The sequence below is a fragment of the Ectothiorhodospira lacustris genome, from assembly GCF_022227845.1.
Classification (GTDB): domain Bacteria; phylum Pseudomonadota; class Gammaproteobacteria; order Ectothiorhodospirales; family Ectothiorhodospiraceae; genus Ectothiorhodospira; species Ectothiorhodospira lacustris.
Genome location: NZ_JAJNQN010000008.1, coordinates 1 through 115,343 on the forward strand (window position 1 = coordinate 1; position 115,343 = coordinate 115,343).

General features: G+C 62.6%; 101 protein-coding genes (1 of these 101 running past the window's edge). 55 read left to right on the forward strand and 46 right to left on the reverse strand.

The annotated features are described in order from the left end of the window. Positions 1-52: 52 nt before the first annotated feature. Complete coding sequence (locus LQ956_RS07415) at positions 53-508, reverse strand: c-type cytochrome (protein ID WP_238629754.1); 456 nt, start codon at positions 506-508, stop codon at positions 53-55. 201 nt (positions 509-709) lie between these two features. Between LQ956_RS07415 and LQ956_RS07420 the strand changes: the two genes are divergently transcribed. Both LQ956_RS07420 and LQ956_RS07425 read left to right on the forward strand, forming a co-directional pair. Next, entirely contained in the window at positions 710-2,335 is a 1,626-nt protein-coding gene (locus tag LQ956_RS07420; RefSeq protein ID WP_238629755.1) for a methyl-accepting chemotaxis protein, read from the forward strand. Positions 2,336-2,377: 42 nt separating this feature from the next. Beyond that, entirely contained in the window at positions 2,378-3,064 is a 687-nt protein-coding gene (locus tag LQ956_RS07425) for an HAD family hydrolase (RefSeq protein ID WP_238621645.1), read from the forward strand. 63 nt (positions 3,065-3,127) lie between these two features. Here LQ956_RS07425 and LQ956_RS07430 read toward each other — a convergent pair whose 3' ends face one another. Then, positions 3,128-3,751 carry an arylesterase gene (locus LQ956_RS07430; RefSeq protein ID WP_238621646.1) on the reverse strand — a complete coding sequence of 208 codons (624 nt, stop codon included), beginning with the start codon at positions 3,749-3,751 and terminating at the stop codon, positions 3,128-3,130. A 4-nt stretch (positions 3,752-3,755) separates the two neighbouring features. Between LQ956_RS07430 and LQ956_RS07435 the strand changes: the two genes are divergently transcribed. The 6 genes from LQ956_RS07435 to truD all read left to right on the forward strand — a co-directional run bounded on the left by LQ956_RS07435 (position 3,756) and on the right by truD (position 12,810). Further along, positions 3,756-4,442 carry an ABC transporter ATP-binding protein gene (locus LQ956_RS07435; protein WP_238621657.1) on the forward strand — a complete coding sequence of 229 codons (687 nt, stop codon included), beginning with the start codon at positions 3,756-3,758 and terminating at the stop codon, positions 4,440-4,442. Next, positions 4,439-6,931, forward strand: a complete 2,493-nt coding sequence (locus LQ956_RS07440) for an ABC transporter permease (RefSeq protein WP_238629756.1) — start codon at positions 4,439-4,441, stop codon at positions 6,929-6,931. The genes LQ956_RS07435 and LQ956_RS07440 overlap by 4 nt, the downstream gene beginning before the upstream one ends. A 69-nt stretch (positions 6,932-7,000) precedes the next feature. Beyond that, entirely contained in the window at positions 7,001-9,172 is a 2,172-nt protein-coding gene (gene relA, locus LQ956_RS07445; RefSeq protein ID WP_238629757.1) for a GTP diphosphokinase, read from the forward strand. Positions 9,173-9,217: 45 nt separating this feature from the next. Then, positions 9,218-9,817, forward strand: coding sequence for a tetratricopeptide repeat protein (locus LQ956_RS15070; protein ID WP_238621649.1), 600 nt, complete (start codon positions 9,218-9,220; stop codon positions 9,815-9,817). Continuing rightward, entirely contained in the window at positions 9,814-11,754 is a 1,941-nt protein-coding gene (yoaA, locus tag LQ956_RS07455; protein ID WP_238621650.1) for a DNA repair helicase YoaA, read from the forward strand. The genes LQ956_RS15070 and yoaA overlap by 4 nt, the downstream gene beginning before the upstream one ends. Before the next feature lie 27 nt (positions 11,755-11,781). Then, entirely contained in the window at positions 11,782-12,810 is a 1,029-nt protein-coding gene (truD, locus tag LQ956_RS07460; protein ID WP_238621651.1) for a tRNA pseudouridine(13) synthase TruD, read from the forward strand. Between the two features lie 96 nt (positions 12,811-12,906). Here the strand turns inward: truD and tsaB are convergent, their stop codons facing one another. Further along, positions 12,907-13,599: a tRNA (adenosine(37)-N6)-threonylcarbamoyltransferase complex dimerization subunit type 1 TsaB gene (gene tsaB, locus LQ956_RS07465; RefSeq protein ID WP_238629794.1), complete on the reverse strand. Its 693-nt coding sequence runs from the start codon at positions 13,597-13,599 to the stop codon at positions 12,907-12,909. A 232-nt stretch (positions 13,600-13,831) separates the two neighbouring features. Here tsaB and kaiC point away from each other — a divergent pair, with 232 nt between their 5' ends. From kaiC to LQ956_RS07480, 3 genes are read left to right on the forward strand one after another with little or no spacing between them, the layout of a single operon-like run. Further along, entirely contained in the window at positions 13,832-15,592 is a 1,761-nt protein-coding gene (gene kaiC, locus LQ956_RS07470) for a circadian clock protein KaiC (RefSeq protein WP_238629758.1), read from the forward strand. After that, complete coding sequence (locus tag LQ956_RS07475) at positions 15,592-15,885, forward strand: circadian clock KaiB family protein (protein ID WP_238621653.1); 294 nt, start codon at positions 15,592-15,594, stop codon at positions 15,883-15,885. The genes kaiC and LQ956_RS07475 overlap by 1 nt, the downstream gene beginning before the upstream one ends. Further along, complete coding sequence (locus tag LQ956_RS07480; RefSeq protein ID WP_238629759.1) at positions 15,882-18,671, forward strand: sensor domain-containing protein; 2,790 nt, start codon at positions 15,882-15,884, stop codon at positions 18,669-18,671. Before LQ956_RS07475 ends, LQ956_RS07480 begins: the two co-directional genes overlap by 4 nt. On the opposite strand, the gene LQ956_RS07485 is transcribed toward LQ956_RS07480, so the two are convergent. The 3 genes from LQ956_RS07485 to LQ956_RS07495 form a co-directional block, all read right to left on the reverse strand. Continuing rightward, a complete protein-coding gene (locus tag LQ956_RS07485) occupies positions 18,668-19,141 on the reverse strand; it encodes a PAS domain-containing protein (protein ID WP_238621697.1) in 474 nt (157 codons plus the stop codon). The two genes, LQ956_RS07480 and LQ956_RS07485, sit on opposite strands and share 4 nt — an antisense overlap. A 1-nt stretch (position 19,142) precedes the next feature. After that, positions 19,143-19,937: a Crp/Fnr family transcriptional regulator gene (locus tag LQ956_RS07490; RefSeq protein WP_238621698.1), complete on the reverse strand. Its 795-nt coding sequence runs from the start codon at positions 19,935-19,937 to the stop codon at positions 19,143-19,145. 110 nt (positions 19,938-20,047) lie between these two features. Beyond that, complete coding sequence (locus LQ956_RS07495) at positions 20,048-20,596, reverse strand: Smr/MutS family protein (protein WP_238621699.1); 549 nt, start codon at positions 20,594-20,596, stop codon at positions 20,048-20,050. A 138-nt stretch (positions 20,597-20,734) separates the two neighbouring features. Between LQ956_RS07495 and surE the strand changes: the two genes are divergently transcribed. Genes surE through rpoS form a run of 5 tightly spaced genes read left to right on the forward strand, consistent with a single transcriptional unit; the run spans position 20,735 to position 24,720 of the window. After that, a complete protein-coding gene (gene surE / locus LQ956_RS07500; RefSeq protein WP_238621700.1) occupies positions 20,735-21,487 on the forward strand; it encodes a 5'/3'-nucleotidase SurE in 753 nt (250 codons plus the stop codon). Further along, entirely contained in the window at positions 21,484-22,149 is a 666-nt protein-coding gene (locus tag LQ956_RS07505) for a protein-L-isoaspartate(D-aspartate) O-methyltransferase (protein ID WP_238621701.1), read from the forward strand. Before surE ends, LQ956_RS07505 begins: the two co-directional genes overlap by 4 nt. Beyond that, complete coding sequence (locus LQ956_RS07510) at positions 22,146-22,730, forward strand: YqaA family protein (protein ID WP_238621702.1); 585 nt, start codon at positions 22,146-22,148, stop codon at positions 22,728-22,730. Before LQ956_RS07505 ends, LQ956_RS07510 begins: the two co-directional genes overlap by 4 nt. Positions 22,731-22,740: 10 nt before the next feature. Next, the gene (locus LQ956_RS07515) at positions 22,741-23,649 is read left to right on the forward strand and encodes a peptidoglycan DD-metalloendopeptidase family protein (protein ID WP_238621703.1); all 909 of its coding nucleotides are present in this window, start codon (positions 22,741-22,743) and stop codon (positions 23,647-23,649) included. Between the two features lie 33 nt (positions 23,650-23,682). After that, complete coding sequence (gene rpoS, locus LQ956_RS07520) at positions 23,683-24,720, forward strand: RNA polymerase sigma factor RpoS (protein WP_238621704.1); 1,038 nt, start codon at positions 23,683-23,685, stop codon at positions 24,718-24,720. Between the two features lie 22 nt (positions 24,721-24,742). Here the strand turns inward: rpoS and LQ956_RS07525 are convergent, their stop codons facing one another. Further along, positions 24,743-25,120, reverse strand: a complete 378-nt coding sequence (locus tag LQ956_RS07525) for an Mth938-like domain-containing protein (protein WP_347402219.1) — start codon at positions 25,118-25,120, stop codon at positions 24,743-24,745. A gap of 139 nt (positions 25,121-25,259) precedes the next feature. Here LQ956_RS07525 and alaC point away from each other — a divergent pair, with 139 nt between their 5' ends. The 14 genes from alaC (at position 25,260) to thrC (ending at position 42,449) form a co-directional block, all read left to right on the forward strand. Next, a complete protein-coding gene (gene alaC / locus LQ956_RS07530) occupies positions 25,260-26,468 on the forward strand; it encodes an alanine transaminase (RefSeq protein ID WP_238621706.1) in 1,209 nt (402 codons plus the stop codon). A gap of 258 nt (positions 26,469-26,726) precedes the next feature. After that, positions 26,727-27,092, forward strand: coding sequence for a response regulator (locus tag LQ956_RS07535; RefSeq protein ID WP_238621707.1), 366 nt, complete (start codon positions 26,727-26,729; stop codon positions 27,090-27,092). A 35-nt stretch (positions 27,093-27,127) separates the two neighbouring features. Beyond that, positions 27,128-29,437, forward strand: coding sequence for a chemotaxis protein CheW (locus LQ956_RS07540; RefSeq protein ID WP_238629760.1), 2,310 nt, complete (start codon positions 27,128-27,130; stop codon positions 29,435-29,437). After that, the gene (locus LQ956_RS07545; RefSeq protein WP_238621709.1) at positions 29,430-29,933 is read left to right on the forward strand and encodes a chemotaxis protein CheW; all 504 of its coding nucleotides are present in this window, start codon (positions 29,430-29,432) and stop codon (positions 29,931-29,933) included. The genes LQ956_RS07540 and LQ956_RS07545 overlap by 8 nt, the downstream gene beginning before the upstream one ends. A 35-nt stretch (positions 29,934-29,968) precedes the next feature. Then, entirely contained in the window at positions 29,969-32,434 is a 2,466-nt protein-coding gene (locus LQ956_RS15005) for a methyl-accepting chemotaxis protein (RefSeq protein ID WP_274521510.1), read from the forward strand. After that, a complete protein-coding gene (locus LQ956_RS07560; RefSeq protein ID WP_238621710.1) occupies positions 32,419-33,255 on the forward strand; it encodes a CheR family methyltransferase in 837 nt (278 codons plus the stop codon). The genes LQ956_RS15005 and LQ956_RS07560 overlap by 16 nt, the downstream gene beginning before the upstream one ends. A 13-nt stretch (positions 33,256-33,268) precedes the next feature. Beyond that, complete coding sequence (gene cheD, locus LQ956_RS07565) at positions 33,269-33,880, forward strand: chemoreceptor glutamine deamidase CheD (protein WP_238621711.1); 612 nt, start codon at positions 33,269-33,271, stop codon at positions 33,878-33,880. Between the two features lie 67 nt (positions 33,881-33,947). Beyond that, on the forward strand, positions 33,948-35,180 hold the full coding sequence (locus LQ956_RS07570; protein ID WP_238621712.1) for a methyl-accepting chemotaxis protein: 1,233 nt from the start codon (positions 33,948-33,950) through the stop codon (positions 35,178-35,180). A 63-nt stretch (positions 35,181-35,243) separates the two neighbouring features. Continuing rightward, on the forward strand, positions 35,244-36,308 hold the full coding sequence (locus LQ956_RS07575; protein ID WP_238621713.1) for a protein-glutamate methylesterase/protein-glutamine glutaminase: 1,065 nt from the start codon (positions 35,244-35,246) through the stop codon (positions 36,306-36,308). Between the two features lie 410 nt (positions 36,309-36,718). Continuing rightward, on the forward strand, positions 36,719-37,024 hold the full coding sequence (locus LQ956_RS07580) for an STAS domain-containing protein (RefSeq protein ID WP_238621714.1): 306 nt from the start codon (positions 36,719-36,721) through the stop codon (positions 37,022-37,024). Positions 37,025-37,036: 12 nt separating this feature from the next. Then, positions 37,037-38,734, forward strand: a complete 1,698-nt coding sequence (locus LQ956_RS07585; RefSeq protein WP_238629761.1) for an ATP-binding SpoIIE family protein phosphatase — start codon at positions 37,037-37,039, stop codon at positions 38,732-38,734. Between the two features lie 23 nt (positions 38,735-38,757). Continuing rightward, complete coding sequence (locus tag LQ956_RS07590) at positions 38,758-39,891, forward strand: HD-GYP domain-containing protein (RefSeq protein ID WP_238629762.1); 1,134 nt, start codon at positions 38,758-38,760, stop codon at positions 39,889-39,891. Between the two features lie 83 nt (positions 39,892-39,974). Beyond that, entirely contained in the window at positions 39,975-41,285 is a 1,311-nt protein-coding gene (locus LQ956_RS07595; protein WP_238621717.1) for a homoserine dehydrogenase, read from the forward strand. Positions 41,286-41,309: 24 nt separating this feature from the next. Beyond that, the gene (gene thrC / locus LQ956_RS07600) at positions 41,310-42,449 is read left to right on the forward strand and encodes a threonine synthase (RefSeq protein WP_238629763.1); all 1,140 of its coding nucleotides are present in this window, start codon (positions 41,310-41,312) and stop codon (positions 42,447-42,449) included. A 55-nt stretch (positions 42,450-42,504) separates the two neighbouring features. Here thrC and LQ956_RS07605 read toward each other — a convergent pair whose 3' ends face one another. After that, positions 42,505-43,362, reverse strand: a complete 858-nt coding sequence (locus tag LQ956_RS07605; RefSeq protein WP_238621719.1) for an ATP-binding protein — start codon at positions 43,360-43,362, stop codon at positions 42,505-42,507. An 83-nt stretch (positions 43,363-43,445) separates the two neighbouring features. Beyond that, positions 43,446-43,895 (reverse strand): DUF2721 domain-containing protein, encoded by a 450-nt coding sequence (locus tag LQ956_RS07610; RefSeq protein WP_238621720.1) that lies wholly within the window; start codon positions 43,893-43,895, stop codon positions 43,446-43,448. Between the two features lie 416 nt (positions 43,896-44,311). On the opposite strand from LQ956_RS07610, the gene LQ956_RS07615 reads away from it, so the two are divergent. Next, the gene (locus LQ956_RS07615) at positions 44,312-44,761 is read left to right on the forward strand and encodes a bacteriohemerythrin (RefSeq protein ID WP_238621721.1); all 450 of its coding nucleotides are present in this window, start codon (positions 44,312-44,314) and stop codon (positions 44,759-44,761) included. A gap of 52 nt (positions 44,762-44,813) precedes the next feature. On the opposite strand, the gene ettA is transcribed toward LQ956_RS07615, so the two are convergent. Next, entirely contained in the window at positions 44,814-46,481 is a 1,668-nt protein-coding gene (gene ettA / locus LQ956_RS07620) for an energy-dependent translational throttle protein EttA (RefSeq protein WP_238621722.1), read from the reverse strand. 223 nt (positions 46,482-46,704) lie between these two features. On the opposite strand from ettA, the gene LQ956_RS07625 reads away from it, so the two are divergent. Next, a complete protein-coding gene (locus LQ956_RS07625; protein ID WP_238621723.1) occupies positions 46,705-48,513 on the forward strand; it encodes a sensor domain-containing diguanylate cyclase in 1,809 nt (602 codons plus the stop codon). On the opposite strand, the gene LQ956_RS07630 is transcribed toward LQ956_RS07625, so the two are convergent. Beyond that, the gene (locus LQ956_RS07630; RefSeq protein ID WP_238621724.1) at positions 48,503-49,285 is read right to left on the reverse strand and encodes an ABC transporter permease; all 783 of its coding nucleotides are present in this window, start codon (positions 49,283-49,285) and stop codon (positions 48,503-48,505) included. The genes LQ956_RS07625 and LQ956_RS07630 overlap by 11 nt on opposite strands. Then, positions 49,282-50,205, reverse strand: coding sequence for an ABC transporter ATP-binding protein (locus LQ956_RS07635; protein ID WP_238621725.1), 924 nt, complete (start codon positions 50,203-50,205; stop codon positions 49,282-49,284). The genes LQ956_RS07630 and LQ956_RS07635 overlap by 4 nt, the downstream gene beginning before the upstream one ends. A 138-nt stretch (positions 50,206-50,343) precedes the next feature. Between LQ956_RS07635 and LQ956_RS07640 the strand changes: the two genes are divergently transcribed. Further along, on the forward strand, positions 50,344-51,726 hold the full coding sequence (locus tag LQ956_RS07640; protein ID WP_238621726.1) for a leucyl aminopeptidase family protein: 1,383 nt from the start codon (positions 50,344-50,346) through the stop codon (positions 51,724-51,726). Between the two features lie 6 nt (positions 51,727-51,732). On the opposite strand, the gene LQ956_RS07645 is transcribed toward LQ956_RS07640, so the two are convergent. The 3 genes from LQ956_RS07645 to cydD form a co-directional block, all read right to left on the reverse strand. Further along, on the reverse strand, positions 51,733-51,921 hold the full coding sequence (locus LQ956_RS07645; RefSeq protein WP_238629764.1) for a hypothetical protein: 189 nt from the start codon (positions 51,919-51,921) through the stop codon (positions 51,733-51,735). A gap of 146 nt (positions 51,922-52,067) precedes the next feature. Then, positions 52,068-53,744, reverse strand: coding sequence for a thiol reductant ABC exporter subunit CydC (gene cydC, locus LQ956_RS07650; RefSeq protein ID WP_238629765.1), 1,677 nt, complete (start codon positions 53,742-53,744; stop codon positions 52,068-52,070). Beyond that, positions 53,741-55,357 carry a thiol reductant ABC exporter subunit CydD gene (gene cydD, locus LQ956_RS07655; RefSeq protein ID WP_238621732.1) on the reverse strand — a complete coding sequence of 539 codons (1,617 nt, stop codon included), beginning with the start codon at positions 55,355-55,357 and terminating at the stop codon, positions 53,741-53,743. Before cydD ends, cydC begins: the two co-directional genes overlap by 4 nt. Here cydD and LQ956_RS07660 point away from each other — a divergent pair. Next, entirely contained in the window at positions 55,286-55,459 is a 174-nt protein-coding gene (locus LQ956_RS07660) for a hypothetical protein (protein WP_238621729.1), read from the forward strand. The genes cydD and LQ956_RS07660 overlap by 72 nt on opposite strands. 17 nt (positions 55,460-55,476) lie before the next feature. On the opposite strand, the gene cydB is transcribed toward LQ956_RS07660, so the two are convergent. Both cydB and LQ956_RS07670 read right to left on the reverse strand, forming a co-directional pair. Continuing rightward, positions 55,477-56,481 (reverse strand): cytochrome d ubiquinol oxidase subunit II, encoded by a 1,005-nt coding sequence (gene cydB / locus LQ956_RS07665; RefSeq protein ID WP_238629766.1) that lies wholly within the window; start codon positions 56,479-56,481, stop codon positions 55,477-55,479. Positions 56,482-56,500: 19 nt separating this feature from the next. After that, complete coding sequence (locus LQ956_RS07670) at positions 56,501-57,889, reverse strand: cytochrome ubiquinol oxidase subunit I (RefSeq protein ID WP_238621733.1); 1,389 nt, start codon at positions 57,887-57,889, stop codon at positions 56,501-56,503. Positions 57,890-58,037: 148 nt separating this feature from the next. On the opposite strand from LQ956_RS07670, the gene LQ956_RS07675 reads away from it, so the two are divergent. From LQ956_RS07675 to LQ956_RS07690, 4 genes are all read left to right on the forward strand, one after another. After that, positions 58,038-58,607 (forward strand): TetR/AcrR family transcriptional regulator, encoded by a 570-nt coding sequence (locus LQ956_RS07675; protein ID WP_238629767.1) that lies wholly within the window; start codon positions 58,038-58,040, stop codon positions 58,605-58,607. Positions 58,608-58,610: 3 nt separating this feature from the next. After that, the gene (locus tag LQ956_RS07680; RefSeq protein WP_238629768.1) at positions 58,611-58,955 is read left to right on the forward strand and encodes a DMT family transporter; all 345 of its coding nucleotides are present in this window, start codon (positions 58,611-58,613) and stop codon (positions 58,953-58,955) included. A gap of 127 nt (positions 58,956-59,082) precedes the next feature. After that, positions 59,083-60,216 carry an efflux RND transporter periplasmic adaptor subunit gene (locus tag LQ956_RS07685; protein WP_238629769.1) on the forward strand — a complete coding sequence of 378 codons (1,134 nt, stop codon included), beginning with the start codon at positions 59,083-59,085 and terminating at the stop codon, positions 60,214-60,216. A gap of 18 nt (positions 60,217-60,234) precedes the next feature. Continuing rightward, a complete protein-coding gene (locus LQ956_RS07690; RefSeq protein WP_238622748.1) occupies positions 60,235-63,309 on the forward strand; it encodes an efflux RND transporter permease subunit in 3,075 nt (1,024 codons plus the stop codon). On the opposite strand, the gene LQ956_RS07695 is transcribed toward LQ956_RS07690, so the two are convergent. The 3 genes from LQ956_RS07695 to LQ956_RS07705 all read right to left on the reverse strand — a co-directional run bounded on the left by LQ956_RS07695 (position 63,293) and on the right by LQ956_RS07705 (position 68,671). Continuing rightward, positions 63,293-65,158: an ATP-binding protein gene (locus LQ956_RS07695; protein ID WP_238629770.1), complete on the reverse strand. Its 1,866-nt coding sequence runs from the start codon at positions 65,156-65,158 to the stop codon at positions 63,293-63,295. The genes LQ956_RS07690 and LQ956_RS07695 overlap by 17 nt on opposite strands. A 278-nt stretch (positions 65,159-65,436) precedes the next feature. Next, positions 65,437-66,594 (reverse strand): FIST signal transduction protein, encoded by a 1,158-nt coding sequence (locus LQ956_RS07700; RefSeq protein WP_238629771.1) that lies wholly within the window; start codon positions 66,592-66,594, stop codon positions 65,437-65,439. 25 nt (positions 66,595-66,619) lie between these two features. Next, the gene (locus tag LQ956_RS07705) at positions 66,620-68,671 is read right to left on the reverse strand and encodes a putative bifunctional diguanylate cyclase/phosphodiesterase (protein WP_238629772.1); all 2,052 of its coding nucleotides are present in this window, start codon (positions 68,669-68,671) and stop codon (positions 66,620-66,622) included. Positions 68,672-68,797: 126 nt separating this feature from the next. On the opposite strand from LQ956_RS07705, the gene LQ956_RS07710 reads away from it, so the two are divergent. After that, entirely contained in the window at positions 68,798-69,775 is a 978-nt protein-coding gene (locus LQ956_RS07710; RefSeq protein WP_238622747.1) for a quinone oxidoreductase family protein, read from the forward strand. A 3-nt stretch (positions 69,776-69,778) separates the two neighbouring features. Here LQ956_RS07710 and LQ956_RS07715 read toward each other — a convergent pair whose 3' ends face one another. Both LQ956_RS07715 and LQ956_RS07720 read right to left on the reverse strand, forming a co-directional pair. After that, positions 69,779-70,522 carry a hypothetical protein gene (locus LQ956_RS07715; protein WP_238622746.1) on the reverse strand — a complete coding sequence of 248 codons (744 nt, stop codon included), beginning with the start codon at positions 70,520-70,522 and terminating at the stop codon, positions 69,779-69,781. Between the two features lie 71 nt (positions 70,523-70,593). After that, a complete protein-coding gene (locus LQ956_RS07720) occupies positions 70,594-70,746 on the reverse strand; it encodes a hypothetical protein (RefSeq protein WP_238622745.1) in 153 nt (50 codons plus the stop codon). Positions 70,747-70,787: 41 nt separating this feature from the next. On the opposite strand from LQ956_RS07720, the gene fabI reads away from it, so the two are divergent. The 4 genes from fabI to LQ956_RS07740 all read left to right on the forward strand — a co-directional run bounded on the left by fabI (position 70,788) and on the right by LQ956_RS07740 (position 74,520). Further along, positions 70,788-71,564 (forward strand): enoyl-ACP reductase FabI, encoded by a 777-nt coding sequence (fabI, locus tag LQ956_RS07725; protein WP_430733406.1) that lies wholly within the window; start codon positions 70,788-70,790, stop codon positions 71,562-71,564. Positions 71,565-71,567: 3 nt separating this feature from the next. Then, complete coding sequence (locus tag LQ956_RS07730; RefSeq protein WP_238622744.1) at positions 71,568-72,977, forward strand: bifunctional enoyl-CoA hydratase/phosphate acetyltransferase; 1,410 nt, start codon at positions 71,568-71,570, stop codon at positions 72,975-72,977. Positions 72,978-72,980: 3 nt separating this feature from the next. Then, the gene (locus LQ956_RS07735; RefSeq protein WP_238622743.1) at positions 72,981-74,174 is read left to right on the forward strand and encodes an acetate/propionate family kinase; all 1,194 of its coding nucleotides are present in this window, start codon (positions 72,981-72,983) and stop codon (positions 74,172-74,174) included. Positions 74,175-74,313: 139 nt separating this feature from the next. After that, positions 74,314-74,520 (forward strand): dodecin family protein, encoded by a 207-nt coding sequence (locus LQ956_RS07740; protein ID WP_238622742.1) that lies wholly within the window; start codon positions 74,314-74,316, stop codon positions 74,518-74,520. Positions 74,521-74,662: 142 nt separating this feature from the next. Here LQ956_RS07740 and LQ956_RS07745 read toward each other — a convergent pair whose 3' ends face one another. Then, positions 74,663-75,811, reverse strand: a complete 1,149-nt coding sequence (locus tag LQ956_RS07745) for a transposase (protein WP_238622741.1) — start codon at positions 75,809-75,811, stop codon at positions 74,663-74,665. A 238-nt stretch (positions 75,812-76,049) separates the two neighbouring features. Between LQ956_RS07745 and LQ956_RS07750 the strand changes: the two genes are divergently transcribed. Next, complete coding sequence (locus LQ956_RS07750; protein ID WP_238629773.1) at positions 76,050-76,622, forward strand: YceI family protein; 573 nt, start codon at positions 76,050-76,052, stop codon at positions 76,620-76,622. A 119-nt stretch (positions 76,623-76,741) separates the two neighbouring features. On the opposite strand, the gene urtE is transcribed toward LQ956_RS07750, so the two are convergent. Genes urtE through urtB form a run of 4 tightly spaced genes read right to left on the reverse strand, consistent with a single transcriptional unit; the run spans position 76,742 to position 80,741 of the window. Further along, positions 76,742-77,437 carry an urea ABC transporter ATP-binding subunit UrtE gene (urtE, locus tag LQ956_RS07755; RefSeq protein ID WP_238629774.1) on the reverse strand — a complete coding sequence of 232 codons (696 nt, stop codon included), beginning with the start codon at positions 77,435-77,437 and terminating at the stop codon, positions 76,742-76,744. After that, positions 77,434-78,276, reverse strand: a complete 843-nt coding sequence (gene urtD, locus LQ956_RS07760; RefSeq protein WP_238629775.1) for an urea ABC transporter ATP-binding protein UrtD — start codon at positions 78,274-78,276, stop codon at positions 77,434-77,436. The genes urtE and urtD overlap by 4 nt, the downstream gene beginning before the upstream one ends. Continuing rightward, a complete protein-coding gene (gene urtC / locus LQ956_RS07765) occupies positions 78,273-79,385 on the reverse strand; it encodes an urea ABC transporter permease subunit UrtC (protein WP_238622737.1) in 1,113 nt (370 codons plus the stop codon). Before urtC ends, urtD begins: the two co-directional genes overlap by 4 nt. A gap of 3 nt (positions 79,386-79,388) precedes the next feature. Further along, complete coding sequence (urtB, locus tag LQ956_RS07770) at positions 79,389-80,741, reverse strand: urea ABC transporter permease subunit UrtB (protein WP_238629776.1); 1,353 nt, start codon at positions 80,739-80,741, stop codon at positions 79,389-79,391. Positions 80,742-80,822: 81 nt separating this feature from the next. Between urtB and LQ956_RS07775 the strand changes: the two genes are divergently transcribed. Continuing rightward, positions 80,823-81,314, forward strand: a complete 492-nt coding sequence (locus LQ956_RS07775; protein WP_238622735.1) for a hypothetical protein — start codon at positions 80,823-80,825, stop codon at positions 81,312-81,314. A 124-nt stretch (positions 81,315-81,438) separates the two neighbouring features. On the opposite strand, the gene LQ956_RS07780 is transcribed toward LQ956_RS07775, so the two are convergent. After that, positions 81,439-81,813, reverse strand: coding sequence for a phasin family protein (locus LQ956_RS07780; RefSeq protein ID WP_238622734.1), 375 nt, complete (start codon positions 81,811-81,813; stop codon positions 81,439-81,441). A 240-nt stretch (positions 81,814-82,053) separates the two neighbouring features. Here LQ956_RS07780 and LQ956_RS07785 point away from each other — a divergent pair, with 240 nt between their 5' ends. Beyond that, positions 82,054-82,752: a DJ-1/PfpI family protein gene (locus LQ956_RS07785; protein WP_238622733.1), complete on the forward strand. Its 699-nt coding sequence runs from the start codon at positions 82,054-82,056 to the stop codon at positions 82,750-82,752. 88 nt (positions 82,753-82,840) lie between these two features. Here the strand turns inward: LQ956_RS07785 and LQ956_RS07790 are convergent, their stop codons facing one another. The 3 genes from LQ956_RS07790 to LQ956_RS07800 all read right to left on the reverse strand — a co-directional run bounded on the left by LQ956_RS07790 (position 82,841) and on the right by LQ956_RS07800 (position 88,678). Beyond that, positions 82,841-85,153, reverse strand: coding sequence for an NADP-dependent malic enzyme (locus LQ956_RS07790; RefSeq protein WP_238622732.1), 2,313 nt, complete (start codon positions 85,151-85,153; stop codon positions 82,841-82,843). A 341-nt stretch (positions 85,154-85,494) separates the two neighbouring features. Then, positions 85,495-86,844 carry an adenosylmethionine--8-amino-7-oxononanoate transaminase gene (locus LQ956_RS07795; protein WP_238629777.1) on the reverse strand — a complete coding sequence of 450 codons (1,350 nt, stop codon included), beginning with the start codon at positions 86,842-86,844 and terminating at the stop codon, positions 85,495-85,497. Positions 86,845-87,307: 463 nt separating this feature from the next. Then, on the reverse strand, positions 87,308-88,678 hold the full coding sequence (locus LQ956_RS07800) for a KamA family radical SAM protein (protein WP_238621904.1): 1,371 nt from the start codon (positions 88,676-88,678) through the stop codon (positions 87,308-87,310). 225 nt (positions 88,679-88,903) lie between these two features. Between LQ956_RS07800 and LQ956_RS07805 the strand changes: the two genes are divergently transcribed. After that, positions 88,904-90,028, forward strand: a complete 1,125-nt coding sequence (locus LQ956_RS07805) for an aminotransferase class V-fold PLP-dependent enzyme (protein ID WP_238621903.1) — start codon at positions 88,904-88,906, stop codon at positions 90,026-90,028. A 16-nt stretch (positions 90,029-90,044) separates the two neighbouring features. On the opposite strand, the gene LQ956_RS07810 is transcribed toward LQ956_RS07805, so the two are convergent. The 10 genes from LQ956_RS07810 to fabD all read right to left on the reverse strand — a co-directional run bounded on the left by LQ956_RS07810 (position 90,045) and on the right by fabD (position 98,342). Beyond that, entirely contained in the window at positions 90,045-90,821 is a 777-nt protein-coding gene (locus LQ956_RS07810; protein ID WP_238621902.1) for a TatD family hydrolase, read from the reverse strand. 41 nt (positions 90,822-90,862) lie between these two features. Next, positions 90,863-91,204 carry a PilZ domain-containing protein gene (locus LQ956_RS07815; RefSeq protein ID WP_238621901.1) on the reverse strand — a complete coding sequence of 114 codons (342 nt, stop codon included), beginning with the start codon at positions 91,202-91,204 and terminating at the stop codon, positions 90,863-90,865. A gap of 10 nt (positions 91,205-91,214) precedes the next feature. Continuing rightward, entirely contained in the window at positions 91,215-92,210 is a 996-nt protein-coding gene (locus LQ956_RS07820) for a DNA polymerase III subunit delta' (RefSeq protein WP_238621900.1), read from the reverse strand. Further along, positions 92,207-92,875 (reverse strand): dTMP kinase, encoded by a 669-nt coding sequence (gene tmk / locus LQ956_RS07825; RefSeq protein WP_430733407.1) that lies wholly within the window; start codon positions 92,873-92,875, stop codon positions 92,207-92,209. The genes LQ956_RS07820 and tmk overlap by 4 nt, the downstream gene beginning before the upstream one ends. A 19-nt stretch (positions 92,876-92,894) precedes the next feature. Then, complete coding sequence (mltG, locus tag LQ956_RS07830; protein WP_238621898.1) at positions 92,895-93,905, reverse strand: endolytic transglycosylase MltG; 1,011 nt, start codon at positions 93,903-93,905, stop codon at positions 92,895-92,897. Positions 93,906-93,999: 94 nt separating this feature from the next. Beyond that, complete coding sequence (gene pabC, locus LQ956_RS07835) at positions 94,000-94,806, reverse strand: aminodeoxychorismate lyase (protein ID WP_238621907.1); 807 nt, start codon at positions 94,804-94,806, stop codon at positions 94,000-94,002. Between the two features lie 108 nt (positions 94,807-94,914). Further along, positions 94,915-96,153 carry a beta-ketoacyl-ACP synthase II gene (gene fabF, locus LQ956_RS07840; RefSeq protein WP_238621897.1) on the reverse strand — a complete coding sequence of 413 codons (1,239 nt, stop codon included), beginning with the start codon at positions 96,151-96,153 and terminating at the stop codon, positions 94,915-94,917. 132 nt (positions 96,154-96,285) lie between these two features. Then, positions 96,286-96,528, reverse strand: coding sequence for an acyl carrier protein (gene acpP, locus LQ956_RS07845; protein ID WP_238621896.1), 243 nt, complete (start codon positions 96,526-96,528; stop codon positions 96,286-96,288). Between the two features lie 94 nt (positions 96,529-96,622). Beyond that, complete coding sequence (gene fabG, locus LQ956_RS07850; protein ID WP_238621895.1) at positions 96,623-97,366, reverse strand: 3-oxoacyl-ACP reductase FabG; 744 nt, start codon at positions 97,364-97,366, stop codon at positions 96,623-96,625. Positions 97,367-97,406: 40 nt separating this feature from the next. Next, positions 97,407-98,342: an ACP S-malonyltransferase gene (fabD, locus tag LQ956_RS07855; RefSeq protein ID WP_238621894.1), complete on the reverse strand. Its 936-nt coding sequence runs from the start codon at positions 98,340-98,342 to the stop codon at positions 97,407-97,409. Positions 98,343-98,511: 169 nt separating this feature from the next. Between fabD and infA the strand changes: the two genes are divergently transcribed. Next, positions 98,512-98,730, forward strand: coding sequence for a translation initiation factor IF-1 (infA, locus tag LQ956_RS07860; protein ID WP_008931238.1), 219 nt, complete (start codon positions 98,512-98,514; stop codon positions 98,728-98,730). Positions 98,731-98,844: 114 nt separating this feature from the next. Here the strand turns inward: infA and clpA are convergent, their stop codons facing one another. From clpA to icd, 3 genes are read right to left on the reverse strand one after another with little or no spacing between them, the layout of a single operon-like run. Further along, positions 98,845-101,109, reverse strand: coding sequence for an ATP-dependent Clp protease ATP-binding subunit ClpA (gene clpA / locus LQ956_RS07865; protein ID WP_238621893.1), 2,265 nt, complete (start codon positions 101,107-101,109; stop codon positions 98,845-98,847). Between the two features lie 13 nt (positions 101,110-101,122). Continuing rightward, positions 101,123-101,443, reverse strand: a complete 321-nt coding sequence (gene clpS / locus LQ956_RS07870; protein ID WP_238621906.1) for an ATP-dependent Clp protease adapter ClpS — start codon at positions 101,441-101,443, stop codon at positions 101,123-101,125. Between the two features lie 40 nt (positions 101,444-101,483). Beyond that, positions 101,484-102,740 carry an NADP-dependent isocitrate dehydrogenase gene (gene icd / locus LQ956_RS07875; RefSeq protein WP_238621892.1) on the reverse strand — a complete coding sequence of 419 codons (1,257 nt, stop codon included), beginning with the start codon at positions 102,738-102,740 and terminating at the stop codon, positions 101,484-101,486. 383 nt (positions 102,741-103,123) lie between these two features. Here icd and LQ956_RS07880 point away from each other — a divergent pair, with 383 nt between their 5' ends. The 3 genes from LQ956_RS07880 to hflD are packed head-to-tail and all read left to right on the forward strand — an operon-like array spanning position 103,124 to position 105,375. After that, positions 103,124-103,570: an NUDIX hydrolase gene (locus LQ956_RS07880; protein WP_238621891.1), complete on the forward strand. Its 447-nt coding sequence runs from the start codon at positions 103,124-103,126 to the stop codon at positions 103,568-103,570. Continuing rightward, complete coding sequence (gene mnmA, locus LQ956_RS07885; protein ID WP_238621890.1) at positions 103,567-104,697, forward strand: tRNA 2-thiouridine(34) synthase MnmA; 1,131 nt, start codon at positions 103,567-103,569, stop codon at positions 104,695-104,697. Before LQ956_RS07880 ends, mnmA begins: the two co-directional genes overlap by 4 nt. Positions 104,698-104,739: 42 nt before the next feature. Further along, positions 104,740-105,375, forward strand: coding sequence for a high frequency lysogenization protein HflD (gene hflD, locus LQ956_RS07890; protein WP_238621889.1), 636 nt, complete (start codon positions 104,740-104,742; stop codon positions 105,373-105,375). A gap of 135 nt (positions 105,376-105,510) precedes the next feature. On the opposite strand, the gene acnB is transcribed toward hflD, so the two are convergent. Continuing rightward, on the reverse strand, positions 105,511-108,087 hold the full coding sequence (gene acnB, locus LQ956_RS07895) for a bifunctional aconitate hydratase 2/2-methylisocitrate dehydratase (protein ID WP_238621888.1): 2,577 nt from the start codon (positions 108,085-108,087) through the stop codon (positions 105,511-105,513). Between the two features lie 398 nt (positions 108,088-108,485). On the opposite strand from acnB, the gene acnA reads away from it, so the two are divergent. The 4 genes from acnA to LQ956_RS07915 all read left to right on the forward strand — a co-directional run bounded on the left by acnA (position 108,486) and on the right by LQ956_RS07915 (position 114,565). Further along, complete coding sequence (gene acnA / locus LQ956_RS07900) at positions 108,486-111,224, forward strand: aconitate hydratase AcnA (protein ID WP_238629778.1); 2,739 nt, start codon at positions 108,486-108,488, stop codon at positions 111,222-111,224. A 160-nt stretch (positions 111,225-111,384) separates the two neighbouring features. After that, positions 111,385-111,771, forward strand: a complete 387-nt coding sequence (locus tag LQ956_RS07905; protein ID WP_238629779.1) for a hypothetical protein — start codon at positions 111,385-111,387, stop codon at positions 111,769-111,771. Then, on the forward strand, positions 111,768-112,616 hold the full coding sequence (locus tag LQ956_RS07910) for an HDOD domain-containing protein (RefSeq protein ID WP_238629780.1): 849 nt from the start codon (positions 111,768-111,770) through the stop codon (positions 112,614-112,616). Before LQ956_RS07905 ends, LQ956_RS07910 begins: the two co-directional genes overlap by 4 nt. A gap of 2 nt (positions 112,617-112,618) precedes the next feature. Beyond that, complete coding sequence (locus LQ956_RS07915) at positions 112,619-114,565, forward strand: putative bifunctional diguanylate cyclase/phosphodiesterase (protein WP_238621884.1); 1,947 nt, start codon at positions 112,619-112,621, stop codon at positions 114,563-114,565. A 15-nt stretch (positions 114,566-114,580) separates the two neighbouring features. Here LQ956_RS07915 and LQ956_RS07920 read toward each other — a convergent pair whose 3' ends face one another. Beyond that, positions 114,581-115,343: the 3' portion of a class II fumarate hydratase gene (locus LQ956_RS07920; RefSeq protein WP_238629782.1), read on the reverse strand. 641 nt of this gene lie beyond the right edge of the window; only the last 763 of its 1,404 coding nucleotides appear in the window; its start codon lies off the right edge, out of view — the gene reads right to left on this strand; it ends in the stop codon at positions 114,581-114,583.

Genomic DNA, 115,343 nt, shown 5'->3' on the forward strand with positions numbered 1-115,343 from the left:
GGACCATTCCCCCCCGGGGCCGGCAGGCCGGCCCCGGGGGGGATAGGGGGATTTAGCGCGAGACGCGGAAATCGTCGTGGCAGGCCTTACAGGCCTGACCCAGGCGACCGATCTCCATGCGGACCTCACGCTCGCCGGCATCACTGCTGGCCACCTCAAGCAGGCGGGCGGCCTGGGCCTCGAAGTTGCCGGCCAGTTCATCGAACCGGGCGCGGTTGGTCCAGACTTCGGGCTTGGCGGCGGTGTCACCCAAGTCGGAACCGTCCACATAGCCCTGCCAGGGCAGGTTCGCGGTGCGGGCCATCTGCTCCGCGTGCTTGACCAGGACCTCCCGGTCAAACGGTCTGTCTCCCTGAGCCATGGCGCCCATGGGACCCATGTTCCACTTGAAGACCTGGAAGACGGCCTTTCGATACTCGATGGCATCATCCGCTTCCACGGCCCATGCGGTGCCTGCAGCGACGGTCAGGGCCAGTCCGGCAATCAGTGCCTTTGCAGCGATCTTCATGGTGTCGTACCTCCGTTGTTACTGAATTATCAAGCGTGCAAGTCTATCAATTCCTTCTAAGTATGTAACGCCTGCTTTGTGAGAATGCCGGCCGATCTTTAAGGAATCCCTGTTTCGGCCGCTATCGGGAAATAAATTCGTTCATGCGGCAGGGGCTCCGTTTCCTGTCGGATATCGGCAGCCACATCCAAGGAGCATGCCATGGGAATCAATCTGACCATCCGCCAGCGCCTGATCTTCATGATCGTGGCCAGCCTCGTCTTGATGACTGCCATTGGATTCCTCGGTCTGATGGGCATGTCTCAGGTCGAGCGGCAGCTTAAGACCGTCTACGACGACAGGCTGGTACCCATGGGTCAATTGGGCAATATCAACGAGATGCTGGTGAGTTCCCGCATGAGTCTGCGGATGGCACTGAGCGACCCCCGCCAGCAGGTGATCGATGCGGCCATTGAGGAGGTGCAGGAAAACCGGCGCCGCATGGATCGGATCTGGGCTGATTACATGCAGACCTATCTCACGCCCCGGGAAGCCCAGATGGCGGCGAGCTTCGAAGCCCATCACACCGATTTGCAGCGCCGTGGCATTGATCCCCTGGTGAACGCCCTGAGGGCATGGAACTGGGAGGAAGCAGAGCGCATCCTCTTGGGAGACCTGGCCCGGACCTATCAGCAGGCTACGGACAGCCTCGGGAGATTGATGGACCTCCAGCTTGAGGTGGGCCGGCAGGTTTATGAGGACTCCCTGGTGCTTCACGGGCGTATTCAAAATGGGATGATCCTGATCCTGCTGCTGGGCCTGGCGGCCACCATGACAATCGGGTTATTGCTGATGCGGCGGATCACTGCCGCCCTGGAGCAGCTGGTGACGGCCAGCGGCCGGATGGCCCAGGGTGACCTGCACGCGACGGTACCGGCCAGCGGGGATGACGAATTGACCCGCGTTGCCCGTGCCTTCAACAGCATGGCAGACGGTTTCCGCACCATTCTCGGTCAGGTGAACGGCGCCACGGCCCAGTTGGCGGCAGCTTCGGAGCAGCTCTCCACCGTGACAGAACAGACCCTGCGGCGGGTGGGTGAGCAGCAGTCCCAGACGGAGCTGGTGGCCACCGCCATGAACGAGATGACCGCCACCGTGCTTGAGGTGGCTCGCAGCGCGTCCGAGGCATCGTCTGCCGCCGGTCGGGCCAACGACGAGTCCCGTGAGTCCCAGGCGACATCGGCGCAGGCCATCAAGGCCATTCAGGAACTGGCGGGAGAGATCAGCCGGGCCGCCGACGTGATCCAGAAGCTGGAGGCGGACAGTGAGAAGATCGGTGCCGTACTGGATGTGATCCAGGGCATTGCCGAGCAGACCAACCTGCTGGCCCTGAATGCGGCCATTGAGGCGGCCCGGGCCGGTGAGCAGGGGCGTGGCTTTGCCGTGGTGGCGGACGAGGTGCGGACTCTGGCAAGCCGGACCCAGACCTCCACCCGGGAGATCGAGTCCATGATCAAGACGCTGCAGGACGGTGCCAGGGCCGCCGTGCAGGTGATGCAGTCAGGCCGCAAGCGGGCGGAGGACACCTCGGCGGGGGCCGGCGAGGCCGACAAGTCCCTGCGCGCCATCGTCGCGGCGGTGGGCACCATCACCGACATGAGCGCCCAGATCGCCAGCGCCGCCGAAGAACAGAGCGCCGTGGCCGAGGACATCAACCAGAATGTGGTGCGCATCAGCGAGGGCGGTCATGACGTCTCTTCGGGAGCCCGGGAAACCGCTCACGCCGCCCGTGATCTGGCCCGCCTGGCGGCTGAGCTGAGAAGTGCGGTGGAGCGATTCAGGATCTAGCACAGGCTGTATTCCGACCGTGCAACTGGGTATGCTTGCGGGATGAACATACGCTGCATCACCTTCGATCTGGATGACACCTTGTGGGACTGTGCCCCCGTGATCCAGAACGCGGAACGGATCTTTCATGACTGGCTCACGGCCCACTATCCGCGCATTGCCCAGCGCCATGGCCTGGAGGCCATGGTTCGTCATCGCCAGGCCTGGTTTGCCGAGCGCCGTCACCTGCACTACGACATGACCCGTCTGCGCAAGCACTGGCTGCGCATCCTGGCGGCCCAGTCGGGTTATGGCGATGAGTTGGTGGAACCGGCGTTTCGGGTATTTTGGGAGGCGCGCAACCAGGTGTCTCTCTATGACGATGTGCTGGAGACGCTGGACCGTTTGCGGGGGCATTTTCGCATCGGCGCCATCACCAACGGCAATGCCTGTGTGCACCACATCGGTATCGGTGACCGGTTCGATTTCGTGATCACCTCCGCCACCGCCGGGGTCGCCAAGCCGTCGGCGCGGATCTTCACCGCCGCCTTGGACGAGGCCGGGGTCGAGGCGTCCCAGGCCCTGCATGTGGGGGATGACGCCGAGCGGGATGTGCGCGGGGCGGCCCGGGTGGGGATGCGTACCGCCTGGGTCAATCCCCATGCTCTGGCCTGGGAGAGCGGCGGTTCACCCCCTGATCTGACCCTGCGGTCGGTGTCGGAACTGCCGGCCCGACTGCTGCCGCGCTGACCCGCCATCCCCTCTCCCTTGGGGGGAAGGGTCGGGGATGAGGGGGAAGGCGGATCAGACAGGCTACGGATCACCTTGTGCCAGCACCTCCTCCAGCACCGTCCATACCGTATCCAGCATGATCGGCTGGGCCTCGGCGGTGGGATGGATGCCGTCCGCCTGCATCAGATCCGGTTCCAAGGCCACCCCCTCCAGCAGGAAGGGCACCAGCGGCACGTCATATTCCTGGGCCAGCTCATGGTAGATCCGGTGGAACCTCTCGGTAAAATGTCTGCCCAAGTTGGGCGGTACCTGAATGCCCACCAGCAGCACCCGTGCACCGCTGTCCTGACTGAGCCGGATCATGCGGGACAGGTTTTCCCGGATCTCGCCCAGGGCGGTGCCCCGCAGCCCGTCGTTACCTCCGAGGCTGATGATGACCAGCTCGGGCTGGTGCCGTTCCAGGGCTCGGGGCAGCCGGGTCAGGCCGCCACGGCTGGTTTCGCCGCTGATGCTGGCGTTGACCACAGTCCAGGCATGGCCGTTTTCCTCCAGTCGGTGTTCCAGCAGGGCCACCCAGCCTTGTTCCACCGGGATGCCCCAGGCAGCACTCAGGCTGTCGCCCATGATGAGCAGGGCAGGGCGTTCGGCCGCCGCCAGGGCGGGCAGGCACAACAAGCACAGCAGCAAAAGGAGTCGTGATCGCATGGTGTTGTCTCAATCCTCCGCCGCCGTGGTGTCGGCGAGCAGTCTCGTCAAATCCGTAGAGGGTCCGGGTGGTGAACTTGCCATTCTAAAGGGGGTGGACCTGACCGTGGCAAATGCCGAGGCGGTGGCCATCGTCGGTGCCTCGGGGTCGGGCAAGTCCACCCTGCTGGGTCTGTTGGCCGGATTGGACCTGCCCACGGATGGGGAGGTTCAGTTGCTGGGTCGTTTCCTGGGCGGACTCACCGAAGATCAGCGGGCCATGCTCCGGGCCGGGCAAGTGGGATTCGTGTTTCAGTCCTTTCAGCTGCTGCCGGCCCTGACCGCCCTGGAGAACGTGATGCTGACCCTGGAACTGTCCGGGCGGGCCGGGGATGCACGGGCGGGCGCCCTTGAGGCCCTGGAGCAGGTGGGACTGTCCCGGCGAGTGGCTCATTATCCCGGTCAGCTCTCCGGTGGTGAGCAGCAGCGGGTGGCCATCGCCCGGGCCTTTGCCGCCCACCCCCGGGTACTGTTTGCCGATGAACCCACCGGCAACCTGGACCAGCAGACCGGGGAGCAGATCATCCGCCTGTTGTTCAACCTCAAGGAAGCCTACGGCACGGCCCTGGTACTGGTGACCCACGACATGGATCTGGCGGCCCGGTGCGAGCGTCGCTACCGACTCAGTGACGGCGTGCTGGAGGCGACATGAATCAGGTATTGCGGTATTCCTGGCTGTCTCTGGGGCGGGAATGGCGCGCCGGTGAGTTGCGCATCCTGGCCGTGGCCTTGGTCATCGCGGTGGCGGCCGTCACCTCGGTCAGTTTTTTCACCGACCGGGTGCAGCGGGGCATGTCCCAACAGGCCACCCAGTTGCTGGGGGGCGATCTGAGCATCACCTCGTCGGCGCCGCCGGCGGCGGCCGTCACGGCGGAGGCTCGCCGCCTGGGGCTGGAGACGGCCCGCCATGTGAGTTTCCCCAGCGTGGTCATGGCCGGGGATGCCTCCCAGCTTACCGAGATCAAGGCCGTCAGCGGCGGTTGGCCCTTGCGTGGTTCGGTGAGGATCAGCGGGGTCCTGTTCGGCGATGAGCAGGAGACTCGTGAGGTCCCCGGTCGTGGTGAGGCCTGGGCCGAACCCCGCCTGCTGCAGCTGCTGGGCCTGTCGGTGGGTGACCGGCTGCAGGTGGGGGATCTGGAGATGACCCTTTCCCGCGTCATCACCTATGAGCCGGACCGGGGCGGTGATCTGTTTCAGCTCGGACCCCGGGTGCTGATCCATCTGGATGATCTGGGCGCCACGGGACTGGTGGTGCCGGGCAGCCGGGTGAGTCACCGGTTGCTGGTCGCCGGCGGTGAATCCCAGGTGGCGGCGTTTCGTGACTGGGCGCAATCGCACCTGACGGAGCGGGAGCGGCTGGAAGGGGTCGGGGATGCCCGCCCCGAACTGCGAGGCGCCATCGCCCGGGGTGAACAGTTCCTCGGGCTGGCGGCCCTGGTGGCCGTGCTGCTGGCGGGGGGCGCCGTGGCGGTGGCGGCCCGTCACTACAGTGATCGCCAGTCCGATGTGAGTGCGATCATGCGTTGCCTGGGGGCCTCCCGGGCCTTCGTGCTGCAGGTCTTCATCCTGCGCATCCTCTGGCTGGCCCTGGCCGCCAGTGTCGTGGGGTTGGTGCTCGGCTTCCTGGCCCAGTGGGCGCTGGCGGCCCTGCTGGCCCAGTGGTTCCCGGGCACCTTGCCCCTGCCGTCCCTGTGGCCGGCCTTTACCGGCCTGGCGGTCGGCGTGGTGACGGCCCTGGGCTTTGGCTTGCCGGCCCTGCTGCGAATCGGCCAGGTGCCGCCGCTGCGGGTATTGCGCCGTGACCTGGGGGCGCCGCCCCCGGCCATGTGGCTGGCGCTGGTGCTGGCCCTGACCGCCCTGGGCGGGTTGTTGCTGTGGCAGGCGGGGGATGTGCGGCTGGCGGCCTGGGTCCTTGGGGGGGGCGGCCTGACGGTGGTGATGTTGTGGGGCGCGGCCTGGGCGCTGGTGCTGGGACTCAAGCCCCTGCGTACCCGGGGCGGGGTGGCACTGCGGTTCGGCCTGGCCAATCTGTCCCGGCGCGGGGCCTTGAGCGCGGTCCAGCTGGCGGCCTTCGGGCTGGGGATCATGGCCCTGTTGCTGTTGGCGCTGGTGCGGGTGGATCTGCTCTCCAGTTGGGAGGGTAGCCTGCCGCCTGAGGCCCCCAATCACTTCATGATCAACGTCCAGCCGGACCAGGTGGTCCCCCTGCAGGCACTGTTCGAGGATAAGGGGTTGCCGGCGCCCACGTACTACCCCATGATCCGTGGCCGTCTGACGGCGATGAACGATGTGCCGGTGCGCCCGGAGACGTTCGAAAATCCCCGGGCGGAGCGGCTGGCCTCACGGGAGTTCAATCTCTCCTTTGCCCGTGATCTGCAGCCGGATAACCGGGTGGTGGCCGGGCAGTGGTGGTCCGGCGATTCCGCCGGGCGGGAGTTTTCCCTGGAGGAGGGATTAGCGGAGACCCTGGGAGTGGCACTGGGCGATGTGCTGGAATTCAACATCTCCGGTGAGCCGCTGATCGGTCGCGTCACCAGCCTGCGCAGCGTGGAGTGGGATTCCTTCAATGTGAACTTCTTCGTGTTGTCACCGCCGGGTCTACTGGAAGATCATCCCATGACCTACGTGACCAGCTTCCACCTGGCGGAAGGGCAGTCCGATCTCCTGACGGAGATGGTGAGGCAGTTCCCCAGCATCACCATCCTCGACGTGCGGGCCCTGATGCAGCAGGTGCGTGACATCATCGACCGGGCCAGCCTGGCAGTGGAGTATGTGTTCCTGTTCACCCTGGCGGCGGGGGTGACCGTGCTCTATGCGGCCATTCATGCCACCCGCGATCTGCGCCGGCGGGAAAGTGCCATCCTGCGCACCCTGGGCGCCGGGCGGCGCCAGGTGCTGGTGGGCCTGCTGGCGGAGTTCACCGTCATGGGGGCCCTGGCGGGCCTTTTGGCCGGCGCGGGGGCGAGCGGCATCGGCTGGGTGCTGGCCCGGCAGGTGTTCGACCTGTCCTATGTCTTCAACCCCTGGCTCTGGGTGCTGGGCATCGGCGGTGGCGCCCTGGGGGTGGGACTGGCCGGCTGGCTGGGTGCCCGCTCCGTGCTGCGGCAGCCACCCCTGCTCACCCTGCGGCAGCTCACCTGATCATCATGGAAATCACCTGCCGGGGTTGGACATCGCCCCGGCAGCTACAGATGGATATACTCTGCCCCCATGCGTCATACCCGATACGACAAGTCGTCCCTGGTCCATGAGTCCCGCGAAGCCCTGGCGGCGCGTTTTACGCCTCCCGGGGGAGGGACCGATGTCCGTCTGTCCATGGCCCTCACCTATGCCCTGGCGGATCACGAGCGTCAGACCCGCCAGCCCCATTGCCTGGACGTGGCCGAGAACCTGCGGGTGCTGGGGGTGGACAAGGACACCCTGATCGCCACGCTGTTGCTGGATGCCCATTTCGACGGCAGTCTCTCCGACGAGGACCTGTCCCGCCACTTCGGTGAGCACGTCACCCGGCTGGTGAAGAACGTACATCTGCTCACCACATTCCGCAGTGCCCCGGGTCAGCTGGACGGGGCGCCGGAGCAGGCCGAGCGGCTGCGCCGCATGTTGCTGGCCATGGTGGACGATGTCCGGGCCGTGCTCATCAAGCTGGCCTATCGCCTGCAGCATCTGCGGCTGATGTCCCAGGAGCCGGATGAACTGGCCCGGGCCTATGCCCGGGAGACCCAGGAGATCTTCACCCCCCTGGCCAACCGTCTGGGCGTGGCCCAGCTCAAGTGGGAGATGGAAGACCTGGCGTTCCGCATCCAGGACCCGGATCACTACCGCATGGTGGCCAAGCTGCTGGAAGAGAGTCGGCTGGAGCGGGAGCAGTACATCCAGGACTTCACCGAACGCCTGCGCCAGGCCTTGGTGGAAGAGCATGTGGCCGGGGAAGTGCGGGGTCGGCCCAAGCACATCTACAGCATCTGGAAGAAGATGGATCGCAAGCAGCTGGAATTTCAGGACCTGTATGACCTGCGCGCGGTGCGGGTGATCGTGGACCGGGTTTCCACCTGCTACGCGGTACTGGGGGTGGTGCACAGCTGCTGGCCTCACATTCCCAAGGAGTTCGACGATTACATTGCCAACCCCAAGGACAACGGCTATCAGTCCCTGCATACGGCGGTCATCGGCCCCAACGGCAAGGTGGTGGAGGTGCAGATCCGCACCCGCGATATGGATGCGTTCGCCGAACTGGGGGTGGCCGCCCATTGGCGCTACAAGGAAGGGGGGCGTGAGGATCAGGCCCTGATGCGTGCCATCGCCTCCCTCAGACGCTTGCTGGATCACCAGGAGGATGACCGGGAGTTGTTGGAGGATTTCCGTTCCGAGCTGTTCCAGGATCGGGTCTTCGTGCTGACCCCTCGGGGGGATGTGGTGGACCTGCCCAAGGGGGCCACCCCGCTGGATTTTGCCTACGCCATTCATACCGAAGTGGGGCATCGTTGCCGGGGCGCCAAGGTCAACGGCCGCATCGTGCCCCTGACCCATGAGCTGCGCTCCGGTGAGCGGGTCGAGGTCCTCACCACCCGTCAGGGCGGCCCCAGCCGGGACTGGATGAATCCCAATATGGGCTATCTGCGCACCTCCCGAGCCCGGTCCAAGGCGCGCAGCTGGTTCAAGCTCCAGGATCATGACAAGAACCTCCATGAGGGGCGTCAGATCCTGGAGCGGGAGGCCCAGCGTCAGGGCGTGAGCGAGCCGGATATGGATGAACTGCTCAAGCGCTTCCATCAGCCCAGTCGGGATGAACTGCTGGTGGCCGTCGGTGCGGGTGAGATCACTCCGGCCCAGTTGGCCAGCGCCATGCAGGTGCCCATGGCCCTGACTGCTGAAGAGACCCTCATGGGACGGCGCAGCCGCCGTCCTGCGGAGAAGGGCGGCACTGGCGAAAAGGGCATTCAGATCCGTGGTGTGGGCAATCTGCTCACCCAGGTGGCGCGTTGCTGCCGGCCGGTACCGGGGGACCTCATCGTCGGTTACATCACTCGGGGTAAGGGGGTGACCATCCACCGGCGGGACTGCATCAATATCCTGCGCATGCCTACCGAGAAGCGCTATCGCCTGGTGGAGGTGACCTGGGGGGAGGAGCGTCAGGCCTATCCGGTGGTGGTCCACGTCGAGGCCTTTGACCGCCAGGGGTTGTTGCGGGACATCACCCAGGTCCTGGCCAATGAGCGGATCAATGTCCTGGCCGCCTCCACCCGCACCGACCCGGCGGAACGCTCCGTCACCATGGATCTGACCCTGGAGATTACCGATACGGGGCAGCTCAGTACGGTGATGGACAAGATCGGAGCCCTGCCGAACATCTTTGCGGTGCGGCGGGTGGCCACCGGCTAGCCGCTATATCTGGAGGAGTCGTTTGTGAGACCCTGTGATCGATTGGTGCGGTATTCGACCGCCTTGGTGCTGCTGCTCCTGTCCGGCTGCGCTGCTGTACCCGACCTGCGTCCGCCGCCCCCAACACCCGTGCCGGTACCCGCGCCGGTGCCGCAGGCCCCGATCCCGATCCCGGCGCCTGCCCCTCAGCCTGAAGTGCGTGCCCCCCAGGCCCCGGTGATTGCCGGCGATACCCGGGCGCAGCGTCCGGCCGTGCCCGCCGGTGCCGGTGACCGGGCCGACCCGGCGCCCCCGGCCCGCCCTCCCCAGGCCCCCGCCGTGGTGGCCCTGGCCGGGGATGCGGATCGTCACATGGCCGCCGGGCAGCCGGATCGGGCCGCCGCCGCCCTGGAGCGTGCCCTGCGCATTGCCCCGGCTGATGCCGGGCTCTGGCATCAACTGGCCATGGTGCGGTTGCATCAGGGGCAGGCCGATGAGGCGGAGAGCCTGGCCGCCAAGTCCAACAGCCTGGCCGGGAGCGACCGGGCGCTGCAGTCCGACAACTGGCGCATCATTGCCCAGGCCCGGCGTTTGCGGGGAGATGAGCGGGGTGCACAGAATGCCTTGGAGCGTGCCCGGGCGCTGCAGCCGGGACGCACCGGATGACCGAACAGATATCGGCGGCGGCGGTGCTGGGGGACACCGGTCCCCTGGCGGATGCCATTGAGGGGTTCCGCGCCCGTCTGCCCCAGCAGCAGATGGCCGCTGCCGTGGAGCAGGCCCTGGCGGATGGTGAAACCCTGGTGGTGGAGGCGGGCACCGGCGTGGGCAAGACCTTTGCCTACCTGGTGCCCGCCCTGCTCAGCGGCCGCAAGGTCATCGTCTCCACCGGCACCCGCAATCTCCAGGACCAACTGTTTCACAAGGACCTGCCCCTGATCTGCCGGTCCTTGGGGGTGTCGGTGCGCTGTGCCCTGCTCAAGGGGCGCTCCAACTACCTGTGCCCCCATCGCCTGCGCCTGGCCGCGGCCGAAGGGCCGCTGCTGGAGGCCCGGCTGCACGCCCCCCTGAGGCTGGTGGAGCGCTGGGCGGCGGGGACCCGCACCGGGGATACCGCGGAGCTGTCTCAACTGGCCGAGGATGCGGAAATCTGGCCCCGGGTGACCTCCACGGCGGACAACTGCCTGGGGGCGGAGTGCCCTGAATACTCCGGGTGTTTTGTGCTGCGGGCCCGTCGCCGCGCCCAGGAGGCCGATCTGGTGGTGATCAACCATCATCTTTTGTTCGCGGATCTGGCACTCAAGGACGAGGGATTTGGTGAGTTGCTGCCGTCGGCGGAGGCCTTCATCCTGGATGAGGCCCATCAGCTGCCGGAGGTGGCCGGCAGTTTCTTCGGTGTCAGCCTCAGTGCCCGGCAGTTACTGGAACTGGCCCGGGATACCGTCTCGGAGCAGGTGAACGAGGCCCCGGACATGCCCCAGCTACGGGCGCGGGCGGATGGACTGGGCAGGGCGGTGAAGGATTTCCGGCTGGCCATGGGGGAGGGCATGCGTCGTGCGCCCTGGCCGGCCCTGGCGGCCAGGGCGGGGATGGACGAGGCCTTGCAGGGTCTGCGCGCGGCCCTGCAGTCCCTGACCGAGGCCCTGGAGGTGGCGGCGGAACGGGGTAAGGGCCTGGAGGGTTGCGCCCGGCGGGCCCTGGACCAGATGCAGCGCCTGGCCCTGTTCGACGGCCCCCAGGCGGAGGCGGTCCAGTGGTACGAAACCTGGACCCGGACCTTCAGTCTGCACCTGACGCCGTTGGATGTGGCGGGGCTGTTCCGCCAGCATCGCGGCGCCTGCGACAGTGCCTGGGTCTTCACCTCGGCGACCCTGTCCGTGGATGGCCGCTTTGATCACTTCAACCGGCGCCTGGGTCTGGAAGCACCCCGTGGCCTGCAGCTGGACAGTCCGTTCGACTATGCCGGCAATGCCCGGCTCTATATCCCCGCGGGCCTGCCCGAACCCAATGATCCCCGTTACACGGAGGCGGTGGCGCGGGCCGCCTTGCCGGTGATCGAGGCCAACCCGGGCGGCACTTTCATGCTCTTTACCAGCCACAAAGCCCTGCAGGCGGCCGCCGCCTGGCTGTCCCGACATCTGGACCGGCCCGTGCTGGTGCAGGGAACGGCGCCCCGGCAGGAGCTGGTGGCCCGCTTTCGTGAAGCGGGTAATGCAGTCCTGCTGGGGGCCCAGAGTTTCTGGGAGGGGGTGGATGTGCGAGGCCGCGCCCTGAGCTGCGTGATCATCGACCGTCTGCCCTTCGCCTCGCCGGGTGATCCGGTACTGGAGGCCCGCCTGGAAGCCGTCCGCCGGGATGGCGGCAGTCCCTTTACCGTGCTGCAGATCCCCCAGGCGGTGATCGCCCTCAAGCAGGGGGTGGGACGCCTGATCCGTGATCCGGAGGACAAGGGCCTGCTGGTGCTGTGTGATCCCCGTCTGCAGACCAAGTCCTATGGCCGCATCTTCCTGAAAAGCCTGCCGCCGGTGGGACGGGTCAAGGACCTTGCGGAGGCCCGGGGTTTTCTGCAGGGCCTGGGTGAGCCGTCCTGTCCGCACGCCTGAACTTTTACAACCCGATCGAGTTCCCTGATGACCGCCTTCCATAGCCTTCCCCGTCCCCTGACGGCCGTCCTGCGCCGCCGCCCCGAAGATTTCCTGGTGGAAGAGATCCCCGCAACCCTACCGGAGGGGGAGGGCGAGCATGTCTGGCTGAGCATCCGCAAGCGGGGCATGAATACCGATACCGTCGCCGGGTTGCTGGGGCGCATCGCCGATGTGCCGCGCCGTGCCGTGGGCTATGCGGGCCGCAAGGACCGTCATGCGGTGACCACCCAGTGGTTCAGCGTCCATCTACCGGGACGGGAAGCCCCCGCCTGGTCCGAACACCTGCCGCCGGAAGTGGAGATCCTGGAGTCGCGGCGGCATCGCCGCAAGCTCCAGACCGGCCACCTACAGGGCAACCGGTTCGTGCTGGTGTTGCGTCAGTGTGAGGGGGATCGAGACATCGCACAAGAGCGGCTGACGGTGATGCAACGCCGGGGGGTGCCCAACTTTTTCGGTGCCCAGCGCTTTGGCCGTGACGGCGGTAATATCGCCAAGGCGCAGGCCCTGTTCCAGGGCAGTCTGCAGGTGCGCGACCAGAAACTGCGGGGGATCTACCTGTCCGCGGCCCGCTCGGAAATCTTCAACCAGGTGCTGGCGGCCCGGCTCGAAGACGAAACCTGGGACCAGGCGCTGCCCGGCGATGCCCTGCAACTGGATGGCCGGGGCAGTTTCTTCATTTACCAGGAGGATGACCCGACGGTGCCCGACCGGGTTGCAGAGCAGGCCCTGCATGTGACCGGTCCCCTGTGGGGGCGGGGCGAATTGCCGACGACGGGTGCGGTGGCGGCACTGGAGTCCGGTATCGCGGCGACGATGCCGGTATTGGCCCAGGGGCTGGAAGCGGCGGGCCTGACCCAGGAACGGCGCGCCCTGCGCATCCGCCCCCAGGCCCTGACCTGGACCTGGGAGGACGAACAGACCCTGCAGCTGGGTTTCACCCTGCCCGCCGGGGCCTTCGCCACCACCCTGGTGGAGGTCTTTGCCGACACCGGTGCCGGCGGTGGAGAGGGTTAACCTGGAAGGCCCCGGGTTTGGCCACGGATACTCCCTTCTCCCCCTGAGGGAGGAGGGCCGGGGATGAGGGGGGAGTCCGGGACAGGCGCCGTGCCGTCAGAGGGTCCGGCGCCCGGGTTTTTCCGCCACTCGGTTGCGCAGGTACACCGGCAGCACCGCTTCCGCCGGGACGGCCATGCCTTGGGTAAAATCCCGGGCGGCGAGCCGGGCAACCTCGGCGGCGCTGGGCAGGCAGTCCGCCAGCGGCGCCCCGCTCAGGCAGTCCCGGAAGCGGGTGGTCAGCACGTCCCCATGGGCCGACCAGCCATGCCCCACCCCGAGCCAGCCCTGCCATTCCGGCAAGGGGGCATCGCTCGGGGCGCAGACCTGCTCTTCTCCTGCAGGGATGGCCAGGCCATCCTCATCCCCCCGGAAGGCACCCCAGTAGACTTCCCCCATGCGGGCATCCAGGGCGGCCAGGACCTGATTCGCCCCTTCATCCAGGCCCTGCTGAGCCAGGGCCGCCAGGGTGGAGACGGGCACCACCGGCAGATCGGCGGCAAAGGCGGCCCCCTGGATTACCCCGGTGGCGATCCTGACGCCGGTGAAGGCTCCCGGCCCCCGCCCGAAGGCCAGGGCATCGAGCTGCCCCAGGGATAATCCGGCCTCCGCCAGCAGTCCTTCCATCATGGGCAGGATCAGGCGGGCATGGGCGCGGGGTTCCACCTCGAAGCGGACCCAGACATCCCGGTCCAGGAGCAGGGCGGCGGAACAGGCCTCGGTGGCGGTTTCAATGGCCAGCAATTTCATCATTTTGCGCGGGTTTTCAGGGGGCTTGGTAGTGAATATGGAGCGTGATCTGGTTCTGCTTTCGCATGCCGGGCACCGTAACCGCCCCGATGTGCGTTTGTCCAGCCGGAGATTGATGGGGGTTTTCGACTGGCAGGGGCAGAATTTCGCACTCGGTGGCCTACCGCACATACGATGCAGTGCATAGCGGGGATCATCCGGGGATGGATGCACCTGGGGAGGATACAGCCACTTGAACGCCTCCCACCCATCAAATACCGACAACGCCGTTCCCGGGGCGCCCGAAAAGGCGCCGACCGGCATCGCCGGCTTCGACCACATCACCGGGGGCGGGCTGCCTCGCGGGCGCACCACGCTGCTCCTGGGCGGGCCCGGCTCGGGCAAGACCGTCTTTGCGCTGGAATTCCTGGTGCACGGCGCGCGCAGCTTCGAGGAACCGGGCATCTTTGTCGCCTTCGAAGAGCGCTCGACGCGTATCCTCGCAAACGCCCATAGCTTCGGCTGGAACCTCCCTGAGCTGCAGCGCGAAAGGCTCTCGTTCGTCGACGCGCAGCCCGTGTCCGATCTGGTGCAGTCGGGTAGCTTCGATCTCAACGGCATGCTGGCCGCGTTGCAGGCGATGATCGAGTCGACTGGCGCGCGGCGCATCGTCTTTGACGCCCTCGATATCGTGCTCGCGCTGCTCGCCGACCCCGCCGCCAGACGCGCAGAAACCTATCGCCTGCATGGCTGGCTGCTGGCGCACGAGCTGACCGCAGTCATCACCGCCAAGGCCTTTGGTGACGATGTTTTCCTTATGGGCCAGGAGTCCTTCGGCTTCATGCAGTTCATGGTGGACTGCGCGGTCATCCTCAACCACAAGGTGGTGCTGGGCGTATCTCAGCGCAACCTGAGGGTTCAGAAGTACCGCGGTACCAACTTCGACGAGAACGAGTTGCCGTTCCTCATCGGCAAAGACGGGTTCGAGGTCTCGGTGGCACACCCGCTGGAGCGCGGCTCACTCACGGTGAGCAAAGAGCGCGTTTCGAGCGGCCTTGAGCGGCTCGATACCATGCTCGGCGGCGGCTACTACCGCGGTGTGAGTGCGCTGATTACGGGCTCTCCGGGTACGGCCAAGACCACGCTGGTTGGCCTCTTCGCGCAAGCCGCATGCCAGCGCGGCGAACGCACCCTGTTCGTGAGCTTCAGTTCCGACCCCAACGAGGTCATCCGCGACCTCGCGTCAGTGGGGATTCGTCTGGCGCGTTACGTCAAGAACGGGCACCTGCGCATGGTCTCCGCGCGCGCCATATCCGGAAGTGCGGAGCTCTACCTGGCGCACATCATGTCCCTGGCGAAGGAGCACAAGGCCCGATGCCTGGTGATTGACCCGGTGTCAACCTGGTCGTCACAGTCCGGCACCCACCTGAGCGCACACAGAATCTCGGAGCGGCTCATCAACTGGTCGAAGGTCGAGGGCATCACGCTGTTGTGCAGCTGCCTGGTCGATGAGCGGACCGTTCCATCGGAAGACAGCACGTTCCGCCAGATCTCCACGCTTGCCGATACCTGGATCCACTTGAGCTACCTGGTGCAGTCGGGGGAGCGCAACCGTGCCCTTTCGATCATCAAGTCGCGCGGCACGGCGCACTCGAACCAGGTGCGCGAACTGATCCTCAGCAACAAGGGCGTGACCCTTGCCGATACCTACAGCGCAGGCGGTGAGGTACTTATGGGCACCTTGCGCTGGCAGAAGGAAGGCGCAGAGCGTGCAGCCGCCGAGACGGCCGAGGTCGCCAGAAAGGTCAAGCGCGTGAGGCTTGACGCCGAGGAGGCGGAACTTGAGGTGCGGCTGCGGGCGCTGGGCGTGGAGCTCAAGGCGAAGAAGACCGAGAAGGCGCTGCTCATGCGCGCCACCGCCACGCGCCGGGGCGAAACCTCGCGCAAGCGCACGCGCATGGAAGTGCTGCGCGGCGCCGATGTCGCGGAAGACAAAGACGGGGATAGACAGTGATGACTGGGTGCGAGAAGTTCAGCTTCCGGCTCTATGTGGCCGGCGACGCGTGGAACTCGGCCCAGGCGGTGTCCAACCTTGGCGCGGTGTGCCGGGAGCACCTGGCAGGTCGTCATACGATCGAGGTGGTGGACGTGTTCCGCGAGCCACAGCGCGCGCTTGCCGATGGCATCTTCATGACGCCGACACTGATCAAGCTCGCACCTCTCCCCGCCCCCGTGCAGGTGGTGGGCTCCCTCAGCCAGAGGTTGCCACTGATGCAGGCCTTGGGACTGCAGGGCGTGCCGGAATGAAGCCGTCTCCCACAGAGGGCGAGCAAGAGGAGATTTCCGCGCTGATCGCCACACTGCACGAGACCGGGCAACGCCTGGAGCTGCTCACCGCGGGCGAAGTGGACTCGGTGAGCGACGCCGAGGGCAGGCCCTTCCTGCTACTGAGCGCCCAGGAGCGGCTGCGCCATATCGAGGCCACGAAGCAGGCTGCCGTGCTCAACGCCCTTCCCGCACATATTGTCCTGCTCGACGCCCAGGGTGTCATCGTCTCCGTGAACGAAGCGTGGCGGCATTTCGGCGATGCCAATGCTGCACAGTGCCCGGGTTATGGCGTCGGCGTCGACTACCTCCGGGTCTGCGACCAGGCGCAAGGAGAAGGCTCCGCCGAGGCGAGCCAGGCCGCCGCCGGCATCCGCGCGGTGCTCGCGGGCAAGACGAAGCGCTTCTCGCTCGAGTATCCCTGCCACTCACCGACCGAGAAGCGCTGGTTCCTGATGAGCGCGACCCCGCTCACTGAGGACGGCGGGAACGGTGCTATCGTCATGCACATCGATATCTCGGAGAGAAGGCAGGCCGAAGAGGACCTGCGCGTGAGCGAGACGCGCTTGCGCGAGATGGCCGAGAGCATCCGCGACGTCTTCTTCCTGCGCGACAAGGTGGGCGGGATGTTGTATGTGAGTCCGGCCTACGCGGAGATCTGGGGCCGCAGCTGCGAGAGCCTGTACGTCGACCCGGACTCGTGGCGCGATGCGATCCACCCCGATGACCGTGCGGCGACGCTGAAGAAAATGCGCAGTGAGCTGATGGAGGGCAAGATAGAGATCGAATACCGCATCGTGCGCCCCGACGGCTCGGTCCGCTGGATCGAATCCCGCGGCTTCCCGGTGCGCGATACCGCCGGCACCATCGTGCGTCTCGCCGGGGTCTCCACCGACATCACCGTGCGCAAGCGCGCCGAGCTCAGCATCCAGCGCCTGAACCGGGTGAACGCGATGCTGAGCCGGATCAACGGCCTGATCGTGCGCGTGCGCACCCGCGACGAGTTGTTCGAGGAAGCCTGCCGCATCGCCGTCGAGGCCGGTGGTTTCCGCATGGCGTGGATTGGCCTCACCGACCCCACTTCGATGAAGCTCGTGCCGGCCGCCTCGGCAGGTACCGATGATATTCTCGCCGATGCGAAATCCTGCATGATGCTTCAGGACGACGCGCCAGGCGGGTACGGCCCCTCCGCGATGGCGGTGCGCGAACGTAAGGCGATCCTGGTCAACGATGTCGCAAGCGACGTGCGGATCCTGGATAAGGGCGCTCACCTGCAGCGGGGGATCCACTCGCTCGCCAGCCTGCCGTTGATGATCAACGATGAGGTGATAGGCGTGTTCGGCCTGCAAGCGCCGGACACCGGTTTCTTCGACGAGGCGGAGGTGAAACTTCTGCATCAGCTGGCCGAAGACATCGCATTCGCCATCGATCATATCGACAAGCAGGACCGGCTCGACTACCTCGCCTACTACGATGCGCTCACCGGGCTGGCGAACCGCAGCCTTTTCATCGAGCGCGTGTCGCAGTACATGAAGACCGCCGCCGCCGCCGGGCATTCGCTCGCCCTCTTTCTGGTGGACCTGGAGCGGTTCAAATATTTCAATGACAGCCTCGGCCGCCCGGCGGGTGACGCCTTACTGCGACACGTGGCCCAGTGGCTCACACAAAGCATCGGGGACGCCAGCCTGCTCGCACGGATTGGTGCAGACCAGTTCGCGGTGGTGCTGCCCGAAGTCCGCAATGAAGGGGACGTGGCGCGGCTGCTGGAGAAGTTGATGGCAGTCTTTCAAGATCGATCGTTCAACCTGGAGGACGACACCTATCGCGTGGCCGCGAGAACCGGCGTGGCGCTATTTCCCCAGGACGGCAAGGAAGCCGAGGCCCTGTTCCTGAACGCCGAGGCGGCGCTGAAGAATGCCAAGACCCGCGGCGACCGCTACCTCTTCTATTCGCACAAGATGACCAAGGCCATGGCCGGCAAGTTGATTCTGGAGAACCAGCTGCGCCAGGCGATCGACCGAGAGGAGTTCGTGCTGCACTACCAGCCCAAGGTGAGCTTCGCGAGCGGCAAGCTCACCAGCGCCGAGGCGCTGATCCGCTGGAACGATCCGCGCACCGGGCAGGTGCCGCCGGGTCAGTTCATCCCGGTGCTGGAGGAAACCGGGATGATCTACGAGGCGGGTCGCTGGGCACTGCGCAAGGCGATCGCGAACTACCTGCGCTGGCTGGACACGGGGCTGCCTGCGGTGCGTGTTGCGGTCAACGTATCGGCCCTGCAGCTGCGCAGCCCCGGCTTCATCGCCGAACTGGAGCAGGCCCTTGCCGTCGATACGCGCGCCGCGGCGGGCCTGGAGCTTGAGATCACCGAGAGCCTCATCATGGCGGACGTGGAGCACAGCATCGCCACGCTGCAGGCGGTGCGCGCCATGGGCGTCACTGTCGCGATCGACGATTTCGGCACCGGCTTCTCTTCACTCAGTTATCTGATGAAGCTGCCCGTGGACACGCTGAAGATCGACCGCTCCTTCGTGTTGGCGATGACGCAGTCCCCTCAAGGGTTGGCCCTGGTCACGACCATCATCAATCTGACGCATTCGCTCAAGCTCAATGCGGTGGCGGAGGGCGTGGAGACGCAGGAGCAGTCGCGCCTGCTGCGTCTGATGGGCTGCGACGAGATGCAGGGCTACCTCGTCAGTAAGCCGCTGCCTGTCGAGATATTCGAAACGCGCTTCCTGGCGCGGGTCAGCTCCGAGCAAAGGCAGCGTTAGCCCGTGCCGTCCTGACGGGGTATTGGGGAGAGGGCGCCGAGGCGGCTCAGCTCCCGCTGGGCGGCCTCCAGGGCCTGCTCGGCTTCCACTTGCGTGGTGATGTCCTTCTGGATGCCGATGTAGTAAGTCAGCCGGTCCTCGTCATTGAACACCGGCGTGATGCTCAGTTCGTTCCAGAACAGGCTGCCGTCCTTGCGGTAGTTGCGCAGCCGCACCCGGCAGGGCATGCCCCGCTCCATGGCCTCCCGTATTTGCACCAGGCCGGGTTGGTCGCGATCATCGTTCTGCAGGAAGCGACAGTCCCGGTACAGGATTTCATCGGCACGATAACCCGTCAGCCGTTCAAAGCCTGCGTTCACATAGATGAGTATGGTGTCATCGCCTTCCCGCTCGGCGATGGTCACGCCGTCATCGGAGGCGTCCACCGCCAGGGCCAGTAAGGCAGGATCAATCAGACGCTCACGTACCATATCAGATCCCGGGGACGGATTCCGAGCCGCTCAGGCTTTCCAGGGCTTCCAGGTCATGGAGATAGATGATGCCGGCCTTCTCCGACAGATAACCCCGCCGTTTCCAGTCGGCAAAGAAGCGGCTGACCGTCTCCACGGTCAGGCCCAGCAGTGCGCCGGTCTCGGTGCGGGACAGGGGTAGCGGCATGCTGGGGTAGTGGCCGTTCTTGGCCCGCCAGTAGAGCAGGAAGGCAGCAAGCCGTTCACCGGCCTTTTTGGTACCCAGTTCCAGGGCCAGGTTTTCCACCTGCTGCAGGGCCAGGGCCCAGCGGGCCAGCAGGGCATGGTTCAGGGTGGGGTGCTCCGCCTGCAGTCGTTTGAGCACCGGCAACGGCAGCCGGCAGATCTGGACCGGAGTCAGGGTGGTGGCCGTGTGGTTGTAGGCATGCCCCATCAGTCCTTCCGCCCCCATGACATCCCCCCGGGTCAGCAGGCGCAGGATCTGGTCGCGACCGTTCACGGCGGTACGCGTCAGTTTGATCACTCCGTCCTTGAGGGTGAACGCCGCATTGGCCTCGGCGCCTTCCCGGTAGAGGACATGGCCTGCAGGAAGATCAAGGTGTTCCGCCGGGTTGTTGAGCCTGAGCACCACCTCGTCCGGCAGATCGCCGAACAGGCTGACGTCCCTGACCGGGCAGCGACCGCAGTCGTTATCCATCTGCGGCGTGACGGCCCGGCCCGGCTGGATATTTTTATCGCGCCGCCGGCGGCCGGCCGGGTCGCCATCGCCCAAGGCGAGATCACATGGGTTGGACAACGGTGAACGCTCCCCCTAACGATGGGTCTCTTCAAGGTTTTCCATACTAGCATGGTATGAAACTGCCCTGGGTATCGAAAAGATGCCCTGTACGAGCCTTTTTCAGCCCGTCATTCGATGAGTCTGAGCAGGACCAGCACGGCGCCCGTACCGCCGTCCGCGGGGCGTGCCGAGCAGAAGGCCAGGATGTCCGAGCGTTGCTGTAGCCAGTGGGCCACCCGGCTCTTGAGTACCGGTCCCCGGTTGCTGGAGCGCAGGCCCTTGCCGTGGATGATGCGCACACAGCGCAGGCGGCGCGTCCTGGCTTCGGCGATGAACAGGCCCAGCTCCGCATGGGCTTCGCGGGCCGTCATGCCGTGCAGATCCAGTTCCGCCCCGATCCGGTAATGCCCACGCCGCAGCTTCTTGAAGACCTGTCGCTGCAGGCCTTCGCGCATGAAGATGAGTTCGTCGCCTGGCTGGATGTCGGTGACCTGGAAGGGGTCCTCAACCATGGCTTCCAGGGCGCGCTGGTGCTGGGCCTCGGTCTGGCGGGGTCTGGGGGGTGGCCGCCGGGGTTGCAGCGTGGCCCGGTCTGCGCGCACGGGCTCCACCGGGCCTACGGCCTGGCGGAAGAGGGCGATGTCATCATCTTGATCTTGCGAGTCTTGCGGCGGCATGTCAGGGATCCGTTGCCGGTGGTTTGAGCCTGCTCGGGCCGTCGGCGGCATGAGCGTGTCGGCCGGAAAGATTCGGTGGACATGCGCCGGGGACGGGCTTTCCAGTATATTAACCACTTGACTTCAAAGTGACTCGATATGCGCATACTGCTCAGTAACGATGATGGTGTCCACGCTCAGGGCCTGCAAACGCTGGCCAAGGCCCTCAGGACCTGTGCCCAAGTCCATGTGGTGGCACCGGACCGTGACCGCAGTGGTGCCAGTAATTCCCTGACCCTGTCCCGCCCGCTGCGCCCGGAAACTCTCGACAGCGGTGATGTGCGGGTGGACGGCACACCCACCGACTGTGTCCATCTGGCCATCACCGGCCTGCTGGAAGAGGAGCCGGACATGGTGATTTCGGGGATCAACTCGGGCGCCAATCTGGGGGATGACGTCCTTTACTCGGGTACCGTGGCCGCGGCCATGGAAGGCCGCTTTCTCGGGTTGCCGGCCATTGCCGTTTCCCTGGCCGGCTACCCTTGTCAGCACTTCGATTCCGCCGCCCGGGCGGTGATGCAGTTGCTGGAACGTCTGCGCAACATGCCTCTGCCTTCCGACACCATCCTGAATGTCAATGTTCCGAATCTGCCCTGGGGAGAGATCCGCGGTTTCCAGACCACCCGGCTGGGGCATCGTCACAAGGCGGAACCGGTCACCCGTGCCACGGACCCCCGGGGACGACCCATTTACTGGGTGGGTCCCGCCGGGCCGGAACAGGACGCCGGGCCGGGCACCGACTTTCACGCAATCCGCTCCGGGTATGTGTCCGTCACGCCGATTCAGGTGGATCTGACCCGCTACGATGCCATGGATGTGGTGAGTCGCTGGCTGACGGGAGAGCAGGCTTGAACCAGGATCTTGCGGGAATCGGCATGACCTCCCAGCGTGCTCGTGATCGACTGGCCCGCCGGCTGCAGGAGCTGGGAATCCGTGATGTCCGGGTGCTGGAGGTGATGCGCTCCACCCCGCGACATCTGTTCGTGGATGAGGCGCTGGCCCATCGGGCCTATGAGAACACAGCCCTGCCCATCGGGTTCGGCCAGACCATTTCCCAGCCCTATATCGTGGCCAGGATGACCGAAGCCCTGCTGGAGGAGGGAGTGCCGGAACTGGTGCTTGAGGTGGGCACCGGGTCAGGGTATCAGGCGGCCGTACTGGCCCAACTGGTGGGGCGCGTGATCAGTCTGGAACGGGTCCGCCCCCTGCAACGCCGGGCCCGTGAGGTGCTCAGCAGCATGCGTCTGCACAATGTCAGCCTGCGCCATACGGACGGCACCCACGGGTGGTCGGAAAATGCCCCCTATGACGGGATCCTGCTCACGGCGGCACCTCGGCAGATTCCCGAGCCCCTGCTGATGCAGCTCAAGGTGGGGGGGTGGCTCCTGGCCCCCGTCGGCGGCGAGCATGAATCCCAGTCCCTGGTGCGCATCACTCGCACCACCAAGGCCTTCGTCAAGGATGAGCTGGGGCCGGTGAGCTTCGTACCGCTGTTGCCGGGAGAGGTTCTATGAAGCTGTTCGGTCCGCTCTATGACCGGGTCATGGGCTGGTCACGGCATCGCCATGCGCCTCGCTATTTGGCGGCCCTGTCCTTTGCCGAGTCGTCCTTCTTTCCGGTACCGCCGGATGTGATGCTCGCACCGATGGTGGCGGCACAGCCGCAACGGGGGGTGTATCTGGCCTTCATCACCACACTGTTTTCCGTGCTGGGCGGATTGTTGGGGTATCTGTTGGGGTATCTGGCCTTCGGTATGCTCGAACCCCTGATCCTGAACGCCGGCTATGGTGAAGAACTGGCATTGGCACAGGAATGGTTTACCCTCTGGGGGGTGTGGGTCGTGCTCGTCGCGGGTTTTTCTCCCATTCCCTACAAGCTCTTCACCATCACCGCCGGTGCCCTGTCCATGGCCCTGCTGCCTTTCGTCATCGCCTCGTTCCTGGGGCGGGGGGCGCGTTTCTTTGCCGTTGCGCTGTTGATTGGCTGGCTGGGGCCGCGGGTGGAACCAAAATTGCGGCCTTATATCGAATGGCTGGGATGGCTGACGGTAGTCTGCCTGTTACTGGCGGTTGCTCTCTATCAATGGTACGGATGAACGAGACACGGTGAAGGGACTGGCACTCATTCTGCTGATGCTCATGGTTTCGGGCTGCGCCGCCGTCAAGCCCGAAGATCCGGCGTTTCGTTCCGGTACCTATACCGTCCGCCAGCATGAAACCCTGTATTCCATCGCCTGGCGTTACGGCCTGGAGTGGCAGGCGCTGGCGCGTTGGAACGGGATCCGTGAGCCTTATACCATCTATCCCGGCCAGCGCCTGCGCATGAATCCGCCGCCGGGACAGTCCAGGACGGCATCGGCACCGACACCGGCCGCCACGCCGGCACCGCGGACCACTGCGGCGACACCCCGGGAAACCCGGACCGAGCCGCCGCCGCGGGCGGCCACGCCGACACCGGCGCCGCCGGCTTCCGCTTCCGCGCGTCCCGCTCCCACCGCATCGGTCCCGCCCCCGACTTCATCCTCTCCGGCCCCGACGCCGCCGCCGTCTTCATCGGCCAGTTCCACCCCGCCCCGGCCGGCCCCCGTGGCCCAGCCGGTGCGTGAGCCGGCCACCCCCACCTCCGCCCCGGCGGCCACCGGTCCCCTGGTGTGGCAGTGGCCCACCGAAGGGCAGGTAGTGCGCCGCTTCGATGCCCAAGGGACCGGGAAAAAGGGCATCGCCATTACCGGCCAGCGGGGCCAGCCGGTACGGGCCGCCGCCCCCGGCCGGGTGGTCTACAGCGGAAGTGGACTTGTCGGATATGGAAAGCTTATTATCATCAAGCATAACGACAGTTATTTAAGTGCTTATGGTCACAATGAAAAAATCCTTGTGAATGAAGGCGCTACGGTATCTGCTGGACAGCAGATCGCCCTGCTGGGGGACACCGGTACGGACCGGCCCATGCTGCATTTCGAAATCCGCGAGGATGGCAAGCCGGTCGATCCCCTGCGCTACATACCGGACCGATAACTAGGGGCGTGGCAGCCCCGCACAGGAGGTCACATGCCCAAAAGGCGAGACAAGAACCCCGTGTATGAGGATATGGAGGAACGACTGGATGAGGAGGAGGATGCCGGGGATGAGCCGCCGGACCCGGAACAGACAGCGTCATCACCACTGAAGGACGATGCCGATGAAGCGGAGGAGAGCCTGACGGAAGACGAAGAGCCGTCCATGGTCTTTGCGGCGGGCGAAGTGCCCAAGAGCGACATGGACGCCACCCGGATCTATCTGAGCGAGATCGAATTCTCACCATTGCTGACCCCGGAGGAGGAGGTTTATTACTCGAGGCTGGCGCAACAGGGTGATGAATACGGCCGCCGGAAGATGATCGAATGCAATCTGCGACTGGTGGTCAAGATCGCCCGGCGCTACATGAATCGTGGTCTGGCCCTGCTGGATCTGATCGAAGAGGGCAACCTGGGGCTGATCCGTGCCGTGGAAAAATTCGATCCGGAACGTGGTTTCCGCTTTTCCACTTACGCCACTTGGTGGATTCGCCAGACCATCGAACGCGCCATCATGAATCAGACCCGAACCATCCGTCTGCCCATCCACGTGATCAAGGAACTGAACGTCTACCTGCGCGCATCCCGTCAGCTGGCCCAGGAACTGGATCATGAGCCGACGGCGGAGGAGGTGGCCAGACACCTGGACAAGCCGGTGCAGGACGTGAAGCGGATGCTGGCGCTGTCGGAACGGGTGACCTCGGTGGATCTGCCCATCGGCAAGGAGAGTGATCGTCCTTTGCTGGATGTCATTCCCGACGAGCAGACCCCGGAGCCTGCGGCGCTGATTCAGGACGAAGACGTGATCCACTACGTGGATGAATGGCTGATGGAGCTGGATGAAAAGCAGCGCGAGGTGATCGTCCGTCGCTTCGGGCTGCATGGTTTTGAGCGCAGTACCCTGGAGCAGGTGGGGCTTGAACTGGGCGTCACCCGGGAGCGGGTACGGCAGATCCAGATGGATGCCCTCAAGCGCCTGCGCAAGATCCTCGAAAGTCGGGGGTTTTCCGAAGAAACGCTGTTGCAGAACTGAAGTGCCCGGCAAGCCGGCGTTGTCAGTCTCCGGGCACCATCAGGGCGGCGGCTACGCGCCGTCCTTCGTTCATGATGACGTTATAGGTGCGACAGGCGGCAGCGGTATCCATGACTTCCAGTCCGATGCCCCGGTCCTTGAACAGGCGCAGGATGTCCCGTCCGGGAAAGCGCATGACCGGACCGGTGCCCAGGAGGAGGATCTCCGGTGATCGTTCCAGGATGGGGGCGAGTGCAGCCGCCGTCAGCGTTTCCGGGTCGGTGGGTCCCCAGTTCGGGATGAGGGCGTCCGGCAAGACCACCAGGCTCTTTTCGTAGCGGGTCTGATTGACCTGAATCCATGTCGCATCATGGGCCGTGATCACATGCCGACCATCTCCGTATTCGCGTGTCATCTTCATGGGCTGAAGCTAACGCGACGGCCCCGCGCAAGGCAAGTGCAAGTCCACCCTGATTGACAGGTTTCCGGGTGCCCAGTATCGTTCCTGGTTTATCTGTACTCTCCTTATTCACCCCCCTTCTGCAACGCGGATTACCCCTGTGATCGAAGAGTTTCCGAGAATCAAGCGACTCCCCCCCTATGTCTTCAGCATCGTCAACGACCTGAAGGCCAAGGCCCGTGCCAGAGGCGAGGATGTGATTGATTTCGGGATGGGGAATCCGGATCAGCCCACCCCGGATCACATCGTTGACAAACTGGTGGAAGCCGCCCAGCGTAGCGATACTCACCGCTATTCCATGTCCAAGGGCATTCCGCGTCTGCGCCGCGCCATTTGTCGCTGGTACAAGGATACCTATGATGTGGACCTGGATCCGGAGACCGAGTCCATCGTCACCATCGGCTCCAAGGAAGGGCTGGCCCATCTGGCGCTGGCGACGCTGGGTCCCGGCGATGCCGTGCTGGTGCCCAATCCGGCCTATCCCATTCATCCCTATGGCTGCGTCATTGCCGGCGCCGACATCCGTCATGTCCCTCTGACGCCGGATGTGGACTTTTTTGCCGAACTGGAGCGGGCCATCCAGGATTCCTGGCCCCGTCCCAAGATGCTCATCCTGAATTTCCCCGCCAATCCCACCACCCAGTGCGTGGAGCTGGAGTTCTTCGAGAAGGTGGTGGCCATCGCCCGGGAACACAAGATCTGGGTGGTCCACGACCTGGCCTATGCGGAGATCGTGTTTGACGGCTACAAGGCACCGTCCATCCTGCAGGTGCCCGGGGCCAAGGATCTGGCAGTGGAGTTCTACACCCTGTCGAAGACCTACAACATGCCCGGCTGGCGCGTGGGCTTCATGTGCGGCAATCCCACCCTGGTGGCGGCGTTGGGTCGAATCAAGTCCTATCTGGATTACGGCACTTTCACCCCGATCCAGGTAGCGGCCATCACCGCCCTGGAAGGTCCCCAGGAGTGCGTCGAAGAGATTCGCCAGCTCTATCGGGTACGCCGGGACGTGCTCTGTGACGGCCTCAATGCCCTGGGCTGGCCGGTGGAGAAACCCAAGGCAACCATGTTCGTATGGGCGCCTATTCCCGAACAGTATCGGCATATGGGATCCCTGGATTTTTGCAAGAAGCTGTTGCGGGATGCCAAGGTGGCGGTGTCCCCGGGTATCGGCTTCGGCACCTATGGCGATACCCATGTCCGCTTCGGCCTGATCGAAAACGAGCATCGTACCCGGCAGGCCCTGCGGGGGATCAAGGCCATGTTCCGCACCGATGCCAGGGCCGAGGCTGAAGAGCGGCCCGGCTGAGGGCCCCACGCCACTGGTGGGTTCTTTGAGGGGGGCTTTGTGGCCCCCTTCTTTGTTTGTTCCTTGCGGGCTGTTACCACAGATCTCTGTGCTTTCCCGGTTGGAAGTCACTGCGCCTGTTTTTGCGCGGTTCGTCACGTTTTGTGTACCGGTCCGTTCGGTTTGTATTTAGGATATATCCAGATATGGAGTCTGCGTGGCTCAAGAATGTTCAGTCCGGGCCGATTATTCCGGGTAAGACAAAGGAGAAGCATGCCAATGCCCAAAACGATCCTCACGGTGGACGACTCCGCTTCGATTCGCCAGATGGTGTCCTTCACCCTCAAGGGGGCGGGTTATACCGTCACCGAGGCCATGGATGGTCAGGATGGACTCGACAAGGCCCGTGCGGGTAGATTCGATCTCATCTTCACCGACCAGAACATGCCGCGCATGGATGGCATCAGCCTGATCAAGGCATTGCGAGGCCTGCCCCAGTACAAGACCGTCCCCATCCTCATGCTGACCACCGAGTCCGGGGATGCCATGAAGTCCCAGGGCCGGGCAGCCGGGGCGACGGGGTGGCTGGTCAAGCCCTTCGATCCGCAAAAGCTGCTGGAGGTCGTGCGCAAGGTCATCGGCTGAATCAGGAGATTCCAACCCGTGTGGGGACAAGCGGCATGACCATCGACATGAGCCAGTTTTATCAGGTGTTTTTCGAGGAGGCCGCCGAGCACCTGGCCGAAATGGAGAGCCTGCTCCTGGAATTGGATGTGGAGGCTGCCGACAAGGAGATGCTCAACGCCATCTTTCGTGCGGCCCATTCCATCAAGGGAGGCGCGGGCACCTTCGGTTTCACCGACATGGCCCAGATGACTCATGTGCTGGAGTCCCTGTTGGATCGCCTGCGCCGGCAGGAACTGCAGCTGACCACGGCCATGGTGGATGCCTTTCTGGATGCCGGTGACATCCTCAAGGCGCAGCTGGCAGCCCATCAGGAAGGCGGGGTATTTGAAAACCCCCGCATTGCCGAGGTCTGCAACAGGCTGGAAAGACTGTCCATGCTGGAGGCTGAGCCGGGGGCTCCTGTATCGCCCCCGCCCTCGGATGTACCCCGTCAAGTTGAGTCCGCTGCCGCCCCGGGGGGGGATGCGCCGGACTGCCGGGTCTGGCGCATCCGGATTCATCGGGAACAGGCCGGACTCAAGCCGGATACCTCTCTGGAGGGATTGGTGTCGGCCCTGGCTGAGCTGGGTCCACTGGAGCCTTTTACAGAGGAAGAAGATGGTGACTGCCTGGGGTGGCAATTGACCGCGCCGGTTGCCCATGCCGATATCATGGATCTGCTGGATTTCGTCTGCGATGCCGCCGGCGTGCGTGTGGAATCCATGCCGGCCTCCGCAGCGACGGATGAAGACCCCGGTTACGGCTTTTTTGAACCGATGGGTGAGACTCCCGGCGACGGCGTTCCGGATACGGATACGGATCCGGGCTACGGATTGTTCGAGGACGCTCCGGGCGCGGTACAGGCACTGGACCAGGAGCATCCCGGATATGGTCTGTTCGGCGGCAGTCCGGGAATGGGGCAGGTTGCCGAACAGGTGGCACGAGAGCAAGATGAGACCGATCAGGGCTTTGGCTTCTTCGACGGCGCGCCCGGTGTTGTCCCCGCAGACTCCTCAGGCCCTTCTGCCGCCAATGCCGGCCCGCCCGCCGGTGGAGGCGGCACACCAACACCGGAAGGCGGTCGGCAACCCCCGGCCCGGCGTACGCCGGCCGGTGACACCTCCATCCGCGTGAGCGTGGAAAAAGTGGATCAGCTCATCAATCTGGTGGGAGAGCTGGTGATCACCCATGCCATGCTGGCGGAGTCGATTTCCGCCCTGGACCCGGTGGGTCATCAGTCCGTTTTCAACGGTCTGGCCAACCTGGAACGCAATTCGCGTGATCTGCAGCAGTCCGTCATGTCCATCCGCATGATGCCCATCAGCTTCGTGTTCAACCGTTTCCCCCGGGTGGTCCGGGATACGGCCGCCTCCTTGCACAAGAAGGTCAATCTCAAACTGGTGGGGGAGGATACCGAACTGGACAAGGGGCTGATCGAGCGCCTGGCCGATCCGTTGAACCATCTGGTGCGTAACAGTATCGATCATGGCATCGAATCACCGGATCAGCGCCGGACCGCCGGCAAGTCCGAGACAGGTGAGATCATGCTGCGTGCCAGCCATCAGGGCGGCAACATCGTGGTGGAGGTGAGTGATGACGGCGCTGGCCTGAACCGGGACAAGCTGCTGGCCAAGGCCGCGGAGAAGGGGATTGCCCTACCCGACAACCCGTCCAGCAAGGAGGTCTGGCAGCTTATCTTTGCCCCCGGGTTCTCCACTGCGGAGAAGGTGACGGACATCTCCGGGCGCGGCGTGGGCATGGATGTGGTGCGCCGAAATATCGAACAGATGAATGGCCGGGTGGAGATCGACTCCGAACCGGGCAAGGGGACCCGGATCATCATCCGGCTACCCCTGACCCTGGCCATTCTGGACGGCATGTCGGTGCGCATGGCGGACGAGATCTTCATCCTCCCGCTGACCGCTATCCGCGAGTCCGTGCAGCCTCGTCGCACGCAGGTGAAGACGGTATCCGGCAAGGGGCGAGTCTTCCAGGTGGGTGGCGATTATCTGCCCCTGGTGGAACTGGGACGCCTCTTTTCATCGGGTGGGCGCAGGTTCCCCGTTGAAGAGGGTATCGTGGTGATCGTGGATACCAATGAGGGCAGGGCAGCCCTGCTGGTGGACGAACTCATGGCCCAGCACCAGGTCGTGATCAAGAGTCTGGAAACCAATTACCGCAAGGTGGAAGGGGTGTCCGGGGCCACCATCATGGGGGACGGGCGGGTCGCGCTGATCCTGGACGTGGACGAACTGATGCGACTCAATCGCAGGCTCGGTTCATCAATGGCAACCTTCGAGGTGCGGGAGCAGGCACATGACTGAGACAGCAAAGGATCGGGCGATCATCGGCAGTGATGAAAGCCGGGAATACCTGACGTTCACCCTGGGCGACGAGGAATACGGCATCGATATCCTCAACGTGCAGGAGATTCGCGGCTACGACGCGGTTACCAAGATTGCCAATTCTCCCGACTTCATCAAGGGCGTGATCAACATGCGTGGGGTGATCGTGCCGATCATCGACATGCGCCTTAAATTTCACCTGGGTGTGGCCGAGTACAACCAGTTCACCGTGGTCATCATCCTCAATATCAGCGGCCGGGTGGTGGGCATGGTGGTGGACGGTGTCTCCGATGTCATCGCCCTCAGAGCCGAGCAGATCCGCCCGGCTCCGGAGTTCGGCGCCATCCTTGATACTGCCTATATCGACGGGCTGGCCACTCTGGATGACCGTATGGTCATCGTGGTGGATATCGAGAAACTCATGAGTAGCGGAGAGATGGGGCTGGTGGATCAGGTTCAGTCCGGTTCGGCCTAGTCGTTTTGCTCAGGAATCCAGTAGAGGATACGCACATGCGCTGGTTCGACAATCTTTCAGCAGGGATCAAGATCGGCTTCCTTGGCGGGGTGCTGATCCTGGCCTTGGGCTACGCCGCCTACGAGGCCTATCTGGGCTTCAGCAGTTGGTCCAATTATTCACAGCAGATCCGGGACAACCGTCTGCCGTCGATCCGGGCGTTGACCACGCTCAATACCGAACGGATGGTCATCCGTGCCCAGACGGTGGAGGTGCTGGTACAGATTGATGGCCATACGGACAAGACGGCCCTGCGCAGCATTGCCGGTCAGCGGACGCGGTCCTGGGAGATCATTGATCAGAACTGGAACGAGATCAGCAGCATTCCCCGGCTGACGGAAGAGGGGCAGCGGCTCTTTACCCGTCTAAGCGGCGAATACCTGGCCTGGAGAACCATCTATGTAGAACTGGATCGCCTGATTCAGGGGATGATCAACACCACGGATCCGGTACGTTACGATCAGCTGATGGATGAATACCGGGCCATCATCAACCGCATGGTGCCTATTTCCAATACCATGGGCGCCACTTTCGATGAACTGGTGAACGGCAACCTGGTGCGGGCGAGCACCCAGGCCACTGCCGCAGTGGTTGCCTCCGAAGCGGAGATTCGCAAGGTGATCTGGCTGGCCGCGATCGCCATGCTCCTTGCCATCGTTCTGGCCACCCTGACCTTCATCAGCCTGGTCCGCCCCCTGCGATCCCTGGTGGCCCATTTCAGCGCCATCGGTGAAGGTCATTACGATCAGAAGATCGAGGAAAATCGAAAGGATGAGATCGGTCTGGCCCTCAAGGGGTTGTCCGAAATGCAGGCCAAGCTGAAGGCGGACATCGCCGAGACCCGGCGGGTGGCGGCCGAGAACCTGCGTATTCGCTATGCGCTGGACAGCGTTTCTTCCAGCGTGATGGTGTCCGAGCCCGGTGGTCGAATCATTTACGTCAACGAGGCGGTCTTGGGCATGTTCCGCCGTGCCGTCAATGAGATCCGCAAGGATCTGCCCAGTTTCAACCCGGACCAGGTCCTGGGTGCCAGCGTGGATATCTTCCATAAGAATCCGGCCCATCAGCGCCAGATGATGGACACCATGCGCTCCACCCATGACACCCAGGTCATGATCGGTGGACGTACCTTCCGTCTGGTGGCCAATCCAATCATGAACACCGAAGGTGAGCGGGTGGGCGTGGTCATCGAATGGACGGATCGCACTCAGGAGCTGAAGGTCGAAGAGGAAGTGAGTACGTTGGTGGAAGGTGCCGTGAAGGGTGATTTCACCAAGCGCATCCCCACGCAGGACCTGAGTGGTTTCTTCAAGCGCCTGGGCGAGGGCGTCAATACCCTGATGGAAAAGACCGCCACCGGGCTGTCGGAAGTGGTCCGGGTGCTGGATGCGGTCTCCCACGGCGATCTGACGCAGCAGGTGAGTGGCGAGTACGAGGGCACTTTCGGTCAGCTCAAGAACGACACCAACAGCACGGTGAGCCGTCTCAAGGAGCTCATCACCCAGATCAAGGAATCCGTGGATGCCATCAATACCGCGGCCCGAGAGATCTCGGTGGGCAACGCGGATCTGTCCCAGCGCACGGAGGAGCAGGCCTCCAGTCTGGAGGAGACCGCTTCCAGCATGGAGCAGCTCACCTCCACGGTCAGGCAGACCGCAGACAATGCCCGGCAGGCCAACCAGTTGTCCAATACTGCCCGTGAAACCGCGACCCAGGGTGGCGACAAGGTCAGGGAGGCCGTGACCTCCATGAAGGCCATTACCGAAAGTTCGGAGAAGATCAGCGAGATCATCACCGTTATCGACGGTATTGCCTTCCAGACCAATATCCTGGCCCTGAACGCGGCAGTGGAAGCGGCCCGTGCCGGTGAGCAGGGGCGGGGCTTTGCAGTGGTGGCGGGAGAGGTCAGAAACCTTGCCCAGCGCTCGGCCTCGGCTGCGAAGGAGATCAAGGCCCTGATCGCCGAGGATGCCGCCACCATCAGCCAGGGGAGCAAACTGGTCCTCGAAGCCGGTGGGGCCATGGAAGAGATGGTGAATCAGGTCAAACGTGTGGCCGACCTCATTTCCGAGATATCCGCCGCCGCCGATGAGCAGAGTTCGGGTATCGAGCAGGTGAATACCGCCGTGACCCAGATGGATGACGTGACCCAGCAGAATGCCTCACTGGTAGAAGAGGCAGCCGCCGCGGCTGAATCTCTGGAGGAGCAGGCACAGGGGCTGGCCCGTGCGGTCAGCGTCTTCCGGGTGGATGACACGGGCATCGGCAGTGGTGCAGGCACCGTACTCACCTCTCCCCAGCGCAAGAAGGCCCTGTCGGCGGTGGAGGTCGCCAGGCCCAGGGTGCAGGCAGCGCCCCGGGCGATGCCCAGACCCGCGGCCGGTGCCAGGCCCGCGACGGGTGGGACGAAAAAGGTGCCACCGCCGAGCAAGCCGTCGGATGATGAATGGGAGGAGTTCTGAGCCGGGAATTCCACTTTACGGATCAGGATTTTGAGTACGTCCGTGGCCTGATCCACACCCATGCCGGCATCTCCCTCAACCCGGGCAAGCGCGACATGGTCTACAGTCGCCTTGCCCGCCGGTTGCGGGCCAATCGGCTGCGGTCTTTCGGGCAGTATCTGGACGGCCTGGAAGTGGACTCGCCGGAATGGGAGCACTTCGTCAATGCCCTGACCACCAATCTGACCGCCTTCTTCAGGGAGTCTCATCACTTTCCCGTCCTGGCGGCGCATCTGGTCAGCACCCATGCCGGGAACCGGCGTCCGTTACGGATCTGGTCCGCTGGTTGCTCGACGGGGGAGGAGCCCTATACGATCGCCATGACGGCCATCAATGCCTTCGGTTCTTGGAACCCGCCGGTGAAGATCCTGGCCACCGACCTGGATACTCAGGTGGTGGAACATGCGTCACAGGGCATCTATGCCATGGAACGGGTGAGCAAGGTGCCGGCGCAGGAGCGGCAGCGCTTTTTCCTGCGGGGCCGAGGTCGTCAGGACGGCATGGCCCGGGTGCGTCCCCAGGTCAGGGAACTGGTCACCTTTCGCACCTTGAATCTGCTAGGTGGTGCCTGGCCCCTGAAAGGCCCTTTTGATGCCATATTTTGCCGTAACGTATTGATCTATTTTGACAAGCCGACACAATACAGGCTGATGAGCCGCTTTCATCCCCTCATGACCCCCGATTCACTGCTGTTTGTGGGGCATTCAGAGAGTCTGGCTCACGCCGCGGACTTGTTCCGACTCAAGGGAAAGACCATTTACGAGCCTGTCGCCAAGACGTGAGGCATCTGTCTGCATGACCAAGAGCTTTGAAGAAGTTCTGGCCGCCACCCATTACTTTGACAGGCATTTCGAAATGAATGCGGTCAAGGTGCTGCCCGGGGAATACTACGTGTCCGAGCCCGGCCTGCTCATGGTGACCGTGCTGGGCTCCTGCGTCGGGGCCTGCATCCGGGATCGGGTGACCGGGATCGGCGGCATGAACCATTTCATGCTGCCCGATGACCGGCGGGAAGAAGACTCACGGGTGGGGAGTGCCATGCGGTATGGTGATTACGCCATGGAGATCCTCATCAATGAACTGCTCAAGAAAGGCGCCAGGCGCGGCAATCTCGAGGCCAAGTTGTTCGGGGGCGGGAACGTGATCCCCGGCTTCACCCATAATGTCGTCGGGGAGCGTAATTCACGCTTCGCGGTGGATTATCTCAAGACGGAGGGTATTCCCGTCCTGGCCAGGGATCTGATGGGGAGTCACCCGCGCAAGGTCTATTTTTTCCCGGCGGATGGACGGGTGCTGGTGCGTAAGCTGAGGACGTTGCAGAACGACACCATCCTGGAACGGGAAATGAAATACAGTCAGCGCCTGCGTCAGGCCCCCGTGGCCGGGGATGTGGAACTGTTTTCCTGACCACTGAAGCAGGGGGAGATCGGTGAGCCTTCGGCCTGTGATTGTGTGGACCATGAGGAAGCAAGACATGCAGGGCTTGAGTGTGAAGGACATGATGGACAGGCTGAGGGAACACTGGCCCGCGGCAATGGCCACTGTGTTGGTGTTGCTGCTGTCGTTGCTGCTCTCTGCCTGGTTTCCGGCCTGGCTCTGCGTCCTGCTGGTGGCGCTGATCTGGTCGCTGTCCATCCTCATGGCAGGGCAGCCGGGGCGGTCTTTTGAAGGGGATGGTCCTCTTTCGACCAAGGGGGACGGCAAAGCCTCGCAGGATCTTGACCAGGCGCTGTGGGATCTGGTGCTGGAGATCGACCAGCTGATGGTCACCGAAATCACCGAGCTTCGCGAGCTGGTGCAGCAGGCAGTCAATCTGGTCTCCCATGGTGCCGGTAATCTGCGTCAGAGTTTCGAGAACCTGTCCACTGCCTCCGAAGAACAGCAGGCACTGGTCCTGCGCCTGGTGGGCGGTTTGTCCGTTAAAACCGGCTCTACCGGGGAAATGATCGATCTCAACACCTTCATGCTGGAGAACTCAAGGGTCATGAACGACCATGTGCAGATGCTGATCGATGTCAGCAAGCACAGCGTGGAAGTGGCTCATCAAGTGGACGATCTGTCCAACCAGATGGGGCAGATCTTTTCCCTGCTGGACAGCGCCAAGCATATTGCCGGTCAGACCAATCTGCTGGCGCTCAATGCGGCCATCGAGGCGGCCCGGGCGGGAGAGGCCGGCCGTGGATTCGCCGTGGTGGCCCAGGAGGTCCGCAAGCTGTCCCGGGATTCCGATAAGTTCAACGAAGAGATCCGCCATCTGGTGGAGCAGGCCAATCGCGTATTTGCCCATACCCGTGAGATTGTCAGTCGCATGGCCTCTCAGGACATGAACGCATCGATTGATGCCAAAGGATCGGTGGACGAGATGATGGTTCAGGTACGACAGATGAGCCAGGTTATCGAGGAGGGATTGCAGCAGGTTTCAGGTGGGATGGCGCGGGTGCAGCAGAGTGTGGGCGATGCGGTCCGCCTGCTGCAGTTTGAGGATATCACCACCCAGGTGCTGGAGCGGGCCGGCCACCGCATTGATTTCATGGATCGATTCATTGCCGAGTTGCGTCAGTTACCCTTGGTTGAACCGGCTCATTCCCGGCTCCAGCTGGAAGATTCGCGGCGTCGACTGGAGGCGCTGCGCTCCCAGTTGCGCGAGTCGGCCCACCGGCCGGTGCATCAAAAATCAATGGAAGAAGGTGAGATCGAGCTTTTTTGATGCCGCTTCCCATTGGCATCGTTACGCATCCCTTCATTGGAGGAGCAGCATGGTGATCATGCCTTGAGCCGGAAGACTCGCGTACTGATCGTCGATGATTCCGCGCTGGTCAGAAAGGTCCTGACCGAGATCCTGGACTCCGCGCCGGATATCGAGGTAGTGGGCACCGCCCAGGACCCCTATGTGGCACGGGAGCGGATCAAGAGCCTGAATCCGGATGTGCTGACGCTGGATGTGGAAATGCCTCGCATGGACGGGCTGACCTTTCTGCGCAATCTCATGCGTTTGCGTCCCATGCCGGTGGTTATGGTGTCGTCCTTGACCGCCCGGGGCGCCGATGTCACCCTTCAGGCCCTGGAACTGGGGGCGCTGGACTTCGTCACCAAGCCCACCCTGGATGTATCGCGCACCCTGAGCGAATACAGTGATCAGTTGATCGGCAAGGTCCGCATGGCGGCAGGTGCCCGTGTGCGTGCGCAGGTACAATTGGCCCCGCCGCCGCCCCGGCACTCGGTGGATCAGGTGATCCCCCTGCGGCCGGCAGCGGTGCGGCTGCATACGACCGACCGCCTGCTGGCCATCGGTGCATCCACGGGTGGGACCGAAGCGGTCAAGGATGTGCTGATGGGGCTTGCTTCCGACTGTCCGGCCGTGGTGGTCGCGCAGCATATCCCGCCCGGTTTCAGCAGGGCCTGGGCGGAACGCATGAATCGACAGACTCGGTTGGTGGTCCGGGAGGCGGAGGATGGCGATCGTCTGGTGAACGGCCATGTCTATATCGCCCCCGGCGATCATCATCTGCTGGTGGCCAGGGATGGCGCACGCTATGTGTGTCGTCTCAGCCGGGCGGAGCCCGTGAATCGCCATCGCCCCAGCGTGGACGTGCTGTTCCGTTCCGTGGTCCAGTCCGCCGGTACCAATGCCTGCGCCGCGTTGTTGACCGGAATGGGGGCGGATGGGGCACAGGGACTCAAGGAACTCCATGATGCCGGGGTTTTTACTATTGCCCAGGATGAGGCCACCAGTGTGGTCTGGGGCATGCCGGGAGAGGCAGTGAAGCGTGGGGGGGCCTCCAGGGTGTTGCCGTTGCAGGAGATTGCCGCCGCCTTGCTCAAGGCCTCTTCGTGACGCTAAGGACGGATGATGCTATGAAGGACGTCTTGGATAAGTCGTTTCAGTGTCTGAGCAGGTCAGTGTCTGAGTACGTCATTCCCGCGAAAGCGGGAATCCAGTGACAGACTGAAAACCCTGGACTCCCGCCTGCGCGGGAGTGACGGTGAGGGGACTTTGCGGGAGTGACGGCAAAGAAGGCTTTACTCCAGCGTCTGAACACGTCATTCCCGCGAAAGCGGGAATCCAGTGACAGACTGAAAAACCCTGGACTCCCGCCTGCGCGGGAGTGACGGTAGGGGGGCTTCGCGGGAGTGACGGTGAGGGGACTTTGCGGGAGTGACGGCAATGAGGGGTGGATGGGGGTGTGGTGTGCCCGGGGGTTGGGTCTGTTACCTGCCTAGTCAATTTTTAGCGGAGTATGTGTCATGAGTATCAGTCGCCAGGTCGACAGCGGAAACGCGCTTGTCATCATCAATATTGAGGGGCGTTTTGATTTTTCCGAACACCGTCCGTTTCGCGATGCTTACCGGGATATTGCCCCTGGCTCCGTGCGTTTTCTGGTGGATCTGTCCCGTGCCGACTATCTGGACAGCTCGGCCCTGGGGATGTTGCTGCTGCTGCGTGAGCACGCGGGTACCGATGCCGGGCGCGTCACCATCCGGGGCTGCACCGAGGATGTTCTGAGAATCCTCAGGATTGCCAATTTCGACCGTCTGTTCATCCTAGAGTAGCGTGGTTTCCAGATGGGTCTTCACATTGCCTCTTCGCCCGCTACGCGGGGCATGGCCCTGGTGGTGGATGACGAGTCCACCAACCGCCTGGTGCTGGCCGCCATGCTCAAGCGCGAAGGCTTCCATGTCGTTGAGGCCCGGAACGGCAGCGAGGCCCTGACCCGGTTCGAGGCATCACGGCCGGATATCATTTTTATGGATGTGATGATGCCCGGCATGGACGGCCTGGAGGCGACACAACATCTCAAGACCCTGTCCGGCAACGACTTTGTCCCGATCATTTTCCTGACCGCACTGCATGACGACCAGTCTTTGGTGCGCTGCATCGAGGCCGGTGGTGACGATTTTCTGTCAAAGCCCTTCAGCTTCAATGTGCTCAAGTCCCGCATCGTGGCCATGGAGCGGGTGCGTGACCTGCATCGTCACATTGCGGCCAAGAACCGGATGCTGGCGAGGCTGCTGGAGATCGATCGTCAGGAACAGGTGCTGGCCGAGAGAATCTTCAGTCATGCGGTCAACGACCGCAATGTGGCCGGAGAGAATCTGGGTATCCTGATGCGCCCGGCGGCCACCTTCAATGGCGATCTGTTGCTGAGCCAGTATCTGCCCGATGGCAGTCTGCGCGTTCTGCTGGGAGATTTTACGGGGCACGGCCTGTCGGCGGCCATCGGGGCATTGCCGGTTGCCGACGCCTTTCACTCCATGACCCGCAAGGGGGTGGCCGACGAAGTGGTGCTGGAGGAGATCAACCGCAAGCTTCACCGGGTGTTGCCCACCGACCGCTTCATGTGCGCCTTCATGGTGACTTTTCCGGTATCGGGGGGGGATTTGCGTTGGTGGAATGGCGGGATGCCGGACGGGTTGGTTTGCCATGCCGAGGGCATCCATCGGCTGGCCTCCCATGCCCTGCCTCTGGGCATCCTGCCCGAACTGTCCCATAGTGACGCCCCGCGGCGCAGACCCCTGCGGATGGGGGACCGTCTCCTACTCATCACTGATGGTCTGCTGGAAGCCCAGGATGCCGAAGGACGTGCCTTCGGGCAGGCCGGGTGGCCGGAGCTGATCGCGAACTGGACCTGTGACCGCAGTCTGCTGGCGCCTTTGCTGCAATCGCTGGATGCCCACTGCGCGGATACGGATCAACAGGATGATATCGGTGCGGTGGAGATCCCGGTGACTGTGGATATTTTCGGGTGCGCCAATCTGGGTGCCGTTCCATCTTCCCAGGGAGGGGTCGCCTGTTCAGTATTGTTACGGGACGGACGTCTGGCGCGGACGCCTTCAATGGCGCATCTGCTGGGGCCTCTGGGGCTGCAGGAGGAACTTGGTGCCCATTTGGGTGCCCTGGAAACCGTCCTCCACGAGCTCTACACCAATGCGCTGGAGCACGGTATCCTGCGCCTGCCTTCCTGGATGAAGGCGACGCCGGACGGTTTTTCGGCCTATTATGTGGAGCGGGAGAGCAGACTCGCGGCAGGCCCCGTCGGCAGCATACGGGTGGATATCGCTTATGAGTCCGGACCGCCCGGTACGATCAGAATCACCATTACGGACAGCGGCCAGGGGTTCGATTTCGGCAAACCCCCTGAACCACTGAGTGTCTCGGTCAAGCCTTGGGGGCGTGGTATCGCCCTGGTGCGGGAACTGTGCGAGTCCGTGAACTACTGCAATCTAGGCACCCAAGTGGAGGCAGTCTATCGGTGTGTCTGAATCATTGAAAGGATCAATATTTCATGTCCAGTCATCATAAACAGGATGAGAACTATCATCTGAGCCGCAACTCCGCTCGCATCATGGTGGTGGATGATGAGCGCGCCAACCTGGTGTTGATGGAGCGTCTCCTGCGCAGTGACGGCTACGGCAATCTGGTGATGGTGCAGGATCCCCGTCAGGTCATGACTGCCTATCGGGAAGAGAGAACGGATCTGATCCTGCTGGATATTCAGATGCCCCATATGGATGGCTTCCAGGTGATGGAGCAGTTTGCGGTGCTCAATGACCCTTTGGTGCCGCCGATTCTGGTGCTCACCGCCCAGGCGAGCCGGGAGTACATGCTGCGTGCCCTGAATGTGGGTGCGAGGGATTTCATCGGCAAGCCGTTTGACCGTGCCGAGGTGCTGGCCAGGGTCCGCAACATGCTGGACGTACAGCTGGCCCACCGCATGACCCATAACCAGAAGGATGTACTGGAGCAGATGGTTCGTGAGCGGACCGATGAGATTCGCCGTACCCGTCTGCAGGTGGTTCAGCGACTGGGGCGTGCCGCCGAGTACCGGGATAATGAAACCGGGTATCACATTCTGCGCATGAGCCACACTTGCGAGCTGCTGGCCCGCCATCTGGGGTGGAGCCACGCCGAATGTGAGCGCATGCTCCACGCCAGTCCCATGCACGATGTGGGCAAGATCGGCATCCCCGACCAGATCCTGCTCAAGCCTGGGAAACTCACCCCCGAAGAATGGTCCATCATGCAATCTCATGCCACCATCGGTGGGGACATCCTCAGCGGAGACGAGTCGGAACTGCTGAATCTGGCCCGGGAGATCGCTCTGACCCATCACGAAAAATGGGACGGCAGTGGTTACCCTCTGGGACTGGCCGGGGAAGAGATCCCCGTCAGCGGACGTATCGTCGCCCTGGCGGATGTGTTTGATGCCCTGACGTCCGAGCGGCCGTACAAGAAGGCCTGGCCGGTTCAGGATGCCCTGGATCTGATCCGGGATTCGAGCGGCAGCCATTTCGAACCACGGCTGACGGCGGTATTTTTCAAGCTGGTGCCGGAGATTCTTGCCATCCGTGACCGCTTTGCCGAACCGCCAAGCCCGGCGTCGGAACCGCACAGTTTCACGGGGCGTGTCGCCGACTGATGCAAGGCGGCCGGTATCCCGCCCATCCGGCGCCATGATTCCGTTATAATCTCGCGATTTCCCGCGCCGAAGGAGTGTTCCTTTTGAAACCCGTCAAGCTTGGCCTGCTGGGCCTGGGTACCGTGGGCAGCGGTACCGCCAACGTGCTCAAACGCAACAGTGATGAGATCACCCGCCGGGCCGGTCGGGGCATCGAGATCGTGGCCGCCGCCGGCAAGAATCTGGACAGCCACAACTGTCACGATGTGAGCGGCATGCGCCTGACCGATGATGCCTTCTCGGTGGTCAATGACCCGGAGGTGGAAGTGGTGGTCGAACTGATCGGCGGCACCACCCTGGCCCGCGAACTGGTGCTTGGCGCCATCGATCAGGGCAAGCACGTGGTCACCGCCAACAAGGCCTTGATCGCCCTGCACGGCAACGAGATTTTTGCCCGCGCCCAGGAAAAGGGCGTCATTGTCGCCTTCGAGGCGGCGGTGGCCGGCGGCATTCCCATCATCAAGGCGATCCGCGAAGGACTGGCGGGCAACCGCATCAACTGGGTGGCCGGTATCATCAACGGCACCGGGAACTTCATCCTTACCGAGATGCGGGACAAGGGCCGCGATTTCCAGGATGTGCTGGCCGAGGCCCAGCGCCTGGGTTATGCGGAGGCCGACCCCACCTTCGACGTGGAAGGCATCGACGCCGCCCACAAGCTGACCATCCTGGCCTCCATTGCCTTCGGTATCCCGCTGCAGTTCGATCGGGTATATACCGAGGGGATCACCGGCATCACCCGGGAGGATGTGGCCTATGCCAACGAACTGGGCTACCGCATCAAACATCTGGGGATTGCCCGGCGCACGGCTCAGGGCATCGAGCTGCGGGTGCATCCCACCCTCATCCCGGAGCGACGTCTGATCGCCAACGTGGACGGGGTCATGAACGCGGTGTTGGTGTCCGCCGATGCCGTGGGGCCGACCCTCTATTACGGTGCCGGTGCCGGTTCCGAGCCCACCGGATCCGCAGTGGTGGCGGACATCGTGGACGTGGTGCGGGCCATGACCACGGATCCGGAGAACCGCGTCCCTCATCTGGCCTTCCAGGCGGACACCCTGTCGGATACCACCATCCTGCCCATGGAAGCGGTGAAGACCTCCTTCTACCTGCGTCTGCGGGTGCTGGACCGCCCCGGTGTGATGGCCGACATCACCCGCATCCTGGCCAACGAGGACATCAGCATCGAGGCCATCCTGCAGAAGGAACAGGATGACGACACCACGGAAGCGGACGTGATCCTGCTCACCCACGAGGTGCGCGAAGGCAACATGATCCAGGCCATTCGGGAGATCGAGGCCCTGGAGACCGTGAAGACGCCGGTGATTCGCATCCGCCTCGAGAATCTCAAGTAAGCCATCCGTACCCGAGAGAACATCATGCCTTTTCGACCCCGTTACACCGGTATCATCGAGCGTTATCGCGACCGTCTGCCGATCCACGATGATACCCGCATCATCGGTCTGGGGGAGGGCAATACGCCCCTCATCCGCCTGAACAACATTCCGCGCCTGATCGGCAAGGAAGTGGATATCTACGTCAAGTACGAGGGCCTCAACCCCACCGGGTCGTTCAAGGACCGGGGCATGACCATGGCAGTGACCAAGGCGGTGGAAGAAGGCTCCAGGGCCATCATCTGCGCCTCCACCGGCAATACCTCCGCGGCCGCCGCGGCGTATGCGGCCCGGGCCGGCATCACCGCCTTCGTGCTGATCCCGGACGGCAAGATCGCCCAGGGCAAGCTGGCTCAGGCCATGATGCACGGTTCGATGGTGATTCAGATCAAGGGCAATTTCGATGACGGCATGCGCCTGGTGAAGGAAGTGGCGGAAAGTGCGCCGGTGACCATCGTCAACTCGGTCAATCCTTATCGCCTGCAGGGCCAGAAGACGGCGGCCTTCGAGATCGTCGAAGAACTGGGTCGGGCACCGGATTATCACTGCCTGCCGGTGGGCAATGCGGGCAACATCACCGCTCACTGGATCGGTTACTGCGAATATTCCTCCGCCTCCGGCGATCACGTCACCGAATCCTGTGGTTTCTGCAAGGGCCGCTGCATGTATGCCGGTGGCGCGGTGGTGGGCAACCGGCCCAGGATGGTGGGCTATCAGGCCTCGGGCAGCGCGCCCTTCATGCGGGGGCATATGGTGGATAACCCGGAAACCGTGGCCACCGCCATCCGCATCGGGCACCCGCAGTCCTGGGACTATGCCTGGAAGGTCAAGGAAGAGTCCGGCGGCTGGTTTGACGAGTGCAGCGACGAGGAGATCCTGGCGGCGCAGAAGCTTTTGGCAGAGAAGGAAGGCGTGTTCTGCGAACCGGCCTCCGCCACTTCTTTGGCAGGCGCATTGCGGGATGTGCAGCAGGGCAAGATCCCCGAAGGCTCCAGCATCGTCTGCACCCTGACCGGCCATGGTCTGAAGGATCCGGATACTGCCATCCGCCAGTCCAGCCGGGTACCGGTGACGGTGGATGCGACCCTTGACTCGGTCAAGCGGGCGATCCTGGAGAATATGTAAGTTGACCCGGTGATGAGGGGGAGGCAGCCTCCGGCCCACAACCGGCGCCTCACCCTCACTTCACCTGAAGTCCCCCCACCCAGTCCCGGGCAAACTGCCACGCAACCCGTCCACTGCGCGATCCGCGCAGCAGGGCAAACCGCAGGGCTTGTGTCCGGCAGTTGTCGTCCATGGTCACGCCACCGAGGCGTGTCAGCCAATGTTCCACTACCGCCAGGTATTGCCCCTGATTGAAGGGGTGAAACGACACCCACATCCCGAACCGCTCCGACAGAGACACCTTTTCCTCCACCGCCTCCCCGGGGTGGATCTCATCACCTTCCCGCCGGACTTCCAGGTTGTCCGTCAGTCGCTCCGGCATCAGGTGGCGTCGATTGGAAGTGGCATAGATCAGCACATTGTCCGGTGTCCCTTCCAGGGCGCCGTCCAGGGCGGCCTTCAGGGCCTTGTAGGCGGGCTCGTCTGCCTCGAAGGACAGGTCGTCGGCAAACAGGATGAACCGTTCGGGGCGGTCACGCAGCGGGGCCACGATCTCCGGCAGATTGACCAGGGACTGGGCATCCACCTGCACCATGCGCAGACCTTGATCCCCATAGCGGGTGAGCAGGGCGCGCATCAGGGAAGACTTGCCCGTACCTCGGGCGCCCCACAGCAGGGCGTTGTTGGCCGGAACACCCTGCACGAACTGGCGCGTGTTGCGGTCCAGCAGGGACTTGGGGCGGTCGATGTGCAGCAGATCGTCAAGGTCCAGCGGCGGCACGCTGGGAATGCTTTGCAGATGATGGTCTCGCCAGCGGAAGGCCGGGGCCTTCCAGTCGGGTGCCGGGGCGGTCCCGGGCAGCAGGGTATCCAGGCGGTTCAGCAGTGATTCCGCCTGATCCAGCAGTTGATGGAGTGGATGGGTGTCGTGCATGGATGATCAGTGGGTTCGGTGTCGCTGCCGCAGGAGAAGGTATTTTATCCCACCCGGCAAGACAGGGGAGAGCCGGTCGGCGATCATGATTTGCCGATCTGGGTGAGGTTGAGGCTGCGGATGGCCAGAAAGACCTCTCTGAGGAAGGCCAGCAGGGCGCCAATGAGGCAGAACATGGCGAGCACGAACAGGGCGCCGATGAGTAGCGGGTTGTCGATGCCGAGAAAGTATTCGATGAAGGCGGAGACGATGGTCAGGCAGATCAGCAGGGCGGTGGTGATGCCCAAGGTGATGCCCAGGTGCACCATTCTTACCCTTCCCTCCAGCAGTTCCAACTCACGGATGGCGGTCTTATGGAACTCATGGTCTTCATGGCGGATGCGTTCCAGCAGGTGACGCCGCCGATCCACCACCCGGGACAGTCGAGAGACAAAGGCGTTGATGAAACCTGCGATGCCCACCAGTAGGAATACCGGGGCGACCGAAAGCTGGATCACGGTGGAAATATCGTAAAGGGTCTGTGCCGACGACATGGGTTTTCCTGATGGGGTTTCCTGTGGTGTTGTAACGGCCCGCGCGGACCCGGTTCATTCCCGGTTCATTCCCTCACAAACGAGCGTCCAGTGGAAGCAAGGATCGTCCGCCACGGGTTACTACCGTCATTCCCGCGCAAGCGGGAATCCAGTTACATCAGGGTGAGGGCATGCGCCTCGGCTATCGTCATTCCCGCGCAAGCGGGAATCCAGTGGCGGACTGAGAATATTGGACTCCCGCTTCTGCGGGAGCGACGAAAAAATCCTCCGCAGTGACGAGAAAAGACTCGTCGCAGTGGTGACAAGACCCATCGGAGTGGCGGCATGAGGGTTTTTCAGGACTGCCTTCGCAATTTATCCTGCTCCGCTGTGCTATGGTCATAGGCGAGATGAACGGGCTGATCGAGAGGTGCTGCATGATGACCGAGCACACCGAGTTTGCAGATATACCTCAGGTGGCGGTGAATTTCATGAACCAGGACCACGATGAGGCGATGGCTCTGCTGGAGCGGGTGGTCGGCTGTCTGGCCGATGTGCCGGCATCTCAAGCCGACAGCGGGAGGCTGCGCGATGATCTGCGTGATTTCATCGAGCACAGCCGGGCTCACTTCCGGCGTGAGGAGGTTTTGATGAAGGCGGTGGCATTTCCACCGTTCCAGCTCCACAAGCAGGAGCATGATGCCCGCCTGGAAGACCTGGTGGCTTGCGTGGATGACCTGGATGCGGGGGTCATTGATCTGGCGGATCTGAGGCGGGTGCTGGTGGAGGACTTCGTGCCCTGGTACCAGCGCCATTGTGCCACCATGGACAAGGCAACCGCCCGGTTCGTGGCCCGACGTGGCGCGGAGTCGGCCAAGATTCCTTAGCCACCATCCCCCTCTCTCCCAAGGGGAGAGAGGGGGATGGCGAGTGGCCTGCTCAGCCCTCCAGGCGCCGGTACTTCACCCGGTGCGGGTGGTCCGCCTGGGCGCCCAGGCGCTTCTTGCGATCATCCTCGTATTCCTGGTAGTTCCCCTCGAAGAACAGCACGTTGCCGTCCTCCTCGAAGGCCAGGATGTGGGTGGCGATGCGGTCAAGGAACCAGCGGTCATGGGAGATCACCACCGCGCTGCCGGGGAAGGCCAGCAGGCCTTCTTCCAGGGCCCGCAGGGTTTCCACGTCCAGGTCGTTGGTGGGTTCGTCCAGCAGCAGCAGGTTGCCGCCGCTCTTGAGCAGCTTGGCCAGATGCACCCGGTTGCGTTCCCCCCCGGAGAGCTGCTTCATCTGCTTTTGCTGATCCCCGCCCTTGAAGTTGAAGCGGCCCACATAGGCCCGTGAGGGCATCTGGTACTGCCCCACCTGGATGATGTCCTGGCCGTTGGAGATCTCTTCCCAGACGGTCTTTTCATCCGCCAGGGCGTCACGACTCTGATCCACGTAGGCTACCTGGACCGTCTCGCCGATGCGGATGGTGCCGCTGTCGGGCTGTTCCTGGCCTACGATCATGCGGAACAGGGTGGACTTGCCGACACCGTTGGGTCCGATGACGCCGACAATGCCGCCGCGCGGCAGGCTGAAGCTCAGGTTTTCGTACAGGATCCGGTCGCCATAGGCCTTGCCGACGCCGTCCAGTTCCACCACCACGTCACCCAGGCGAGGACCCGGCGGGATGTAGATTTCCTGGGTCTCGCTGCGTTTCTGGAATTCCTGGGAGGAGAGTTCCTCGAAGCGCTTGAGGCGGGCCTTGCTCTTGGAAGTGCGCCCCTTGGGATTGCTGCGGACCCATTCCAGTTCCGCTTCCATGTTCTTGCGGCGGGCGCTTTCCTGCTTTTCCTCGATGGCCAGGCGCTTTTCCTTCTGTTCCAGCCAGGAGGAGTAGTTGCCTTCCCAGGGGATGCCGTGACCCCGGTCCAGTTCCAGGATCCAGCCGGCCACGTTGTCCAGGAAGTAGCGGTCATGGGTGACGGCCACCACGGTGCCGGGGAATTCCTGCAGGAAGCGTTCCAGCCACGCGACGGATTCGGCGTCCAGGTGGTTGGTGGGTTCGTCCAGGATGAGCATGTCCGGGTTGGAGAGCAGCAGGCGGCACAGGGCCACGCGGCGGCGCTCGCCGCCGGAGAGCTTGGCCACGTCCGCGTCCCAGGGCGGCAGGCGCAGGGCGTCGGCGGCCACTTCCAGCTTGCGCTCCAGATCCCAGGCGCCAGCGGCGTCGATTTTGTCCTGCAGCTCCGCCTGTTCCGCCAGCAGTGTGTCGAAGTCCGCATCCGGATCGGCAAATGCCTCGGCAATGGCGTTGAAGCGGTCCACCAGGGCCTTGATGTCACCGACGCCGTCTTCCACGTTGCCGCGCACGTCCTTGGCTGCGTCCAGCTGGGGCTCCTGGGGCAGGTAGCCGACCTTGATCCCCGGCTGTGGGCGGGCCTCGCCGACAATGTCCTTGTCCACACCGGCCATGATGCGCAGCAGGGTGGATTTGCCGGCCCCGTTGTAGCCCAGCACGCCGATTTTGGCGCCGGGAAAGAAGTTCAGATAGATATCCTTCAGGATCTCTTTCTTGGGCGGGACAACTTTGCCCACACCATTCATGGTGTAGATGTATTGGGCCATGGACTCAACCTGTAGTGAAACGTAACCCCTTATTATGTGGAATCGCCCCTGGAGTTTCCAGTGGCCGGTGCCGACCGCTTGCGCGCCCCACCAATACGCTGATCGGTTTCAGGGTTGCAAGTGCGTGATCAGTTTGCAATGCTGGGAATTGATCTTTGCGCCGCATCATTGATGACCTGGAGCCCATGCCCCCCTCAGCCGTGTTGTCTCGGGAAGTGCCGTGATGCCTGGTCCCGAGGGAAATTCGCCCTTACTGCATGGCGGACTGGTGGCCTTGCTGGCCCTGATGCTATTCGTGGTGGCGGACATGACTTGGGAGCAACGGCTCACGGACCGGTCCCGGGCTGAAGTGACCAGCCAGCTGGCCGCGCTGCGTGCCCGCCTGGAGGGCGAACTCAACGCCACCATCTTCCTGTCCCAGACACTGGCCACCTACGCAACCCTGAATCCTTCACTGACCCAGGCAGATTTCGGTCGCGTGGCCGGACACATCATGCGGGAACGACCGCAGGTCATCCGCAGCATTGCACTGGTGCCGGATAACGTGATCCGCTTCATCTATCCGCTGGAGGAAAATCGTGCCGCGCTCGGTGCGAATCTGTTTGATCATCCTTTGCAGGGAGACTCTGTCCGACTGGCGATGGCATCCGGCGAACCGGTGCTGGCAGGTCCCTGGCCGCTGGTGCAGGGTGGGGAGGCACTGATCATCCGGGTGCCGGTCCATGTCCCGGAATATCCAGGGGATGCAGGGCGTGGGACATACTGGGGTCTGGCCAGTGTCGTCATCGACATGGATGCGATCTATGCGATGGTGGGCATGGGAGAGTTCCAGCGGACGTTGGCCATTGCCATCCGCGGTCGTGACGGCATGGGGGCCCAAGGTGACATCATTTTCGGCAGCCCTGAACCGTTCGACATCACGGGTGTGGTGCAGGACGTGGTGATGCGCGGCGGCCACTGGGAACTGGGGGCGGTCCCCCGGGAAGGCTGGGGCGCGGTGTCACGCAGGCCGTTGGCCTGGTACTGGGCTGGTGCCCTGCTCATTGTTTTGTGCGGTGGGATGGCGTGGAAGCTGTCTCACCAGGCCCTTCAGGTCAGGACCTCGGAACTCCGCCACCGCGCCCTGAGTGAACGCCTGGAAGCCATCATTGCCGCCATGCCCGATATCTGCTTCATCCTGGACGCTCAGGGGCGGTATATGGATATCTTCGGGGGGGCGGATTCCCGGTACTACCACGATGGTCATCAGGCCCTGCTGGGCAAGACCGTGCATGAAGTGCTGCCCGCTGACAAGGCGGACGTTTTTCTGCGCATGATCGACCTGGCCCTGAACAGAAGACAGCTGCAATTCATCGAATATGACCTGGATGCCGGTGAGGTCGGTGGTCTGGACGCCGATTCGGGGCCGTCCGAACCGCAGTGGTTCGAGGGCAGGATCATGCCTCTCGGGACTCAGGTGATGGGACGTCCGGCGGTGATCTGGCTATCCGTGAACATCACTCAGCGCAAGAAGGCCCAGGACCGGATTCGTCATCTGGCTCTGCACGATCCCCTGACCGGCCTGGCCAACCGCACGTTGCTGCAGGAACGCCTCATTCATGCCCTGGAACGGTCCCGGCGCCATGGTACCCATAGCGCCCTGATGTTTCTGGATCTGGATGAGTTCAAGCCTGTCAATGACCGTTTCGGTCATGCGGCGGGCGACCGGTTGCTGTGCGAGGTGGCCAGACGCCTGGAGAGTTCGGTACGGGCCATGGACATGGTGGCAAGGCTCGGGGGAGATGAGTTCGTGATCCTGCTGGAGGATTTTCCAGGGGGCGAGCTGCCCTGTGTGGTGGCCGAGAAGCTGCTGGCGGTGCTGGGCGCACCGATTCCGGTTCAGGATAGCGAATGCACCATCAGCGGCAGTATCGGCATCAGCATCTACCCTATCCATGGCGAGGACCATGACACACTGATGCGCCATGCGGACCAGGCCTTGTATCAAGCCAAGAGCCTGGGCAAGAACCGCTACCGGGTGTTCACTGCCTGATGCCGATGCCTTTGTTGAGCAGGTAGAGGGCAGTGGCGTAGAGGATCAGGATGAAGCCGATGATGATGCCGTAGGAGAGCCACAGGTTGAAGTCCGTTACCCCCAGAAAGCCGTAGCGGAAGGCGTTCACCATGTAGAGGATGGGATTGAACATGGAAACTCCCTGCCAGAATGCCGGCAGCAGGCTGACGGCGTAGAATACCCCGCCCAGGTAGGTCAGGGGGGTGAGGATGAAGGTGGGGATGATGGAGATGTCATCGAAGCTACGGGCAAATACGCCGTTGATCAGCCCGGCCAGGGAGAACAGGGCGGCGGTGAGGACCACCACGGACAGGGCGACGGCCGGGTTGTGGATGCTGAAGGGACTGAAAAGCAGCGACACCAGGGTGACCGCCACGCCCACCGCCAGACCCCGGCAGATGCCGCCGCCGATAAAACCAAGGATGATCAGGTAGTTGGGTACGGGGGAAACCAGCATTTCTTCCAGGTGGCGCTGGAACTTGGAACTGTAGAACGAGGACACCACGTTGGCATAGGCATTGGTGATTACCGCCATCATGATCAGGCCCGGGACGATGAAGTCCATGTAGCGGATGCCGTCCATCTCGCCGATGCGCGACCCGATCAGCCCGCCGAAGATCACGAAGTACAGGCCCATGGTGATCATGGGGGGCAGGATGGTCTGGATCCAGATGCGCGAGAAGCGCAGGACTTCCTTGATGATGATGGTCTTGAAGGCGATCCAGTTGCTGCGGGCATTGTGGGCATTCATACGCCGCGCCCCTTGTCCACCATGTGCATGAAGAGTTGTTCCAGTCGATTGGTCTTGTTGCGCATGCTGCGTACCTGGATGCCTTCCCGATTCAGATCCACGAACAGACGATTCAGGCTGACGTCCCGGTCCACGTCCGCCTCCAGGGTGAGTTCGTCCACCCAGCGCAGGCGATGACCGGTTATATCGGGTAGGTGTACCAGGGGGCGGATCAGATCCAGGATGAAGGTCTCCGTGTTGAGTTGTCCCAGCAGGCCCTTCATGGTGGTGTTTTCGATGATCCGGCCGTGATCGATGATGGCGATGTTGCGGCAGAGGGTCTCGGCCTCTTCCAGATAGTGGGTGGTGAGGATGATGGTGCACCCCTGCCGGTTGATGTCCTTGAGGAACTGCCACATGGAACGGCGGATCTCGATGTCCACCCCGGCGGTGGGTTCGTCCAGGATCAGCAGCCGGGGCTCGTGAACCAGAGCGCGGGCGATCATCAGGCGTCGCTTCATGCCGCCGGAGAGCGTGCGGGCCATATCCTTGCGCTTGTCCCACAGGCCCAGTTCCACCAAGTACTTTTGTGCCCGTTTCCAGGCCTCCTTGCGGGGGATGCCGTAGTAACCGGCCTGATTCACCAGGATCTCCTGCACCGGTTCGAAGGTATTGAAGTTGAATTCCTGGGGCACCAGGCCCAGGCAGCGCTTGGCGGCGTACAGGTCTCGATCCAGGTCATGGCCGAAGATGGAAACGCTTCCGCCGCTCTTGTTCACCAGGGAGGCGATGATGCTGATGGTGGTGGACTTGCCGGCCCCGTTGGGGCCGAGCAGGGCAAAGAAATCCCCCGGGGCCACGTCCAGGTCGATACCCTTGAGGGCCTCAAGGCCGTTTTTGTAGGTCTTGGTGAGCTGACGGATGCAGAGGGCTTTGGGCATGGTCTGTCTGTAGTGGTCCTGCGGCCGCGGAGGGGGAGGGGTAAAACAGAAAATTCTAACATATCGTCTCGAAGCCGGGCTTCTGCGCATCGCGAAAGCGCGTAAAATGCCCATTTCACGCCCTCCCAGGACATGCCCATGCTCGACTGTTTCGATAGCCGTTCCGACGCCGATTCCATCGCCCTCATCCCTGTGGAAGGCGATATGCTGGAGCGCTGGCTGGCGGATCAGCCCTCCCGCATCGTCAACTGGGTCCGGGCCTCGCGTTTTGAGGGGCGCACCGGCAGTGTCCTGCCTCTGCCGGACGAGGACGGCCATGTGCGCCGGGTGTTGGTGGGTGTGGACCGGGAGGCCTCCACCTGGGCCATCGGCAATGTCTCCAGCCGCCTGGGGGAGGGCACTTATCATCTGGACTGTGGCTGGCCGGCGGAGCGGCTGACCCGAGCGGCCATCGGCTGGGGCCTGGGGGCCTATCGCTTCGAGCGCTACAAGTCTTCCGGGCGGCCCCGGCCCCGGCTGAGCCTGGCGGGTCTGCCCGATGCCGATGCGGTGGTGCGGACGGTGGCAGCCATCGGGCTGGTTCGGGACCTGATCAATACGCCGGCCCACGACATGATGCCCCAGCATCTGGCCGGTGCGACCCGGGCACTGGCAGAGCGGCATGGGGCCACCTTCAGCGAGATCGTCGGCGAGGCCCTGCTGGCGCAAAACTACCCCTGCATCCATGCCGTGGGTCGTGCCAGCAGCCATCCGCCGCGCCTGATCGAACTGCGCTGGGGGGATCCGTCCCACCCCCGGGTCACCCTGGTGGGCAAGGGGGTTTGCTTCGACAGCGGCGGGCTGGATATCAAGCCCGCCAGCGGCATGAGATTGATGAAGAAGGACATGGGCGGTGCTGCCCATGTGCTGGGACTGGCCGACCTCATCATGGGCGCCGGGCTGCCCGTGAGCCTGCGGGTGATGGTGGGTGCGGTGGAGAACGCCATCTCCGGCAACGCCTTTCGCCCCGGCGACGTGCTGCGTTCCCGCAAGGGGTTGACCATCGAGATCGACAACACGGATGCGGAAGGCCGGTTGGTGCTCTGTGACATGCTGGCCGACGCCGCCGAGGAATCCCCAGAGGTGCTGCTGGATTTCGCCACCCTGACGGGGGCGGCCCGGGTGGCGGTGGGCACCGAGATCGGGGCCTTCTTCACCAACGATGAGACCCTGGCCGAGGGCGTCAACCGGCATGCGGCGGCACAGGAGGATCCCTGTTGGCGCCTGCCGCTCCACGCCCCCTATCGCTCTCAGCTGGACAGCCGGATCGCTGACCTGACCAACACCGGCAGCGGACCCTACGCCGGGGCCATCACCGCCGCCCTGTTCCTGCAGGCCTTTGTGCCCGACGGGCAGGTCTGGGGGCATTTCGACATCATGGCCTGGAATAATCGCAACCGCCCCGGCCGTCCCAAGGGCGGTGAGGCGCTGGGGGTGCGGGCCGCCTTTGCCTGGCTTGAAGATCGCTACGGTAAGCGCTGACCTGGGTCAGGTATCGGATTCCGGCTGCCGTTGGCCGAGTTTGTCCCGCAGCACCCGCCGAGTGTTCTTATCGGCGTCGCTGAAGACGAAGCGGCCGGCCAGCACGCAGCCCTTCATGCCCGGCTCGCAGGGGCGGTTTTCCACCTTGTGGCAGAGCCCATTGCTTTCATGGGGACAACCCCAGCCTCCCATCATGGCCTCCTAGTTCTTTTGTCATTTTCGGGAATCTTCCCCGCCATCACTCCCGCTGTCTGCCGTCACTCCCGCGAAAGCGGGAGTCCAGGGCTCCGGCCCGTGACTGGGTTCCCGATTTCGCGGGAATGACGCAATTCCTGCAAAATCTACGATGACGCCATTTCCTGCAAGCGTCCCCCCTGCAGCATGTAGTGGGTGGTGCAGGGCGGGGCCATGTCCGGCTCATGGGCGATCACCAGGGTGGCCCGTCCGGACAGCCAGGGTGTCAGGCGCTGCTTGAGCCGCTCGATGGTGGCCGGGTCCAAGCCCCGGAAGGGCTCGTCAAGGATCACCACAGGGGCACCCTTGAGGATCAGGCGGGCCAGGGCAAGGCGCCGGGCCTGGCCGCCGGAGACGAGGGCGCCGCCTTCACCCACCGCAGTCTCCAGCCCCTGGGGCAGAGCGGCGATGAAGTCGTCCAGCCCGGCCAGGAACAGGGCCTCTTCCAGGGCCGCGTCATCCGCCTCGGGGCGCGCCAGGCGCAGGTTCGCGGCGACGGTATCGGCAAACAGGACGGTCTCCTGGCTGAGCACCCCCAGGGTGCTGTACAGGTCTTCATAACGCATGGACTGGACCGGGACCCCTCCCACTCGGGCCTCGCCCGCCTGGGCGGACACCAAGCGCAAGGCCACGGCAATCAGGCTGCTTTTGCCGGCTCCGCTGGCGCCGGTGATGAGCACGGTCTCGCCGGGATGGACGCTCAGGTCCACCCCGTCCAGGACCCAGGGTGCGTCGTTACTGTAGCGCAGCCGGACGCCTTCCAGGGCGAGCGTACCTTCGCTGGTGGGCTGCCGCGGCGGCACCGGTTCCGGCAGGGCCGGGCGGGTATGGGCCACGTCCAGCAGCCGGGCGGCGGCGGCACGAATCTGTCCCAGGCGCTGATAGGCCCCCGGCAGCATGGCCACGGCCTCCGACAGGCCCAGGGTGGCCAACACCAGCAGCACCACGATGGGTGCCGTCACCTGGTCTTGCGACAACCAGCCCACGCCCAGCCACAGGGCCAGCCAGACGGCCCCCAGGCCTGCCAGCATGGCGGCTGTATCTCCCAGGGCACCCCAGCGCACCAGCTGGATCTCGGCCCGGGCCCGGGCCTGTTCGGCCGCAGCAAGGCTCGCCCGTTGCCGGGGCAGGGCACCGAACACCCGCAACTCCGCCAGCCCCTGCACACCTTCCACCGCCCGTTCCCGCACTCGGGCGGCAGCCTCAATGCGCGCTGCGCCGCTACGGCCGCCCAGGACCACGGCGATGGCGGGCAGGATCAGGCCGGCCAGGGCCAGCACCGCCACCACCCAAAGCACCGTGAGAGGGGCCAGCAGGCCGAAGAAGAGGGCGCCGCCCAGGAGGGTCAGCACGGCGGTGAGAGTGGGGGTGATGACCCGCAGGAACAGACCGTCCAGGGTGTCGATATCCCCTACCAACCGCTGCAAGAGGTCGGCGGAACGGAACCGGGCCAGAGTGCCGGGGTCCAGAGGCGCCAGGGCCCGGAACAGCCAGCTGCGCAGGTCCGCCAGATGCCGCAATACCGCTTCGTGGTTGACGATGCGCTCCCCATAGCGGGCCACGGTACGCCCCACCGCCAGGGCGCGAATGCCGCCGGCGGGCCGGTAGACATCCAGGGCGATGATCAGCCCCGCGCCCGCCAGGGCCGACGCGGTAATGAACCACCCGGACAGGGCCAGCAGGCCGGTGGCCGCCACCACGGTGAGGACGGCCAACAGGAGGCCGCCCAGAAACCAGGGCAGGCGCGGGATGGAGAGGCGAAGGAAGGGAATCAGATCGTTCATCGGTTGGCGTCCGCCCCGCCGGTGTCGTGGACCACGCAGCCATCCTGGATGGTGATGACCCGGTTTGCCCAGGCCAGCACTCGGGGGTGATGACTGGCGATGAGGATGGTGGCACCGGCGGTGGCGGAACGCTCCAGGGCCTCAAGTACCAGGGCCTCCGCCTCCGGGTCCAGTCCCGCGGTGGGCTCGTCCAACAGCCACAGGGGGGCCTGCTTCAGGGCGGCCCGGGCCAGGGCGACCCGCTGGGCCTGACCGCCTGACAGACCGCGCGCCCGTTCGCCCAGGACGGTCTCCAGGCCCTGGGGCAGCCGGGCGGCAAAGGTCATCACTCCGGCTTCCGTGGCGGCCCGGATCACCGCGCCCTGATCGGCGTCGGGGCGGCTCAGACGGATGTTGTCGGCCAGGGTGCCGGTGAAGAGATGGGGGCGTTGCCCCACCCATGCCGCCTGATGCAGGGGGTCGGGGTCGGCGCCGTCCACGGTCACCTGTCCTTGATTCGGCGCGATGAACCCGGCCAGCAGGTGCAGCAGGGTGGACTTGCCGGCGCCGCTGGGACCGGCCAGGGCCACGCGCTCACCGGGCCGTATCTCCAGGCTGATCCCAGCCAGGGCGGTGCGGCGGCCTTCATCAAAGCAGACACTCACCTCCTGGAACCGGATCGATACCCCGGTGGGGCGTGGTGACGGCGCCACCGGGCTGGGCGGTGCGGCGGGCGCCTCGCGGCTGAGCAGGGGCAGGATGGTCTGGGCAGCGCCCAGGGCGGCGGCCCGGTCATGGTAGTGCAGGGCCAGCTGCCGCAGGGGCTGGAAGAAATCCGGCGCCATCAGCAGGATGAATAGTCCCGAGAACAGGCTCAGCTGGCCGGCCGGCCCCCATTGCAGATAGCCGATCAGGGCAAAGCCCACGTACATGGCCACCAGGGCGATGGCCACGGCGCTGAAGAATTCGAGCACGGCGGAAGAGAGAAAGGCTACCCGCAGGACCTTCATGGTGGTGGCCCGGTAGCCATCGGCGGCCTCGGCGACTTCCTGAGCCGCCCGTCCCTGGGCGTTGAACAGCCGCAGGGTGGTCAGGCCCTGGAGCCGGTCGAGGAAATGCCCGCCCAGGCGGGAGACGGTTTCTTGCTGACGGCGGCTGACCTGTTCGGCCCCCATGCCCAGTAGGGCCATGAAGAAGGGGATCAGCGGGGCGGTGAACAGCAGGATCAGGGCGGCGACCCAATCCTGGGTCAGGGCGGCGATGAAGATCCCCAGGGGGACCAGCAGGCTCACCGCCACTTGCGGCAGGTAACGGGCGTAATAGCCATTCATGCCTTCTACCTGCTCGACGACGGCCGAGGCCAGGCTGCCGCTGTGCCGATCCGCCAGGCGCACCGGCCCCAGGGCGGCCATGTGGGCAAAGAGCTCGTCCCGCAGCCGGCCCTGAATCCTGAGGGCTGCCGCCTGCCCCAGGGTTTCCCGGGACCAGTTCAGGGCGCCACGCAGTCCCATCACCAGGGCCAGCCAGACAAAGGCCCCGGTCAGTGCCGACAGGCCGTCGCCATGGGTGATGGCCCGATCCAGTATGAAGGCCAGCAGGCCCGCCTGGGCGATGACCAGCAGGCCCGACAGGATACCGGCACCACTGGCCAGGTTGAGCAGGCCCCGAACCGGTGCGACGCGGGCATTGAGCCAGCGTTTCGCCTCGGCATTGGGAATGGGGGGGGCATGGCCTGAGGATGTGCTTGCGTCGTTCAGTGGTAACCCTCTCCGATACGGACCTTGCCGCGGAATACCCAGTAGGTCCAGGCGGTGTAGGCAAGGATGATGGGGATGACGAACAATAGTCCGATCAGGGTGAACAGCTGGGAATCAGGTGAGGAGGCAGCATCCCAGAAGGTGTGGTGGGGCGGGACCGCGTAGGGCCACATGCTGATCAAAAGGCCCAGGTAGGCCAGCAGGAACAGGGCCAGGGTGGCGACGAAGGGCGTGCCCTCGGCTCGATGTCCCAGACCGCGCCACAGCCACACACCGGCCACCAGGGACAGGGTCGGGAAGATCCACAGCACGGCGGCGTGTTCCAGCCAGCGTTCGAGGATATGTGGGTGGGCCGCGGCGGTCCACAGACTCACCAGCAGGAAGACGAACAGTACGGCCACCACCATGCGGCCGGCGATGCGGTAAGCCAGGGTCTGCAGTTCGCCTTCGGTCTTCATGATCAGCCAGGTGGCCCCCAGCAGGGTATAGCCGGCTACCAGGCCCAGGCCGGTCATCACCGTGAAGGGCGTGAGCCAGTCAAAGGCGCCGCCCACATAGGAGAAGCCCTCCACCTCGAAACCCTGGATGTAGGCGCCCACCACGGCACCCTGGGCGAAGGCAGCCACGAGGGAGCCGCCGAAGAAGGCGATATCCCAGGGGCGCCGCTTTTCCGGAGCCGCCTTGAAGCGGAACTCGAAGGCCACGCCGCGGAAGATGAGTCCCGCCAGCATCAGGAAGACCCCGATGTAGAGGGCGGGCAGGAACACGGCATAGATGAGCGGAAACGCCGCCAGCAGGCCGGCGCCGCCCAGTACCAGCCAGGTTTCGTTGCCATCCCATACCGGGGCTACGGAGTTCATCATCACGTCGCGGTGTTCGTCACTGCCGGCAAAAGGGAAGAGTATACCCACTCCCAGGTCGAAACCGTCCATGAACACGTACATGAACACGCCAAAGCCGATGATGAAGATCCAGATCAGGGTCAGGTCGATCAGTTCCATGTCTGTGCGCTCCCGGCCTTCAGGCCATGGTCTTGTCGTCGGCGGCGGAGAACGGCCGTTTGGCGTGGGCACCCGGCAGGTCTTCCGACAGGTCCGCCTGATCGGGACCCTGGCGGATGATGCGCACCAGGAAGGTGATGCCGGCGATGAACACCACCGCGTAGACGGTGATGTATCCCGTCAGGGTGAACAGGGCCATGGCGCCGGTCAGGGAGGGGGTTAGCCCTTCCGAGGTGCGGTGCAGGCCATGGACCAGCCAGGGCTGACGTCCCACCTCGGTGACGAACCATCCGGCCAGGACAGCGGCAAAGGGTAGCGGAATCATCAGGCTGGTCAACCTCAGGAAGCGTTTTGATTCCACCAGGCGATCCCGCCAGGTGAGCCAGGCACCCCACAGGGCAATGATGATCATGAGCAGGCCGATGCCCACCATGACCCGGAAAGACCAGAACACGATGGGCATGTTGGGACGATCCTCGGGGGCCCATTCCTTCAGGCCGGGAAGGGTGCCGTTGAGTTCATGGGTAAGGATCAGGCTGGCCATGTTGGGGATGCCGATCTCCAGGAAATTGCGTTCCTGGGACTGACTGGGAATGGCGAACAGGAGCAGGGGGGCGCCATCGGTGGTTTCCCATACCCCTTCCATGGCCGCCACCTTGGCGGGCTGGTGCTTGAACGTGTTGAGACCGTGCACATCCCCCACCAGCAGCTGGGCCGGGGCGGCGAAGGCCAGCATGATCAGGCACATCTGCAGGGCCTTCCTGGATGCCTCCGGCGCCTTGCCCTTGAGCAAATACCAGGCCGATACCCCGGCGACCACGAAGCCGCCGGTGAGGAATGAGGCCAGGGCCACGTGGAAGAAACGCGGACCGAAGGAGGGATTGAAGATCGCCTCGGTCCATGACGTCACATGGAAGATGCCGTCCCGCAACTCAACGCCCGCCGGGGTTTGCATCCAGCTGTTGGCGGAAAGGATCCAGAACGAGGAGATGAGGGTGCCCAGCGCCACCATGCAGGCGGCGAAAAGATGGGTGCCCCGGGGGACCTTGTCACGACCGAACAGCAGCACGCCCAGGAACACGGCCTCCAGGAAGAAGGCGGTGACCACTTCATAGGCCAGGATGGGACCGAGGAAGTTGGCACTGGCATAGGAGAACACGCTCCAGTTGGTGCCGAACTGGAACGACATGACGATGCCGGACACCACTCCCATCCCGAAGACCACGGCGAAGACCTTGGTCCAGAACCGGGATAACTGCTCATAGGCGAGGTTGCCGGTACGGTAGAGCAGTCCTTCCAGCAGGGCGATGTAGGAAGCCAGTCCGATGGTGAAGACGGGGAAGATGGCGTGGAACGAGACCACGAAGGCAAACTGGATTCGGGATAGGAGTAGGGGGTCAAGCTCCATCATGGTTCGGTCCTCGGGTCCCGATTTTGAAGGTTCGCATTCTGTCCGGAGTGCCTGTTATTTCCCATGATTTTGGTCAATCTTTGTTGGCTCGATGGTTTGTGAGTCGGGCATTGAAAAGATACCAGCCGGTTGGTATGTTCTCGCCATGAATCCTCAGGACAGCTTGCGCAAGAAACAACCGGCCCGGGTTCGGCGGGCACTGCTGGATCAGGGGGCGCGCCTGTGCTCCGAACATGGCGTGTCGGGGCTGACCCTGCAAGCTGTTGCGGACGCCGCCGGCGTGACCAAGGGGGGGCTGTTGCACCATTTCCCCTCGAAACAGGTGCTGGTGGAGGCCATCTTTGATGACCTGTTGCAGCGTTTCGAACACAGTATCGACCGCCTGATGGCCCTGGATGCCGAGCCCCACGGGCGTTTTACCCGGGCCTATGTGACCGCGACGATGGAACTGATCGGCATGGACGAGTTCATCAAGTGGCAGAGCCTCATGATGACCATGCTGACCGATCCGGGCATCAGACAGTGCTGGAAGTGCTGGATGGAAGCCCAGCAGGCACGATACAGGGAATCCGATGAGGATGGCCGGTTGGTGCTGGCCCGGTATGCCGCTGATGGGATCTGGCTGGCCGCGGTGCAGGGGCATTCCATCCTGGAGTCCGGCAGGCAAAAGGATGAGTTGCTGGCGCACTTGATAGACATGACGAGGAGCCCGTAATCCATGAATCCATCTCTGGCCGTGTACGGTGTGCTGGGAATGGCCATCCTGCTGGAAGTGATCGGCACGATGTTCCTGCAAAAATCCGATCAGTTCACCCGTCCCGCGCCAACCCTGCTCATGGGGCTTTGCTATCTTGGGGCTTTTTATTTTCTCTCCCATGTCTTGAAGAGCATCCCGGTGGGGGTGGCGTACGCCCTCTGGAGCGGCTTGGGCATCCTGCTTATTTCTCTGGTGGGTTATCTGGTTTTTCGGCAGTCTCTGGATCTGGCGGCCTGGATCGGCATCGGCTTCATCATTCTGGGGGTCATCATCCTGAATGTTTTTTCCAGTACTGTGCCCCATTGACGTGCAAGGTATCCGATTCCGTGGCCGGAGAGTGTAATCTGCCTCTTTTCAGGTTCCGCGCCGCGGCTTGGGCGGCGGTCGTTCCCATCAACTTTTCTGCTGGTCTGCCAAAGGCTGTGTCCCGGACATGAACAGAAGACCCATCAATCGACGCATGATCCTCATGCTGCTGGCGGTTTCCCTGCTGCTGGGTGCGGTGTTTGGCTACAAAGCCTTCATCGGTGCCCTGATCACGGACATCTTTGACAATATGCCCGAGCCGGTGGCCACCATCACGGCGACTGAGGCCGGGGAACAGGTCTGGCGCCCGCAACTGGAGGCGGTAGGCAGTTTTGCCGCGGTGCAGGGGGCCGAGCTGACCACCGAGGTGAGCGGCATCGTGCAGGAGATCCTGTTCGAGAACGGTGCTCGGGTCAGGGCCGGGGAGATGCTCCTGCGCCTGGACAGCCGTACGGACATGGCTCAGCTGCGGCGCCTGGAGGCGGCGGCCCGCCTGGCGAATCTGGAACTGGAGCGAGCCCGTCGGCTGGTGCGTCAAAACAATATCTCCGAAGCGGAAGTGCAGCGCCGGGAGAGCGAGGCCGAACAGGCTGCGGCGGCGGTGCAGGAACAGGCGGCCCGCATCCAGCAAAAGACCCTGACCGCGCCCTTCTCGGGGCAGCTGGGGATTCGGCGGGTGAATCCGGGCCAGTTCCTGTCCGCCGGAGATCCTGTGGTGTCTTTGCAGGCTCTGGATCCGATCTACCTCAATTTCTCACTGGCGGAGCGTCGCATCGGCGAAGTGGTCGCCGGACAGCCCCTGCAGGTGATGGTGGATGCCTACCAGGATAGCTTTGAAGGCCGCGTCAAGGCCATCGAGCCCGCCATGCAAGCCTCTACCCGTACGTTCGAGGTTCAGGCCATCCTGCCCAATGCGGAGCAGAGGCTGCGCCCCGGCATGTTTGGTCGCGTGACCCTGGACGTGGGGGAGTCTGCGACGGTGGTGGTGGTGCCTCAGTCGGCGGTGAGCTTCAATCCCTACGGCGACTCGGTCTATGTGATCCAGCCGGGGGAGGGGGATGAATTGCGGGTGCGCCAGCGCTTCGTGCGGACCGGGATGCGTCGGGGGGATCTGGTGGTGATCCTGGAAGGGCTGGAACCGGGCGAGCGGGTGGCCACCAGTGGCCTGCTCAAGCTGCGCAACAACGCCGTGGTCAGGATCAGCGATGATCCCGACCTGCAGCCCGGCGAAGAGGCGGCACCCACGCCGCCCAACGCCTGATGTGGCCGGAGAGCCCCGATGCGATTCACTGATGTCTTCATTCGCAAGCCGGTGCTGGCCACGGTGGTCAGCCTGTTCATCCTGTTGCTGGGGATCCGCGCCGGTTTTGACCTGAACGTGCGCCAGTTCCCGGAGATCCAGAATGCGGTGGTCACTGTCAGCACCACCTATATCGGTGCCGATGCCAACCTCATTCAGGGCTTCATCACCACCCCGCTGGAACGGGAGATTGCCGCCGCCGAGGGGATCGATTACCTGGTCTCCACCAGTGTCTCCGGTGTCAGCACGGTGCAGGCCTATCTGCGCATGGACTATGACCCCAACGAGGCGCTGACCCAGATCGCCGCCCAGGTGAACAAGGTACGCTCGGACCTGCCCCAGGAGGCGGAAGAGCCGGTGATCCAGCTGTCGGTGGGCGAGACCATTGCCGCCATGTACATGAGCTTCTATTCCGAGGTGCTCAGCGACAATCAGATCACCGACTATCTGGTACGGGTGGTGGAGCCTCAGCTGGCCACCTTGCCGGGGGTGCAGCGGGCCGAGATCCTGGGCGCACGGACCTTTGCCATGCGCATCTGGCTGGACCCGGAACGCATGGCCGCCCTGGAGGTGACCGGCGCCGACGTGCGCCGGGCCTTGCAGGCCAATAACGTGATCTCCGCAGTGGGGCGCACCAAGGGCCGGCTCGTTTCGGTGGAACTGACGGCGGAAACGGACCTGTCCAGTCCCGAAGCCTTCGAACAGCTGGTGGTCCGCTCCGAACAGGGGGCCATCGTGCGGTTGCAGGACATCGCGCAGGTGGAACTAGGTTCCGAGAGCTATGACAGCTCCGTGAGCTTCAATGGCCAGTCGGCCACCTTCATCGGCATTGAGGTTTCGCCGGACGCCAATGCCCTGGATGTGATCGCCGATGTGCGTCAGGTCTGGGCACGGGAGATCGAGCCCCAGTTTCCCGAGGGCCTCAAGGGGGACATCGTCTACGACTCCACCCTCTACATCGAGAGCGCCATTCAGGAGGTCATGATCACCATCGTGCTGGCACTGGTGATCGTGGTGGCGGTGATCTATGCCTTCCTGGGCTCCATGCGCAGTGTGATCATTCCGGCCCTGGCGGTGCCGTTGTCCTTGATCGGCACCCTGTTCCTGATGCTGCTGATGGGCTTTTCCATCAACCTGCTCACGCTGTTGGCCATGGTCCTGGCCATCGGCATCGTGGTGGATGACGCCATCATCATGGTGGAGAACGTCCATCGCCATATCGAGGAGGGCATGCAGCCGTTGGAGGCGGCCCTGCAGGGCGCCCGGGAACTGGCCTGGCCCATCGTCGCCATGTCCACCAGTCTGGTGGCGGTCTTCATTCCCATCGGTTTTGTCGGCGGCATCACCGGCACCCTGTTCGTGGAATTCGCCTTCACCCTGGCGGCCTCGGTGATTCTCTCCGGGGTCATCGCCCTGACCCTGTCCCCCATGCTCTGCTCGCGCCTGCTCAAGCCCCATGGCGAGGGTAGCAAGGGGCGTTTCGAGGCCTGGCTGGATGCCCGCTTCGAGGGACTGCACCGGCGCTATGAACGCCGTCTCCACGGCGCCCTGGAAGATCGTCACGTGGTGCTGGTGTTCGGTCTCATCGTGCTGGTGTCCTGCTATTTCCTGTTCGTCACCAGCAGCAGTGAGCTGGAGCCGCCCGAGGACCAGGGCTTTGTCTTCTCCATCGCCCAGGGGGATGCGCCCATGACCCTGGATCAATTGGAACGCAACACGGCGGTGATCAACCGGTATCTGGACGAGATTCCGGAACTGTCCAACATTTTCATCATCAACGGTTTCGGCGGGGGCGGTCTGGGGGCCACCAATTCCGCGGTGGCCGGGTTTGTGCTGGCGCCCTGGGATGAACGCGACCGCAGCACCCAGGTGGTTCTGGATCATGAACTGCAGCCTCGCCTGGAAGAGATCCCGGGTCTGAGCATCTTCGCGCTGGTGCCGCCATCCCTGCCCAGTGCCGGGGGCGGTGCACCGGTGGAATTCGTCATCCGTTCCACTGATCCGGCGGAAAACCTGCTGGAGGTCTCCCGCGAGGTGATCGGCCGGGCCATGGCCAGCGGCCGCTTCATCTACATCGACGGCGACCTGAAGATCGATCGCCCCCGGACCGAGATCCATATCGACCGGGAAAAGGCCGCCCTCATGGGGGTGGACATGCAGACCCTGTCAGCGGATCTTTCATCCCTGTTCTCCGGCGGGTTCGTGGGTCGTTTTGCCCTGGATGACCGTTCCTACCGGGTCATTCCCCAGCTGCAACGGGTGGATCGGCTGACGCCGGATCAGATCGAGGACCTCTATACCCGCAACCGGGACGGCGAACTGGTGCCCCTGGATACCCTGATCACCCTGAAGGACTCGGTGCATCCCCAGCAGCTCAAGCGCTTCCAGCAGCTCAACGCGGTTACCTTGTCCGGGGTGCCTCGGCCCGGCGTCACCCTGGGTGACGCCCTGGCGGTGCTGCAGGAGATTGCCGCCGATGTCCTGCCGCCGGGCTACAGCGTGGACTATGGTGGTCAGTCACGCCAGTTCATGAGCGAGGGCCGTCAGCTGGTGGTGACCTTCTTCTTTGCCCTGGTGGTCATCTATCTGGTGCTGGCGGCCCAGTTCGAGTCATTCCGTGATTCACTGATCATGCTGATGACCGTACCGATGTCCATTGCCGGCGCGCTGCTGTTCGTCAGCCTGGGCCTGACCACCCTGAACATCTATACCCAGGTGGGATTGCTGACCCTGATCGGCCTGATCGCCAAGCACGGCATCCTGATCGTGGAGTTCGCCAACAAGCTACAGGAGGAACAGGGCTTATCCCGGCGCGAGGCGGTGGAGAAGGCGGCGGGTATTCGTCTGCGACCCATCCTCATGACCACCGCCGCCACAGTGCTGGCCATGATTCCGCTGCTGATCGCCGGTGGTCCCGGTGCCGGTTCCCGGTTTGCCATGGGGTTGGTGATCGCCGCCGGCATGACCATCGGGACCCTGTTCACCCTGTTCGTGGTGCCGGCGATATATACCTACCTGGCCCGGGATCGTGCCGGGGTCACCGGGGCGGCGTGACCGGATCGTTCCCAGGGCCGGCATCCAGTCTTTGCCGCAATGCCGGCAGCAACCTGTCCATCTGCTCCAGCAGGCTGTGAAGCGCCTGCCGGATCCGCGGGAATTCGGCCTGTTGGCGGCAGAGATCCTCCAGTTGTTGGGCGGCATCCCTGGCGGGCAGGGCGCACAGGGTTCCGCATTGTCCCTTCAGGGTATGCGCCTGGATGCCCAGATCGCCGAGATGGGACGACGCCAGATTGTGCCGCATGTCATGAAGTTGGTTATCGATGCTTTCCAGGAAAAGCGCCAGCACTTGCAGCAGCAGAGGTTCGTCATCACCGATCTGCCTGAGTGCGTTCTGCCAGTTGAAAATGGGAGATTGATCGGTGGGCGCCGGGTCGGGGATGGGGGCGCCGAGGGTCATGGCCTCCATGAACCAGGTCGGTTCGTTTTCAGCATGGATATTGCTGATTTCCAGGGTGCTCGGCGACACTGAATCGGTGTCGGGATGATGATCATGGCCGATGACATTAAGGACCTCCTGAATCAGCAGGGCGTACTGGATGGGTTTTGCCACATACCCTTGAATCCCGCCGGCGAGAAAGCGTTCACGATCACCGGCCATGGCATGGGCCGTCAGGGCAATGATGGGGCAGGGTGACCAGTGATTTTCGGCCTCCTGCTGGCGAATGTGTTGGGTGGCCTCCATGCCGTCCATGAGCGGCATCATCATGTCCATAAGGATGAGGTCAAAGCGTCGATGGGCAGCCAGCTCCACCGTTTCGATGCCGTTTTCCGCCACGGTACAGACTGCATCAATGCGCCCGAGCAGCTTTCTGATCACCAGTTGATTGATGGAGTTGTCCTCGGCAATCAATACTTTCAGACGCATTTGCTTGAGCTGATCGGCAAGCAGGACATGAGGCGTCCGGGTATCGCTGGGCTCTGGTCGCGTGCCGTGGGGCAATCGAAGCCTGACCGTGAATTCAGAACCCTTGCCTACCTCGCTGATGACGGTGATCTCGCCGCCCAGCAATTCCACCAGTTTGCGGGTGATGGTCAGGCCCAGGCCCGTGCCTTCGTAGCGCCTGCTGTAGGTGTTGTCTCCCTGCTCGAAGGCTTCGAAGATCCTGCTGATCACATGGGTGGGAATGCCGATGCCGGTGTCCCTGACCGACAGTTGCACCTCGGAAGCCGCCTCGTCCCGGGCAAGCAGCCGCCCCTGGAGAGTGACCTCTCCCTGTTCGGTGAACTTGATGGCGTTGCCGAGCAGGTTGATCAGGATCTGGCGCAGGCGGGTGGCATCCACGCGGACGTAGTCGGGCAGATCCGGGTCCAGGTGATGGGTGACCCTGAGTTGCTTCGCCGCCGCCGTGGGCATTTGGCTTCCCAGGGTTTGCAACAGCAGTTCCTTCAGGTCCAGATCCCGGGTTTCCAGGATCATCTTGCCGGCATCGATCCTGGACAGGTCCAGGACGATATTGATGATGCTCAGCAGGTGTTCCGCCGACAGTCTGGCCAGATTCAACTGTTCCCTCACTTCCTCCGGCAACGGGGTATCCAGTACCACGTCCAGCAATCCGAGCACACCATTCATCGGTGTTCTGATTTCATGGCTGATGTTGGCCATGAACAGACTCTTGGCCCGCTCGGCGCTGCGGGCGGCTTCCATCTGTTGCTTGAGCTCCTGCTCGTAGATGCAGGCGCGAATGGCCTGTGCCAGTTTCTCCATCAGTTTGGGCAGGGAGTTGAAGAGATCCTCACTGATCGGTGTGCCGGTCTTACGCATGACCAGGATGCCGAAACCGGTCAGATGGAACACGTACCAGTGATGCGCGTCGCCGTCTTCCCGGTGCAAGGGGAGACGCATCAGCCAAGCGCGGAGTGTGTCCGGATGGTCTGGTATCCCGGACCGTTCCATGAATGCCTGATAATAAGGTCTTTGGACCACATTCCGGGGGATGGCCGCCACGACTGTTCTTGAAACCTCCGGCGAGGCTTCGTCAATGAGACGTATGACGACGGCAAGGTTGAAATTGCACAGTCGCATCATTGTCCCCAGGCTGTGCCTGAGCATTGGATTCAGATCCAGGCTCTGGCCGACCGAGAATGCGATTTCGTAGAGGATCTGTGTCGCTTCAAGTCGTCTCAAGGGACCCCTCCCTGTGCCATGTCAAGCAGGCAAAGCACGGAAGACTTGTTCATGAACTCCATGTAATCGTTTCCGGTATTGGCGATTTCGCCCAGTGTGAAGGCACCGAACAAGGGCATGCCGGCGCCGGCGCCCTCCAGTTCCCGGTGGATCCCTTCACCGAGAAACAACACCCGTGAAATACAGTCGATGAACAGGGCCGGGGCGGCGGTGCCGTCGGTGCACTGTGATTCGGCGATGGCCCGGGCCTGGGTGGCGGCCTGGATCAGGGAGTCCGGGGTGCCGTTGAGCAGTCTGACGAAACAACCTTCCCGGACTTCTCCCACACACATCAGGGATTGATCGCCCACTACCATCAGCGGGTCGCGTACCACCATTTCGCTGTCCAGTTTGGAGATGCCGAAGGGATAGGCCTTGGCGATGTCGAAAAAATTCTCTCTGGTGATGTCCTGGCCGCCATGCTCCCGGATCATCCGGCGATACACCTCGAAGGCCGGCTGCCAGTCAAGGGTATGGATGATGTTCCTTTCCGACGAGGTGACTTTGAGGGTGTCGCTGATGGGCTCCCAGCCATGGGTGACGCCGATGCGGCTGACCAGAGGGATGCGGGCCAGGACTGCGGTATCCCGGCAAATCCCGTTCGGTGTGATGATGCAGGGTTTCTTTTCAAAGCTCAGTGACCCGGCACCGCCGCCGACGAAATTGACATCCAGTCCGAAATGCAGGAACAGCGACTCGATGAGGGCGCTGATGCGGCTGGAGAAACCATCCAAAAACACGATGACGGTATTGTTCTCCAGTGCTTCTGGCCATGCGGCGTGGGCCTGTGCAAGGTCCCGGTCAAGATCGGCATGGGCATCGCTGAGTCCATGCACCACGGCGATTTGTGCCGTGACGGGCAGCCCGACCAGCAGGGTGCCGTTGGAGTAGGGTTTGCGCTCATGGATGATCTGCGGGAAAACGCCACCGAATACCGGTAACGGACACTCCCGGAACAACCGGGTGGCCCCCTCATGCGGCCAGTTGTCCTGATCGCAGCCCAGTACCATGATGCTCTCGACCCCGGGTTCCCGCGCCATGCGTTGCAGGCAAGGGACAAGCGCATCGAGATGCCCGGTCGGTTCCATGTGAAAGTGGATGGTGTTCGTGATCATGGGATTGGTTTTCATGGAGTGGTATTCACGGAATGTCGGCGTCGGCGACGCTTTTCATGGTCAGACAGTGCTGCAGTTCATCGGCCCTGACGGGCTTGGAAATCAGGTAACCCTGTATCTCATTGATACCCAGTGCATCCAGATAGTCCCGCTGACGCTGGTTTTCCACGCCTTCGGCAATGGTCCTGAGGCCAAGGCCCTGGCTCAGGGCCGTCAGGGAACGGATGATGGCCCGGCTGTTTCTGTATTCGGTGATGTTCTCGATGAAGCTCTTGTCGATCTTGAGGGTGTTAAGCGGGAATTTCAGCAGGTATCCGAATGATGAGTAACCGGTACCGAAGTCGTCGATGGCAATATTGAATCCCATTTCCCTGAGACGCTTGAGGGTTACGATGGTGTCTTCAGGGCTGTGCATGGCGATGTTTTCGGTGATTTCCAGTTCCAGGCAACGGGCCGGGATGCCGTGCCGCTCCGTGCAGGCCAGGATTCGGTCGGCCAGATCCTCCTGTTCGAACTGGCGGGCGGACAGGTTGATCCCCATGCGCAGATTGACGCCCTGACGTCGCCAGGCAGCCGCCTGACGGCAGGCCTGCTCAATGATCCAGTCCCCCACATGCCGTATTCTGCCGGTCTCTTCCAGCAGGGGGATGAACTCGACGGGGGAGATGACGCCTCTCTGGCTGTGCTGCCAGCGGATGAGAGCCTCGACGCCGACGATCCTGCCGCTGGACAATTCCTGTTGGGGCTGGAAGACCATGAAGAACTCGTCCTTGTCCTGGGCAAGGCGCAGGTCGGTTTCCAACAGGATGCCCATGGCCTTGTTTTCCACCTGGCCTTGCTGATGAAACACCAGCTTGGTGCCGCTTCCCAGACGGGCCTTGCGCTGGGCTTGCCGGGCCAGGAGCAGCAGGTCCTCGGCATTGGATCCATCCCGTGGGTAGATGCCGGCACCGGCGGAGAACTCCACGAAGACGGCCTTGCCATTGATGAAATGCGCCTTGTCCAGGTGGGAGAGGTAAGCCTCGTGGGAATCCTCCATGGCCATGGCCACGCCGAAGGTGTCGGCTTCCAGTCGGCAGAGCAGGGTGCCTGGGGCGGCATGTTGCCGCAGACGCTGGGCGAACACCCGCAGGACATTGTCGCCGGCGGCATGGCCGAAGGCATCGTTGATGCGGTGCAGCCGATCGATGTCCAGAACCATGACCATCCATGGATCTTCTTCTCCCGACCCCATGTCCAGCTGTTCCTGCAACAGGCGCAGGAACAGCCGTTCCTTGGGTAGGTTCGTCAGCTCATCATGCTCCACCAGATAGAGCACCTGATTTTCCAGTGCACGCAGCCCGGTCACATCCTGAAACGCGCCGACCATGGTGTCCTGGTCCGCGGATGGCTTGCCCTGCATCCGCAGGATGCGATGTCTGGCCCCATCTCCCAGCCGGACTTCCAGGTCAAGCCCTTCGTGATGATTCATGCTCAGTTCAAGCTGATTTTTCACTTCGGTCTGCTGCCCGGCATCCACCAGTGCGATGAAGTGATCGACACGGTCAGGGAGTGGCTCGCGCCACCCCAGCACGGCAGGAGCGTCTTCCGACCAGCGCATTGCCCCGGATTGCCGATGCAGTTGCCAGAATCCAAGCCTGGCCAATCGGCAGGCACTTTCCTGTTCGGCTCGGGCCTGCCTTAGCACCGCTTCCCGCTCCGCACCGCCGAGTACATAGCGGACACGTCGGGATAGCAGGGTCGGGTTGATGGGTTTGGTCATGAAGTCCGTGGCCCCGGCATCGAAGGCCTCATCGATCGACTGGACATCCTCGGCGCTGGTCAACATGAGGATGGGAACCCAAGTCCCTTCATTATGGGCGCGGATGGCACGCACCACGTCGAAGCCGTTCATCTCCGGCATGGTCACGTCCAGCAGGATCAGATCTGGGCGGTGCCGTACAAAGGCCTCGACACCGCGCTTGCCGTTGTCTGCCTCAATGACCCCATAACCCTGACGAGAGAGACCGACCCGGATTACGAGCCGAATGGTGGGGTCATCATCGACGATGAGGATGTTAGAGATGGCAGCGGTCATTGATGACTCGATTCTGGTATCAGGCATGCCCGTGGCGAGTGGGTGCGGTGGTGGCAAAGATTGACCGAATATGCTTCGCTCAGGTTGTTCCTGCGACGATTCACATGATGATCCGGAGACAGACCCATGTCCTTTGTCATGCAGATTCAGAAAACCGGTGGTCCCGAGGTGCTGGAATGGGTCAGGTCACCCCCTGGGGAGCCGGGGCCGGGGGAGGTCCGTCTGCGCCAGACGGCGATTGGTCTCAATTTCATTGACATCTATTTTCGTCGTGGGCTGTATCCGTTGCCGAAGCTGCCGTGCGGTCTTGGCATGGAGGCGGCTGGCGTGGTGGAAGCCCTGGGTGAGAACGTAACCGGGTTGCAGGTCGGCGATCGCGTGGCCTATGCCGCGCCTCCTCCGGGTGCCTACGCTCAGAGGCGGGTCATGCCTGCCGACAGGCTGGTGCGTCTGCCCGAGGATATCCCGGACGACACCGCCGCCGCCATGATGCTCAGGGGAATGACTGTCCATTATCTGTTGCGGCGCACCTGGCCGGTGGCGGCGGGTCAGCATGTCCTGGTCCATGCCGCCGCCGGCGGTGTCGGTCTCATGCTCTGTCAATGGGCAAGGCATCTGGGGGCCGAGGTGATCGGCATCGTGGGCAGTCCCGAAAAGGCCGATCTTGCTATGGAACATGGCGCGAATCACGTCATAGTGGGCGCCGGGGAGGGATTTGCCGACAGGGTGAGGGAAATCACCGACGGGCGCGGCGTGGACGTGGTCTACGATTCGGTCGGGCGGGATACGTTCATGGGTTCGCTGGATTGCCTGCGACCGTTGGGCATGATGGTCAGCTTCGGCAATGCCTCCGGTCCCGTGCCCCCTGTGGATCCGGCCGTGCTGGCAGGGAAAGGTTCGCTCTTTTTCACTCGACCCAGCCTGTTCCATTACATTGCCGCCCGGGAAGACCTGGAATGGGCCGCCTCGGAACTGTTCGCGATGGTCAGGACCGGTGTGGTGGCAGTGCCCATTCATCAACGATACCCCTTGCGGGAAACCGCCCGGGCTCATGAAGACATGGAGGCCAGGCGCACCACCGGCAGCAGCATCCTGCTGCCCTGAGGGTTACCAGTTGCCGCCCAGCCCCATCCGACTGTTGCGAAGGCAGCCTTGAAAGGCCGGCACCGAGCCGCGGGCGTGTCGGTCCCAGCAGGATACGATGGCGTCAAAGCAGGTCTCCAGGCGGGTCCGTTCCCCCCGGGCCCGCTGATGGCACTCGAAGGCCGCCCTGTCGGAGAGGGTATCCACGGTATGGTGGGTCACGGTCAGCGGACCCTGTGCCAGTATCCACTGCATGGCCTGGCGGGCTCCGTCCAGGGAAAATTTCAGGGTACGGGCATCCCCCTGATCATCCTCCACCTTGAGGCGGATTTCACGTCCCTCCATCAAGGATTCCAGAAGGGGCGGCAGTGAATGTCCGCGGGAAGGTTCCCAGACCGGCCATTCCAGGCTTTGAGTCCATGTCCCCGTCGACGGATCGGGATCCGCAGCGGCACCCGGATCCTGCTGGAGAGCGTGCTTCTGACATCTCGTGTCCACATCGATCTCCGCTTCCAGCAAGCCATCCCTGATACGAATGGGTGGGCCGCCCTTGACCAAGAGGGCGATCTTGACCGGCCCGTTCTGCGTCTGGCCCACCGCGAGGGCATGGCCTTCATCACTGCGTGTATAGGCCAGCAGGGTCAGTCCTTGTTCTTCGCTCGGCTGGCTGTAGCTGATCCACCAGTCCTGAAAGCGCTCCGCGGCGAAGGCCGGCAGGCCCGTTGCCATCAACAGAAAGGCGATCAGAGTCTTTATCGGCAACGGCATCGGATCGGCTCCTGGTTGAATCCGGTGGCAATCGGGAAGGTTTTCATATGAGCCGGCGAACTATCCATATGTCAACCATGAATACGGCGTGGATTTGGCTGGGGAACAGCGTCTTGTAAACCGGCAAAAAAGACCTGATGAACCTTGCGAAAATCGCAAATTGACATGCAGGCATCATGCGCTTCTGCTAATCTTCGCTGCAATGCAACATAAATCAGGTTCATCTGTCTGAGCCAGTGAACCCAGCGACGATTGGAGGTTGCCCATGATGACTCAACCCTTCTCCATGCAAGGGAAAACCGGCATCGTTACCGGCCTCGCCAATGCCGACAGCATTGCCTACGGCTGTGCCCGTGCGCTGCAGCAGGCGGGTGCCGAAATGATCGTGACCTATGGCCATCCCAAGGCCGAATCCCATGTCCGGCCCTTGGCCGGTGAGATGGGGGATCCGGAACTGATGCTTTGCGATGTGCTTGACCAGACCCAAGTGGATGCACTGTTCCAGCGCGCCGCCGAACGTTGGGGCAAGCTGGATTTTCTGATCCATTCCATGGCCTTTGCGCCACGAGATGATCTCCATGGTCGAGTGGTGGACTGCTCCTGGGACGGCTTTGCCCAGGCCATGAATGTTTCCTGTCACTCCTTCATTCGCCTGGCCCGACAGGCGGAACACCTGATGAAGGCGGGCGGCACTCTGATCACCCTCTCCTATTACGGTGCCGAAAAGGTGGTGGACAACTACAACCTCATGGGGCCGGTCAAGGCCGCGTTGGAATCCAGTGTGCGCTACATGGCGGCGGAACTGGGTCCGCAAGGCATCCGGGTGCATGCCATCTCGCCGGGTCCCATCCGTACCCGGGCGGCCTCGGGTATTCAGGATTTCGAAGATCTGGCCCGCGATGCCGAAACCCGTTCCCCCCTGCGTCGTCTGGCCACCATCGAGGATGTGGGGCAGAGTGCCGTTTTCCTGGCCTCAGGGGCCGGACAGTCACTGACCGGCAGCACCCTTTACGTGGATGCCGGACATAACATAAGGGCCTGAGTCATGGATAAGAAAACCGATCTGGGTTACATCGAGAACCGCACTTTCGATGAGATTCGGGTGGGCGACGAGGCCTCTATCGAGCGCCGGCTCACCATGGATGACATCAAGCTATTCGCCATCATGTCCGGGGACGTGAACCCTGCCCATGTGGACGAGGATTTTGCCAAGAGTTCGCGCTTTCAGGAGATCATCGCTCATGGCATGTGGGGCGGAGCGCTCATCTCCACCGTGTTGGGCACCGAGTTGCCCGGCCCCGGGACCATCTATCTGGGGCAAACCCTGCGGTTTCGGGCCCCGGTAGGTCTGGGTGATGTCCTGCAGGTGAAGGTGAAGGTCCTGGAAAAGGACCCTGAAAAGAATCGCATCAAATTTGATTGTCGGTGTACCAATCAGGAAGGTCGGGATGTGATCGAGGGGGTGGCCGACGTGCTGGCGCCCACGGAAAAGATCCGCCGTGCCCGTACTGTGATGCCGCGGGTTCGCATGTCCGAGCGGGCGCGCCTGCATGAACTGTTGCATGCCGCCACCCATCCGGAGCCGGTCGACATGGCCGTGGTGCATCCGGTGGATGCACCTTCCATCCTGGGGGCCTATGAGTCTGCTAAGGCGGGTCTGATCCATCCGATTCTGATCGGTCCCGAGGACCGCATCCGGGCGGCGGCGGATGAGGCGGAGATCGACATCAGCGATTTTCGCATCATTCATGTCCCCCACAGCCATGCCGCGGCCGAAGAGGCGGTGGCCATGACCCGCGCCGGCACCGTGGGCGCCATCATGAAGGGGGCGCTGCATACCGATGAATTGCTGCGGGAGGTGGTGCGTAAGGATTCCGGCTTGCGGACCGAACGACGCATCAGCCATGTGATGGCCTTCGATGTACCGACCTATCCACGCCCCCTGTTCATCACCGACGCGGCCATCAACATCTATCCTTCTCTGGCCGACAAGATGGATATCGTGCAGAACGCCATCGAGTTGGCTCACGCGGTGGGTAATGAGCTGCCCAAGGTAGCCATTCTATCGGCGATGGAGACGGTGAATCCCAAGATCCAGTCCACCCTGGAGGCGGCGGCCCTGTGCAAGATGGCGGATCGTGGGCAGATTACCGGCGCCTTGATTGATGGCCCGCTGGCCTTCGACAATGCCGTGTCCGAGGCGGCGGCTGCGACCAAAAACATCATCTCCCCCGTGGCCGGTCGGGCTGACATCCTGGTGGCACCGGATCTGGAAGCAGCCAACATGCTCATGAAGCAGTTGACCTACCTGGCGGATGCGACAGGGGCCGGCCTGGTGGTGGGAGCCCGGGTTCCCATCGTGCTCACCAGTCGGGCTGATGATGCCATCACCCGCATGGCTTCCTGTGCCCTGGCATTGCTGCTGGCGGACTATCAGAAGAAGAAGGTTCGGTAAGAAATGGGCGATATCCTGGTCATCAACAGCGGCTCATCCAGTCTCAAGTTCGCCCTGTTGGGCCAGGGGAAGGGCCTGTCACTGGATGCGCTTGCCGTCCATTATCAGGGACACTTCTCGGGGCTTGGGGGGCGGCAGGCCCGCCTGGTGATCCGGGATGGTCGCGGCCGGGCCATACGGGACGATCATCTGGTCGCCGAGGATGGGCGGTATGGCCACGCGGAGGCCCTGTCCGAGTTACTGGGCTGGATGGATGATGTTCCAGATTCCGGCCGGATCAGCGCCATTGGACATCGGATCGTCCATGGTGGGCGGCACTATCGCCGGCCCGCCCTGCTGGATGAAGGTGTCCTGACGGATCTGGAAGCCCTGATCCCTCTGGCACCGCTGCATCAGCCCCATGGCCTGGCGCCGGTTCGCAGTTTGTTTGCCCTGCGTCCGGACGTGCCCCAGGTGGCTTGCTTCGATACCAGTTTTCATACCACCCAGGCCGCGGTCGCCCAGGCCTTTGCCTTGCCCCGGCATCTGACCGAGGCGGGTCTGATCCGCTATGGCTTCCATGGCCTGTCCTATGACTACATCAGCCGCCGCCTGCCGGAATATCTGGGCAGGCCGGAGACGGGCAGGGTGGTGGCGGCGCATCTTGGCAACGGCGCCAGCCTGTGTGCGATGCGTGATGGGGCCAGTGTGGCGTCCACCATGGGTTTCACCGCGCTGGACGGGTTGCCCATGGGAACCCGCTGCGGGACTATTGACCCCGGCGTGGTCCTGCATCTGCTGACCCATGAAAACATGACCCCCGAACAAGTGAGCGATCTTCTGTACAAAAAATCAGGACTTTTTGGGGTTTCAGGTATCAGCGCGGACATGCGTGATCTGATCGATAATCAGACACCTTCGGCCAGGGAGGCGGTGGAACTGTTTACCTACCGCATTATCCGAGAACTCGGCAGTCACGCCGCCGCCTTGGGAGGGCTGGATCATCTGGTCTTCACGGCGGGTATCGGCGAACATGCCGCGCCGGTGCGCGCCATGGTGTGCAGAGGTTGCGAATGGTTGGGTGTTCGCCTTGATGAAGGACGCAATGAACAGGGAGAATTGTGCATCAGTACGGATGACAGTCCTGTGAAGGTCTGGGTGATTCCCACCGATGAAGAGCGCATGATCGCCTGGCATACCGCCCGTTGCTGTCCTTGAATTCAAGGAAAAGCGGCACAGTCTTGACTAGACTTTGGGGACCGGCTTAAACGGTTGCCGACCGTAGCGGCCGGTCATCATGGAACCGAGAACCAAAAAATCTGCCACCGACCCAGGTCGAAAGGCGAGGAGTCTAGTCATGAGCGTTTACAAGGTCATTGAACTGATCGGAACCAGCGAAAAGTCATGGGAAGATGCCGCCGCCCAGGCTGTGGCCAAGGCCCGCTCCAGCCTGCGTGAACTGCGTATTGTCGAAGTCAAAAAGTTGGACATGAAACTGGACGAGACCGGTGACATCGTGTGTTACCGAGCCCGGTTGAACGTGTCGTTCAAATACGAAGATTAGATTAGATGTTACCGCACTGTCGCCCCCGTCCCTTTGTCGGTTGCGGGTTGTGATCCCACCACTGCTCACCCATGCCCGGCAAGCAGTGCTCCGGGCATGGGCACCGGGCGTGATGCGCAGAATCTGCGCTGCCGATTGTGGTTCAGGCCGCCCTTGACTGGAATACCTGTCTTGCCATGGCAATTCCTCGCATCCGCCGACACCGGCGTCGCCGAGCCAGTGCCGACAAGGTTTCCGCAGTGCCGATGGCCGGGCCGAAAGTTTTCAGCAGATGGTCGGCATGACGGAGGAACTGCTGGGGTTCCATTCCAAGTCTAATCAGCAATCTGGGAGACTTCTCGGAAATGAAACCTCGCTTCATCGGGTGCACACAGCGTCCCAGGGTTTCACTCAGTTCAAGATAATCCTCCAGTGAGAATGGAATGGTCTGTTCAAAACGTCCCGATGCCTCAAAGGGCATCAGTGATGCCAACGGGATGGCCAGCAAGGATCTTTCCGGGCGCAAGGGGTTGTTTTCGCTGGCATGATCCCTGCCGGAACCGATTCTGTGGGGGGCGGGGGAGGGGGGTGTTTTCACGGGTGAAGAAGGCGATTCGGCAGCACTTTCAGTCTTGCCGGTGCTGTCACTCTTTCCATTATCCGGGGTGGTGGCATTCCTGATCCGTCTGGCAACGGACGTATAGTCGCTGCGTTCCAGATCATCTGCGATCCCCGCACGTATCGGGTTTAGATCCACATAGGCCATCGCCGCCAGCAACGCCTGTTCATCCAGCAGTGCCTGACTCTTAAAACGTCCTTCCCAGAACCTTCCCTTGACGCCGTCCTCCTGATTGGCCTGTCTGGCGATGGACTCATTCAGTACCCGCATGAACCAGGAAATGTCATGGAGGCGCGCCCTGTAAATCTCGGCAAGCTCTTCTACCTGGGCCATTTCCGCGGCACTCAGCCGAACCCTGTCGTCGGACAGGTAGCGCTGAACCGGGGCAGGGCCGGTAAAGAGCTGCGTCCATCGGACGAGGACTTGTTCAATGGTCCACGCATGGGTGCGGGAGAGGTCTACCCGGAGAACCACATGATAATGGTTAGACATCACTGCGTAGGCGGCGATATCGATGGCGAAGACGGAGGACAGGGAAAGGATACGCCCTTCGATCCAGGCTCGACGGTGTGCGTAGTCGGCGCCGGTCAACGGATCCTTGCCGCATAGGAACGCCCTGCGCACGCAGCGGCTGACCACGTGATACCAGGGGGTCTCTTCAAGGCTGATGAGTGTGGCGCGAGGCTGAGTCATGTTGTGAGGATACCCTTCTTTTGGGTCTTTAGCAAATAAAGTGGGTGTCCTTTTTAAATAAATAAAACAACAAAAAACCTCATAAGTACCAAAAAAATAAATTTAAGCGGGATTAATGCGCGTTGCTCACCAGACTTTCGTTGGAAACAGGATTTTTTCAGTGACCAAGGGCGTCTATGGTTTACGGGCAGGGCCGTCGTGGTCTGGTCAGTTTCACTCATATTATGGGGATTTCCGCATGAAGCCTTTTTTCAGCCTTTCAGCCGCTCTGGCATTGGTTTCCGGGCTCGCCGTGGCCGAACCGGTGACTTACGACATCGATCCTACTCATACCTACCCGCGCTTTTCCTATAGCCACTTAGGGCTGTCCAGCCAGACAAGCCAGTTCAATCAGACCAGTGGGACGGTGACCCTGGACAAAAGCGCCGGAACGGGGAAGGTGGATATCGTGATCGACATGACCTCGGTGGAAACCGGGTACGTCACCTTCAATGAACATATCCAGGGAGAGGATTTCTTTGATACCGCTCGGCATCCAGAGGCCGTGTTCCAGTCCAGCCAGGTCAATTTCCAGGATGGTCGCCCGGTGTCCATTGATGGCCATCTGACGCTGAAGGGTGTCACACTGCCAGTGACCCTGGAGGTGACTCACTTTGCTGCCATGACCCATCCCATGCTGGAAAGGCCCGCCATTGGGGCCCATGCCCATACCGTGGTCAAGCGCAGTGACTTCAGCGCGGACAAATTCGTACCCTATGTGAGCGATGAGGTCACCATCAGCATTTCCCTGGAGGCGGTGGTACCCGAGTAAGCAGTGCGCAGGCCGGCCGGGCGTTGCCCGGCCACTTCAAAAAACATTCGCGCACTTGGGCATGAGCCTCTCGCGGGAGGAATCCTGAGGGCTTTGACTTTTATGCATGGGCGAGGATGTCAAACGTTGAGATAACGCTGAATCAGCTCATCACCCAAGTCTTTCATGAGACCCTGTGCCTGCACACACCCCTTTTCCATCAGAAAGAACTCATCGGCGAAACGTCGGGCGAAGGGCAGTTTTTGCTCCACCAACAGCACGGAAATACCCATCTCGGTCTGCAGCTTGCGGATCACCTCGCCGATCTGGCGCACGATATTGGGCTGGATACCTTCACCCGGCTCGTCCAGGATCAGCAACCTGGGGTCCAGCACCAGGGCACGACCAATGGCCAGCTGCTGCTGCTGCCCACCGGACAGATCCCCGCCTCGGCGATGGCGCATTTCCTTGAGCACCGGAAACAGTTCATAGATGTAAGCCGGTACCTGCCGCCGCCGATCCCGGCGGGAGGTCAGCGGCAGACGCAGGTTTTCTTCCACCGTGAGCAGGGAAAAGATCTCTCGGCCCTGGGGAACATAACCGATGCCGGAACGGGCGCGGGCCTCAACGCTAAGGCGATCGATGCGCTGGTCCCCCAGATGGATCTCCCCCTCGCGCATCGGCAGCAACCCCATGATGCATTTGAGCAGGGTGGTCTTACCCGCACCATTGCGCCCCATGATGCAAGCCACCCGGCCCGGGGTGGTGGACAGGGATAAATCCCACAGGATGTGACTTTGCCCGTAATACTGATTCAGACCATGGATACGAATCATGCCTCTTCTCCCAGATAGACCTCAATGACCCTGGGATCACCGGACACCCGGTCCATGCTGCCTTCTGCCAGTACGGACCCCTGATGCAGCACGGTCACCCGTCGGGCGATGGAACGGACGAAGGCCATGTCATGTTCCACCACGATCACGGTATGACGTCCCGACAGGGAGGTCAGGAGTTCGGCCGTGCGCTCTGTTTCCTCGGCGGTCATACCGGCCACCGGTTCATCCACTAGTAGCACCATGGGGTTCTGCATCAGCAGCATGCCGATCTCCAGCCACTGCTTCTGACCGTGAGAAAGGGCCCCGGCAAGTCGTGTCGGCAGAGCACCCAGACCGATGAGTCCAAGCACATAGTCCAGGCGTTCCTTTTGTTGCGCACTCAGCTGGAAACCCAGACTGACCCAGGTGGACTTGTCCGAGGCCAGAGACAGTTCCAGGTTTTCGAACACGGTGAGAGCTTCAAAAACCGTGGGTTTCTGAAACTTGCGCCCGATGCCGCCCCGGGCAATCTGGTACTCCGAAAGTTTTTGCAGATCGATGCGCTGACCGAAATAGATCTGTCCTTCGTCGGCCCGGGTCTTGCCGGTGATCACATCCATCATGGTGGTCTTGCCGGCCCCGTTGGGCCCGATGATGCAGCGCAGTTCACCGGCATCCACCGCCAGGTTCAGGCGATTGAGGGCACGAAAACCGTCAAAACTGACCGAAACATCTTCCAGATAGAGAATGGGGCCGTGGGACAGATCCACCGGCTGCTCAAAATCCGGCGGAGGTAGCATGAAATCAAAAACCTGATCCCGGCGCATCAGCGCCCGCGTATCCTTGAGCAGGCTCATTGTTCATCTCCCTTGGGTTTGCGTGATGTCCATTGCCCCAGGGTGCGGAAAACACCGGCAATCCCCCGGGGCAGGAACAGGGTGACCAGGACGAACAGGATACCCAGCGCGAACAACCAGACCTCCGGATACACCGTGGTGAACCAGGTCTTGGCGCCGTTGACCGAAAAGGCACCGATGATGGCCCCGAACAGGGAGCCTCGCCCCCCGACGGCCACCCACAGCACCGCCTCAATGGAAGCGATGGGGGAGAACTCGCCGGGATTGATGATGCCCACCTGGGGGACATATAGGGCGCCGGCGATGCCCGCCAGCATGGCGGAAAAGACGAACAACCAAAGCTTGTAGGATTCCACCTGATAGCCGGCAAACCGGGTGCGACTCTCTGCGTCCCGGATCGCCATCAGCACGCGGCCGAAACGGGACGTGATGATGTATCGGCATATCAGGTAGGCCCCGATCAGGCAAAGTCCGCTGATGACGAACAGGGTGACCCGGGTCTGACGGGCGGTGATGTCAAAGCCGAGGATGTCCTTGAAATCCGTCAGTCCGTTATTGCCGCCAAAGCCCAGTTCGTTGCGGAAGAAAGCCAGCATCAAGGCAAAGACCAGGGCTTGGGTAATGATGGCAAAGTACACCCCGGAGACCCGTGAACGAAACGCCATCCATCCGAACACCAGCGCCAGCAGGCCGGGCACCAGCATCACCATCAACAGGGCAAACCAGAACTGGTCAAAACCCTGCCAGTACCAGGGCAGGCTGTCGTAGTTCATGAAGACCATGAAGTCCGGCAGTTCCGGATTTCCGTAGACACCTCGGTCACCGATCTGGCGGGTGAGGTACATACCCATGACGTAGCCCCCCAGCCCGAAGAAGGCCCCATGCCCCAGGGACAGAATGCCCGCATACCCCCAGATCAGATCGATGGCCAGGGCCAGCAGGGCAAAGCACAGGAATTTGCCCAGCAGGGTTACGGTGAAGGTGGACACGTGCAAGGGCGAGTCCGCGGGTAACAGTAGGTTGCCGATGGGCACATAGATGATCAGGGCCGTCAGTAAGGCCAGGACGATGAGGCCGCCACGGTCACTCAATAGTAGTCGGGTGAGCATGGATCAGACCTCCGCGCTGCGACCCTTCTGGGGGAACAGACCCCGGGGCCGATACTGGATGAACAAAATGATGAAGATGAGCAAGAAGATCTTGGCCAGCACCGCACCGGCAAAGGGCTCCATGAACTTGGTCATGACCCCGAGCCCCAGCGCGCCCACGAAGGTGCCCCAGATGTTGCCCACGCCACCGAAGACCACCACCATGAAGGAATCCACGATGTAGGACTGCCCCATGTTGGGACCCACATTGGTGAGTTGAGCCAGGGCCACGCCGGCCACGCCGGCGATACCGGCGCCCAGGCCGAAGGTCATGGCGTCCACCCAACTGGCGCGGACACCGAGAGCACGGGCCATGGTCCGATTCTGGGACACCGCCCGCACCTTCAGCCCCAGGGTGGTGCGCTTGAGAATGAGCAGCAAGGCCAGGAACACCAGCAGAGCAAAGATGAGTATGTAGATGCGATTCCAGGTGAGCGACAGCACCGGATTCACCGCCAGGGAACCGCTGATCCACTCCGGCGAGGCCACGGCCTGGTTCAACGGGGAAAACAGGCTTCTGACCGCCTGTTGCAGGATCAGGCTCAGGCCGAAGGTGGCCAGCAGGGTCTCCAGGGGGCGACCGTAGAGGAACTGGATGATGCCCCGCTCCATGGCCACGCCCACCAGGCCGGATACAAGAAAGGCGGCGGGGATGGCCAGCAGCAGGGCGGCGGTCAGGTTGCCCGGCATCAGGGTCTGCAGGAACCAGGTGGTATAGGCGCCGATCATGATCAACTCCCCATGGGCCATGTTGATCACCCCCATGACGCCGAAGGTGATGGCCAATCCCAGGGCAGCCAGCAGCAGCACCGAGCCCAGGCTCAGGCCGAAGAACAGGTTTTCCGTAAAACGGTAAAAGGCGATCCGGGTTTGAATGGCTTCCAGGGTTTCCACCGCGCGCTGACGCACGATGGGATCCGGGTCCTGCTCGGCCACGGTGCCGACCGTGGATCGGACCACCGCCAGCAGGGAACCCCGCAGACGTTCCAGGGCCTCCAGGCGTACCTGCGCGTCCTCGTGGCGCAGCAATCCCACTGCCCGGGTGATCTCCAGGGCATCGATGACCCGGGGATGTTCTTCCACCAGCAGGCGGGATTCGATCAGCGCCATCTGCTCCGGTCCCAGCGATCCGCGCATCAGGCGCTCACTGGCCAATATCCGTCGCTGGGGCAGGGTATGGTTCATGTCCGCCATGGCGGCGAGATCCCGCAACAGATTGCGCATGGGATTGTTGATGGGCACCGCTCGGGCGCCCGCCGGGACCCCGTCGGCGAGGACTTCAGACGTGCACTGAATTCGTGCTGTGCCGACAGTCATCAATAACCTGGGGGCCGCAATCTGATACCCTTTGCAAGCTCAGGTTTTTAACCTCATTTCAACAACGTGGAGGCGCAGGGCGTGCAGCAGAATGAACGCAGTGACATCATCGTCCGAGCAGGAGGCGGGGCTGCCATGGTGGTGGCGGCATTGCTGATGGCCGGCTGTAGCCAGAAGGTTTCGGATGAAGGTTTTTTCGGGGTCTGGACAGTGGAGGGCTTTACCACCACGGAAGATGCCGCACTGACCGAAGAAGAGACGCAGGCCCTGGTGGGTCGCAACGGTGTGTATTCGAAACATATCGCTCATTTCGAGGATATTCAGTGCCTCAAGCCCGGGTATGTGGTCCACGCCCTTGAGCCGGAGGCCTTTGTCGAGCACTACGGCATCACGCCGCAGGCATTGGGCTTTCCAGAGGGGGAGGTGACCACGGTGGAGATCACCTGTTTCGACACGCCGCTGGAGGAACCCATGAGCCTCCTGCTCAAGGGTGAGGAGACACTGATCACCGCCTGGAATGGCGTATTTTTCGAAGCTCGGCGCAAGACAGGCGCTCCCCTGTCGGCACGCTGAAAGTCCCTGACAAAAAAACGCCCACCAGACACATTGGTGGGCGCAGGGGATAGTGCGGATAGGATAGGAGAAAACAACCTACGGGCGTCCCTGCCCATGACACAATCCTGGTCTGAAGAAAAAATCAGGCGCTTTTACGAGCCTTGGCAGGGTCGATACTGGTGACGGTGGCCAAGCCTTCTTCGCTCAGTTTCTGTACTTCTTCGGCATAACCGCGCTGCAGCTCCACCAGTTCGTTGGCGTCCTTGGCGACCTTTTCGCCCAGGGACTTGGTGGCCTCGGCCTGGGCACCCACATAGGCCTGCAGGCTCTTGGGATCGGTCACGGTCTGCAGCGCACGCATCTGCTCGATGGAAATCTCGGAGTAGCTGCGGAACATGCTGATCTGGTATTCCACCAGCTTGGACACATAGTCAAGGGTGGCATTATTGAATTTGCGCACCGGAGCAGCCATCTTGTCGAACTGTTCCTGGGAGGTGTTGAAGAATTCGTTGTACATGGCAAATCTCCTGTTGGGTTTGCCAAGGCGGGCGGATTCCCAACCTTGTTGCGTTGCAGCATATCGCATCCTTTTGTGCGGTGCAACATTTTCATGGGGGCATGCCCCCACGCGAAAACATTAAAACCGCATAAACTGGATGCATAATTGGGAAAGCCGAAGTATTTTTGTGATCAGTCAATGTCGACAGGTCGGCCCGTGGCAACGGAAAGGCCGACCGGGTCATTCAGGAAGCCGATGATGAACAACAACATCACAGTCCGACGCACCCTGACGGGGATCCTGGTCTTTGACCAGGTAGAGGCCCTTGATTTTGCCGGGCCGTTTGAAGTCTTTGCCACCACCCGGCTGGATGAATCCAGGCGCGCCGAAACGGAGTCGCCTTTCGACATCCGCCTGATTGCCGAGCACAAGCGCCCCATCACCACCACCGGCGGCATGATGGTCCTGCCCCATCATGATTTCACCGATTGCCCGGAACTGGACATCCTGGTGGTACCGGGAGGGAAGGGAGCCCGCAGGGAGATCAACAATCCCGTGCTGATGAACTGGATCCGGGAACGCTCCGATGGCCTGTCCCTGCTGGCCGGTGTCTGCACAGGGGCCATGCTCCTGGGCAAGGCGGGCCTGTTGGACGGCCTGCGGGCCACCACCCACTGGCGATCCCTTGAGTGGATGCGGGATTCATTTCCGGAGGTGATGGTGGTGGAAGATGAGTTCGTCGTGGATGCCGGTTCCGTCATCACCTCGGCGGGCATTTCCGCCGGCATCGACATGGCCTTGCAACTGGTACTGCGCTACCACGGCCAGGAGGTGGCACGGGCGGCGGCCCGCAATATGGAATATCCCTTCCCGGAAAACAGCCGCCGCCGCGTACTCGAAGGCCTGAAGCCACCGACCCTGCAGGTGCCACAGGCAGAACAACAGCCTATCAGCTAGATTCACGGCTTGCCCCTCCCTCGACGTCCCAAGAAACTGCCGCCTCCCTTCTCCCCCTGGGGGGAGAAGGGCAGGGGACGAGGGGCCTTTAGCGCTGCATCGGATCCCGAAGCTGCGCCTGACGGCTTTCCGCCTGCTGGGCATCCACCACCGCCAGCGCCGTCATGTTGACCAGGCGGCGTACGGACGCGGTTTCATTGAGGATATGCGCAGGTCTGGCGGAGCCCAGCAGGATCGGCCCCACACTGACCCCTTCGCCGCTGGCCGCCTTGAGCAGATTGAAAGAGATGTTCGCGGCATCGATGTTGGGCATCACCAACAGATTGGCCTCGCCCTTGAGACGGCACCCCTGAATGAGCTGATCGCGGATCTCTTCCTTGAGCGCGGCATCTGCGTGCATTTCCCCATCCACTTCCAGGTTCGGATCCATCTGCTCCAAGAGGGCACGGGCGCGACTCATCTTGCGCGCCCCTTCGGACGGGACGCTACCGAAATTGGAGTGGGAAACCAGTGCCACCTTGGGCGTCAGACCGAAATTGCGTACTTCCTCCGCCGCCATCAGGGTGATTTCCGCAATGGTTTCCGCATTCGGATTCTCATTGACGTAGGTGTCACACAGGAACAGGGTGCGATGGGGCAGCATGAGCAGGTTCATGGTGGCAAAGGTCCGCACCCCGGGCGCCAGACCGATCACGTCTTCGATGAATTTCAGATGGTAGGCGTGCTGGCCCACCATGCCGCAGACCATGGCATCGGCATCTCCCGTGCGCAGCAACATGGCACTGATTAGGGTGTTGTTGCTGCGTACGCGGTATTTGGCGATGTCCGGCGTGATGCCCTTGCGCCCCATGATCTGGTGATACTCGCTCCAGAGGGTGCGAAAACGGGCGTCGGAAGCGGGGTTCACCAGCTCAAAATCCTCGCCGGGGCGCAGATTCAGGCCGATGCGTTCGATGCGGGACTCGATCACTTCAGGCCGGCCCACCACGATGGGCTGGGCCAGGCCTTCTTCCAGTACCGTCTGTACCGCACGCAGCACCCGCTCATCTTCACCTTCGGCATAGATGACACGCCGGGGGGCCGCCTTGGCGGCGGCAAATACCGGTTTCATGACAAAACCGGATTGATAGACGAAGTCGTTCAGGTGGTCCCGATAGGTCCACAGTTCCTCGATGGGAGCGGTGGCCACCCCGGAATCCATGGCGGCCTTGGCCACCATGGGGGCAATCTTGACGATCAGGCGCGGATCGAAAGGCTTGGGAATCAGGTAGGAAGGGCCAAAGCGCAGACCTTCATCACCATAGGCCTTGGCCACCACATCGGAAGGTTCGGCCCGGGCCAGTTCAGCCAGCGCCTTCACCGCGGCAATCTGCATCTCCGTGGTGATGGTGGTCGCTCCCACGTCCAGGGCACCGCGGAAGATGAAGGGGAAGCACAAGACATTATTCACCTGGTTCGGGTAATCGGAGCGGCCGGTGGCCATCATGGCATCATCCCGCACCGCCATGACTTCTTCGGGTAGGATCTCCGGGTCCGGGTTGGCCAGCGCCATGATGAGCGGATTGGGGGCCATGCGGGCCACCATGTCCTGCTTAAGGACACCACCGGCGGACAGACCCAGGAAGACGTCGGCACCGCCGATGATGTCGCCCAAGGTCCTGCCTTCGGTGTCCTGGGCGTAGCGTTCCTTGAAACTATCCATTTCTTCGGGGCGACCTTTGTAGACCACGCCGTGGATATCCGTCACCCAGATGTTGTCCAGCGGCAGTCCCATGGTCACCAGCAGATCCAAGCAGGCGAGGGCGGCGGCACCAGCACCGGAGGTCACCAGCTTGATACTGCTCAGTTCCTTGCGGGTGAGCTGCATGGCGTTGAGCACGGTGGCGGCCACCACGATGGCAGTCCCATGCTGATCGTCGTGGAAGACGGGGATCTTCATCCGCTCCCGCAGTTTGCGCTCGATATAGAAGCATTCCGGGGCCTTGATGTCCTCCAGGTTGATACCGCCGAAGGTGGGCTCCATGGCGGCGATGATGTCCACCAGCTTGTCCGGATCAAGCTCATCCAGTTCGATATCGAACACGTCGATATTGGCAAACTTCTTGAAAAGTACGCCTTTGCCTTCCATCACCGGCTTCGCCGCCAGGGGACCGACAGCACCCAGGCCAAGCACGGCCGTGCCGTTGGTGACCACGCCCACCAAATTGGCCCGTGCCGTCAGACGTCCCACCTGTGCCGGATCTTTGGCAATCAGCCGCGAGGCGGCGGCGACACCGGGAGAGTACGCCAGGGCGAGATCGCGCTGATTGGTCAACCCCTTGGTGGGCACGACCGAGATCTTTCCGGGGGTGGGGAAATAGTGATAGTCCAGTGCGGCCTGGTCCAGCGAGCTTTTATCCATGGGTGCGATGGATCTCCGGGTACGGGTCTTGGAATCGGAAAGCGGACCATTATCCGACTTTATTGCTGTGGTCGCACCCGATATGACCGTTTTCCAAGCTGTCTGGTGTCGGAATCGAAAATTGTTTGTGACATCGGCAACAGGCTGCAACCGGAGGGGAATCGGTACTGAGTCCCGTTATTTAACATAATATACATTATGCGAACCTCCGGGTGCCATGGTATTGGTACCGTCATTCCCGCGTTCGCGGGAATCCAGTCACGGAAAGCCCCTATGAACTCCTGAACTCCCGCTTTCACGGGAGTGACGAACAAAGTTCGCGTCGGAGCCATCACCGCGAGTCAATCCCTGCACGCCAGGTCGATGCCTTCCATCATCACCTGCGCCAGGAACCGGATCTGCTCCTCGGTGATTACGTACGGCGGCATCAGGTAACTCACGTTGCCCAGCGGTCTGAGCAGTGCGCCTCGTTTGAGGCCGTGCCGGTAGATCGCCAGACCACGACGCTCCTGCCAGGGGTACGGTTCGCGGGTGGTCTTGTTTCTCACCATCTCCACCGCCGCGATCATCCCGTGCTGACGCACATCCGCCACGTGGGGATGATCCTTCAACGGCGCCAGGGATTCGGCCATCACCGCTGCCAGCCGTCGATTTCGCCCGATGACGTCATCCCGTTCGAACAGGTCCAGGGTGGCCAAAGCCGCCGTGCAGGCCAGCGGATTGGCGGTATAGGAATGGGAATGCAGAAATGCGGTCAGGCGCGTGTACTCATCATAAAAGGCGTCATAGACCTGATCATGGGTCAGCACCACGGACAGCGGCAGATAGCCCCCGGTCAGTCCCTTGGACAGACACATGAAATCCGGCGAGATACCCGCCTGTTCACAGGCAAACAGGGTCCCGGTCCGGCCGAACCCCACCGCGATCTCGTCGGCGATCAGATGCACCCCGTGGCGGTCACAGGCCTCGCGCAACAATTGCAGATACCGGGGGTGATACATGCGCATGCCGCCGGCGCATTGCACCAGGGGCTCGACGATCACCGCGCAGGTTTCGTGGGCGTGCCTTGCCAACGTCGCCTCCATTGCCTCGAACATTCGCTCGGCCACTTGTTCACAATCCTCGCCCGGTTCACGCTCGAAACAGTCCGGACCCGGCACGGTCATGACCTCCATCAGTAGCGGCCCATAGGTGGACTTGTACAGAGGCACGTCACCCACCGCCAGCGCCCCCAGGGTTTCCCCGTGATAGCTGTTGGAGAGACAGATGAACCGGGTCTTGTCCTTGCGGCCTTGATTGAGCCAGTAATGGAAGCTCATCTTCAGCGCGACTTCGACGGCGGCGGACCCGTTGTCGGCGTAGAAGCATCGGCTCAGGCCCGGCGGCGTGATCGCCACCAGACGCTCGGACAACCGGACCACCGGTTCATGGGTGAAACCGGCCAGGATCACATGTTCCAGATCATCCAGCTGCCGGCGGATGGCGGCATTGATGTAGGGATTGGCATGGCCGAACAGGTTCACCCACCAAGAGCTGACAGCATCCAGATAGCGGTTGCCGTCGAAATCCTCCAGCCACACCCCCTCCCCTCGCCGAATCGGCGTCATGGGTAGGTGTTCGTGATCCTTCATCTGGGTACAGGGATGCCAGACAACGGCCAGGTCCCTGCGGGTCAGGTCGTGATTGTTCATTGGCTGAAGCCCTCTTCAAGGATGCTATGAATCAGTCTTTTCCGTGGTTGGAGGTTCTGCACATGTGGCACCACTCCCGCTCTTGAACCCGGCATTGATTCCCGTGTTAAAAGGGTATCCTGCGGGAGCCCATGAGGTTCTGCACATACTGGATTCCCGCTTGCGCGGGAATGACGGAGCCGAAGCAAAAGTAACAGCAACGTATTCCCGGGATTGATGGCAAGGCGCCCTGTAACAAAAAGGCTGACCCGGGAGATACCCGAACCAGCCTGAAAGACATGGGAACCGGCCTGCCGGTTCTCACAAGTCGAGTTGTTTTTTCTTCACATCGCTGCCGTAACCAAGGGCATCATTCCCGCTTCTTGATAACGTCACTCCCGGGGTTGAAACCCATAACATCACTCCCGGAGTTGAACCCGTCATTCCCGCGAAAGCGGGAATCCAGTCATCATGAAACCCCGGTTTAGCGGGTCACCGCCCTCGCCTTCATGGCATTGTACTCATCTTCGAAGAAGAACTTCTCCTCCCCGAAAGCCGGCTTGAGATGATTCAGCCAAGTGGCCTTTTCATCATATCGGGCGAAGAACGGACGCTGCACCCAGTCGGGATTGCGGCCTTGAATGAAGCGCAGCACGAACACCTTCTCTCCCTGAATCCGGGCCACGCCTTGGATCTCCACCTTGCCGGGACCGGCACTCATGGATGGCCCCCGGGCGGTACGGGCCAGACCGGATACTCGAGACATGGCATCACGGTAAATCTCCCAGGCCCGGGCCAGTGGGACCTCGAAGTAGCATCGAGCACCGGTATCCCGTTCGCCGAACATGTAATAGGGCACGATCCCCATGCGCACCTGGTTCTGCCACATGCGGGCCCAGACCTTGGCGTCGTCATTGATATGGGCCAGCAACGGACCTTGACTGCGGATCTCGGCGCCAGTGGCGCGCAGCCGGCGGATGGCCTCCCGGGCCACCGGGGTTTCCATCTCCCGCCAGTGGTTGTAATGCGCCATCAGGGCCACGTGCTTGCCCGCCTTCACCAGACGTTCCAGCAGCATCAGCAATTCATCGGAATCCCCATCGCTCACGAAGCGATGGGGCCAGAAGGTCAGTGCCTTGGTGCCGATGCGGATGCTCTGGATATGGTCAAACTCCGGTGCCGTCAGGGGTTCCAGATACTGGGCCAGATACTTGGTCTTCATGACCATGGGATCACCACCGGTGACCAGTAGATCCGTCACTTCCGGATGGGCGCGCAGGTAGCCCAACAGGTCATCACTCTGACTGGAAGCGATGCGCAGTTCCTTGTCACCCACGAACTGGGCCCAGCGGAAACAGAAGGTGCAGTAGGCATGGCAAGTCTGGCCCTGGGTGGGGAAGAACAGCACCGTTTCCTTGTACTTGTGCTGCAACCCTTCCAGGGGACGGCCGTCCAGCATGGGGCGGTTCATCTCCATCTGCCCTGCCGGGTGGGGATTGAGGTCCTGACGCAGCGTCTGCGCCAAGGCAGCAATCTCCGCCCGCTCGGCGCCGCGACGGTGCAACGCGGCCATGCGCTCATAGGCGTCCGGCTGCAGCATCTCGCGCTGAGGGAAGGTCAGCTGATAGATCGGGTCATCGGGGACCTGATCCCAGTCGATCAATTCATCTATGATGTATTCATTGACTCGGAACGGTAGCACACTGGCCACCACCTTCATCTCGAAGCGCCGGGCCTCGGATAGCCGGGCTACGGCGGGGATCTGCTCCAGGGTCCGTTCGGTGTACACCTTGAACGGGCGGGACTTGATCTCCTGCCGTGCATCGTGCCGGTAAAAATTAAGGACAGAATTCATGACGCCTCCGATACTCTGTGATCAGATCAGACGGAAAATAAATCTGGATCCAGTGGGAAGAACGGGCGCCGCAGGCGTGCCAGCCCTGATCTCCGGAAAAGACCGCGCATCATTCGGCGGTCACAAGACGGTCGTGGCCAACATGGCCAGGGGACAAAGAGGATCAACCCTAACAAATCAGGCACGTTCATTGCAAATCCATCACTGACCTGATCAAGGAGCATCATGCATCCGGAATTCCCCCTCACTCCAGACCTGATACACCTCAATCACGCCGCCGTCGGGCCCTGGCCGGTCCGTACGGCACAGGCGGTGGCCGCCTTTGCCCAGGAAAATACCCTCTATGGATCGCTGCATTATCCGCAGTGGATGGCGGTGGAAAAAAGGCTCCGCGGACGGCTGCAGCGACTGATCAATGCCCCAGCCACAGAGGACATCGCCCTGCTCAAGAACACCTCGGAAGGCCTGTCCGTGGTGGCCTTCGGACTGGCGTGGCGGCATGGGGACAACGTGGTCTGTCCGGTGCAGGAGTTTCCGTCCAACCGGATCGTCTGGCAGGCCCTGGAGTCCCGCTTCGGCGTGGAGGTCCGCCTGGTGGATCTCTCGGTGGCGGACCCGGAGGCCGCGTTACTGGCGGCCACGAACCGGCGCACCCGCCTGCTGAGCGTGAGCGCCGTACAATATGCCCGGGGCCTGCGACTGGATCTGGAGCGTCTGGGCGCTGCCTGCAGGCATCGGGGGATCTGGTTCTGTGTGGACGCCATCCAGCAACTGGGCGCCCTGCCCCTGGATGTGCAGTCGGCCCAAGTGGACTTTCTCGCCGCCGATGCCCACAAGTGGCTACTCGGACCCGAGGGCATCGCGGTGTTCTATGCCGGCCCGGAGGCCCGCGAGGCACTGAGCCTGAACCAGTACGGCTGGCACATGGTGGAACAGTGCGGAGATTATGACCGGATGGACTGGCAACCTGCCGATTCGGCACGCCGATTCGAATGCGGCAGCCCCAACATGGTGGGGATTCACGCCCTGGACGCCAGCCTGTCCCTGTTCGAGGAGCTGGGCATGGCTTTCGTCGCCGATGCCCTGTCCAGAAACGTGGAATATCTGGTGGATCTGCTCAGGTCCGCCAAGTTCGAGGTCTATTCTCCCCAGGCGCCGGAACGGCGCTCGGGCATCGTCACCTTCGGGCGTCGGGAGATGGACGTGGAGGCATGCCACCGCCAACTGATGGACGCCGGAGTGCTATGCGCCCCACGGGGCGGCGGCATCCGGTTCTCCCCCCATTTCCATACCCGGACCGGTGACCTGGAACGGGCCGTGGAGATGGCGGCAGCTTTCCTCGACGGTTGATGGGTGACCGCCGCGCCTACGGCTGGGGATGAAACAGGCGCCGATAGTTCTGCGTGGTCCGGGCGGCCAAGGTCTCCAGGCTCTCACCCCTGACGGTGGCCACGCACTCGGCCACATGACGGACCAGGGCCGGGTGATTCATCTTGCCCCTGAACGGCGCCGGAGCCAGATAGGGGGCATCCGTCTCTATCAGTAGCCGGTCCGCCGGCACACGTCGCGCCACCTCCCTCAGGGGTTCAGCGTTACGAAAGGTGACGATCCCGGAAAAGGAAACGTGAAACCCCAGGTCCAGCCCTGCCCTGGCCGTGTCCCAGTCTTCGGTGAAGCAATGCAGGACCCCGCCCACGTCCCGGGCACCCTCCTCTGACAAGATCGCCAGGGTATCCGCGCGGGCATCCCGGGTATGAATGATCAACGGCTTGCCCGCCGCCCGGGCGGCCCGCACATGCACCCGGAACCGCTCCCGCTGCCAGGCCAGGTCGCCCTCGTTGTAGTGGTAATCCAGCCCGGTTTCGCCGATGGCCACCACCTCCGGATCGGCAGCCATGGCCGCCAATGCTTCCGCGTCGGGTTCATGGCCTTCTCGCGCACTGGGATGCACTCCCACGGAACAGGAGACCTGGGCATAGCGCCCGGCCAGATCCTTGACGGCCTGAAAGTTGTTCATGTCGATGCACACGCACAGCATGTGCTCGACACCGGCCACGGTGGCCGCGGCCATGAGTTGGTCCATGTCGTCGTCGAACCCGCTCAGGTCGATCCGATCCAGGTGGCAGTGAGAATCAATCAGCATGAATTTCGATCTGTCATCGCTTGGGTGAGAGATGATGCAAACTACATGGTATTGGTCAGCCGGTCCGACTGCAGCGCCCCGCCCAGCAGGCCTTCGATCTTGTTGCGGGTGGCACCCTTGTCCTGGGCGTTGAACTGCACACCGATGCCGGGCGTGCGGTTACCTTGGGCCCTGGGGGGCGTGACCCAGATGACGCGCCCGGCTACCGGAATACGCTCGCGCTCCTCCATCAAGGTCAGGAGCATGAAGACCTCGTCGCCCAGCTTGTAGGGCTTCTGCGTGGGAATGAACAGACCGCCATTCTTCACATAAGACATGTAGGCGGCATAAAGGGAATGCTTGTCCTTGATCGCCAGCGAAAGTATGCCTTGTCCCGGTGCCATGTCTCCTCCTTCAGGTCTGTGCCAGATCAAGCAGGGTTACCAGTATATCTTCCAGCAGCACCTGCGGGTTGATCGGGGTGTCCGAAAGACGGCGCCACTCGAGCAATCGTTCCTGAAAACGGAAACAGGCCGCCAGGTCCAGCTGTCCCGTCAGGACCTGCAAATCCTTCGAGGTGGCCATGCCGGATAACAGAGATCCATCTCCTCCCGTCATGTGCCGACGAATCCCGTCCGCCATGAGGATCTGCAACCGGTCCACCAGCACGTCCACAGGCAACTTGTGCCATTGCTCGGACAGTTCCACCACCCCCTTGCGCCCCTGCAACAGGGTCAGCAGGGCATCCAGTTGGGTACGCCACTGACTCAATGTCTCCTGCTCCGCCAACATCCGGGCACGCAGCGGCGATCCATGCCCCAGGGCCAGCAGGGCATCCAGATCCCCGGCGGGCACCGTCGGCATGGCTTCCGTCAGCCAGCGCCGGGCCTCGGGGCGTGAGGGCAACGCCAGCTTGACCTGCTGGCAGCGGCTGCGAACGGTGGCCGGCAAGCGGGAGGCATGGGCGCTGACCAGGATCAATATTGCATCTCCCGGCGGCTCTTCCAAGGTCTTGAGCAGGCTGTTGGCGGCATTCTCGGTCATGGTATCGGCGGGCCACAGAATGGCCATCCGGCAGGGACCATGGCTGCGGCTCAGGGACATGAAATCCCTCAGTTCCCGGATCTGGTCCACCAGGATACGGGTCTTGCCCTCCGGGATGGTGAGTTCCATCAGATCGGGGTGGGCACCGGCCAGCCACATGCGACAACCATGACACTGACCACAGGCAACCCCTTGGGCCTGGGGTGATTCGCACTGAATCGCCTGGCAGAAGGCCCTCGCAAAATCCAGCTTGCCGGTTCCGGTCGGCCCCGTGAATAGCCAGCCGTGAGGCAGACGACCTGAACGCCGCCGCTCCAGTATTGCCCGCCAGGCCTCATCCAGCCAGGGAAAGGAGGCGCCGTTCATGACGCCCCGGGTACTGAGCGGGCCAGCAGATCATCGATCCGACTCAGCAGGGCCGCCCGCACCTGGACCAGATCTCTTCGCGCATCCACCACCGCATAACGATCCGGGGCCAAACGGGCGCGCTCACGATAGACCGCCCTCACCCGCTCGAAAAAATCAACGGTTTCCTGCTCGAAACGATCCGCCTCGCCCCGCTTGCCGGCCCGGGCCAGTCCGGTGGCAACATCGGCATCCAGCAGAATGGTCAGATCCGGTCTGACACGGCCTTGCACCCAGTCTTCCAGGGCGGCGATGCGCTCCACCGCAATCCCGCGTCCGCCGCCCTGATAGGCGTAAGTGGCATCGGTGAAGCGGTCACTGACCACCCAGGTTCCCGCATCCAGCGCCGGCAGGATAAAGTGACGCAGATGCTCCGCCCGGGCGGCGAACATGAGCAACAGTTCCGTATCCGCATGCATGGGGGGATAGTCCCGGGAGAGCAACAGGCCGCGAACCGCCTCTCCCAGCGGGGTACCACCGGGTTCGCGGGTACTCACGGTGGTAATCCCCCGCGCCTGCAGGTGGGCCACCACGGCACCCAGGTGGGTGGACTTTCCCACCCCCTCGATTCCTTCAAGACAGATGAAGCGCCCTCGCCTTTCGGCAGTGGCAGATGGACTGGTCAAAACGCGGGATTCCTGTTCGTCAGCGCCCGTAACGGCTGGCATCGCCGCCGAGCTGGTACTGGATCACGGCCCGACGGTGCTCCTGATAGGTTTTGGAGAAATGGTGGCTACCATCGCCCCGGGACACAAAGAACAAGGCCCGGGAATCGCCGGGATTCACCGCCGCCTGCAAGGCCGCTGCGCCCGGCAGGGCAATGGGCGTGGGCGGCAGGCCGTCGCGGGTATAGGTGTTGTAGGGATTGTCGGCACGCAGATCCCGGCGGCGAATACGGCCGTCGAAGTGCTCGATACCGTAGATCACGGTAGGGTCAGTCTGCAGGCGCATGCCCCGACGCAGACGTTCATTGAACACGGCAGAGACCTGAGTGCGTTCATCAGCCCGTCCGGTCTCCTTCTCCACAATGGAGGCCATGATCAAAGCTTCATAGGCATTGTTCAGCGGCAGATCTTCATGGCGGTTCTCCCAGGCCAGGTCCAACTCCTTCTGCATGCGCTGATGGGCGATGCGCAGGATATCCATGTCCGTGGTCTGGCGGGGAAACAGATAGGTATCCGGGAAGAACCAGCCCTCGGGATGCTCCCCGGGGCGACCCAGATACGCCATCACGTTCATGTAGTCATCCGGTTCCAGGGTATCCCGGATCTTCTCGTGGGCAGCGATGGCCCGCATCATCTGCAGGAAGGTCCAGCCTTCCGGGATGGTGAGGCTGTACTGGATGGTGCGACCACGGATGAACAGGGCCAGTAGGTCTTCGGGGGTATGCCTGGGCTGAATCAGGTACTCCCCGGCCCGGATGCCCTGATCCTGTTCGGACAACCTGCCCTGGATCTCCCAGTAATGGGGCTTGCTGATGATCCCGGCCGCGGCCAGTTCCTGGCCCACCCGGCGCAGGGATGCCCCGGCAGGGACCTGAAATTCCGTGGCTGCGGCAAGATTGACCGGCGTCTGCAAAAACCGGTGATAATCCCACACCAACCAGCCGGCCATGATCACAGGCAGCAGAAGGATAAGCAGCAAAAGACGGCGCATCACGGGAATCGGTATTTGACCTTGTTCGGCATGAACTCAGGAGGGATTGTCGTCCGCCGGCCCCTCATGAGCAAGCCCTGATTGTCTCCCGGCATCATTGATCCGGGTTTTCCAGTCGGCGCTGGAGTTCTCTCACCAGGTCCGGTACGGGCAAGGGCCGCCCCTCCAGACACCGCACCGGCCAGATCCCGATCAGGGTATTGCAGAGCAACAGCCCATCGGCCCGGAAAAGATCTTGCGGGCCGATCCTGGTCTGCGTGCAGGCAACCCCCATCGCTGCGGCAATGTCCATGATCCGCCCCCGGGTAATGCCGGCCACGCCGCAGCGATCCAGCCAGGGTGTCAGCAACGCCCCGTCCCGAATCAGGAACAGATTGCTCATGGTCCCCTCGACCACCCGGTGCTCCCCATCCAGCATCAGTCCTTCCTGGTGCTCATCGTCCCATTCCGACCGGGCCAGCACCTGCTCCAGGCGGTTCAGGTGCTTGATCCCTGCCAATGCCGGATTGGAGGACAGGCGCATCCGGCAGATGCGCACCTGTACCCCATCCCGCCTCCAGCCGGGAGGTGTGTCCGGGACCGGACTCCCCGTCAGGATACGGGTCGGAGACGGCGCGACGGGAGGGCGATATCCCCGGGGACCGGACCCGCGGGTGACCATCAATTTGAGAATGCCCTCGGGATACTCGGCCGCAATGAGCCGCGCCTCCGTCTCCAGCACGACGGCATCCGGCATCTCGAATCCCAGTCGCCGACAGCCTTCCCGTAGTCGTTCAAGATGGCGCTGCCAATGAGCTGGGCGGCCCTGCCGAATACGCAGGGTCTCGAACAGACCATCGCCGTACTGCAGGCCCCGGTCATTCACCGGCAGCAACAAGGCCGGTCGGCCATTGACAAGCATCACCGCGGACCCCCGATACCGATCAGCATCACTTAAGTCCAAAAACACGGAAGGCCGCCAGGCGACAACGCACCCGGCGGCCTTCCGGCAGTCATGGGACTGAACGGCTCAGATCTTGCTGAACACCAGGGTCCCGTTGGTCCCGCCAAAACCGAAGGAATTGGACATCGCGACGCTGCCCTTGAACTCCCGTGCCGTGTTGGGCACATAGTCCAGGTCACACTCCGGTTCCGGGTTCTCCAGGTTGATGGTGGGTGGCAGTACCCCTTCCGACAGGGCCAAGGCGGAAAACACCGCTTCGATGCCGCCGGCAGCGCCCAGCAGGTGTCCGGTCATGGACTTGGTGGAACTCACCGCTACCTTGTAGGCATGGTCCCCCAGGGCGCGCTTCACGGCCATGGTCTCGGCCTTGTCGCCGGCCGGGGTGGAGGTGCCGTGGGCATTGATATAGTCCACCTGATCCGGATTGAGTCCCGCATCCTTCAGCGCCTGCAGCATGCAGGCGGCGGCCCCTTCGCCACCGGTGGAAGGCTGGGTCATATGGAAGGCATCGGAGTTCCAACCGAAGCCGGACAGTTCGCAGTAAATGCGGGCTCCGCGAGCCTTGGCATGTTCATACTCTTCCAGCACCAGGACGCCGGCACCGTCGCCCAGCACGAAACCGTCGCGATCCTTGTCCCAGGGGCGGCTGGCCCGTTCCGGGTCATCATTGCGGGTGGACAGGGCGCGGGCCGCCGCAAAGCCGCCGATACCCAGAGGGGTGGTGGCCATTTCCGCACCGCCGGCGACCATGACGTCCACTTCGCCGTACTTGATCATGCGTGCCGCGTCACCGATGTTGTGGGTGCCGGTGGCACAGGCGGACACGATGGAGATGTTCGGGCCCTTGAGGCCAAACATGATGGAGAGATTGCCCGCCACCATGTTGATGATCGCACTGGGCACGAAAAAGGGAGAGATCTTGCGGGCGCCACCCTTGAGAAAGGCCTCGTAGCTTTTCTCGATATAGGGCAGACCGCCGATGCCGGAGCCGATGGCCACACCGATACGTTCGGCATTGTCCTCGGTGACTTCCAGTCCCGCGTCCCGGATGGCCTGAATGCCGGCGGCCATGCCGTAGTGGACGAAGGTGTCCATCTTGCGCTGTTCCTTGGGCGAGATGTAATCGTCCGCATTGAAGTCCCGAACGGCACCGGAGATGCGCACGGGCATCTGGGAAGCGTCAAAGACATCAATGGGAGTGATGCCGCTACGACCCGCAGTGACATTGTCCCATGCGGTTTGGATGGTGGACCCGACCGGCGAGACGATGCCAAGACCGGTGATGACTACGCGCCGTTTAGACAATGCTACTGCCCCTTTTCCACGCTCGGGCGTGAAACCTTGAGTTCGACTCTAAACCTGTTTGAGGCACCCACGACCGCGATCAGGGGACTGGTCGCGGCGCGGGTGTTGAGCATGATCCTCCGAATCGGGGGATCAGGCGCTCGGCAGGTGCTCGTTGATGTAGTCGATGGCCTGCTGAACGGTGGTGATCTTCTCGGCTTCCTCGTCAGGAATTTCGGTTTCGAATTCCTCTTCGAGGGCCATCACCAGCTCGACGGTATCCAGAGAATCCGCGCCGAGGTCGTCGACGAAGGAAGCGGCGTTGGTCACCTCGTCTTCCTTCACTCCGAGTTGTTCGACGACGATTTTCTTGACGCGTTCTTCAATGTTGCTCATGGTTAGCCTATCCCCTTGATTTGAAAAGCAGCCGAAGCTGGGCCGCTATTGTAGTGAAATCCCTGCGGTCGATCCACTGTACTGACGTCGTTTTTTAACCCATGAACATCCCGCCGTTCACGTGCAGGGTCTCTCCGGTGACGTAGGCTGCACCAGGAGAGGCCAGGAAGGCAACCGCCTGAGCGATCTCTTCCGGCGCCCCCAGACGCCCCAACGGGATCTGGGTCAGCAAGGCCTCGCGCTGAGCCTCGGGCAGATCCTTGGTCATGTCGGTATCGATAAAGCCCGGCGCCACGGTGTTGACCGTGATCCCGCGGGAACCGACCTCACGGGCCAGGGACCGGGTGAATCCCAGCAGACCGGCCTTGGCCGCCGCGTAGTTGGTCTGGCCCGCGTTGCCGGAAGAGCCCACTACTGAGCCTACGTTGATGATACGTCCCTTACGGGCCTTCATCATGCCGCGCAGCACGGCCTTGCTCATCCGGTATACGGCCGTGAGATTGGTCTGGATGATGGCATCCCACTCCTCGTCCTTCATGCGCATGAGGAGATTATCGCGGGTAATGCCGGCATTGTTCACCAGGATGGTCACACCGCCGAACTCTTCGCCGACGGCTTTGATCACGGCATCCACGGCCTCGGGCCGGGTCACATCCAGCGCCATGCCGCGCCCCCGAGTACCGGCTTCGCTCAGGTATGCGGAAATGGCTTGAGCACCGCCTTCGCTGGTGGCGGTACCCACCACGACGGCACCCTGGCGAGCCAGGGTCAGGGCAATGGCCTTGCCGATGCCACGGCTGGCGCCGGTGACGAGTGCGATTTCACCTTCAAGATTCATGCGGGGTCCTCGTTATGATGGGGGATGCCGGCGAAGCGGATCAGGACGCACCCAGGGCCAATGCCTGAGTCAGGCTGTCCGGATCCTGCACGCAGGCCACGGTCAGTGCCTTGTCGATACGCTTGTTCAGGCCGGTGAGCACCTTGCCGGGACCCAGTTCCAACACGGTGGTGACGCCGTCCGCGGCCATGGCCTGCACGGTCTCCACCCAGCGCACCGGCCGATGGATCTGCGCCGCCAGAGCGGCCCGGATCACATCCGGCTCGGCGTGGGAGGCCACGTCCACGTTGTGGATCACGCGAATCGCTGGGGTTCCCACGCGCACGGATTCCAGGCGTACGTGCATGTTGCTGGCCGCCGCCTTAAGCAGGGAGCAATGGGAGGGCACGCTCACCGGCAGTTTCACGCTGCGCTTGGCGCCGGCTTCACTTGCCAGGATGATGGCCCGGTCCACGGCCGCCGTCTGACCGGCAATGACCACCTGTCCCGGGGCGTTGTAGTTGACAGCCTCCACCACTCCGGCGTCCGCGGCTTCGCGACAGACGGTCCTGATCTGTTCGTCATCCAGCCCGAGAATGGCCGCCATGGCGCCCTCGCCTGCCGGTACCGCGCTCTGCATCAGGCGGCCACGTTCGGCCACCAGGCGCACGGCGGCATCAAAGTCCAGGGCGTCGGCGCAAACCAGCGCCGTGTACTCACCCAGGCTATGACCTGCCATGACCTCGGGCTCGATGCCCCCCTGGGCGGTCCATACCCGCCAGACGGCCACGCCGGCCGCCAGCATGGCCGGCTGGGTATTTTCGGTCCGGTTCAGATCATCCGCAGGGCCTGTCTGGGTCAGCGCCCACAGGTCAAGGCCCAGGACGTCCGAAGCCTCCTGAAAGGTCTCACGGACCAGGGGAAAGGCCTCCGCCAGAGCGCCGAGCATGCCCAGCGACTGGGAGCCTTGGCCTGGAAACACACATGCGAGTTTCATGGCGCAAATTCCTTGAAAGCGTCAGGGTTAGGGCGGCTAGTTTAGGCAAAGCCGACACCTTGGGGCAATCATCTGCAAATTTCGGCAAAGAATACCCCTTCCGGTGCTTGTTTTATGCGTCCGGTTGTTGATAATTACGCCTTCGCTGCTCAAACCCTGAAACAGGCGTATGCCGAAAGAAGATCACATCGAGATGGAAGGCACGGTGCTGGACAACCTGCCCAATACCATGTTTCGCGTTGAACTGGATAATGGTCACGTGGTCACCGCCCACATTTCCGGGCGGATGCGCAAGCACTACATTCGCATCCTGCGTGGTGACCGTGTCACGGTGCAAATGACACCGTACGACCTGACCAAGGGCCGGATCGTCTACCGCAATAAGTAAAGGCCGGGGCTTCGCCGCACCCTTGCATCCCTAAAGCAGGAAAGGCCGCAGCCCCTCGGGACTGCGGCCTTTTAGCCGTTGCTTCGCAACCGAAACAGGCAGAACACACCCGGGTCAGTGCACCGCTTCCTCCGCGTAGTCCAGACTCAGTTCCCCGTCCCTGACGCACACATGGACCTCGCCACCACCGGCCAGACGGCCGAACAGGATCTCCTCCGCCAAGGGTTTCTTGATCCGATCCTGAATCACCCGCCCCATGGGACGCGCGCCCATCTTCGGATCGTAGCCGTGCTCGGCCAGCCAGGCGCGGGCATCATCATCCACCACCAGGGTCACCTTCTTCTCATCCAGCTGGGCCTGAAGCTGAGTCAGGAACTTGTCCACCACACTGGCGATGGTCACCGGATCCAGCGGCTTGAACTGGATGATGGCATCCAGGCGGTTGCGGAACTCCGGCGTGAACGTGCGCTTGAGCACCTCCATGGCATCGCTGGAATGATCCTGCTGGGTGAAGCCCATGGATGGTCGACTGGAGACCTCGGCGCCCACGTTGCTGGTCATCACCAGGATCACGTTGCGAAAATCCACCTTGCGGCCGTTGGTATCCGTCAGGGTGCCGTGGTCCATCACCTGCAGCAGCAGGTTGAAGACGTCCGGATGAGCCTTTTCCACCTCGTCCAGCAGCAGCACTGCATGGGGCTGCTTGAGGATGGCCCCTGTGAGCAAACCGCCTTCGTCATACCCCACATAGCCCGGAGGGGCGCCGATCAACCGGGACACGGTATGCCGCTCCATGTACTCGGACATGTCGAAGCGAACCAACTCGATCCCCAGGATCTGGGCCAGCTGGCGGGTAACCTCCGTCTTGCCCACACCGGTGGGGCCGGCGAACAGGAATGAGCCGATGGGCTTGTCCCGGTCCCCCAGACCGGAACGGGCCATCTTGATGGCGGCCGCCAGGGTCTCGATGGGGGCATCCTGACCGAACACCACCATCTTGAGATTACGCTCCAGGTTCTTGAGGGTATCCATGTCCGAGGCGGACACACTCTTGGGTGGGATGCGGGCAATCTTGGCAACGATGTTTTCCACATCCTGCACCGAGATGGTCTTCTTGCGCTGACTGGACGGCAGCAGGCGCCGGTTGGCCCCTGCCTCATCGATGACGTCGATGGCCTTGTCCGGCAGGTGACGATCGGTAATATAGCGGCTGGACAGCTCCGCCGCCGCCCGCAGGGCCTTGCTGGTATAGCGCACGTCGTGATGAGACTCGAAACGGGACTTGAGTCCCTTGAGGATCTCGTAGGTCTCATCCACCGTGGGCTCGTTGACGTCGATCTTCTGGAACCGCCGGGCCAGCGCCCGGTCCTTCTCGAAGATGCCGCGATACTCCTGGTAGGTGGTGGAGCCGATGCACTTGAGCTCCCCGGAGGCCAGCATGGGCTTGATCAGGTTGGAGGCATCCATGACCCCGCCGGAGGCCGCACCGGCCCCGATGATGGTATGGATCTCGTCGATGAAGAGCACCGCCCCCTGCTGCCGCCGCAACTGGGACAGCACCCCCTTGAGGCGCTTTTCGAAATCCCCCCGGTACTTGGTGCCGGCCACAAGGGCCCCCAGGTCCAGGGAATAGATCACCGCATCCTGCAGCACCTCCGGCACTTCGCAGTCCACGATCTTCTTGGCCAGGCCTTCGGCGATGGCGGTCTTGCCCACCCCCGCCTCCCCCACGTACAGGGGGTTGTTCTTACGGCGACGGCACAGGATCTGCACCGTGCGCTCCAGCTCATGGGCACGCCCGATCAGGGGATCAATCTTCCCCCTGCGCGCCTGTTCGTTGAGGTTGGTGGCAAAACTCTCCAGGGGATTCTTGCGGGCGGCCTCGTCCGCATCCTGAGCCTCGCCGACGGCACCGGCGCCACCATCGTCCTCCTGCTGCTCGTCGGAGACCTTGGAAATCCCGTGGGAGATGTAGTTCACCACGTCCAGCCGGGCCAGATCATGCCGGCCGAGCAGGTAGACCGCATGGGACTCCTGCTCGCCGAAGATGGCCACCAGCACATTGGCGCCGGTGACCTCCTTGCGGCCGGAAGATTGGACATGGAACACCGCCCGTTGCAGCACCCGCTGAAAGCCCAGCGTGGGCTGGGTATCCCGCGGGTCCTTCATGGGTAGCCTGGGGGTGTTGGCGTCCACGAATTCCTCGAGCTCCTTGCGCAGGGCATCGATGTTGGCCCCGCAGGCCCGCAGCACCGTGGCGGCCGTCGGGTTGTCCGTGAGGGCGAGCAGCAGGTGCTCCACCGTCATGAACTCGTGACGTTTCTCGCGCGCGGCCTTGAAAGCCATGTTCAGTGAAAACTCGAGTTCTTTATTCAGCATGGTCGCGTACCCGCTAGGCCTCTTCCATCGCGCAGTGCAATGGATGCTGGTGTTCCCGTGAATAGTCGTTGACCTGAGCCACCTTGGTTTCGGCGATATCCCGAGTATAGATGCCACACACGCCTTTGCCGCGGGTGTGCACGTGGAGCATGACCCGGGTAGCCTTCTCGCGATCCATCGCGAAGAAGACCTCCAGGACCTGAACCACGAACTCCATTGGAGTGTAGTCGTCGTTGAGCAGCACCACCTTGTACTGAGGCGGCTGCTTGAGCCTGGGTTTCGCTGTCTCGACGACCAGCCCATGGTCGGATTGGTGTTTCTGTTCGTCTCCCATCATGTCAGATCAATCAATGGCCGATTCAGTTCCTGGCGGATCACATGTGAGCCACGATGTTCTCGCCGAACTCCGAGCAGGAAAGCTCGGTGGCGCTGTCGATGGCACGGGCGAAGTCATAAGTCACCTGACCGGAGCTGATAGCGCCGGAGAGGCCCTTGACGATGAGATCCGCGGCCTCCACCCAGCCCAGGTGACGGAGCATCATCTCTGCGGACAGGATCAGGGAGCCGGGGTTCACCTTATCCAGACCGGCGTACTTGGGCGCGGTTCCATGAGTGGCCTCGAACATGGCCACGGTATCGGACAGGTTGGCCCCCGGGGCGATGCCGATGCCGCCCACCTGGGCCGCCAAGGCGTCGGAGATGTAGTCGCCGTTGAGGTTCATGGTGGCGATCACGCTGTAATCTTCCGGGCGCAGGAGAATCTGCTGCAGGAAGTTGTCGGCGATGACGTCCTTGATGAGGATTTCCTTGCCGTTCTTGGGGTTGGTCAGACGGCACCAGGGACCGCCGTCGATCTCGGAGGCACCGAATTCCTGCACCGCCAACTCATAACCCCAGTTTTTGAAAGCCCCTTCGGTGAACTTCATGATGTTGCCCTTGTGCACCAGAGTCACGGAGCTGCGATCGTTCTCGATGGCGTACTGGATGGCCTTGCGGACCAGCCGCTTGGTGCCTTCCTCGGACACGGGCTTGACGCCGATACCGCTGGTTTCAGGGAAGCGGATCTTGGTGACGCCCATGGTGTTGACCAGGAAGTCCATCACTTTCTTCGCCTCGGGGCTGCCTGCGGCCCATTCGATACCGGCGTAGATGTCCTCGGAGTTTTCCCTGAATATCACCATGTCGGTCTTTTCCGGCTGTTTCAGAGGGCTGGGAGTGCCGCTGTAATAGCGCACCGGACGCTGGCAGACATACAGGTCCAGTTCCTGGCGCAGGGCCACGTTCAGGGAACGGATACCGCCACCCACGGGGGTGGTGAGAGGCCCCTTGATGGACACCACGAAGTCGCGTACGGCCTCCATGGTTTCCCGGGGCAGCCAGTTGTCCCCGCCATAGACGTGGGTGGCCTTTTCGCCTGCAAAGACTTCCATCCAGGCAATTTTGCGTTCGCCGCCGTAGGTCTTTTCCACGGCCGCGTCCACCACCCGCTGCATGACCGGGGTGATGTCCACACCGATGCCATCACCCTCGATGAAGGGGATGATCGGGTGATTGGGGACATTCAGGGAGAAGTCTTCATTGGCGGTAATCTTGACGCCTTCTGCGGGGACTTTGATATGTTGGTATGCCATGGGCACTCCCTTGTGGTATTGAAGTTGTTGTAAAGGATTTTGGTGGGATTATACACGGCCTCGGGTTGGACCACAGGACGGGCGAAAGCACCCTGCCGCCACTCCCGCTGGAATAACCTGCCGTCACTCCCACGAAAGCGGGAGCCCAGGGTGGTCGGTCCGCGACTGGATTCCCGCCTTCGCGGGAATGACGATCATCGAAAGCACCTTGTCGCCACTCCCGCTAAAATAACCTGCCGTCACTCCCGCGAAAGCGGGAGCCCAAGGTGGTCGGTCCGCTGGATTCCCGCCTTCGCGGGAATGACGACCGTGGCGGGAATAACGACCGTGGCAGAAATGACGGTCTCAGAATACCTACATCATCCCTGAGGAACCCCTTAAACATGGTCTGGACCCCACGCGTCACCGTCGCTGCCGTCGTCGAACGGAATGGCCGCTTTCTGCTGGTGGAGGAACTGGAACAAGGCCGCAGCGTCTACAACCAGCCCGCCGGGCACCTGGAAGAGGACGAGGACCTGATCGCCGCCGCTATCCGGGAGACCCTGGAAGAAACCGGCCGTCGTCTCACCCCCCGCGCCCTGGTGGGCATCTACCGCTGGAAGCATGCGCCCACGGGGCTCACCTTCATCCGCGTGGCCGTCACCGGCGACATCTCGGAACCGATACCCGGCCAGGTGCGGGATCCGGACATCCTCGACACCCACTGGATCGATCGTGATGCACTGGCGGCCCATCCCGACAAACTGCGCACCCCGCTGGTGCTGCGCTGCATTGATGATTACCTGAACGATCGCCGCTATCCCCTGGACCTGCTGGTGGACATGCCATGACCCCATCCCGCGCCAAACGCGTCATCGTCGGCATGTCCGGCGGCGTGGACTCATCCGTCTCCGCCCTCCTGCTGATGGAACAGGGTTACCGGGTGGAAGGTCTGTTCATGAAGAACTGGGAAGATGACGACGAACCCGGCTACTGTTCCGCCGCCACCGACCTGGCAGATGCCAAGGCCGTGTGCGTCGAGTTAGAAATCCCCCTGCACAAGGTGAATTTTGCCAAGGAGTACTGGGACCGGGTGTTCGCCCATTTTCTGGAGGAATACCGTCTGGGCCGCACGCCTAATCCGGACATTCTCTGTAACCGGGAGATCAAGTTCCGCGCCTTCCTGGACTATGCCCTGGACAAGGGTGCCGACCTCATCGCCACCGGCCATTACGCCCGGGTGGATGAACTGGACGGACGCTTTCGCCTGTTGCAGGGATCGGATACCAACAAGGACCAGTCCTATTTCCTGCATGCCCTTGGCCAGCCGGCCCTGTCCCGCACCCTCTTCCCCCTGGGTGAACTGGAAAAGACCCGGGTGCGTGAGATCGCCACCGGGGCCGGGTTTGTGAACCACGCCAAGAAGGACAGCACCGGCATCTGCTTCATCGGTGAACGGCGTTTCCGGGACTTTCTCAAGCGCTACCTGCCGGCCCAACCCGGCCCCATCGTCAGCACCGAGGGACAAACACTGGGCGAGCACCAGGGACTCATGTACTACACCCCGGGACAGCGCCAGGGACTGGGCATCGGTGGCGTCCACGGCGCCGCGGAAAACCCCTGGTATGTGGTGGACAAGGACATGACCGGCAACCGCCTGATCGTGGCCCAAGGACACGATCATCCCGCCCTGCACGCCGGTGGCCTGGTGGCCACGGACGTGCACTGGATCGCCGGCAATGCGCCGAAAATGCCCCTGCACTGCCAGGCCAAGATCCGCTACCGGCAGGCCCACCAGGACTGCATGGTGGAACCGATGCCGGATCAACCCGGCGCGCTCAATGTGCGCTTCCATCACCGGCAGCGCGCGGTGGCGCCGGGGCAGTCGGTGGTGTTCTATCAAGGGACCGAATGTCTGGGTGGTGGCATCATCGCCCGTAAGGATACGGACGCCCGACCGCATCCAATCGGGTTATAGTTACCCCCGAATCAAACCAGTCACGCAAACGGAAAACGACCCGTGGAAGCTTCACACCGCAATCGAACCCTGGCCCTGGCCGCCCTCTTCCAGTCCGCCGCACTGGTTAAGGATGTCGCCTGGCGTGGTCAGTGCGATGCCGATCAACTGCAGACCATGATCAGCAGCCTGTTTGCCTTCGAGGCCAAGGCCATCGACGATATTTACGGCGGCGCGGCGAACCTGCGTCGGGGGTTGCGGACCCTGCTGGAGCAGGTTCAGTCGGGCTCCCAGCAGGTGGACGGCGAGATCTCCCGGTATGTCATCAGCCTGTTCTATCTGGAGCGCAAGCTGATGAAGCAGCCGGACATGATCAAGACGCTACGGGACGGGATCGAAGTGGCCGCCCATCAAAGCGAATCCTTCGGCATCCTGCACGAGAACATCATGTCCCGCCTGGGCCAGACCTATCAGAACACCATCAGTGAGCTGGGGCCTCGGATCGTCGTGCAGGGGGAGCAGAACCACCTGGCCAACCCGCACAATGCGGCACGCATCCGCGCCCTGCTCCTGGCGGGCATCCGCGCAGCAGTCCTGTGGCGTCAGGCAGGGGGATCGAGATGGAAACTGATCTTCGGGCGCAACGCCATGCTGGCTGAGGCGCGATTCATGCTTGAGGAGACCGCAGAGGCCTCCTGAGCCTATGTGTTCATACCTGCCATACCCCTCATCCCCTGCCCTTCTCCTCTTTAAGGGAGAAGGGAGCACCTCGACAAAAAGCCCCTCTCCCACAAGGGGAGAGGGGCTGGGGTAAGGGGTGAGAGGGCAAAAACCCTACGCCGCCACCACCGGAATTACCTTCCGGGCCGCTTCCTCATACTCCGGCAACTGATCAAAGTTGAGGTAACGGTAGACCTCGGCCGCCATGGTATTCAGGCCGGCCACATGCCCCATGTACTCATCCACCGTGGGCAGGCGCCCCATCACAGCCGCCACCGCCGCCAGCTCCGCGGAGGCCAGGAACACATCGGCCCCGTCCCCCAGACGGTTGGGGAAGTTGCGGGTGGAGGTGGACACCACCTTGGCACCGGGGGCCACCCGGGCCTGATTGCCCATGCACAGGGAACAGCCGGGCATCTCGGTGCGGGCGCCGGCACGACCATAGATGCCGTAGTAGCCCTCCTCCGTCAGCTGGCGCTGATCCATGCGGGTAGGCGGCGACAGCCACAGACGGGTGGGCATCTGGCCCTGGAACGTCTCCAGCAGCTTGCCGGCGGCGCGGAAGTGACCGATGTTGGTCATGCAGGAGCCGATGAACACCTCGTCAATCTTGCCGCCGGCCACTTCCGACAGCAGACGGGCGTCGTCCGGATCATTGGGAGCACAGAGGATGGGCTCCTTGATCTGACTAAGATCGATCTCGATCACCGCCGCGTACTCGGCATCCGCGTCGGCCCGCATCAGGCGGGGATTGGCCAGCCACTCTTCCATGGCCTTGGCGCGACGCTCCAGGGTCCGGGCATCGCCGTAACCGTTGGCGATCATCCAGCGCAGCATGGTGATATTCGAGCGCAGGTATTCGGCCACCCGATCTTCCGACAGGGCGATGGTGCAGCCACCGGCGGAACGCTCGGCAGAGGCATCGGACAGCTCGAACGCCTGTTCCACGGTGAGGTCGTCCAGACCTTCGATCTCCAGGATGCGGCCGGAGAAGATATTCTTCTTGCCCTTTTTCTCCACCGTCAGCAGACCCTGCTGGATGGCCGCATAGGGGATGGCGTGAACCAGATCCCGCAGGGTGATGCCGGACTGACGCTCACCTTTGAAGCGCACCAGGACCGACTCGGGCATATCCAGGGGCATCACGCCGGTGGCGGCGGCAAAAGCCACCAGACCGGAGCCGGCCGGGAAGGAGATGCCGATGGGGAAGCGGGTGTGCGAGTCACCGCCGGTGCCCACGGTGTCGGGCAGCAGCATGCGGTTCAGCCAAGAGTGGATGATGCCGTCACCCGGACGCAGGGAGACACCGCCCCGGTTCATGATGAAGTCCGGCAAGGTGTGGTGGGTCTGCACGTCCACCGGCTTGGGATAGGCGGCGGTGTGGCAGAAGGACTGCATCACCAGATCGGCCTGGAAGCCCAGGCAGGCCAGATCCTTGAGTTCGTCGCGGGTCATGGGGCCGGTGGTGTCCTGGGAACCCACGGTGGTCATGCGCGGCTCGCAGTAGGTGCCGGGGCGGATACCGGTTACGCCGCAGGCCTTGCCCACCATCTTCTGGGCCAGGGTGAAGCCCTTGCCGCTGTCCACCGGGGCCTGGGGCCGCTTGAACACGTCGGAGGCCGGCAGGTTCAGGGCCTGGCGGGCACGATCGGTCAGGCCGCGACCGATGATCAGGGGGATGCGACCGCCGGCGCGGACCTCGTCCAGCATCACCGGGGAGCGCAGTTCGAAGGTGGTGATCACGGTATCGCTGCCGTGGCGGCAGACCTTGCCGGCGTGGGGGTAAATGTCCACCACGTCACCCATCTCAAGGCCGTTGACGTCCAGTTCGATGGGCAGAGCGCCGGCATCTTCCATGGTGTTGAAGAAGATGGGGGCGATCTTGCCGCCCAGGCAGACGCCGCCGAATCGCTTGTTGGGCACATAGGGGATATCATCACCGATGTACCACAGCACCGAGTTGGTGGCGGACTTGCGGGAGGAGCCGGTACCCATCACATCGCCCACCAGGGCGACCGGATGACCCTTCTGCTTGAGTACCTCGATCTGAGCCTGGGCATCGGTGACGCCTTCACGGGGCATCTTGTACATGGCCTTGGCATGCAGGGGGATGTCCGGACGGCTCCAGGCGTCGGGGGCCGGGGACAGGTCGTCGGTGTTGGTCTCGCCCGGGACCTTGAAAATGGTCACGGTCATCTTTTCCGGCACGGCCGGCCGGCTCAGGAACCACTCGGCATCGGCCCAGGACTGCATCACGGCCTGGGCGTGGGTGTTGCCGGCCTTGGCCCGCTCTTCCACATCGTGGAAGGCATCGAACATGAGCAGGGTGTGCTTGAGCTCCTTGGCGGCAGCCACGACCAGTTCGGCGTCATCCAGCAGCTCCACCAAAGTCGCGATGTTATAGCCGCCCTGCATGGTGCCCAGCAGTTCCACGGCGCGGGTACGGTCGATCAAGGGAGAGCTGACCTCACCCTTGGCCACGGCAGACAGGAAACCGGCCTTCACATAGGCGGCCTCATCCACGCCCGGGGGTACACGATGGGTGATGAGGTCCAGCAGGAAGTCTTCCTCACCGGCGGGCGGGTTCTTCAACAGCTCCACCAGTTGGGCGGTCATCTCCGCATCCAGGGGTTTGGGCACCACCCCTTCCGCTGCACGTTCCTGGACATGTTGGCGATAGGCTTCAAGCACGTGTGTGATCCTCTTTAACGCCCCGGCTGCCCGGGGAGGGAGAAATATCCCTTATGATCAATATTTTATTTTGACAGACAGGGTTATTGCGCGGCAGCATTCTAAACCACCGGGAGGGTGGCAGACCAGAAATGCCTTGTGCGAGGCTGTGCCATACTCACCAAAGGACTTCTGAATAACTCATTCCCGCGCAGGCGGGAATCCAGTGACGGACTGACAATCCTGGACTCCCGCTTTCGCGGGAGTGACGGCAATCAGATCCAGTGGTTCCTGTGCACGCGGGAACCCAGCAACAAACGGACAGCAGGGTATTAACGAAGATCGTCATTCCCGCGCAGGCGGGAATCCAGGAACAGCATGGCAAGCACACCGTTCCACAGAAAGAGGGAGCCGCCACGATGAGCAACAGCTTCAACACCGAGGACACCCTGGACGTCCAGGGCAAGGCCTACCACATCCACAGCCTCGCCCTGCTCCGGAAAACTCACGACCTGGATCGTCTGCCCTTCTCCCTCAAGATCCTGCTGGAAAACCTCCTGCGCTGCGAGGACGGCAACAACATCACCCGGGCGCACATCCAGGCCCTGCTGGACTGGGACCCCAGGGTCGAGCCGACGGCGGAAATCAGTTTCACCCCGGCCCGAGTGGTGCTGCAGGACTTCACCGGCGTCCCCGCCGTGGTGGACCTGGCAGCGATGCGTGATGCCATGAAGGCCCTGGGCAAGGATCCGAAACGGATCAATCCCCTGGCCCCGGTGGATCTGGTCATTGATCATTCGGTGATGGTGGACCACTTCGGCCAAAAAAACTCCCTGGATCTGAACATTAAACTGGAATACCACCGCAACCAGGAACGCTATCAGTTCCTGCGCTGGGGGCAGAAGGCCTTCGAAAATTTCCGCGTGGTGCCCCCCGGTACCGGTATCGTCCATCAAGTGAACCTGGAATACCTGGCCCCGACCGTCTTCGTGCGGGACGACAACGGCACCCTCCACGCCTACCCCGACACCCTGGTGGGCACCGACTCCCACACCACCATGGTCAACGGACTGGGCGTGCTGGGCTGGGGCGTGGGCGGGATCGAGGCCGAGGCCGCCATGCTGGGCCAGCCCATCTCCATGCTCATCCCTCAGGTGGTGGGCTTCAAGCTCAGCGGCCGACTGCCGGAAGGCGCCACCGCCACCGACCTGGTGCTCACCGTCACCCAGATACTCAGAAAGCACGGCGTGGTGGGCAAGTTCGTGGAATTCTTCGGCGACGGCCTGGACCATCTGCCCCTGGCGGATCGGGCCACCATCGCCAACATGGCCCCGGAATACGGCGCCACCTGCGGCATCTTCCCCATCGACCGGGAGACCCTTGAGTATCTGCATCTCTCGGGCCGGGATGAGTCGCACATCGCCCTGGTGGAAGCCTATGCCCGCCATCAGGGGCTCTGGCGCGACACCGGTGCCCGACAGGCCGACTATTCCGACATCCTGGCACTGGATCTGGGCAGTGTCGTTCCCAGTCTGGCGGGTCCCAGGCGCCCCCAGGACCGCATCCCCCTAAACCAGTCCCGCCGCAGCTTCATGGACACCCTGGACCAGTATCTGAAGGCACATCACACCACCCCGGCGAATCGGGAAGAGGCCCGCTTCGCCGATGAAGGCGGCCATACCGCCCCCGGGGTGGAGGACAGCCACGAAACCGGCGCGGTGGAATACGAGATGGACGGCGAGCGGCACCTGCTCACCCATGGCGCCGTGGTGATCGCCGCCATCACCTCCTGCACCAATACGTCCAACCCCGCGGTCCTGCTGGCCGCCGGCCTGCTGGCAAAGAAGGCTCACGAAAAAGGCCTCAAACCCAAGCCCTGGGTCAAGACCTCCCTGGCCCCGGGTTCCCAGGTGGTCCCGGCTTACCTGCAACAGGCGGGCCTCCTGCAGCCCCTGGAAGCCCTGGGCTTCTCTGTAGTGGGCTTTGGCTGCACCACCTGCATCGGCAACGCCGGTCCCCTGCCCGAGCCTATCGGCAATGCCATCCGCGAAGGGGATCTGATGGTGGCCGCGGTGCTCTCAGGCAATCGCAACTTTGAAGGCCGCATCCATGCCGATGTGCGCGCCAACTACCTGGCCTCCCCTCCCCTGGTAGTGGCCTATGCCCTGGCGGGCACCATGGCCGTGGACCTGTACCAGGATCCGTTGGGCACGGACGGCGACGGACGCCCCGTCTACCTGAAGGACATCTGGCCCAGCCAGGCGGAGATTGCCGGTCTTATGGGAACCAGCATCAACTCGGCCATGTTCCGGGATAAATACGCCGACGTCTTCAAGGGCGATGCCAACTGGCAACAGATCCAGGTGACCGAGTCGGAACTCTACGACTGGGCGGAATCCACCTATGTGAAGAACCCGCCCTACTTCGAAGGCATGACCCTGGAACCGGAGCCCCCAAAAGTCATCCAACATGCCCGCTGTCTGGTCATGGTGGGGGATTCCATCACCACCGACCATATCTCACCCGCCGGCGGCATCCATCCGGAAAGCCCCGCCGGACAGTACCTGCAGGCTCACGGCATCGAGCCGAAGGAATTCAATTCCTATGGCTCGCGGCGGGGCAACCATGAAGTGATGATGCGCGGCACCTTCGCCAACGTGCGCCTGCGCAATCGCCTCGCGCCGGGTACCGAAGGGGGCTGGACCCATTATCTGCCCGACGGTGAGCAGATGAGCATCTACGACGCCGCCATGCGCTATCGGGACAAGGACATCCCGCTGATGGTCCTGGCGGGCAAGGAATACGGCACCGGCTCTTCCCGAGACTGGGCAGCCAAGGGGACACGACTGCTGGGCATCCGTACGGTGATCGCCGAGAGTTTCGAACGCATCCACCGCTCCAACTTGGTCGGATTCGGGGTCCTGCCCCTGCAGTTCCTGCCCGGCGAGAGCGTCGACACGCTGGCGCTGTCGGGGCATGAGCGCTACAGCATCAGCTCACTGGATGACACCCCCGCCGAAGTCACCGTCACCGCCGAGTCGGACGACGGCGCCCGCTGCGAATTCAAGGCCCGGGTGCGCATTGATACGCCGAAGGAATGGGAATATTACCGGCACGGAGGGATTCTGCATTACGTCATCCGGCAACTGGCATCCTGAAGCGTGGGCACCAGGTCGATAAGTCATTCCCGCGAAAGCGGGAATCCAGTAGCATGGTAAAAATATTGGACTCCCGCCTTCGCGGGAGTGACGTCAGGTGGACCCGCGTGAGCTAGATGGACCCGCTTGAGTTAGTCTGGAAAAATCAGGGGCATGATGGATGGATGGCAAAATCAACATCCCGGCGGACAGGGCCACGCCAGGCGCTGTCCTGGCGGAGGATGTGCGGGATCGCAGCGGCAGACTGCTGCTGTCCGCCGGTTTACCCCTTAGAGACAAACATATCCGCGTCCTGAAGACCTGGGGCGTTAACGAGGTCGCCATCTGGACAGACAGGGAGGTTCCGCTCATGCACACTGAGTCATCGGCCACCGTCCCCTCCCTCAGGGATAGTAGCGACATCAGCGAAACATCATGGACTCAGGCCAAAAGCATCATGTCAACGGCCTTCATGCACGCGGATCTTGCCAGTCCCGTCATGGATACCCTGTTCAAGGTATCGACGGCACGTCTCGCAAGGAAACTTGACGCCAAGGCCGGCCCATGACAGGAGGCACCATCGACGACATCCTCGCCGGCAACCCGGACCTGGGAACCCTGCCGAGCGTCTTTCATCGCGTCGAAGCCGCAGTCAACGACCCCACCAGTTCCTTCGAGGCTATGAGCCGGGCCATCGAGACCGACAGTGCCCTGACCGCCAAACTGCTCCGCATCGCCAACAGCAGCCTTTACAACTTTCCGAGCCGGATCAACAGCATCGACCGTGCCATCAGCATCATCGGCACCCAGCAACTGCGCGATCTGGTCCTGGCCGCCACCATCATCCGCTATTTCAGCCATCTTCCCGTAGCGGGTGTCGACATGGACAGCTTCTGGCGGCACAGCATCGTCACTGCACTTCTGGCACGCAGCCTGGCCGGCGCCCGCCGTGAAACCAATGTGGAACGTTTCTACGTAGCCGGCTTGCTCCACGATATCGGACGCCTGCTCATGTTCATGCACCTGACCACCCCCTCCGCCCGGATCCTGGCGCGCAGGGACGAACGTCAATGCCTCCTGTTTCAGGCGGAACAGGAGGTCCTGGGGGTGGACCATGCGGAACTGGGCGGCGATCTACTGCGGGCATGGAACCTGCCGCGAGCCTTCGAGGAGCCGGTGCGCCATCATCACTCGCCTAGCCTGGCCTCCCAATACCCCATCGAGACCGCTGTCGTCCATGTCGCCGACAGTATTGCCAATGCCCTGAGACTGGGCACCAGTGGGGAACGCTATGTACCCCCGATCAATGATGAAACCTGGATTCGCATCGCACTGCCCGAAAACATGCTGGAACAGGTGATCACATACACTGATATGCACTACCAGCAGGTAGTCGATGTATTCATGGCATGAAAATGACTAAAAAGGACGCACCTCACCCGCCAGAAATCGACTATCTGCGTGGGCGTGTGGCTTATCTTGAGGCCGCCAATCACTGGCATCACTATGCCATGGACGTACTGGCCTCGATGACCTCGATCTTCGGTGACCATCGCCATAATCGGGACACCCAGACCATCCTCAAATATGCGCATGACTGCGTCAAGCGCGTCCTGCCTTTTGAAGATGCGGGCTACTACACCGTGGACGACGACTCCAATTTCAACCTCACTTACCGACAGCCGGGCTGCACGGATGCCGATCTGGAAGCCGCCGTCGAGCGGCTGATCGAAGAAGGCACATTTGCCTGGGCCATCAATCAGAACCATCCGGTCTGTCTCTCCGCCGGTGATCATCATACCCCCGACGCGCATCTGGTCCTGCACGTCATCTCCACCCGCACCCGAATCCGTGGCATGTTTGTCGGGCGTATCCACGGCACGGACCTACGGATCGGCGAATCGGGCCTCAAGGTGCTCTCCATCGTTCTGTTCAACACGGCCTATGCGCTGGAAAGTGCCGCCCTCTATACCCTCAGGGAGCAACAACATCAGACCCTGCGCAAGATCACCCAGCGTCAATCGCGGGAACTGATTCATCAGCACAGCCATGACACCCTCACGGGCCTGCCCAACCGGGTCCTCTTCAATGACCGCCTGAGCCAGCTGATGCAGCGCCGGGGGGCACCTGATGCCCATATTGCCGTGATCCTCATGGACCTGGATCACTTCAAGCGGGTGAATGATTCTCTGGGCCACCGTGCGGGAGACCTGCTGATCCGCCGTCTGGCCGGCGAGATGCGCAGCACCCTTCTCTCCGCCGAAGTGGCTCGGCGCTATCACCTGGACGTGGCCAACGTGACCCTCTCCCGCCTGGGCGGTGATGAATTCGGCATCATCCTGGATAACGTGGCCTCGCTGGACCTGGTGGCCCGCTTTGTCCAGCAACTGATCGAAAGCATCAGTCGCGAACACGAGGTCATGGATCATCAGGTCTTCATCACCTGTAGCGCGGGAATCAGCATCCATCCTTTCGACGGCGATGACACGGACACCTTGGTCAAGAACGCCGACGCGGCCATGTATGAGGCCAAGCAACGCGGTCGCAACCTGTATCAGTTCTATACCCAGGACCTCAATTCCCAGACCTACCGCCACCTGGTACTGGAAAACCAGCTGGTCAAGGCCTTGGCCCGGGACGAATTCGACATCCACTATCAGCCCCAGATATCGCTGAGGACCGGCCGGGTGGAAGCGCTGGAGGCGCTGGTGCGCTGGCATCATCCGGAGAAGGGCCTGCAGAGCCCGGCCCGCTTCATCCCCATTGCCGAAGACACCGGCATCATCGAAGGTCTGGGGCTGTGGGTGCTCAAAAGGGTATGCGAGGATGTACACCGACTGCGGGATGCAGGTATCGAATCACCCCGCATGGCCATCAACCTGTCGGCCCGCCAGTTCCGGCAGGCCAACCTGGTGGAAAAATACATCGCCATCCTCAAGGAGCATGATGTCTCGCCCTGCGCCATTGAGCTGGAACTGACGGAAAGCACCATCATGCAGGACATCCACGTGGCCGTGGACATGTTCCGGCAACTTCACCAGCTGGGTTTTCGTCTGGCAGTGGATGATTTCGGCACCGGATACTCATCGCTCAACAACTTGAAGCATTTTCCTATCCATACTCTCAAGATCGACCGTTCCTTCGTCAGCGACACGCCCCATGATCGCGACGATACCGCCATCGTCACGGCCATCGTCGCCATGGCCAAGGGGCTGGGCCTGGAAGTCGTGGCGGAAGGGGTGGAAAATGAAGAACAGCTGGCCTTCCTGAAGCAACTCGACTGTGAATTCATCCAGGGCTACTACTTCAGCAAACCCTTGCCATTCAATGATCTATGCCAATATCTTAAAGCGTATTCCTGATTTCATTCCTTCTTGTCACGTTTTCCTGCCACTGTCTTCCTCCGCAATACCCGTCAGTCTCATGGGATCCAGCAATCGACGCAAGGTGGCCTCATCCAGACCCGTCATCTCCAGCGCCACCGCCAGGACGGGCCTGCCCTCCCCGTAAGCCCGCTTGGCAATCGCCGCCCCTTGCTCATAACCGATCACCGGATTGAGCGCCGTCACCAGAATGGGATTGCGCTCCAGCGCCGCCCTGAGCCGCGACTCATCCACCATCAGGCCCTCCACGGCCTTTTCACGCAGCAGCACGACGCCGCGGTACAGCAGTTCGATGCTCTCAAGAAGATCGTGAGCAATCAGCGGTAACATCACGTTAAGCTGAAAGTTTCCGGACTGACCGGCGATGCCGATCGTGACATCGTTTCCCATCACCCGGGCACAGATCATCGCCACCGCCTCCGGAACCACCGGATTCACCTTGCCGGGCATGATGCTGCTCCCCGGCTGCAGAGCCGGCAGCCGGATCTCACCCAACCCGGCCAGCGGCCCCGAGTTCATCCAGCGCAGATCGTTGCAGATCTTCATCAGGCTCACCGCCAGGGTCTTGAGCTGCCCGCTGATCTCCACCGCCGTATCCTGGGCCGCCAAGCCCTCAAACCGGCTCGGCTTGGTCACGAACACCACCCCGGTGCGGCGGGACAGAATCCGGGCGACACGATCGCCCAGTTCAGGATGGGCATTTACCCCCGTCCCCACCGCGGTCCCGCCGATGGCCAGCTCCACCAGGCGGGGAAAG

Bases quoted from the DNA above. Each gene is read 5' to 3' on its own strand.
- LQ956_RS07625 (WP_238621723.1), top strand. From the start codon at position 46,705: ATGCCTGGTCCCGAGGGAAATTCGCCCTTACTGCATGGCGGACTGGTG.
- LQ956_RS15005 (WP_274521510.1), top strand. From the start codon at position 29,969: ATGCGCTGGTTCGACAATCTTTCAGCAGGGATCAAGATCGGCTTCCTT.
- LQ956_RS07915 (WP_238621884.1), top strand. From the start codon at position 112,619: ATGACTAAAAAGGACGCACCTCACCCGCCAGAAATCGACTATCTGCGT.
- LQ956_RS07750 (WP_238629773.1), top strand. From the start codon at position 76,050: ATGAAGCCTTTTTTCAGCCTTTCAGCCGCTCTGGCATTGGTTTCCGGG.
- LQ956_RS07690 (WP_238622748.1), top strand. From the start codon at position 60,235: ATGCGATTCACTGATGTCTTCATTCGCAAGCCGGTGCTGGCCACGGTG.
- clpS (WP_238621906.1), bottom strand. From the start codon at position 101,443: ATGGGAGACGAACAGAAACACCAATCCGACCATGGGCTGGTCGTCGAG.
- LQ956_RS07540 (WP_238629760.1), top strand. From the start codon at position 27,128: ATGACCATCGACATGAGCCAGTTTTATCAGGTGTTTTTCGAGGAGGCC.
- LQ956_RS07560 (WP_238621710.1), top strand. From the start codon at position 32,419: ATGGGAGGAGTTCTGAGCCGGGAATTCCACTTTACGGATCAGGATTTT.
- LQ956_RS07475 (WP_238621653.1), top strand. From the start codon at position 15,592: ATGACTGGGTGCGAGAAGTTCAGCTTCCGGCTCTATGTGGCCGGCGAC.
- LQ956_RS07420 (WP_238629755.1), top strand. From the start codon at position 710: ATGGGAATCAATCTGACCATCCGCCAGCGCCTGATCTTCATGATCGTG.
- LQ956_RS07785 (WP_238622733.1), top strand. From the start codon at position 82,054: ATGAACAACAACATCACAGTCCGACGCACCCTGACGGGGATCCTGGTC.
- LQ956_RS07680 (WP_238629768.1), top strand. From the start codon at position 58,611: ATGAATCCATCTCTGGCCGTGTACGGTGTGCTGGGAATGGCCATCCTG.
- LQ956_RS07415 (WP_238629754.1), bottom strand. From the start codon at position 508: ATGAAGATCGCTGCAAAGGCACTGATTGCCGGACTGGCCCTGACCGTC.
- fabG (WP_238621895.1), bottom strand. From the start codon at position 97,366: ATGAATCTTGAAGGTGAAATCGCACTCGTCACCGGCGCCAGCCGTGGC.
- clpA (WP_238621893.1), bottom strand. From the start codon at position 101,109: ATGCTGAATAAAGAACTCGAGTTTTCACTGAACATGGCTTTCAAGGCC.
- LQ956_RS07730 (WP_238622744.1), top strand. From the start codon at position 71,568: ATGGATAAGAAAACCGATCTGGGTTACATCGAGAACCGCACTTTCGAT.
- fabI (WP_430733406.1), top strand. From the start codon at position 70,788: ATGATGACTCAACCCTTCTCCATGCAAGGGAAAACCGGCATCGTTACC.
- LQ956_RS07695 (WP_238629770.1), bottom strand. From the start codon at position 65,158: ATGCGTCTCCCCTTGCACCGGGAAGACGGCGACGCGCATCACTGGTAC.
- LQ956_RS07495 (WP_238621699.1), bottom strand. From the start codon at position 20,596: ATGCCGCCGCAAGACTCGCAAGATCAAGATGATGACATCGCCCTCTTC.
- LQ956_RS07905 (WP_238629779.1), top strand. From the start codon at position 111,385: ATGGATGGCAAAATCAACATCCCGGCGGACAGGGCCACGCCAGGCGCT.
- LQ956_RS07795 (WP_238629777.1), bottom strand. From the start codon at position 86,844: ATGAACAATCACGACCTGACCCGCAGGGACCTGGCCGTTGTCTGGCAT.
- LQ956_RS07685 (WP_238629769.1), top strand. From the start codon at position 59,083: ATGAACAGAAGACCCATCAATCGACGCATGATCCTCATGCTGCTGGCG.
- LQ956_RS07610 (WP_238621720.1), bottom strand. From the start codon at position 43,895: ATGTCGTCGGCACAGACCCTTTACGATATTTCCACCGTGATCCAGCTT.
- LQ956_RS07800 (WP_238621904.1), bottom strand. From the start codon at position 88,678: ATGAATTCTGTCCTTAATTTTTACCGGCACGATGCACGGCAGGAGATC.
- LQ956_RS07700 (WP_238629771.1), bottom strand. From the start codon at position 66,594: ATGATCACGAACACCATCCACTTTCACATGGAACCGACCGGGCATCTC.
- LQ956_RS07780 (WP_238622734.1), bottom strand. From the start codon at position 81,813: ATGTACAACGAATTCTTCAACACCTCCCAGGAACAGTTCGACAAGATG.
- yoaA (WP_238621650.1), top strand. From the start codon at position 9,814: ATGACCGAACAGATATCGGCGGCGGCGGTGCTGGGGGACACCGGTCCC.
- LQ956_RS07810 (WP_238621902.1), bottom strand. From the start codon at position 90,821: ATGCTGATTGATTCTCACTGCCACCTGGATCGGATCGACCTGAGCGGG.
- LQ956_RS07485 (WP_238621697.1), bottom strand. From the start codon at position 19,141: ATGGTACGTGAGCGTCTGATTGATCCTGCCTTACTGGCCCTGGCGGTG.
- ettA (WP_238621722.1), bottom strand. From the start codon at position 46,481: ATGGCCCAATACATCTACACCATGAATGGTGTGGGCAAAGTTGTCCCG.
- LQ956_RS07805 (WP_238621903.1), top strand. From the start codon at position 88,904: ATGCATCCGGAATTCCCCCTCACTCCAGACCTGATACACCTCAATCAC.
- pabC (WP_238621907.1), bottom strand. From the start codon at position 94,806: ATGCTTGTCAATGGCCGACCGGCCTTGTTGCTGCCGGTGAATGACCGG.
- LQ956_RS07440 (WP_238629756.1), top strand. From the start codon at position 4,439: ATGAATCAGGTATTGCGGTATTCCTGGCTGTCTCTGGGGCGGGAATGG.
- rpoS (WP_238621704.1), top strand. From the start codon at position 23,683: ATGCCCAAAAGGCGAGACAAGAACCCCGTGTATGAGGATATGGAGGAA.
- LQ956_RS07535 (WP_238621707.1), top strand. From the start codon at position 26,727: ATGCCCAAAACGATCCTCACGGTGGACGACTCCGCTTCGATTCGCCAG.
- LQ956_RS07745 (WP_238622741.1), bottom strand. From the start codon at position 75,811: ATGACTCAGCCTCGCGCCACACTCATCAGCCTTGAAGAGACCCCCTGG.
- LQ956_RS07590 (WP_238629762.1), top strand. From the start codon at position 38,758: ATGTCCAGTCATCATAAACAGGATGAGAACTATCATCTGAGCCGCAAC.
- LQ956_RS07660 (WP_238621729.1), top strand. From the start codon at position 55,286: ATGGGTGATGGCCCGATCCAGTATGAAGGCCAGCAGGCCCGCCTGGGC.
- LQ956_RS07675 (WP_238629767.1), top strand. From the start codon at position 58,038: ATGAATCCTCAGGACAGCTTGCGCAAGAAACAACCGGCCCGGGTTCGG.
- LQ956_RS07525 (WP_347402219.1), bottom strand. From the start codon at position 25,120: ATGAAGATGACACGCGAATACGGAGATGGTCGGCATGTGATCACGGCC.
- LQ956_RS07815 (WP_238621901.1), bottom strand. From the start codon at position 91,204: ATGGCACCGGGACAAGGCATACTTTCGCTGGCGATCAAGGACAAGCAT.
- LQ956_RS07585 (WP_238629761.1), top strand. From the start codon at position 37,037: ATGGGTCTTCACATTGCCTCTTCGCCCGCTACGCGGGGCATGGCCCTG.
- LQ956_RS07790 (WP_238622732.1), bottom strand. From the start codon at position 85,153: ATGGATAAAAGCTCGCTGGACCAGGCCGCACTGGACTATCACTATTTC.
- LQ956_RS07640 (WP_238621726.1), top strand. From the start codon at position 50,344: ATGCTCGACTGTTTCGATAGCCGTTCCGACGCCGATTCCATCGCCCTC.
- LQ956_RS07425 (WP_238621645.1), top strand. From the start codon at position 2,378: ATGAACATACGCTGCATCACCTTCGATCTGGATGACACCTTGTGGGAC.
- tsaB (WP_238629794.1), bottom strand. From the start codon at position 13,599: ATGAAATTGCTGGCCATTGAAACCGCCACCGAGGCCTGTTCCGCCGCC.
- LQ956_RS07605 (WP_238621719.1), bottom strand. From the start codon at position 43,362: ATGCACGACACCCATCCACTCCATCAACTGCTGGATCAGGCGGAATCA.
- icd (WP_238621892.1), bottom strand. From the start codon at position 102,740: ATGGCATACCAACATATCAAAGTCCCCGCAGAAGGCGTCAAGATTACC.
- cydC (WP_238629765.1), bottom strand. From the start codon at position 53,744: ATGAACGATCTGATTCCCTTCCTTCGCCTCTCCATCCCGCGCCTGCCC.
- LQ956_RS07430 (WP_238621646.1), bottom strand. From the start codon at position 3,751: ATGCGATCACGACTCCTTTTGCTGCTGTGCTTGTTGTGCCTGCCCGCC.
- LQ956_RS07880 (WP_238621891.1), top strand. From the start codon at position 103,124: ATGGTCTGGACCCCACGCGTCACCGTCGCTGCCGTCGTCGAACGGAAT.
- LQ956_RS07670 (WP_238621733.1), bottom strand. From the start codon at position 57,889: ATGGAGCTTGACCCCCTACTCCTATCCCGAATCCAGTTTGCCTTCGTG.
- LQ956_RS07635 (WP_238621725.1), bottom strand. From the start codon at position 50,205: ATGCCCAAAGCCCTCTGCATCCGTCAGCTCACCAAGACCTACAAAAAC.
- LQ956_RS07480 (WP_238629759.1), top strand. From the start codon at position 15,882: ATGAAGCCGTCTCCCACAGAGGGCGAGCAAGAGGAGATTTCCGCGCTG.
- LQ956_RS07580 (WP_238621714.1), top strand. From the start codon at position 36,719: ATGAGTATCAGTCGCCAGGTCGACAGCGGAAACGCGCTTGTCATCATC.
- urtD (WP_238629775.1), bottom strand. From the start codon at position 78,276: ATGAGCCTGCTCAAGGATACGCGGGCGCTGATGCGCCGGGATCAGGTT.
- mnmA (WP_238621890.1), top strand. From the start codon at position 103,567: ATGACCCCATCCCGCGCCAAACGCGTCATCGTCGGCATGTCCGGCGGC.
- urtC (WP_238622737.1), bottom strand. From the start codon at position 79,385: ATGCTCACCCGACTACTATTGAGTGACCGTGGCGGCCTCATCGTCCTG.
- LQ956_RS07545 (WP_238621709.1), top strand. From the start codon at position 29,430: ATGACTGAGACAGCAAAGGATCGGGCGATCATCGGCAGTGATGAAAGC.
- LQ956_RS07705 (WP_238629772.1), bottom strand. From the start codon at position 68,671: ATGACCGCTGCCATCTCTAACATCCTCATCGTCGATGATGACCCCACC.
- acpP (WP_238621896.1), bottom strand. From the start codon at position 96,528: ATGAGCAACATTGAAGAACGCGTCAAGAAAATCGTCGTCGAACAACTC.
- cheD (WP_238621711.1), top strand. From the start codon at position 33,269: ATGACCAAGAGCTTTGAAGAAGTTCTGGCCGCCACCCATTACTTTGAC.
- relA (WP_238629757.1), top strand. From the start codon at position 7,001: ATGCGTCATACCCGATACGACAAGTCGTCCCTGGTCCATGAGTCCCGC.
- LQ956_RS07510 (WP_238621702.1), top strand. From the start codon at position 22,146: ATGAAGCTGTTCGGTCCGCTCTATGACCGGGTCATGGGCTGGTCACGG.
- acnA (WP_238629778.1), top strand. From the start codon at position 108,486: ATGAGCAACAGCTTCAACACCGAGGACACCCTGGACGTCCAGGGCAAG.
- LQ956_RS07740 (WP_238622742.1), top strand. From the start codon at position 74,314: ATGAGCGTTTACAAGGTCATTGAACTGATCGGAACCAGCGAAAAGTCA.
- thrC (WP_238629763.1), top strand. From the start codon at position 41,310: ATGCCTTTTCGACCCCGTTACACCGGTATCATCGAGCGTTATCGCGAC.
- LQ956_RS07710 (WP_238622747.1), top strand. From the start codon at position 68,798: ATGTCCTTTGTCATGCAGATTCAGAAAACCGGTGGTCCCGAGGTGCTG.
- LQ956_RS07570 (WP_238621712.1), top strand. From the start codon at position 33,948: ATGCAGGGCTTGAGTGTGAAGGACATGATGGACAGGCTGAGGGAACAC.
- surE (WP_238621700.1), top strand. From the start codon at position 20,735: ATGCGCATACTGCTCAGTAACGATGATGGTGTCCACGCTCAGGGCCTG.
- cydB (WP_238629766.1), bottom strand. From the start codon at position 56,481: ATGGAACTGATCGACCTGACCCTGATCTGGATCTTCATCATCGGCTTT.
- LQ956_RS07910 (WP_238629780.1), top strand. From the start codon at position 111,768: ATGACAGGAGGCACCATCGACGACATCCTCGCCGGCAACCCGGACCTG.
- LQ956_RS07645 (WP_238629764.1), bottom strand. From the start codon at position 51,921: ATGATGGGAGGCTGGGGTTGTCCCCATGAAAGCAATGGGCTCTGCCAC.
- truD (WP_238621651.1), top strand. From the start codon at position 11,782: ATGACCGCCTTCCATAGCCTTCCCCGTCCCCTGACGGCCGTCCTGCGC.
- LQ956_RS07615 (WP_238621721.1), top strand. From the start codon at position 44,312: ATGATGACCGAGCACACCGAGTTTGCAGATATACCTCAGGTGGCGGTG.
- LQ956_RS07820 (WP_238621900.1), bottom strand. From the start codon at position 92,210: ATGAACGGCGCCTCCTTTCCCTGGCTGGATGAGGCCTGGCGGGCAATA.
- infA (WP_008931238.1), top strand. From the start codon at position 98,512: ATGCCGAAAGAAGATCACATCGAGATGGAAGGCACGGTGCTGGACAAC.
- urtB (WP_238629776.1), bottom strand. From the start codon at position 80,741: ATGACTGTCGGCACAGCACGAATTCAGTGCACGTCTGAAGTCCTCGCC.
- LQ956_RS07630 (WP_238621724.1), bottom strand. From the start codon at position 49,285: ATGAATGCCCACAATGCCCGCAGCAACTGGATCGCCTTCAAGACCATC.
- LQ956_RS07715 (WP_238622746.1), bottom strand. From the start codon at position 70,522: ATGCCGTTGCCGATAAAGACTCTGATCGCCTTTCTGTTGATGGCAACG.
- mltG (WP_238621898.1), bottom strand. From the start codon at position 93,905: ATGCGCCGTCTTTTGCTGCTTATCCTTCTGCTGCCTGTGATCATGGCC.
- LQ956_RS07720 (WP_238622745.1), bottom strand. From the start codon at position 70,746: ATGAACCTGATTTATGTTGCATTGCAGCGAAGATTAGCAGAAGCGCAT.
- fabD (WP_238621894.1), bottom strand. From the start codon at position 98,342: ATGAAACTCGCATGTGTGTTTCCAGGCCAAGGCTCCCAGTCGCTGGGC.
- LQ956_RS07735 (WP_238622743.1), top strand. From the start codon at position 72,981: ATGGGCGATATCCTGGTCATCAACAGCGGCTCATCCAGTCTCAAGTTC.
- urtE (WP_238629774.1), bottom strand. From the start codon at position 77,437: ATGATTCGTATCCATGGTCTGAATCAGTATTACGGGCAAAGTCACATC.